Here is a 115,343-nt window from a genome sequence, read left to right as displayed (position 1 = left end):
CGCGGCGTCAGGGCCGGGCCACCTACCGCTCCCGGCTCACCGAGTACGAGAAGAAGCGGGCCCGCATCAGCGGCGAGGCCGAGGAGGCGCTGGCCGCCGAACGGTCGGTCCGCCGGGACGACTTTCCCGATCCCGCGTCGATGGGGCTGATCGCCACCGGCCCGCAGCGTCGGCTGTGGGAGCGACGCCGCACCGATCCTGACTTCCTGGAGCTGCGGGTCGGCAGCGCGGACCTGCCGTCGGACGTGGTGCTCCGCGACCTGAGCCAGGACGAGAACCGGCGTGAGGTCCGGTGGAGCGCCCTCGACGTACCGGCGACCGTGCCGGTACGCAAGCACGGTGTCGTGGGGGTGGCCGGCGACGCCGTCGCGCGTACGACGGCCCGGTGGATGATGGCCCAGGCCAGTGCCCTGCACAGCCCGGAGGACCTGCAGATCTACCTGCTCTGCGGCACCGCCGACGAGAGCGGCTGGGCCTGGGCGGGGTGGCTGCCGCACCTGCGGCCCCGCGACGGTCAGGACACCCTCGCCACGGTCGGCACCGACACCCAGACGTTGGCCCGCCGGGTCGGCGAGCTGGTGGCCATCATCTCGTCCCGCTCCGGCGAGCGGGGCAGCGGAGCGTTCCGGGACATCCTCGTGGTGCTCGACGGCGCCCGCAAACTCCGGTCCCTGCCCGGCGTCACCCAGATCCTGCGCGAAGGACCGGCGGTCGGGGTGTACGCCATCTGCCTCGACGCCGAGGAGCGGCTGCTGCCCGAGGAGTGCCAGGCGGTCGTCGCCCAGCAGGAGGACGGGTCGCTGCTGGTGACGCAGACCCTCGCCGCCCCGATCGGCGACGTCCACCCGGACGTCGTGTCGCCGGAGTGGCTGTACCGGACGGCGCGGGCGCTGGCGCCGCTGCGGGACATCGGTGGCGCGGACGAGGAGAGCGCCCTGCCCGGGTCGAGTCGGCTGCTCGACGTACTCGGAATGGAGCCGCCGGAGCCGGATGCGGTGACGGCCCGGTGGACCTCGGGTGGTCGGACCACCGAGGCGGTGCTCGGGGTGTCGCTCGACGGGCCGTTCGCGCTCGACCTGAAACGGGACGGACCGCACGGCCTGGTGGCCGGCACCACCGGCTCCGGCAAGTCGGAGCTGCTGCAGACCCTCGTCGCCTCGCTCGCCGTGGCCAACCGTCCGGACGCGATGACGTTCGTGCTCGTCGACTACAAGGGCGGCAGCGCGTTCAAGGACTGCGTCCTCCTGCCGCACACCGTCGGCATGGTGACCGACCTGGACACCCACCTGGTGGGCCGGGCGCTGACGTCGCTCTCGGCGGAGCTGCGCCGACGCGAACACATCCTCGCCGAGGCCGGGGCGAAGGACATCGACGACTACGTGGAGCTGCTGCGCCGCGAGCCGTCCCGCGTCCCGATGCCGCGCCTGCTCATCGTGATCGACGAGTTCGCGTCGATGGTGCGTGACCTGCCCGACTTCGTGACCGGTCTGGTCAACATCGCCCAGCGCGGCCGATCGCTCGGCATCCACCTGGTGCTGGCGACCCAGCGACCGGGCGGCGTGGTCTCCCCCGAGATCCGGGCCAACACCAACCTGCGCATCGCCCTGCGGGTCACCGACAGCAGCGAGAGCCAGGACGTGCTGAACGCCCCGGACGCGGCCGCCATCTCGAAGTCGACGCCCGGTCGCGCCTTCGTCCGTCTCGCCCAGTCGTCGCTGGTGCCGTTCCAGGCGGGCCGGGTCGGCGGGTTCCGCCCCGGCGCGCGCAGCACCGACCGCCCGGCCCCCTGGTTGGCGCCACTGTCCTTTCCCGACCTCGGTCGCCCCGCGCCACGTCGCCGCTCCGGCGAGGCGGCGCCGTCGGCCGAGCTGACCGACCTCGCGGTGCTCGTGACGGCGATCCGGGACGCGAGCGAACGGCTCGGCATCCCGGCCCAGCACAGCCCCTGGTTGGCGGCGCTGCCCACCTCGCTGACCGTCGACGCGTTGCCCCCGGCCCGCGCCACCGACTACCACCTCCCGGCGGTCGCCTACGGGCTGGTGGACCTTCCGGCCCAGCAGGACCAGGTGCCGCTGGCACTGGACCTCTCCACGCTCGGGCACCTGCACGTCATCGGCTCCTCGCGCAGCGGCCGATCGCAGACGCTCCGGACGATCGCCGGGGCGGTCGCCCGCGTCCAGTCCACGGCGGACGTCCACCTCTACGGCGTCGACTGCGGCAACGGGGCGTTGCTGGCCCTCAACGGCCTGCCGCACTGCGGGGCGGTGGTGCAGCGCACCGAGGCGGAGCGGCTCGGCCGGTTGTTCGCCCGTCTCGTCGCCGAACTGGGCCGGCGGCAGCAGCTGCTCGCCACCCGGGGCTCGGCGAGCATGGTGGAGTACCGGACGGGTGCCGCCCCGGGTGAGCGACCGCCACACATCCTGGTGCTCCTGGACCGGTTCGAGGTCTTCGACAAGACCTTCGCCGACTACGACAACGGCACGATCATGGCCGCTCTGCTGACCCTGCTGCGCGAGGGCGCCGGGGCGGGCATCCACGTGGTGCTCGCGGGTGACCGGGCGATGTTCTCCAGCCGGATCTCGTCCACCACCGACGACAAGCTGGTGTTGCGGTTGACCGAACGCGGCGACTACAGCATGGTCGGCATCAACCATCGGCAACTGCCGGACGAGATCGAGGCGGGTCGCGCGATCCGGGCGTCCGACGGCGCCGAGGCGCAGATCGCGCTGCTCGGCGAGGACACCTCGGGTCAGGGGCAGGCGCGCGTACTCACCGACATCGCCGAGACGGCCCGGCGGCGGGACGCGGACCTCGCGCCCGGGGACCGCCCGTTCCGGATCGACGTGTTGCCCGACGAGCTGACCCTCGCGGACACCGAGACGCTCCACCGACCCGACGGGCCGCTGTGGACGATGCTGGGTGTGGGCGGCGACGAGCTCACCGCGATCGGGCCGGACCTGACGGTCGTCCCGACCCTGGTCCTGGCGGGTCCACCTCGTTCGGGACGGAGCACCGCGCTGCTGACGATGGTCGCCACCCTGCTGCGCAGGGGGACCGAGGTGGTCGTGGCGGCGCCCCGCAGATCGCCGCTACGCGAGCTGGCCGACCTCCCCGGTGTGCTCGACCTCGTCGCGAACGAGAACCTCACCTCCGCCATCTTGACGGCCGCGCTGGAGCGCAGGAGCGGACCGGCCGTGGTCGTGCTCGACGACGCCGAGCTGCTGCTCAAGTGCGACGCGGGCAGCGACCTCGGGGAGATCGCCCGAACCGGCGCGGAACGGGGGCTCGGGTTGGTCATGGCGGGCACCATCGACGGCCTGTCCGGCGGCTTCGGCGGCTGGCACGTCGACGCCCGGCGCAACCGGCAGGGCGCGCTGCTCAGCCCACAGGGCCTCGGTGACGGCGAACTGATCGGCGCCAAGCTGAGCCGGGGCCAGCTCGGCGGGGGACGCCTGGGTCGGGCGCTGCTTCACCTGGGCGACGGCACCGTCCGCCTGGTGCAGGTCCCCCGAACCGATCCGGTGGCGCTGCGGTCCCTGGTGACGCCACCGGAGTAGAACCCGAACGAGAGGGGGACACCGCAGCGCGGTGTCCCCCTCTCGTCGATCACCGCTCAGGCGTCGGTCGTGCCCGTCGACTCCGGCCGCGCGGCCAGCACCGGCAGGTCGTCGTCCCAGGTGAACGCCAGGGACCCGGTGATCGCGCCGAAGAGCTCGAAGATGTCCTCCGCCTCCGCGAGGTTCGGGCTCGACCCGGTGACCACCACGACGTCCGCCGATCCCGGCATCGGTACGACGGTGTGCATCACCGCGCACCGCATCGTGACGCCGTCCTGGACGACGTTCTGGATGCCGTACACCCGACCGACGGTGCCGATGCGGGGAATCGTCGCGGTGGTCACCCGCCGCCAGGTCCCGTCGGCCCGGTTGGGGTGCGCCACCGCCGTCAACGCGCCGAGGATGTCGCCGTTGGCCGGTGGTGTGACCACCGCGACCACCACGGTGGCGGTGAGCGGGCCGTCCTCGTACATCTCGAAGACGCCGGCCGCGTGCACCGCGCCACCGCGCCGGGCCTGGCGTACCGACCGGCGTACCTGCTCGGCGAAGCGGCCCGCCTGGTCGGCGGTGAACCCGCCGGTCAGGGCGTGGCCCCGCGCCTCCTCGCCGAGCCGGTTCTCGCTCGCCTCGTCGGCCACCGCGAAGTCGACCCACGCCTGCGGGGTGCGCAGCTCGAAGCCGGTCGGGGTGGGCGTCGCGGCATGGGCCTGGGTCGGGGCGCTCACTGTGCCGCCTGCTGGTCCGGCGCGGTCAACGCGTTGACCGTCTGGGTGTCGGTCTCCCGGAACGCGTCGGCGACGGCCTTCGCGGCGTCGCGTACGCCCCCCAGGTCCTTGCCCACGACGTGCCGACCGTCGCCCCACCGCTTCTCGAAGTGCCGGGCGGCGTCCTCCAGGCCGCGCTGCCCGAGCGTGTCGACCACCGCGCCCATCGACCGGACCGACGCGCTGTCCATCAACTCCTTGGTACGCCGCAGCAGCTCGTGTACGCGTTCCAACTCCGCGCCCGGAACGAGGATCTCGCTCATCGCGCGCACTCCCCCGCCGGCCTGCTCATCGCATCGCTCATCTCCGCACCCTCCCGACCCGTCTCGGCAACTGGGGCGTACACGGATCGGCGGCCGGCCCGGTTCACCAGGTGAACCGATCCACCCCGCGCTACGTGTGCGACTCGGCTCCCGGCGGATGGCTCGGGCGCCGGCCTGACGATGCGATGGGGAGGTTCGTCATGACGCGTCCGGGCGACGCCGAGTGGTCCGTGTTGCAGCTCGACTCAGATCCCGTGCCGGGTGATCCGGAGTCCTTCGAGGAGATCACCAGGGCGTACCAGGAGCTGGCCAGAACCACCCAGGAGGCGCACGACCTGCTCGCGTCCGGCAGCCAGATCGACGTCGGTCAGGGCAAGGCCATGGACGCCTTCCGCGACCTGATCGGCAAACTGCCGGGACGCCTGGACGGGATGGCGAACTCCTACGCCAGCGCCGCCGACGCGTACCTGCGGTACCTGCCCTCGCTGGAAGAGGCGCAGACCATGTCCCTGCGCGCCCTCGACCAGGCCCGACAGGCGGCCGGGGACCAGAGCGCCGCCCAGGCGGCGGCCGTCAGCGCGGCGGCCGCGCTCCTCGTCATGAACGCCGACACCACGACCACTCCGGACGCCAAGGAAAAGGCCACCGACGACGCGACCGCCGCCAAGAACCGCGCCGCCGACGCCCAACAGGCACTCGATGGCGCGAAGTCGCTCCTCGGCCAGGCCACCGCCCTACGCGACCAGGCCGCCCGCACCGCCGCCGACACCCTGCGTCAACTCGCCAAGGACGCACCACAACGATCCCTCTGGGACAAGATCGTCGAAGCGTTCAACGCGTTCATCGACTTCCTGCAGAGCACCGTCATCGAGTGGATCACCACCATCCTGGACGTGCTCTCCGTGGTCGCCTCGTTCATCTTCCCACCCCTCGGTTCGGCGATCGGCTTCCTCTCCGGCGCCATCGACCTCGCCGCCGCAGCCCTCGGCGGCGACCCCGCCGAGATCGCCCTCGCCGCCGGCGGACTCGCCCTCGGCCTCGTACCCGGCGGACGCATCGTCAGCCGGGTCCTCAAGTTCGCCAACAAGTTCGCCGGCAAGATTCGCCCCGGCAGCGTCGCGGACGGCATCAGGAACAGCACCAAGGAGGTCACCGGCGGCAGCCGCAGCGTGCCGGGCGCCGGCGCGGCGCCGGGGCGCGGAATCGACGCGAACGTCACCGAGGTCGGCCTCGGCAAGGTCATCAAGGGCGTGTTCAACAAGATCGACATGAAGCTGTTCGACCTGCGGTTCAACCGGGACCTCAAGGCCGCCAAGAAGAAGCAGGCCAACGACCCGACCCTGATCATCGGCCAGAACAGCAAGGGCCACCTCAAGACGTTCCACGCCTCGGACGTCGAGTCGACCCCGCTGGTGGACAACAACGGCAAGCTGGTCGGCGTGCTCTTCCCGAGCAGGGCCACCGACAACGACAACTTCACCAGCTGGGCCCGGACCGACGCCAACCTCGCCTTCGGCCGGAACATCGGCGGGACGGCCGCCGACCCGGGGACGAAGGCGGTCCGCAAACTGCCCGGTACCGACACCGGCTTCGCGGGCAACGAGTTCCTTCCCCCGCCCTGGGCCGGCCTGAGAAACGATCCCACCCTGGTCATCGCGCACGGCAACCCGAACGGTGCCGCCGTACGGCTGGCGAACGGCAAGCTGCTGCACGTCCCGGGTGGAGAGTTCGCGAAGGTTCTGCACCACAACGAACTCTTCGATCCCAATTCGAAGAGGTCCATCGCCCTGATCTCCTGCAACTTCGCCAACGCTTCCGGCTCTGCGGGGCAGGACTTCGCCGACGCCATGGCTGCTCTCGGCAACCGGCGAAAGATCTTCGCGGCGAACGAGGTGGTCGTCACCACCGAGGGCGTGGACGTGGACGGTCTGGTGACCAGCCCGGGCCGGCCCATCGCGACGTTGGCGGTGCAGAACGGCGGCGAATTTGCAGAGCTCAAGCCGAAGGGCAAGGGGGCAAAGTGATGAACGAGAACGACAACGGTGACCGGCAGCGAAACTGGATGCTGCTGACGGACGCGCGCTGGAGCGCGCCCGACGAGGGTGCGGCGGACGCGACCGACGTGCCCCCGGTGGAGGCGATCGTCGGTGGCTGGCTGGTGGAGCCCGACGGCACCGTGGGCCGCTTCACCGCGAATCCGCTGTACCGGCCGGAGGACCCGGGGGCGCCCACCAGCCCGGTGGACGCCGCCGCGCAGTTGGTCGCTTCCGGCCGCGCGGGGGTCGACGTGGTGCTCCTGGCGCTGCGGGACAGCCTCGTGGACGTCGCGCTGGACAGCGAGGGTGAGGTCATCGTGGCACCGGCGCCCGACGACGTGCCGTGTGTGCTCGTCGCGACCGGGGTGGTGGACCAGGCCCGGGTCGACGCCGCCGAGTGGCGGCAGGTCGACCTGGGTGATCTGCTGACGCTGCTCCCGGACGGCGTCGACGTCCTGCTGAATCCGGGCGGGCCTCGCTCCATGCGCCTGTTCGCGGATGCGCTGCGGGACGTCGCCGTCGAGGGCGAGCCGTCACCGACCGCCCCGTGACGCACCACCCCGCTGGGGCTCGGACGTGACGTCTGCGCCCCAGCGGGGTGGTGCCGCCGGAAACGCATCGGCGACGGTTGACGTCTCGAATCGGTCTCGACGTGGGTCAGTAGACAAATCTTTTATTGATCAACTAACGGTACTAACAGGACGTGCATCCTGAGGCCCCGTAGACAACCGGCGGGCACGCCGGAGACGTGAGGGTCGGCAAAAGGGTGGTAGCAATGGCGGGATCAGGACCTGTTCGTCGGCGCGAAGTGGCAGGCGAGGCACTGGTCCGGTCCATATTCGAGGAGCACGGACGCGCGATGCTCGCTTACGCGACACAGTTGACCCGCGACCGCGCGGCCGCGGAGGACGTCGTCCAGGAAGCGCTGGTACGCGCGTGGCGTCACCCCGACAGTCTGGTCAACGGCAAGGGCTCGGTACGGGGTTGGCTGTTGACGGTCGTCCGCAACATCGTGACCGACACCGTCCGCGCCCGGAACGCGCGGCCACCCGAGGTGCCCGACGGCCCGACGGAATCCGCGGTCGAGCGTGACCACGCCGACCAGGTGGTCAACTCGATCGTCGTGACGGACGCCCTCAATCGCCTCTCGATCGAACACCGACAGGTGCTCGAGCAGGTCTACCTGCGCGGGAGTACAGTCGCGGAAGCCGCCCAGGTCCTCGGGATCCCGCCGGGCACCGTGAAGTCCCGCTCCTACTACGCACTCCGAGCCCTCCGCGATCTCGCCGAGCGTCGCGCCGGGGTGGAACGGCCTGCCTCATGACATCCGACAGCTCATCGCCCCACGCCGACCACTTCGACGTCGGCGGTTACCTGCTGGGCGCGCTCGACGAGTCCTCGGCCCGCCGAGCCGAGGAGCACCTGGCGGGTTGTGCGCAGTGCCGGGCCGAGGTCGAATCACTGCGGACGTGGACGGACGCGCTCGAGAACGTACCCGACGTGATGCTGCTCGACGGCCCGCCGGAGGACGGCGACCTGCTGTTGCAGCGCACCCTGCGGCAGATCCGCGGCGAGGCCGCCGACGAGCGCCGCCGCCGGCACGCCGTGACCGGGGTCGCCGCGGCGGTCGTCGCCTCGGCCGTCCTCGGCGGCGCCTTCCTCGTTCCCCGGGGCGACACGACGACGGACGCGACCGCGCCGCAGCCGAGCCCGAGCGTCCCGGCCGACCGGGCGGTCCGCTCCGCCAGCGCGGCCGATCCGCGCACCGGCGCTCGTCTCGCCGTCGCCGTCCAGCCGGCCCCCGGCTGGGTACGCCTCAACGCCACGGTGTCCGGCATCCCGCAGGGCCAGCGTTGTCGCCTACTGGTCGTCGGCAAGGACGGCAGCACGGTACTGGCGGGCAGTTGGCTGGTGTCGGAGCGCGGGGCCGCCGAGGGCGTCACCCTGGACGGCAGTGCCCTGATCGACGAGGCCCAGATCGGCAGTGTCCGGGTGGAGACGACCGACGGCACGGTGTACGTCAGCGCGACGCTGTAGGGCATACCACCAGCAGCGACAGACAGCAACGCGCCGGCCCGGCCAGTGGCCGGGCCGGCGCGAGCCGCACCGCCGGGATCAGCCCAGGCGCACCGAGACGACCGCGTTGTCGAAGTCGACGGTCGCCAGATCCGCGACGTCCCCGTTGATCACCTTCGAGCGGCCGGTGCAGTCCGGGCCCGCCCAGAGCTTGAGCGAGCCGGGCGCCGCCACCGAGGAGGAGACACCCGGGCGGCTCAGGTTCCGGCAGCCGGTGCCGGCGACCCCCTGCGAGCCAGCGCCGTCGCCGAAGTTGGTGTCGTCGAAGAAGACGGCGCTGGTGGCCGGCGGGGCCGGCGACTCCGCGCCGGGCTGCTCGCCACCGGACGCGCCGGCCTTGCCGCCGGTCGGGGTCACGCCGAACCAGGTCCCCCCGACACCCTGCCCCTTGGTCTCGCCGGGCTTGGTGTCCTTGGCGAAGCGGTAGGCCGGCCAGCCGCCGATGGTGACCTGCCGGCTGCCGTCCGAGCGCCGGACCGTACCGACGGCCTCCGCCTTGACCCCCGCGACGAAGATCTTGCCGCCCGGCGTCACCGTGACCGGCGGCCAGGTGGTGGCGCAGTCACCGTCGCAGTTCGACGTCGGCGGGTTGTTGCTGTCCTTGTCGAACCGGTACAGGGTCAGTCCCGCGCCGTTGACGACGACCGGGTCGAGTTTGCCCGCCCGGCCCACGGTCAGCTGGACCCAGCGCTGCGCCGACTCGCGGGCGGCCCCGGTCGCCACCCCGCCGTTGGGTACCGCCCAGTCACCGGTGCCCTGAGCCGCGTTGTTGGACTTCGCGGTGCCGGACGTGAGGGCGAGGTCGGCGACACCGGCCCCGCCCTGTGGTGATGCCGCCGGGCTGCCGCTCAGGTCGGCGGCCCGCGCTGGGCCGGGTGGCACCTGGCTCGGGCCGCACGCCGTGAGCGTCACCGCGCCGACGGCCAGCGCGGCGATGAGGGGTGTCACGTGGTTGCGCATCATCGGAAATCTCCAGCAGTCACCCGGCTCCCAGGAGGTCCGGAAACCGTTCGCCCCTCACACGGAACAGGTCCGGAATCGGTTCAGGGCGGGTGCTGCCGCAGTCGGCCCCGAGGAACTCAGGTGGTGCCGAGGGCCACCTTCAGCCAGCCGGGGCTGCGCAGGTCGAACTCCCGGTACGCCCCAACGGCGTCGGTCAGCGGTTCGTGCTCCGTCACGACATCCTCCGGACGGACCTGACCGGAGGCGACCATGGCCGCCAGCCTGGGGATGTACCGGGGATGGTTGCCGTTGCCGGCGCGGATGGTCAGGTTGCGTCCCATGGCCACACCGATGGGGAAGTACCGGTCGCCGGGCGGATAGACACCCACGATGCCCAGCGTGCCGACCTTGGCGAGGCTGTCGACCGCCCAGGTCTGCGCCTGGCTGGGCGCGTCACCCGGCTTCCAGTGCCCGTCCTGGCCCTGGCTGTCGAGGTTCGGGGAGATGGTGCGCTGTTCCTCGGCGTTGCGCTCGGCGTCCTTGCCCGCCGCAGGTCCCGACTTGGCGCTCTCACTGTCCACTCCGACGGCGTCGATGGCGCAGTCGGCGCCGATACCGTTCGTCAATTCCATGATGGCGTCGACCGGGTCCACCTCGTTGAAGTTGATCACCTCGGCGCCACGGCCACGGGCATGCTCCAGCCGGTCGGCGTGCCCGTCGATCGCGATCACCCGGGACGCGCCACGCTGGTACGCGGAGAGGATGGCGAACTGACCCACCGGACCGCAACCCCAGACCGTCACCACCTTGCCATCGTCGGCATCGGCGAGGACCGCTCCGAAGTAGCCGGTCGGGTAGATGTCGGACAGCGTAATGGCCTGCGACTCGGTGACGTTCTCGCCCAGGGAGATCAGGTTGGTGTGCGCGAAGGGCACGCGCGCGTACTCCGCCTGCAAGCCGTTGAACGGACCCTGCATATCGGGTGAGCCGGGCGAGGCCGTACCGGTCCGCGGTCCGAGCGGGTTCGCGTTGTCGCACTGCGCGAAGAGGCCCCGGCGGCAGTACCAGCAGGACCCGCAGCCCAGCACCGCCGAGATCACCACCCGGTCACCCGGTCGGAAGTTGTGGATCTGCGAGCCGACCTCCTCGACCACCCCGACGCCCTCGTGGCCGAGGATCTTGCCCGGCGACATCCCGGGCATGGTGCCGCGGACGAAGTGCAGGTCGGTGCCGCAGATCGCCGCTGTGGTGACCCGGACGATCGCGTCCGTGGGTTGTTCGATGCGGGGCTCGGGCACGTCGTCGACCCGAATGTCACCGATTCCGTGGAAAACGACGGCCTTCACGCGTACTCCCATCCGCGCTGGTCGCCGCAGTGGCGCCAGCCCTCGACAACGGGACCCGGCTTCCCCGGGCGGGCCACGACAAACCGCCCGCTCACGCCAGTTTCTGGGCCAGTCGGGTGACCGAGGCACGCATCCCCTCGGTGCCGCCGTCGGGAAACTCCCGCAGCAGCGTGCGCGCCTCTTCGAACGCCCGGCGGGAACCGGGCAGGTCACCGACGGCGATGAGCACGTCGGCCATCTGCCGCAGCGCGGCGAACTGCGACGGCCGGTTCCCCACGCGCCGCGCCGTGCTCGCCGCGAGTTCCAGCTCCGTCACCGCCTCCGCGACCCGGCCGGTCTCGACCAGGTTGTCCGCGACGGCGGCGCGAATCGCGCTCTCCTCGTGCGCACGCCCCGCCCGCTGGTTGAGGTCGAGCGCCTCCCGGAGCACCTGGATCGACTCAGCGACCTGCCCCTGGGCGGTCAACGACCGTCCCATCCGCAGCAGGCTGCAGATCTCGCCCTGCCGGTGGCCGAGCAGGCGGAACAACGCCAGCGCCTGCGTGCTGTGCGTGAGCGCGCGGTCGTGTCGGCCCAGCACGCTGAGCACCTGGTGGCAGTTGTTGTGCACCAACGCCTGTTCCAGACGCATGCCCCGGTCCTGGTAGGTCGGTGCGGCCTCGCCGAGCAGGCCGAGCGCCTCCTCGTGGGCTCCGAGAAAGTACCGGGCGCCCGCCAGGCTGCGCAGGACGTGCGCTTCCCCGACGACGTCGTGGCGTGCCCGCGCGGCACGTAGCGCGTTGCGCATGACGTCCTCCCAGTCCTGGAAGCGTCCGGCCCACTGCAGGTACTGCTGCATCGAGATGGCGAGCTGCCACGGCACGATGCCGTACCCGACGTCGGCGGCGAGGCGCACCACCTCCGTGAGCACCTCCCGCTGGCGGTCGAACCAGGCGATCGCTTCGTCGTGCGTGTCCGGCCGTTCGACGACGACACCGGGCAGCGGCGGCGCCGGCTCGATCGGCGAACGGTTCGGGTTCAACGCAAGCTGCGCCTGGTAGCTGCTGTGCAGATAATGCTGCAGCAGGCGGCTGAGCGCCGCCTGTCGTTCCGCCGCCGGCTCCTCGGCCTCCCACAGCTCCTCGGCGTACGCCTTGACCAGCACGTGCGACGTGAGTCTGCCGTCCTCGTGCTCGCTCACCAGCGCCGCGTCGATCAGCTCGGCGAGCAGGGCACGCGTGGTGTCCGAGCCGCGGTCGGCGAGGCTCACGCAGGCCTCGGCCGTGACACCGGGCAGCGGGGCGGCCGACAGCAGTCGGAACAGCCGGGCGGCCTCCGGACTGAGCTGCCGATAGGACCACGAGAAGGCCGTCCGGGGATCGACCAACCCGCGGCTGGCCGCGAACGCCTCGAGCCGGTGGGCGCTGTCGCGCAGCTCGGCGGCGATGGTGGCGAGCGACAGGCCCGGACGAGCGGCGATCCGGGCCGCCAGGATGGCCAGCGCCAGCGGAAGCCGACCACACAGCTCGATGATCTCGTCGGCCGTGCCGGCCCCCTCCCCCTCGTCGGTCGACCGGCCTGGCAGGCCGGCGAGACGACGTTCGAGCAGTCGACGGGCCGTCGGCAGGTCGGGCGGGTCGACCCGGAGCAGGTGCGCGCCGTCGAAGGCCGCGAGGCCGACGAGGGCCCGCCGGCTGGTGACGATCACGAGACTCCGTGCCGAGTTCGGCAGCAGCGGGCGCACCTGGGCGGCGTCGTGGGCGTTGTCCAGCAGGAAGAGCATCTGCTTACCGGCCGTCATGCTGCGGTACGTGCCGATCCGCGCGTCGAACGTGTCGGGCACGTCGGAGGCGGGCACGCCCACCATGTGCAGCAGCGAGCGTACGGCGTCGTCGGCCGACAGGCGCTCCCCCGCGCAGAGGTGCCCCCGCAGGTCGAGGTAGAGCTGCCCGTCGGCGAACTCGTCGGCCACCCGGTGGGCGAAGTGCGTGGCGAGCGTCGAGGTGCCCACTCCACCCATGCCGTCCATCGCGATCACCAGTGGACTGGTCCGCCCGGCGGTCCGCATCCCCGTGGTCAGGTCGCCCAGGATCAGCAGTTCGGATTCGCGGCCCACGAAGAAGGGCGGGTCCGGCGGGAGCTGCGCCGGGCGGACCAGCGGTGCCGGACGGGCCACCACGGGGTCCGCGTCCTCGGCGGGTGTCAGCGCCGTCTGGGTGAGGGCCCGCCGATGGGCGTCCTGTAGGTGGTAGCCGGGATCGATGCCCAACTCCTCGTCGAGGCGCGTCCGGATGACGCCGTACACGGCCAACGCCTCCGCCTGCTGCCCCGCCGCGGCGAGGGTCGTCACGAGGCTCGCGTGGACCGGTTCGTTGAGCTCACCCATCGTCGCCGCGAGCCGCAGCGGCGTCAGGACCCGGGCGGGCTGACGCAGCCGTACGGCCACCGCGGCGGCGGCGATCGCGGCGTCGAAGAACTCGCCGTCGATGCCCGCGCAGACCGCCGCGGCGGCGGCGCTGTCGAGAAGCCCGTCACCGGACGAACCGTGGCAGCGCCCCAGCGCGTCGAGATACTGCTCCAACGCCTGGTCCGGGCGGTCCTGCGCCAGGCTGGACTTGGCCGCCGAGACGTCGCGGCGGAACGCGACGAGGTCGAGCGTCTCCGGCTCGGCCACGAAGAGGTACCCGTTGCCGTGCCGCAACAGGTACGAGCCGACGGCCCGCGCGGGCAGGTCGGGTTCGAGCAGGCGGCGCAGCGCCGCGACGTACTTGTGGATCAGGTTCACGGCGCTGGCCGGCGAATCTGGACCCCAGACGAGATCCATCAGATCGCTGGTGGTGGTGGGACGCCCCTGCCGGGCCAGCAGGACCGCCAGGAGGCGGCGTTGCTGGCGCGGGCCCGCGTCGAGTTCGGCCGCACCGCGCCAGACCCGCAGCGGGCCCATGATCTGCAGGCGCGGTCCCCCCTGCGACGCCGGTTCCGCTGTCCGACCGGAGCCGACATCGTCCGTCACGTTGATCACGCTGCGTCCACCGAGTGGAGGTCTACTTGACGACGACTGGATCGGACAGTTCGCCGCAGGATCCGACAATCCCGGGCGCGGGGAAGCCGACACCGGGGTCGAAGGCGGCACGCACCGACCGGCTCGGCCCTGCGGAGGCGAGGTCCTGTCTCGTAACCCATGTTCAGCAGACGTCGCCGGCGAGACGAAAGTTCGATCCTCTTAATGGATTTTTCCCACCGGCGAGCTAGCGTTCCCGGATGCTTCTCCCGACCTCGACGCACGTGTCGGCCGACGACACGGTCGAGCAGGTCCGGAGCGCCCAGCAGGGCGATCCGGCCAGCTTCGCGCTGCTTCTCGACCGCCACTACGCCGGCATGCTCGCGGTGGCACACCGTCTGTTGGGCTCCCGGCCCGACGCCGAGGACGCCTGCCAGGATGCGGCGATCACGGCGTTCAGCCGCATCGGTGAGCTGCGCGACCCCGGCGCCGCGCGGTCCTGGCTACACGCCATCGTGCGCAACAACTGCCGGACGATGCTCCGCGCCCGCATCCCCGTTCCGGTCGGGGTGGCCGGCGAGAATCTGCTCGCCTCGGAGCTGGACGACCCGGTCGCCCGCATCGAGCGCAGCGCCATGCGGGACTGGGTCTGGCACGCGATCCAGCAGTTGTCGCCGGCCGCGCAGACGGTGGCGTTGCTGCGGTACTTCACCAACAACAACTCGTACGAGCAGATCGCCGACCTCTGCGGTACGCCGGTCGGCACTGTCCGTAGTCGCCTGAGCGAGGCACGCCGGCAGTTGGCCGAGGTCCTCCCCCGTGTGCACGACGAGCGGCACGGCGAGACCGTGGCGCTGCGCGCCGAACGACAGCAGGAGGCGGCAACCATCCTGTCGGCGGTGCCGGACGGCGCCAGGCTGAACAAGGTGGCCGCCCGCTGGGCCGAGGACATGACCTTCTGGTGGCCGAGCGGCATCCGGACGACCGGTCGGGAACCGGTCTTCGCCGTCATGCGGCAGGACTACGAGTCCGGCGTCGCTGCCAGGATCACCGGAGTGCTCGCCGGGTCCGGCGTCACGATCTGGGAGAACGCCTTCATCAACCCGCCGGAGGATCCGCACCACTGCCCGCCCGGGGGGACCTGGTTGCTGAGGGAGAAAGAGGGCCTGGTGCGCGAAGTGCGCCTTCTGCACACCCCACGGCCGCCCCGGTTCTAGAGAATCCGCGGCGGAATCGAACTTTCCCCCGCCGAGCCATGTCCTGAGGGTATGACCACGTACTCCATCCACGACCTGGAACCACAGCTGGCCGCGAACCGCACGTACTGGTGCGGTTGGGCCGGCGGCCAGCCCGACACCGACCTGCCGACCTATCGCACCGACATCCCGCACCCGCTTCTCAACGGTGTCCTGCGCGTACGCGGGCGGCAGCTCGACGACGCGATCACGGAGGCGAGGAAGCACCTGACCGGCTCGGTCTGGGGCTGGTGGGTGGGTGCGGACAGCGACGAGGGCACCGCCGAGGGACTGCTCGCGCGCGGCGCGACCCAGATCTCCGACATGCCCGTCATGGCGGTGGACGTGACCACGCTGGCCGAGGTCGAGGGCCCCAGCGACCTGCGGATCCAGGTCGCCGCCACGCCGGCCGAGATGCGCGAGTACGTCGAGGCGTACGCCGGGCCGCTCGGCGTCCCCGGCGACCTCGGGCTCGTCGTCGACCGGGAACTGTCCTTCGCCTACCCGGACGTGATCCGCCTCGCCGGCATCGTGGACGGCCGCACCGTGGGCACGTGCACCCTGTCGCTCGGCACCGACGTCGGCGCTCTGTACTGCATCGCCACCCACCCCGACCACCGTCGCAAGGGCATCGCGACCGCCCTCACCCGCGAGGCGCTGCGCATCACCCGCGCGGCCGGACTGCGGATCGCCACCCTCCAGGCGAGCAGTGAGGGCGAGCCGGTGTACCGGCAGATCGGCTTCGACACCGTCACCCGCTACCGCCTCTACCAGCTCCCGGAGTGAGTCCGCGGCGCTGTCGGGCGGGTCGTACGCCGGTCGGCGCGGCAGCGTGCTGACCGGTTCGGCACCAACTTGCTCGTACGGAAAGTGAGTGTTAACTTTCCGTACGAGCAAGTACTTTCCCTAGCTCAAGGAGTTGCGCGATGAGCACCACCCCGACCCCAGAAGAGGCACGGCGGGCTCTCGAGGACGTCGACCGGCGCCGGGACCAGACGGCGGCGGCCGCCAGCCGGTCACGCTGGACCTGGCTCGCGGCCGGAATCCTCGTCGCGGCGTACGGGATCGTGGCCGACCGTTATCCGGACTTCGTGCGCACCTACGGCACCACCATCGTCATCCTGCTTCTGCTCGCCTCGATGGCGGCCAACACCCGATGGGGAGCGGCGCTGCTGCGGCGTCCGGTGCGTCCCCGGGCCACCCCCGACACGTCGAGCCTGCTGTGGTCGGCCCTGGTGCTGGCCCTCCTGATCGGTGGCGCGGCCTTCGCCACCGCCCTGGACGTCCCGCACCTCTGGGCGTGGTTCGGCCTGGTGGGTGGTGTCCTGCTGGCCGCCGCCGGGCCGTGGTGGCAGCGCCGCGTCCTCACCCGCCCGGCCTGACCGTGGCGGCCGACCCGAAGCTGGACCCGGTCCTGCTCGATCCCACCCGGCTGGCCATCCTGGCGCTGCTGGCGGGGACCGAGTGGGCCGAGTTCGCGTTCGTCCGCGACGCCATGGACCTGAGCGATTCCGCCCTTTCCAAGCGGATCTCGAACCTGAGCGACCGCGGTTACGTCGAGGTGCGCAAGGGCTACGTGGGCAAGCGACCCCGCACGTGGATCAACCTCTCCGTGGCCGGGCGGTCGGCCCTGAGCGGCCACATCGCCGCCCTGCGGGACATCGCCGCCCGCGTGGACGGGCCTTAGCGTCACGCCGTGCGACCGACGCCAACAACATCCTGATGTGCGTGATGCCTGTGAGTCATCTAGATGCCTCACAGGCATCACGCACATCAGCATTACCGCCGCCGCTCAGCGACGCGGCCCCGACCGTGTGATCGGGGCCTCGTTCCAGGCCACCGTCACCATCGCCGCGCTACTCCAACGTTTGTGAACCTTTGAAGACACGGCCTCGCTAGCGGTTGTCGTTGTCCCGGCGCTGGGTCATGTGGACCTGTTCGAGGTCGAGTCCGTCCTGGACCCGGCGAAGCACCTCGTCGTCAATCTCGCCCGCGTCGCGCATGCGCACGACGGTCTCGTGGCGGTGGTCGATGACCGCGAGGTGCAGGTCGGCGTACTGCTTCTCGTAGTCGGCCGCAGCCTCGTCCGGGCCGGCGGCGGCGTCACCGTCGCGCAGGACCCGCAGCCGGCGGTCGTACTCCGTGCGCAGCTGCTCGTGCACGTCGTCGCTCGTGCCCAGCTCGGCGGCCATCGTGGGCAGGGACTCCAACGCCCGGTCCATGGACGTGATCTCGGCCTGCCGGCGTTCCCGCTCGGCCTCGGAGTCGGCGCCCAGCCCGGCCCAGCGCGTCACCCGGGGCATCAGCGGCGCCTGCACCAGCAGGGTCACGGCGATCACGACAGCCGTGACGAAGACGATGAGGTCACGGTCCGGGAACTCCGCTCCGGAGGGAAGCGTGTGCGGTACGGCCAGCGCCGCCGCCATCGACACGGCGCCCCGGAACCCGGCCGCCGACATGAGCGCCCGCGGACGCCCGCTCAGTCGTCGTTCCCGCTGCTGCGGTCGCCGGTCGATCGCCCGGATCACGTACGGGCTGGTGAAGAGCCAGCCGAAGCGCACCGCGACGATGACCGCGCAGACCACGAGCGCGACGAGCATGCCGTGTGCCAGACCGGTGTGGTCCAGCCCGCGCACCGCCGACTGCGCCTCCAGCCCCACCAGGACGAACAGCGCGGCGTTCGCCAGCATGGTCACGAACTCCATGACGGTGTGGACCTGCCGGCGCGCGTTACCAGGGAACAGGCGTGGCGAGGCCCGGCCCACCCACAGTCCGCTGACCACGGCCGCGAGGACACCGGACACCTCGGCCGCCTCCGCAATCAGGTAGGCGGTCAGGGGTGTCAGCAGCGCGAGCAGATTGTGCTGGAAGGGGTCGGTCAGCCGGCGACGGATCTGCAGGACGAGGAACGTCACGACCGCGCCGGACGCGATGCCACCGAGGTACGAGAAGGCGAACAACCCGGCGACCCGACCGACGCTCAGGTGCTCCTCGCCCAGGGTGATCCCGACCGCGAGCGTGTAGATCACCAGCGCCGTACCGTCGTTGACCAGGCTCTCCGCGCGCAACGTGGTCGCGATACGACGGGGCAGCATCCGGCCCAGGACGCCGACCGCCGTCGCGTCGGTCGGCGCGACGGCGGCGCCCAGCACCCATGCCGCTCCCCAGCCGAGCCCGAGCGCGTGCGCGGCGACCGCCACACCGGCCGCCGTCGCCACCACGAGCAGGGTGCTCAGCAGCACGATGACCCGCAGGTTCCGGCGCATCTCGCGCAGTGAGGAGGAGAACGCCTCCCAGTAGAGCAGCACCGGAAGGAACACCAACAGGACTGCCTCGGGCGGCAGGTGCACCCCGCGCAGCGCGGGGGCGAAGCCGAGGAGGACACCGGCGATCAGCAGCAGCACCGGCGGAGCGATCCGGAGCCGACGGGCCGCGCCCGTACCGACCAGGATCGCGACACCGACCGCTACGACCAGGGCGAGGCTGGACACGAGGTTTCCGCTGTCCTTCGTTCGGGGGTGACTCGGACCCGGCAAGGATGACCGGACCCAGTGGACGGCTACTTGACGCTCCCCCGGGTCACGACGACGGAGGGCTCGACGGCCTGGCCTTCTGCGGGTACGGGGTCTCGTGGCGGGCGAGCATGGCGACGAACTCGGCGATCTTCCGCTCGCGGGTCTCAACCCGCTTGACCGCGTTGACGCGGTGGATGAGAGAGAACCGGTTGGTCTTGGTGAGCACGTCGAACATGGCCTGGGCGGCGGGATCGGCGGCGATGGCGGCGAGCAGGTCGGCCGGCACCTCGGCTTCCGATGGCGGAGCGTACGCGGCCGCCCACCGCCCGTCGGACTTGGCGGCCTCCACCGCGGCCCGGCCGGCGGGCGTCATCCGCCCCTCGGCCTCCAGCCGCGCCACGTGCGCGACGTTGCGTTGTGACCAGATACTGCGCGGACGGCGGGGGGTGAACCGGATCCAGGAGGACTCCTCGTCCCGCTTGCGGGCCTGCCCGTCGATCCAGCCGTAACAGAGCGCCTCGTCGACCGCCTGCTGCCAGGTCAGCGTCGTGACCGTGCCGCCCTTCTTGGTCAGGGCCAGCCAGACGCCCGGCGACGTGGCGTGGTTGGCGGACAGCCACCCGCGCAGCGCCTCGGCGTCCACGACGATCAGCTCCTGGAGTTCGGCGCTCGCCATGACAGCAGGCTATCGTCGCGCCGGTCGGCCAGCCTCCACCAGGTGGGCCGTTCCGGCACCGACCAGCGGTGCGCGCGGGGACGGCCGGGGGTGCGGCACGTCGACCGTGCCACACCCCCGATCCCACCTCCGGTGGTCAGCAGCCGATCCGACTGGCTCCGACCGCGACGTCGTCGTACCAGAGGGTGTCGGACCCGTTGCCGTAGCTCTCCCAGCCCAGCTTCAGGTCGGTGAGCTGCGGTCGCCAGGTGCGGTTGTACCACTGCCCGTCGATGTCGTGCGTGGGTACGCCGTCCGCGGTCAGCCCCGCGACGGCGGCGCCGTCCAGCCAGGTGCGGAGCTGACCGGACGAGCCGTCCACCATGAACTCCAGGCAGGTCCACCGGTTGGTGGGCAGCGGCACGCTCTGTGCCACCCCGGCCGGGCTCTGCTCCGGCAGGGTCGCGTCGTCGGAGGCGCGGTTCCACTGCAGGGCGCCGTTCTGGCCGCCCATCCGCAGGTCCCGGTTACCGTCGGCGGCGTCGGTCATCGCCATCATCGTGGTGTGGTCGGTGGGCTGGGCGGTGGTGTGCCGGACCCAGATCCGGCCGTAGCGGACGCTGCCCACGCTGCCGAGGTTCTTCGTCGACCTGATGAAGACGTGGTTGCAGTACCCGGCCGCCCCGTTGATCCGCACGGCTCGGCTGCCGCTGTGCGTGGTGGTCGTGTCGATGGTGGCGGTTCCGGCGCCGGAACAGTCCGGGCTCACGACGGCCCAGTCGCCGGACGGTGTCGAACCGGTCTGGTTCTCGAAGCCGTCGCAGAGCACCGCTCCGGCACAGCCGACCGGCGGCGGCGTCGTCGGCGGGGGCGTCGTGGGCGGGGGCGTGGTCGGCGGCGGCGTCGTGGGAGGCGGCGTCGTCGGCGGGGGCGTCGTCGGCGGGGGCGTCGTCGGCGGGGGCGTCGTCGGCGGGGGCGTCGTGGGAGGCGGCGTCGTCGGCGGGGGCGTCGTCGGCGCGACGCCGTTGCACGGTACGCCGTTCAGGCTGAAGCCGGTCGGCGCTCCACCGCTGGTGCCGTACGTGCCCTGCACGCCGAACTCGGTGACGCCACCGGCCGGAATGCTTCCGTTGTACGACATGTTGCGGGCGGTCACCGTCGATCCGGACTGGCTGACCGTGGCGTTCCAGCCGCTCGTGACGCGCTCGTTCCCGGCGTACGTCCAGGTGACGGTCCAGGTGGAGACGGCGGTGTCGCCCGGGCTGACCTTGACGCTGGCGGTGAAACCGCCGGGCCACTGGTTGGGCGTGTAGTCGACCCGGCAGCCCTGGGCGGCCGCGGCCGGCGCGACGAGCAGGGCCGTGCCGGTCGCGGTCACGGCGGCGGCCAACGCGGCGACGACCGCGAGGGTCGGGGCGGGGCGGGCGCGGAGAATGGTCATGGGAAGTCCTTCTGCCATCAAGCGGGAGACCGGCGCGGCAGCGCGCGTCCGGGGCGGACACGGCGACACGCCGGGTACGGCGCGGCGATGCGCCACAGCGAGTGGTCGATGCGTACGACCGACGTGCCCGGCTCGAGGTGAAGCTGTCAGTCACCGCTTCGGGTTGTTACCCGGAACGCAGTGACGCCCGCTCCCAATGTATTGACAGACCACTATCTAATCAAGCGCGCGTAAATCGGTGGCCCGACGCCGGCGGCCGTGCCAGCCTGGCCGGAGAAGGACCGGGCCCGCACGGCCCGGCACCACCAGCAGACGGGAGCACGGCGATGCGAGGACTCGAAACCCCGCCCATCCGGACGCGAGCTTTCGAGGACCAGAGCGCCTGTGCAGACCATCAACCTTGGCATCGTCGCCCACGTCGACGCCGGTAAGACCAGCCTGACCGAACGCCTGCTCCACGCCACCGGGGTCATCGACCGGCTCGGCAGCGTCGACGCGGGCACCACCCAGACCGACACCGGAGCGATCGAGCGTCGGCGGGGCATCACCATCCGCAGCGCCGTCGCCTCGTTCACCGTGCGCGACCGCCAGGTCAACCTGCTCGACACCCCCGGGCACAGCGACTTCGTGGCCGAGGTCGAACGCGCGCTCGGGGTGCTCGACGCGGCCGTGCTGGTGCTGTCGGCCGTCGAGGGCGTCCAGCCGCACAGCCGCCGGATCATGCGCATCCTCCGATCGCTCCGGCTGCCCACCCTGATCTTCGTCAACAAGATCGACCGGGTCGGTGCCCGCGTCGACGAGCTGGTCGCGGACACGCGCCGGCTCCTCGCGCCGACCGTCGTCCCGCTGGGCACGGTCCGCGCGCCCGGCACCCCCGACGCCACCTACCGGCCGCGCCATCGGGGGTACGACCACAGCCTCGCCGAGGTTCTCGCCGAACACGACGACGAACTACTGGCCGCCCTCGTCGACGACCGGCCGCCCGACGCCGACCGCGTCGACGAGGCCCTGCGGGCACAGGTCGCGGCGGGGCAGGCGTACCCGCTGCTGTTCGGCTCGGCGCTGTCCGGGGCCGGCGTACCGGAGCTGCTGGACGCCATCGCGGCAGTGCTTCCGCCCGCGCCCCCGGGCGAACCCGACCCGCGAGCGCGGGTGTTCGCCATTGAGCGCGAGCCCTCCGGCGAACGCGTGGCCTACCTGCGCTCGTACGGCGGGCAGTTCCGGGCGCGGGAGCGGGTCACCGCGTACCGCCGGGAGTCGGACGGCCGGACCACCACGACGCACGGGCGGATCACGCGGCTCGACGTGGTCGGCGCGGCCACCGACCAGGCCGCGCTGACCGCCGGCCACATCGCCCGGGTCGGCGGCCTGACCGGGGTACGCCTCGGCGACCAGCTCGGCAGCCCGGCCGGCCTCGACGGGCGGTCGTACTTCCCCGCGCCGACCCTGGAGGCGGTGGTGCGACCCCGCGACTCGTCCCAGACGCTGGCGCTGCACGCCGCGCTGCTGGACATCGCGGACACCGACCCGTTCCTGCGGACCCGGGTGGCCCCCGAGGGCGGCACGAGCGTGCTGCTCTACGGCGAGGTGCAGCGCGAGGTGCTGAGCGCCACGCTGGCCGAGACGTACGGGGTCGAGGCGGAGTTCGGGCCGGGACGGCTCATGCACGTGGAGCGGCCGACCGGCACGGGCACCGCCGTGGAGATTATCGGACACGGCTTCTTCGGGACGGTCGGGTTCCGGGTCGAGCCCGGCGTCGGCGTGGACTACCGGCGGAAGGTCGAGCTGGGCTCGCTGCCGCTGTCGTTCCACGCGGCCATCGAGGAGGCCGCCCGCGCCGCCCTCGACCAGGGCTGTCACGGTTGGCCGGTCACCGATATCCGGATCATCCTCACCCACAGCGGCTACTGGTCGCCGATCACGACCGCCGGGCACTTCCGGGACCTCGCCCCGTACGTCCTCATGCAGGCGCTCGCCGAGGCCGGCACCCGGGTCTTCGAGCCGTGCCGCCGCTTCGAGGTGGAGGTGCCGGCCGACCGGCTCGGCCCGGTCACGTCGTACCTGGGCCGGCTCGGCGCCCGGGTCGACGGCACCGACGACGTCGCCGCCGGCTGGCGGATCAGTGGCGTGCTGCCGGCACGGCTCGAACTCCAGGCGCAGCGGCGTCTGCCCGACCTGTCCAGCGGGGAGGGGCTGTGGTCGTCGACGCCCGGCGGCGACCGACCGGTGTCCGGCGAGCCGCCGCGCCGGGCCCGCACCGACGGCAACCCGTTCGACCGGGCGGAGTACCTGCGCTTCCTCGCCCAGCCGAAGAACCGACCCGTAGCCGTCAGGGACGCGGGCCCAGGAGGCCCCGGTCGGCCATGAAGGCGCGCAACGTCTCGGCGTCCTCGGCGGACATCAGCCACCGGGGGATCACGGTCGCCGGCATCCGGCCGACGAACACGATCCAGAAGTCCGGGTTGTCCCCCACCCGCGCGACCCCGTCCCAGGCGATACCGCCGGACTCCGAGCCGCTGCGCATCATGATGTTGTCGTCGGTGATCTCGTACGCGCCCTCGACGGCGTAGTCACCCGAGCGGCGGCGGGCCCGCGAGCGTACCCAGGGCAGGTAGAGCATCGACAGCACGCCCGCGAGCACCAACGTCAGCCACAGCGGGGACGCGCGCTCACCCCAGCCCAGCCCGCGCGAGAACGCCAGGCCGACCGCCCCGACCGCCACCAGCACCGCGCCGATGTAGCTGAACCGACGCAGTCGGACACCGGCGAGGGTGGCCGCCACCCGAGCGGGGTAGGCGGGGTCGGCGGGTACGTCGAAGCGGATGCGCACCCCAGAACGATAGTGCCTGCATCGGCCCGGGTCGCGGCGGACGTGGGGTCGCGGACGTTTCGGCCGCAGTGGCTTTCGGGTAGCGGATGGCGCATGAACCGCGATCTCCTGAAGGCCGTCCAGGTGGCCTGGGGGCTGCCGGAGTTCCGCGACGGGCTGCGACACCTCATCGACCTCGACGAGGTGTCCGTGCTGCTCGGCACGCTGGCCGTGCCGGATCACGACGGTGCGGTCGACCGCAGCCTGGTGGACCTGCTGCGCTCCGGCCTGGAGACGGTCGAGATCCGGGAGGCGGTGTTGCTGCTGCTGGAACGGGACGAGGTGCGCCGGCCGCTCGTGGCGGCGGCGGTGGAACCGCTCGCCGACCGACCGGGCCTCGCCGCCGCCATCGCCTCGGCCGCCGAGGATCCCGGGGTACGGCGTGCGGTCCGGGCGGCGCTGGACAGCGCCAACGTGCGTGAGCTGATCTGGCAGGCGATGGAGAACCAGCTCAGCGACCACCGGTTCGGCATGATCCGCCGGGCGGCGGCGCTGTTCGTCCGGCACCCGAGCGTGCGGCGGCTGGCGTGGGCCGCGCGCCGGCACGGCGTGCTACGCGAACTACGGCGCGGACCGCTGATCGACCAGGGGCCCTCGGCCGGCAAGGGGCTTTGACACACGCCCTTAGCGTGGTGGGGTGGCCGCGCCTCGCCCGGCACCGCCCCCGCACCTGAGCCGCCCGCTGACGTTCCTGCTCGCGCTGGCGGCCGGCGCGGCCGTCGCCAACCTGTACTGGGCGCAGCCGCTGCTCGGCGCCATCGCCGACGACCTGGACGCGCCGACGTCCACGGCCGGCTGGCTCGTCACCGCGACGCAGATCGGGTACGCCGTCGGCGTCCTGCTGCTCGTACCGCTCGGCGACGTCCTGGACCGCCGCCGCTTCGTCCCGCTGATGTTCCTGGCCTCCGCCGCCGCGCTACTGCTGTGCGCGCTGGCGCCGTCGATCGGCGTGCTCCTGGTCGCGCTCGGCGTGCTGGGCGTCACGACGATCTCCGGGCAGATCCTCACGCCGCTCGCCGGGGACCTGGCCGGCGACGCCGACCGTGGTCGGATCGTCGGTGTCGTCGGCTCGGGGACCCTCACGGGCATCCTGGCCTCCCGCACGATCAGCGGACTCGTCGCCGGCGCTGCCGGTTGGCGTGCGACCTACACCCTCGCCGCGGTCGTCGCCGCCCTGCTCGCGGTCCTGCTCCACCGCGCGATGCCGCCGCTGCCACCGCGAGCACGCATCCCGTACCCACGGCTGCTGTTCTCGGTCGCGGCGATGGTCCGGCGGGAGCGGGCGGTCCGGTGGACGCTGGTCCTGGCCGCCGCCGGCTTCGCCGCCTTCTCGCTCTTCTGGACGGCGCTGACGTTCCTGCTCAGCGGTCCACCGTTCCACTATCCGCCGGCGGTGATCGGGATGTTCGGGCTGGTCGGACTCGCCGGTGTCCTCTCCGGCCTGCGCGGTGGTCGTCTGCACGACCGCGGCTGGTCACTTCCGGCCACCGGGGCGGCCTGGGCCCTGGCCCTGGGGGCGTTCGTCGTCGCGGCGTTCGGCGGCCGGTCCCTCGTGCTTCTCATCACCGTGGCCGTCGTGGTCGACGTCGCCTTCCAGACGCAGGCCCTGCTCAACCGTGCACGGTTGTTCGCCCTCGCGCACGAGGCGCGCAGCCGGCTCAACACGGCTCTGGCGACCGCCAACTTCATCGGCGCCGCCGCCGGTTCCGCCGCCGCGAGCACGCTCTGGTCGGCGGGCGGCTGGTCAGCGGTCGCGATCGCGGGAGCGGGCCTGGGCTGTCTGGCGCTCGCCGTGTGGGCGCTGGGACGCCGTGGCCCGCTCGTCGTCGATTGTGCCGAACCAGGTCCCGTCACCTGAGGACGAGCGGGTCAGCGCGCCTGCGTCTGGTCGACGATCGGGAACGCCCGCCGTACGGCCGCCAGGAACTCGTCCCGGCGGGAAGCGTAGGTGCCGACCGCCGCCCACAGCGCCTCCAGGGCGGCCTGCAACGGATCCGACTCGCCGGCGGCCACGAGGGCCGGCAGGGCCATCGCGACCGGGTCCACCGGGCCGTCGAGCGCCGCGCGCAGCAGGTCGGTCGGCGCGGCATCCCCGCGGCGCAGCGAGGCGACGGCGATCGTGACGGTCGCCCTGCCCTGGATGCGTGTCCTGAGCGCCGTCGTGTCGGTGAAATCGGCGGGCAGCGGTCCACCCCGTTCCAGCGCCGTCCACGCGGGCCTCATCCAGTCGAGATCCGCGATGCCCGCGAGGGCGCACGCCTGCCGCGCCGCCCAGACCGCGATCTCGCGTTGGGTGACGGCGTCGGCATCGGCCACCCCGTCGACCAGGTCCCGGTCCAGCAACAGCATGCCGTGGATATTGCCGCGTACCTGTCGGAGTCGCTCGCTCGGCAGACGCCCGCCCCAGCGCCGCAACTCCTCGCGCCGCCGGTACTCCTCGTTGCGGCGATCCTCCTCCGCCCGCCTGCGCACCTCGGCCTCAACCCGTTCCCACAGCGTGAGCGGAGCCGGCAACCCGTGCGCCCAACCGTGCCAGTACGCCGCGTTGCCGCTGCCCTGGCGCAGCACCGCGTCGGCACGGACAGCGCCGTCACCCGGGTCGCCGGCCGCGCTGGCCTCCGGCCAGAAGCAGAGCAGGTAGCGGTCCGGTCGTCGGTCCAGGTAGGTGTGGTCGTCCTCGTCGATCTCGTCGGGGTCGAGCCCGCCGAACGGATCGCTCCCCTCGTCCATGCCCGCCGCGCAGTACCGCACGCGGTAGGCCGGCAGCCGGCCACCGTCACTCTCCTGCGAGGTCAGCGGCAGGTGGGCCAGCGCCCCATCGCCCCACGGGACCAGGTCGACCACCGGGGCCCTCGGCTGGAGCGACACCTCCACCACGTCCTCCCACTCGGCGGCTGCGGTCGGCGGCTCGGCGTCGTGCAGCTCGATCCGGAACCGGACCCGTCCGGAGTGGGTGCCGGTCATCAGGAACAGCGCGCCCGGGTGTCCGGCCCCGCATAGTCCGTTGACCTGCCCGGCGAACGCCCGGTCCATGTCGGGCAGCTCGCGACTCGTCACGTAGATCTGCCCATAGTCGACCGGCGCCGGGCCGTCGAAGAGAACGCGCATCGAGCGATCCTGTCATCGACCGATCGCCCTCCGCTGCCCCGCGACGAGGCGGCCGACCACCTCGTCAGTGAGAAACGTCGATGCCTTGACACTCCACATGCGATCGCTAACACTTGGCTGCAACACGCGCTTAACACACGGAACACACGCTGTCCGCGTCAGGGTGAGGGGCCGGGTCCACCCGCGGGGCACGCCAATCACGCCGCGATTCGACCGATCATGTCCGCGGTTCGTGTTAGCGCTAACACATTCACCACCGCCTCGGAGGCATCATGGTCACACCACCCGCTGACCGCGCACCTGATTCGACGCACGATCCTCGCCTGTTACGGCGGACGCTTGTCGCCCTGGTGGCCGTGCTGACGGCGATGGTCGGCGGCATCGCGGTCCGGCCCGGGCCGGCCGCTGCCGCCACCAGTCAGTTCCGGGGCATGAACTGGGCCGTGCTGGGCGACAACTTCAGCACCGGCCCTCTCGTCGTACAGGGCCTGAGCATGTCCGACAGCAACGCCACCGTGCGCGCCAAGGCCAACGCCCTCTACGACGACATGGCGTCCACGCTGGGTGTCAACACCGTCCGGCTGCCCATCAACACCCACACCGTCGGAACGGCCTGGTGGGAGGCGTATCGCGGTGCCATCGACGCCGCCACCGCCCGTGGGTTCAAGGTGATCCTCGCCTACTGGGAGGACGGCGCCGCCTCCGGCGGCAGGATCACGAACCTCGCCGCGTGGAACGCGATGTGGTCCACGGTGACCAACACGTACGGCTCGAACACCAACGTCTACTTCGAGCCGATGAACGAGCCGCACGGCTACAGCTCGGCGGAGTGGCGCACCGTCGCGGCCAACTGGCTCACCTACCACTACTCGGCCCCGCCCGGCCGGGTGCTCATCGGCGGCACCGGCTTCAGCCAGGACCTGCGTGACATCTGTAACGACAGCCGCTTCAACGCCACGCTGCTCTCCTTCCACTACTACGCCTTCTTCTACGGCGCGATGACGTACGACGCCTTCCGCGGCCACATCCAGACGCGCCTCGGCAACTGCGCCTCCCGGGCGGTCGCCACCGAGTTCGGCGCGCCCATGAACGACGGCCGCAACTACGCCGACCCGAACAGCACCGACAACTTCGTGCGGTACATCCGCGCCATGGCCCAGGTCATGCGGGACAACCAGATGGGCGGCACCTACTGGCCCGCCCTGGGCGGCAAACCCGGCACCATCGGCTACGACTGGTACTCGATGTACGCGCTCAGCGGCGGCGGCACCGACCTCAACCTCACCGTTCGCAACACCTCCGGCGCCGACCGGATCCGCTACGGCTGGGGCGACACCATCGGCGGCGGCGACCCCACGACGCCTCCCCCGACAACGGGGACCTTCTACCGGGTCGACGTGCGGCACAGCGGCAAGGCCATGGACGTCCAGTCACCGAACATGAACAACGGCGCACGCGTCGGCCAGTACACGTACGGCGGCAACGCCTGGCAGCAGTGGCAGTTCCAGGACGCCGGCAGCGGCTACTGGCGGATCATCAGCCGCAACAGCGGGAAGTGCCTCGACGTGACGAGCGCCTCGACCGCCGACGGCGCCGAGCTGATCCAGTACACCTGCGGCAGCGGCACCAACCAGCAGTTCCAGATGGTCACCAACGGCAGCTACTTCCAACTTCGCGCCCGGCACAGCGGCAAGTGCGTGGACGTGCCCGCCGCGTCGACCGCGGACGGGGTGGTCCTCAAGCAGTACACCTGCAACAGCGGAGCCAACCAGCAGTGGTCGCGGACGGCCGTCTGACGACCGGCACGCCAGCGCCCCCGCTCATCGTCGTAACGGTGCGCGGGGGCGCGTCGTCCGTCCCGCGAAGATCAGGGCGTCCAGCGTACGTTCGGGTTCACCCGCCCGGACCAGTCGAAGACGGCCATGTTGTCCCACTGGTTTCCGGTGCCGTTGATGTTCGCCGGGTCCCAGCCGTTGCCGTTGACGGCGTACCAGGTCGGCTCCCAGTAGAAGACACCGATGGCCCCGGCGTTGCGGGCGGTGTTCTGCACCCAGTCGAACTCCTGAGCCTGACCCGACCAGGTCGCGCTGATGCCGTCGCACGTCGCGTCGCCGATGGCGTTCGGCTCGCTGTCCGCGTTGTTCCGCGTGAAGGGGTACGCGGTCTCCGCGATCACCACCGGCCTGCCGTAGCGACCGCGCAGGTCGACGATGTTGTTGTAGAGGTTCGCCAGGCTGCCGTGCCACATGCAGTAGTAGGACAGGGCCGTGATGTCCCACTGCACGCCCTGGGCGCGGATGCCGTCGTAGAACCAGCGGGCGTTGGCGTTGCTGTCGGCGTTGGCGGTGTGGATCATCACCGGGATGCCGCCCCCGCACGCCTTGGTCGCGTTGTAGCCCTGCTTCAGCAGGCCGGCCAGCGGGCGGAAGTCGTTGTTGACGACCTTGCCCTCGTCCCACAGCATTCCGACATTGATCTCGTTGCCGATCTGCACGCTGTCCGGCAGGGTGCCCTGCCCCCGCAGGCCGGCGCAGACGTCGTAGGTGAAGTTGTATACGTCGGCGCCCAGTTGGCTCAGGGTGTGGCCGGCCCACGCGACCGGCTTGTACTGCTTGCCGGGGTCGGCCCAGGTGTCCGAGTAGTGGAAGTCGATGAGCACCTTGAGGCCCTTCGCCTTCGCCGCCCTGGCCTGGGCCAACACCCTGCTCTTGTTGTTGTAGCCGCTGGTTGGGTTGTTCCAGACGCGCAGTCGGACGTAGTTCACGCCGACGGACCTCAGGATGTCCAGTGGGTCACGGGCGACGCCGCCGGCGTCGTAGTACCGCGCGCCCAGGTCGAGGCTGCGCTGCAACGAGGAGACGTCGGCGCCCCGCATGGTGAGCGTGTTCGCGGCGGAGGCGGGCGCGGTCAGGCCGCCGAGCGCGGTGGAGACGACGAGGACGCCGGCCAGGACAGCCCCGGCCAGGAACCTACGGCGACGGTGCGGTGTGCTCACGGGACTCCTCGGGAAGGGGGCGGGCTCAACCCACCGCGCACTGGGCGCCGTTCAGCGTGAAGCCGAGCGGCGGCGCGTCGCTGGCGCTCCACCGCCCCTGGATGCCGAAGGTCGTCGAGCCGTTCGGCGCCAGGACACGGTTCCAGTCGACGTTACGGGCGGTCACGGTGGAGCCGGTCTGGCTGACCGTGGCGTTCCACGCCGAAGTCACCTGCTGGTCTCCGCTGAAGGTGAAGGTGACGATCCAACCGTCGACCGGTGCGGCCTGGGTGTTCTGGACCGTCACCGTCGCCACGAAGCCGGTCGGCCACTCCGACTGGTTCCGGTAGGTCACGCGGCACGTCGAGGGCGGCGGGGGCGACGGCGTGGACGTCGTGGGCAGGGTGACCGTGTTGGACGCGATCGACACGTTGCCCACCGCGTCCCGGGCCCGTACGTAGTACAGGTTCTGCAGCGGCGTGGACGCGGGCAGCGACGTCGTGTACGTCGTTCCCGGCACGGTGGCGATCAGCGTCGAGCTGAACCAGCCGTCGAAGCGGTAGACGTTGTACCCGAGCACGCCGACGTTGTCGGTCGACGGCGACCAGGACAGGGTGCCGTTCGAGGCGGTCACCTCGGTGACCGTCAGGTTCTGCGGGGCGCTCGGCGGGGTGGTGTCCCCGCCGGTCTCCGTCACCGGCGTGACCACGGTCAGCGCGTCCGTGGACGTCGACCGGTGCCCGAGGGTGTCCCGGGCGGCCACCCGGAACGAGTACTGCTTGCCCGGCCCGATGTACGAGGTGATCGTGGTGCTGGTGACGGCCCCGACGCTGGCGCTGTAGATGACGTCGTCGAACGCCTGGTAGTACGTGATGTCGTACCCGACGATGGCGCAGCAGCCCGGCCTGGCTGCCGCCCACGTCAGCGTGACTGATCCGGTGCGTACCTCGCTGGCGGTCAGGTTGGTGGGCGGGCTCGGCGGGAAGGGTGAGGTGCCCGGCGTGCCGGGCGGCGTGGTGGGCGGCGGTGGCGCGGTCCCGGTCGGTTCGGCGGCGGGCACTGCGCCGCCGTGCGGCGCCGGGGCGACCCCGGGGTACGCGGCGGGGGCGGCGGTGCCGGCGTCGGCCGCCGGCGCGATGCCTGCCACGGTCACGACCACCGCCGTCGAGAGCATGGCGGCGACCAGCAGACCCGGACCGAGACGGCGGAACAGCGAGGACGACGAGACGCCTGTCATACGTCGACGATGCAGCCGTCATATCGATGATCGCCAACGTATCTCATTACTCGGTCGCCTCTCTTTCGGCGTGTCACCCGGTGCGTGCCCTGGTGGGGAGACGATTCACTGGGAGCGATACCAGCCGGGGCGGAATTCCGCCCGCCCGATCGCTACACTCGCCCCAACGCCGGCACCGTCCACAGTCCTCAGCCTGCGCTGATTCGAATCGAATGGAGACGCCTGTGACCCGCGACAAGGCGGCACCCCCGGGCATCGACCCCCGCATTCCCAGCGTGGCCCGGGTCTACGACTTCTTCTTGGGCGGCAAGGACAACTTCGAGGCGGACCGACAGGTCGCCGAGCACGCCCTGCGGATCACCCCGGACGGGCCGGCAGCCGGCCAGGCGAACCGGGCCTTCCTGCGTCGGGTGATCCGCTTCCTGGTCTCCGAGGCGGGCATCGACCAGTTCCTCGACATCGGATCGGGGCTGCCCACCCAGGGCAACGTGCACGAGGTCGCCACCGAGCAGAACCCGAAGGCTCAGGTGGTCTATGTCGACAACGACCCGATCGTCCTGACGCACGGCCGGGCACTGCTCGCCGCGGACGGCACCGCGACGGTGATCCAGGCGGACATCCGGACACCGCAGGAGATCCTGCGCCACCCGGACGTGCAGCGGTTCCTCGACTTCGATCGGCCGGTCGGGCTGCTCCTCTTCGCGATCCTGCACCACCTGGGCGACGACGAGGATCCGCGCGCGGTGGCGGCGGAGCTGATCGACGCGCTGCCCTCGGGCAGCTACGTGGCGATCTCACACTTCCGCGACCCCGGCGAGCGGGACCCCGAGGGCTCCCGCAAGGCGCGCGAGGTCGAGCGGGTCTTCAACGAGTCGCTGGGCACCGGCCGCTGGCGTACGGACGAGGAGATCCTCTCGTTCGTCGACGGGCTGGAGGTGCTGGAGCCGGGGCTGGTGCCGCTGGCCGAGTGGCGGCCGGCGCCGGGCGCGTCCGCGCCACAGCAGACCGACACCTATCACACCTTCGTCGGGCTGCTCGCCCGCAAACCATAGGCTTCACCCCCGATGCGGTCCGTCGGCGAGAGCACTCGTCGACGGATCCGTCGTGTCGTGCCCGGCCGAGCCCTACCGACCCCCGAGACGGCTCACCCCTAGTTATTGACGACGCAAATTTCCACCGGTAGCTTAAATTTGCATTGATAGTCGTCTATCGAAGGGGGCAGCCGTGCACTGGAAGTCCATCGCCGTTACCGCGTCCGTCGCGGGCGTCCTGGCCACCGCCCCCGGCGACGGGAACTTCTACGTCCCCATGTTCGTGACGAAGGTGACCTGGCAGACGCGCACCTGCTGAGACGCCACCTGTGCGGAGACTCCGACACCGACGCACTCGCCGGGCGGGACGGACACCTCCACGTGCGGTCGAAGCCTCGGCGTTTGCGCCGTCGCCGGGGCCAGCCTGGGGAAGAGTGTCGGGTGAGGCAGCCCTGTGCGCCGACGAATCCGCGTATCGCGTAGGAGACTCCGATGACCGACGGACCCCAGGGCGGTCCCGCCCGCAACGTCGTCCTGGTGCACGGCGCGTACGCCGACGGCTCCTCCTGGTCCGACGTCATCCCGCTCCTCCACCGGGCCGGCCTGACCGTGACCGCCGTGCAGAATCCGCTGACCTCTCTGTCCGACGACGTCGCCGCCACCCGCCGGGCCCTCGACCGCCAGGACGGGGCGACGGTGCTCGTCGGCCACTCCTGGGCCGGTACGGTCATCACCGAGGCCGGGGACCATCCGTCGGTCACCGCCCTGGTGTACGTGGCGGCCCGCGCGCCGGACGCCGGCGAGGACTTCACCGCGCTCGCCGCCCAATTTCCCACGCCGCCGGCGAACGCGGGCCTGGTCCACAACGACGGGTACGCGCAGCTCAGCGAGAGCGCCTTCCTCGAAGACTTCGCCGGCGGCGTCGGCGAGGCCCGTGCGCGTGCCCTCTACGCCGTTCAGGGTCCGATCGCCGACGACCTGTTCAAGGCCCGTACGACAACGGCGGCCTGGCGGGACAAACCCTGCTACTACTCCATCTCGCGGCAGGACCGTACGACCGCACCCGAGCTCGAGCAGTTCCTGGCCGAGCGGATGAACGCGACGACGATCGAGGTCGACTCGTCGCACCTCGCCATGGTCACCCACCCGGAGGCGATAGCCGACCTCATCATCATGGCCACCCACGGCACCCGGAGCCCGGCACCGAACAGCACCGCCCGGTGACGTTCCACAGGTTATCCGTAAACAACCCTTGATATTAAACGTCACGAACGTCAATATGTGGAGGTCGCGGGTCGCCGAAGCCTGGGGAGTGAGCCATGAGAAGCCGTCGCATCGTCGCAGCGCTGGCCGGGGCGGCGATGTCCGTCGCGGCCGCCGTCGCCTTCGTCCCCAGCAGCATGGCCGCCGTGTCCTCGGGCAACGCCGTCGCGATGGTCGCCTGCACCGCACCCGCCTGGGCCGAGGGCACCACCTACCAGGTGGGCGCACAGGTCACCTACGGCGGCCGGCTCTACCAGGCTCTGGTCACCCACACCGCGTACGTCGGCGCCGGTTGGAACCCCGCTTCGACCCCGTCGCTCTGGCGTGACCTGGGAGCCTGCTCGGGAAGCACTCCCCCACCCAGCACGCCACCGCCGACGACCGCGCCACCCACCACGCCGCCCCCGACCACCGCTCCCCCGACCACGGCTCCCCCCACCACGGCTCCCCCCACCACGCCGCCGCCGACCGGCGGAACCTGTGGGGTGAAGTCCCGGCCGACCGGCAAGGTGTTGCAGGGCTACTGGGAGAACTGGGACGGCGCGTCCAACGGCGTACACCCCGGGCTCGGCTGGATCCCGATCACCGACAGCCGGCTCCCACAGCACGGCTACAACGTGATCAACGCAGCGTTCCCGGTGATCCGCGCGGACGGCACGGTCCTCTGGGAGAACGGCATGGACGCCGGCGTCAAGGTGGCGACCCCCGCCGAGATGTGCCAGGCCAAGGCGGCCGGCGCCACGATCCTGATGTCGATCGGCGGTGCCGCCGCCGGCATCGACCTGAGCTCCACCGCGGTCGCCGACCGGTTCATCGCGACGATCGTGCCGATCCTGACGAACTACCACTTCGACGGCATCGACATCGACATCGAGACCGGCCTCACCGGTAGCGGCAACATCAACACCCTGTCGACGTCGCAGGCCAACCTGATCCGGATCATCGACGGCGTGCTGGCCCGAATGCCGTCGAACTTCGGCCTGACCATGGCGCCGGAGACCGCGTACGTCACCGGCGGCAGCGTGGTCTACGGCTCGATCTGGGGCTCGTACCTGCCGATCATCAAGAAGTACGTCGACAACGGCCGGCTCTGGTGGCTCAACATGCAGTACTACAACGGCAGCATGTACGGCTGCTCGGGCGACTCGTACCCGGCTGGCACCGTGCAGGGCTTCACCGTGCAGACGCAGTGCCTGAACAACGGCCTCACCATCGGGGGAATCACCATCCGGGTGCCGTACGACAAGCAGGTCCCGGGCCTGCCCGCGCAGATCGGGGCGGGCGGTGGCTACCTGTCGACGTCGTTGGTCACGCAGGCCTGGAACTCCGTGCCCGGCCTCAAGGGCCTGATGACCTGGTCGGCGAACTGGGACGGCTCGAAGGGATGGACCTTCGGCGACAACGTGAAGCGCCTGCAGGGTCGCTGAGGCCCGCGCCGGCCCGCCCCGAGCCTGCGACAGGACAGGTTCAGGGCGGGCCGTCCGCGGCCTGGGCCCGGGTCCGTCTGATGCTGGCGATCTCACCGTTGATCGGTAGCCAGTAGAAGGGAATGAACGCCGCGACCGCGATCAGGCCGGCGATCGGGTGGACGACGCACAGGGCGGTTCCGACAGCGATCCAGACGGGGGCCACCCGGAAACGCCTGCTGATCGCTCGGGCGGTGGCCTCGTCGGTGGTGGACGTCAACAGACGGTGACCGCTGCTGGCGTACTGCCAGATGACGTTGAAGAGGATGGAGGCGGCCCCGTAGACGATGCCGTAGAAGACGAGCGCGGCCCGCTTGCCGGGCCCCTCCTCGAAGGCACGGGCCAGCACCGACGAGACGAACGGCAGGAACGCGATCACCATCAGCAGCAGGGTGTTCAGCAGTAGCAGCAGGCGGTCGGCGGAGCGGATGTGATCGAACATGACGTGGTGGTTCACCCAGATCTGGCCGAGCAGCAGAAAGGTGACGCCGTAGGCCAGGTAGGACGGCCACAGGTCGAGCAATCCGCGCATGAGGTGTTCGGTGTCCTCGGGCGGCTTGATCTCCAGGACGAGAAGGGTGATGGCGATCGCCATGACGGCGTCGCTGAAGGTGACCACCCGGCTCGGGTCACGTTCCGCTCCGAACGGCCTCCGGGATCTGGTCACCCCGTTCGAGGTGGCACCGCGGGAGGTCCGGATCCTACGCATCAGCCTCCCCCACCCGTACCCGGCTGCCGCCGGAGCGCTGCCGGGAATCCCCGCCGCGCAAGGAGCTAAACCGGCACCCGCGCCGTCGTCTGGTCGGCGCGGACGCCTACCGGGCCCGCAACCTGGCGCGGACGGCTGCGGCGTCCGGGTGGTCCAGGGCCGTGAAGATGTCCAGTGCCCGCTGCCAGTCGGCTCGGGCGGAGGCGGGGTCGCCGAGTGCGAGGCGGGTGTCGCCCAGCCGGCTCAGAGTGTCCGCCTCGCCCCAGAGGTCGCCGAGATCCCGGGTCAGGTCGAGCGTGCGCTCGTAACACTCCACGGCCCGGCCGAACTGGCCGAGGTGGTGGTGTGCGTACCCGAGGCTGTCCCAGGTCGCCGCCTCGCCCGCCCGGTCGTCGAGTTGCTGGAGCAGGTCGAGCGCCTGCTCGCAGTAGGCAAGCGCCGCGAGGTGTTCGCCGATCTGCGCGTGGCACCAGCCGACGGCGTTGAGCGCGTCGGCCTGGGCCCTGCGGTGGCCGGCGGCGCGGGCCAGGACCAAAGTCCGCCTTGAGTGCTCGAGCGCCTTGCGGGGCTCGCCCTGACGGTCCCAGAGCGAGGCGAGGTTCTGGTGCGTACGCGCCTCGCCCCCGGTGTCACCACCGGCCACGTACAGGTCGAGGGCGCGTTCGAGGTGGCTGTGCGCGTCGGCGTACCGGTTGACCACGGTGTGCGCGCCGGCGAGGAAGCGGTGCGCGACCGCCTGGGCGACCGGGTCGCCGAGACGTTCGGCGGCGAGCAGGGCCGCCCGGCAGGTCTCGACCCGGTCGTGCCAGTGCCCCTGCCGGTCCAGGAACGTGTCGAGGGCCCGACCCAACCGCCAGGTGTGGGCGTCGTAGCCGGCGCTCGCGGCGAAGCGGAGCGCGGCGAGCAGCACAGGATGTTCGGCGGTCAACCAGTGCAGCGCCTCCGCGTGCGAGGCGGGCCGTTCCGGACGCACACCGGCCGCCGCCGGGGCCATGAGGTGGTCGACCGGATCGCTGTGCGGGCGCAGCAGGGCGTCGGCGGCGTGGGTGGTGTGGGTGTAGTGGTCGAGGAGCCGGATCGTGGCGGCCCTGCGGTCGGGCACGGAGTCGGTGCCGTCGCTGAGTTCGGCCGCGTACGCGCGCAGGAGGTCGTGCGCGGTGAACCGGCCGGGCCGGTACTCGGCCAGCAGGTTCGCCCGGGTCAGTTCGGTCAGCAGCAGTCGGGTGTCGTCCACCGCGCGACCGGCCAGGCTCGCCGCGGCGGCCACCGTGATGTCCGGGCCGGGGTGCAGGCCCACCAGCCGGAACAGCCCGGCGGCCGGTGCGCTGAGCGCGGTGTACGACCAGGAGAACACCGCCCTTACCTCGCCGACCGCGTCACCCGCGTTGAGTACGCCGAACCGTTGACCGGCCGTGCCCAGCTCGGCCGCGAGGGTGGCCAGCGGAAAGCCGGACTGCTGGGCCCGGGCAGCGGCGATGTTCAGCGCCAGCGGCAGCCGGGCACACGCGGCGATGATCGCCTCGGCGGCGTCCGGCTCGGCGGCCACCCGTTCCACGCCGAGCCGACGGGTGAGCAGCTGAGCGGACGCGTCGCGGCTGAGCAGGCCGAGCGGGAGCGGGTGCGCGCCGTCCAGGCTGACCAGCGAGGTGAGCTGGCTGCGGCTCGTCACCAGCACCATGGTGGTGGGCGTGCCGGGTAGCAGCGGGCGGACCTGTTGGGCGTCCCGGGCGTTGTCCAGCACGATGAGGATCCGCTTGCCGGCGAGCGCGCTGCGGTACAGGGCGGCCTGGGCGTCGAGGTCGGCGGGCACCCGGGTGGCCGGAACGCCGAGCGCGTCCAGGAAGCCGTGCAGCGCCTTCGCCGCGCTCACCGCCTGCCCGCGCGGGTCGAAGCCGCGCAGGTTGACGTAGAGCTGACCGTCGTCGAAGCGATCGGCGACGCGATGCGCCCAGTGCACGGCCAGGGCGGTCTTGCCCACGCCCGCGGTTCCCGAGATCGCGGCCACCACGACGGAGGTGGGCGCGGCGACGAGCTTGTCGAGGAGGGCCACCTCGTCGTCGCGGCCGGCGAGGCTGGCCACGTCGGCGGGCAGTTGCCGGGGTACCAGCCGGCCGGGCGTACGCGGCGTGCGGCGGCGGTTCTCCTCGACGCGGTCCCGGGCGGTGGCCAACGCGCCCTGCTCGGCTGGCGTCGCGCCGAGCAGCCGGACCAGCGCGTCGAGCCGGTCGGTGGGCGGCAGCGTCTTCCCGGTCAGGTACTCCGCGATGGCGGTGTGCGACCAGCCGGTGCGGGCGGCCAGCTCCCGATAGGTCAGCTCGCCGTCGCCGTGTTGGCGTGCGTACCTGCGTCGCAACGCCCGCAACAGGCCGGCGAGGTCGTCGGACGTCTGCGCCCCCGCGGCATCCAGTGCCCTGCCCCCCACCGTCGACAATCGACGTTCGTCAGTGTACGGCGGTGTACGGAATTCCGGCCAGAGCCCGATCGGATCCGCGATCCTGCTCGTGCGCGGAGCACAGCGCACCGATCCGATCGATGGAGGTCACGTGTCCGTACACCTCAAGCCTCTGGCCCTGGCCCTGACCGTGCTCGCGGCGACGCTCGCCGTTCCGGCGGCGGCCGCGTCGGCGGCGACGCCCGACACGGCCATCTGCACGACGAAGAAGGCCTGCGCCGACGGCGGTCTCGCCGCGGCGTCGACGCACCGGGCGGCCCGCGCCATCGGCGGCGTCGGGGCCAACGTGATTCCGGTTACCCCGCCGGCCGCCTTCCCGCCGGGCACCCCCTGCTATCGCGAGGAGGTCTCCGAGCAGGTCTACGAGACCGCCACCTACTCCACCATCTACGAGCTGTACTTCCAGGCGAGCGTCTGCCTGTTCGCCACGGAGATCGTGCTGTACAACCTGGACACCTCGCTCTCCTTCCCCAACGACGTGCAGGACCCGCGACTGACCTCGATGCAGTTCGTGACGCGGGACGAGGTGTACGCCCACAGCCCGACCGAGAAGGACGGGTACTCCGAGCTGTGGGTGACCTTCTGCACCAACCCGGCGCAGCCGAACACCTGCCAGCGCTACCTGCACCGACTGGGGCTGATCTTCACCCAGGCCTGGGTGTACCCGTTCTCCGTGTTCGAGCGTCTGAGCTGACCGTCCGTCCGTGACCGATCAGGGCGCCCTCCGGGATTCCCGGCCCCGGGCGCCCTGGCCGCGCGTCCGCGTCGGTTGCCGATGGATTTCCACGCCGTTACGGTGGGGTGCCATCGACGTTTGTCTACAAACGGGGGGCCGTATGTCCATGCCTGTCACTCGCCGTACCGTGCTGGCCGGTGCGGCCGGCGCCGCTCTCGGTCTCACCCTGCCGGGCGCCGCCGCCCAGGCCGACGACCGGCACCACGAGGTCGGCGTGGGCTTCACCCTCGACGCGCGGACGCTCGACGGTGGTGAGCAGGTCACCTCGGTCACCCTCGACACCCGTCGGCTCGGCCCGATCGACCCGGCGGGGCTCACCCCGGACACGTTCACCGTGCACGCCAAGGCCACCAGCCCGCTCCCGATCGCTCCCGGCGATCTGATCTTCAGCGAGTACGACCTGGACCGCACGGTGACCGCGGCCCGGCTCGACCGGCACGGAAACATCGTCCTGGAGCTGAGCCACGCCGAGGGTCAACCCGGCGGCGGCACCCTCGGCTACATCCTGAGCAAGGGCCGCAACGTCCGACTGGACCTCGTCTACACCATCGCGCAGAACACGCCGCTCGCGCGCCGCCACGGCTCCCCCCTCACCATCACGCGCTTCGTGCAGGGGCGACTGTCGAACCCCGAGGTGGACGCCTTCACCCACCACGTTTCGGGGTCGGGCCTCAAGTACCGGCTGTACTCCCCGGCACATTCGCCCCGCCACGGCCGACGGCCGCTGATCCTCTGGCTGCACGGCGCCGGCGAGGGCGCCTCCCTCCCCGACGACTACTACGACAACGAGACCACGCTGCGCGCCAACCGCGGTGCGCTGGGTTTCGCCACCCCGCAGGCCCAACGGATCTTCTCCGGCGCGTACGTCGTGGCTCCGCAGAGCACCTCCTACTGGATGGAGGACGGGCCCCGGTTCGCACCGCTGATCCGCGAGATCGTCCAGGATCTCGTGCGTCGCGAGCGCGTCGACCCCGACCGGATCTACGTGGTCGGTTGCAGCAACGGCGGCTACATGTCCCTGGAGATGACCGTCACGTATCCCGATCTGTTCGCCGCGTCGGTGCCGATCTGCGGCGTCGTCGAGCCGCTCGGCGGGCAGGGCCCGCCGCTGGTCACGGACGCGGAGCTGGCGGCGATCCGGACGCCGACCTGGCTGGTCACCTCGCTCGACGACGACACCGTGCCGCCGGAGACCAACACGATCCACGCGCACGACCTCATCCGAGGATCGCTGGTCACCCTGTACGACCACGTCGTCTGGGACGGCTACCAGTTCCCCGGTCACTGGTCCTGGATCTACGTGGCCCGCAACGACCCCAGCCACCACGGCACCCACATCTGGCAGTGGATGGCCGGCCGCAGTCGGTGATCCACCCCGCAGAGGTCAGCCCACCTGAACACCTGCCCGGTACACGGCGAGCGGGTGGCGCAGCACCCCGATGTCGCTCGTCGGGTCACCGTCGACGATCAACAGGTCGGCCTCGAATCCGGGCCGGACGCGGCCCTTACCGCCGCCCACGCCACACACCTGCGCACCGATCGCGGTGGCCGCGGCGAGGGCGGCGGTGGGGGGAATGCCGCAGGCCACGTACTCGACGAGTGTCTCCGGCAGGATCCCGTGCGGTTTCGCGGGGCCGAGGCCCGCGTCCGAACCGGCCACCAGATGGACCCCGGCCCGGTAGAGCGTGGCGGCACCGGCACGTAGCGCGGCGGCGCTGAGCCCGGCCCGCTCCGCCATCGCCACCACCTCCGGCGGCGTCACCACGGCCGGATCGGTGCCGAGCGTGGCGCAGACCGCCGGTCCGGACGCGGCCAGGCGGGCCGCGAGTTCGTCGGGGACGCGGGCCCCGGCCGCGGTCACGCAGGTGCAGTGCTCGATGCCGTCCACCCCGACGCGGAGCGCCTGCTCGACCGCGAGCAGGGCGTGCGCGTGCGCGGTCACCGGCAGGTCCAGGTCGTGCGCCTGCGCAACGGCGGCGGTCATCTCCTGATCGGTGAACTGCAATCCACTGGTGTCCGTGCCAGGGGTGAAGACCCCGCCGCTGGCCATGATCTTGATCAGGTCCGCGCCGGCTGCCGCTCGCAGCCGCACGGCCTCTCGCACACCGTCGACACCGCTCGCCTCACCCCCCAGCGCCCAGCAGTGTCCGCCAACGCTGGTGATGGGCGTACCCGACGCCACCACCGTCGGCAGGTCGTCGCGTACTCCCCGAGCCCGCCATCGGAGCACCGCGTCGCGTCGGTCGCCCAGGTCCCGTACCGTCGTGACGCCGGCCGCCAGGTGCGCGCGCAGTGACGCCTCGATGACCGCGTCGAGATCCGCCTCGGCGCGCTCGGCGAGTCGACCGAGCGCGTCCGGCCCGGCGTCGGCGCACAGGTGCACGTGTGCGTCGACCAAACCAGGCAACACTGTCCCGTCTCGCGCCTCGCGTACCGGCCAGCCCACCGGCGCGTCGATCCAGCCCCGGTGCACGTCGGCGATGCGCCCGCCCTCGATGAGGACCAGCACCCCACCATCGGTGAGCCGCTCGCCGTCGAACATCCGGGCAGCCCGGACAGCCTGCTTCGTCATCGTCACCCCATCCGCACGACCGCGGCCATCACCCCCGCCGCGGCGCCTCGTGTCCTCCGGCGAACCACCGGCCGTGACCCGACCATCGCACCGGTGACGGGTGTCCAGCCTCCCTCAGCGGGGTGATCCTTCCTCCCTCTTCCGAGGCGGTTAACGATCAACACGGCCGATTGTCCACACAGGACGCGAGGCGGGTCGTCCCGAATCTTCGTTGCGCTTCCCGGGGCGCTCAAATTCTGCGACCCGCTGCTCCCAGTAACGGCGAGATCACCTGTAAGGTCATCGAGTCCCGTCCCTGACCTATCGCCTAGAACCTGGGGAGGTTCAGTTATGGTCACGCCTTCGGTGACCCCCCTGACGGTGTCCGCCGAGCGGGGACTGGCACGCAAAACTCTGCGAACGAGTTCTCTGGTGACGTTCGGCGCGACCGCGTCGTCTCCCATGGCCGTTCTCGTCGGCGGTATCGTCGCGACCTATGCGGCGACCGGCAATACCGGTGTGGCCTCCAGTTTCCTGCTCCTGACGGTCGTGATGCTCCTGTGGGCACCGGGGTACATCGCCATCGCCCGTTACGTGCAGCCCAGTGGAATCTTCTACACCGCCCTCGCCGCCGGCCTGTCCCGGCTCGTCGGGGTCGCGGGCGCGCCGGTCGTGCTCCTGGCCTACAACACCATTCAGATCTCGTTGTACGGGCTGCTCGGGTCGGTGATCAGCGGGCTGGTCGGCGGACCGTGGTGGGTCGGCGCGCTCCTCGCGTGGGCCATCGTCGCGGCGTTCGGTCTGCAACGCACCGGCGTCAGCACCGCCATGTTCGGCACCATCCTGATCGTCGAGATCACGTTGCTGCTGGTGTTCGTGCTGGTCGGCCTGGCTCACCCGGTGGGCGGTCAACTGACCTTCGCGGCGTTGAACCCGGCGCAACTGTTCGACACCGGGGTGGTGGCCGGGCTCGCGGTCCTTCCCCTCGGCTTCGCCGCGTTCTTCGGCACCGAGACCATCGCCGCGTACGGTGCGGAGGCGCGCACCCCACGGGCGGTGTCGCGCAGCATCATCTACGTGATCCTGGGCCTGGGCCTGCTCTACGCGCTGTGCGCGTGGGCAATGGTGGCAACGGTGGGCGCCGACCGGGTCGTCGACCTGGCCCGCGACCCGGCGGCGCCGCTGCCGTTCGAGGTCTTCTCGGGCTCCCGCGCCGGTAGCGCCGGCGTCCTGCTGGTGGCGCTGGGTGGCCTGCTGCTGGTCAGCAGCGTCCTCGCGGCGATGATCAGCTTCCACAACAGCGTGGCGAGATACCTGTTCGCGCTCGGCAAGGACCGGCTGTTGCCCGCTCGCCTGGCGGCCATCCGCGAGGGTGGGTCGGGCGCGCCGCTGGGCGGCTCGATCACCCAGTCGATCACCGCTCTGATCGTCATCCTGCTGTTCGTGGTGAGCGGCGCCGAGGCGTTGACCATGTTCACCTGGCTGAGCAACATCGCCGCGGTCAGCCTGATGCTCTTGATGACGGTGAGTTCACTCGCCACCGTCCGTTACTTCGCCCGGGGCGGCGGACGCAGCGAGTCGCTGTGGGCGCGGGCGATCGCTCCCACCCTCGGTGGTATCGCGATCGCGGTGATCCTGCTGGTCACGCTGGTCAACATCAGCGCCGCGCTCGGCACGCCACCCGGTTCCCACACCGCCTGGCTGGTGCCCGGAACGGTCGGCGTCTTCGTCGTCATCGGCGTGCTGTGGGCGATCAGCGTTCGGGCCCGCCGCCCGGACCTGCTCACCGGCATCGGGGAACGGGAGACCAACCCGACGCGGCAGGTCGACGAGGACCTGGGTCACCTCACGCTCTGAGCCGCGTCCACACGATGAAGCAGGCGGCGCCGCCGAAGCGGCGCCGCCTGCTTCAGGTTCTAGGCTGTCGCGCCCCTGGTCGGGCTGATCCGCTGCGCGCCGAGGTGCACCAGCGTCGCCAACTGGGCGATCCCCGTCCAGATCGGAGCGTCGCCCGAGTAGCTCTGCAACGGACGCCACGACTCGTAGAGCGGCGTGGTGGACTGGATCAGCGGTCTCTCCCACGGATCGGTGGGCCGGTCGACGACGATCCGCGTCTCTTCGGGATCCATCATCTGGATGTAGAAGCGGCCGGGAATGCGGTCCTCACCCTCCACCCGGCGCATCGTCTGCTCCCAGGTGCCGAGCGGACCGTCGAGCGAGCTGACCGCGAGCCCGATGAACGTCGACTCGGCGGTGATCCGCTCGTCGACCCGGTTGCACATCTGCGGGGGCTGACGCGGATCCAAACCTCCGTTATCGAGGTAGTGTCGCGCCGTCTGCGCGAGGTCGTACAGCAGCCTGGGCAGGTGTGAGACGTCCTCGCCGGCCTTGTCGAGACGCGTCGCCGCGCCCACCTCGAAGACCGATCGATCCGCTGTGGACCCGATGACCGGCACCGCGTAGAGGAAGGCGAAGCCGTAGGGGCACAGCGGGTTGCGCCGGCGCTGCGCCCACGCGTGCCGGCCGTGCATCGTGTTCATCAACCCGACCCGGCTCAACGCGGACGATCGCAACGACGCCCAGATCCGCCGCGTCTCCGGATCGCTGACCGGGGGCGCGGTCGGCGACTCGCGCGTGGTCGGCGACGGCTCCACCGGTGGCGGCGCGTACGCGGACGGCGTGGGCTGCCAGGGGACCGGCGGCTGCTGCTCGACGGCGGGCGACGGTATCGCGGTCGTGGGCGCCACCCAACCGTGGCGTCCAACCGCCGGCGCCGGCTCCGGAGGGATGGACGGCTGGCTGCCCGAGTGCTGGTCCCAGGGGACCGCTGCCGTCCTTCCGGCACTCGCCGCCGCTCTCCAATCGTCGGCGCTCCTCTCAAAAGGATTCGAGCGCGTTCCCGGCCTGTCGTACGCCACGGTGTCAGTCCCTCCAAAGACGTCGCCACAGCCTCTCATCGCACACACACCGCGATCAACCATGCACCGCCAGTCGGCTTGATCGCGATTCGGAGACTGTTGCCTGTACGTCGGCGTCATGGTCCACTCTTCGCTGAGTCGCCTATCAACGGAGAGCCCGTGACCTCCCCCACAAGCGTTCCCGACGACCTTTCCCTCACCGCTGAGATCGAGCAGTTACGAGCCGCTCTGTCAGCGCGCAGGTCGATCGGCTTCCCGGCCGCGGTGGATATCGACTATGGACCCGTGACCTCCCTGTTCGGACTGTTGATCAATAATGTCGGTGACCCGGATACCGACCCCGACACCGTTCACACGAAGGCCTACGAGCGCAGGGTCATCGACTGGCACGCGAACCTCTTCGGCGCCCCCGCCGACGATCGGTGGGGATATCTGACCAGTGGTGGCACGGAGGCCAACCAGGCGGCCATCCTGCTCGCCCGGGACCGGTTCGCCGGCGCGAGTCCCGTCCTCTACTACAGCCAGGCGACCCACGACTGGATCCGCAAGACCGCCAGCATGCTCAACCTCCCCGAGGTCGTCATCCGCACCGACGTCACCGGTGAGATCGACTACGACGATCTGCGCGGCGAGTTGGCCCGGCGCAGGGACCGGCCCGCCATCGTCGTGGCCAACGCCGGCACGACCGTGACGGAGGCGGTGGACGACCCAGCCCGTGTTCGTCGCGCCCTGTCCGAGCTGGCGATCCGCAACGCTCACCTGCACGTCGACGGAGCACTCGCCGGTGTGCCGTTGGCCCTGCTGCCGGACCGGCCGGTGGCCATCGACCTTGGCGGCGTGGTCGACTCCGTGGCCATCTCCTGCCACAAGTTCTACGGGACCACCATCCCGGGCGGTCTGGTGGTCACCCGCCGCTCGCTGCAACGGGCAGCGCGACGGATCTCCTACACCGCCACGACCGACAGCACCATCAGTGGCTCGCGCTGCGGCCAACTCGCCGTCCAGATGTGGTACGCGCTGCGACTGCTCGGCGAGGACGGGCACCGTGAACGCGCCGAGCGCGCACGCGAAACGGCTCGTTTCGCCCACTCCCTGCTGGCCAGCGTCGGCTGGCCCGCCTGGCGCAACGTCCACGCCTTCACTGTCTACTTCACGACACCGCCACCGCCGATCTCCCGCCGCTACGGCCTGTCGAACGCCGACGGCGGCATCAGCCACCTGATCTGCATGCCGGGCGTCACCCGCCAACAGATCGAGGCGCTCGCGGCCGACATCGCGACCGTCCGGGGCACCGAACAGCCCAGCCCGAGCCGCGGCGTCCGGCGACTCGTGCCGGTCGCGCACCTGCCCCTGGCGGCCGCCGATCGGCCCTGATCGGCGGCCACCGCCCGAACGCCAGCCGTGCGGCGGGACGCCCGGGGGCGACGGCCCACCCTACGAAGGGCCGTCGCCCGCGGTGGCGGCGCGCATCTCCTTGAGGACGAACTTCGCCGCCTTCTCCACCACGCTGACGCCCGCCTCCTGGCTGACGTGATGGTCGGAGAGCACGGCGATCAGCCAGTCGTGACGGGCCTCGACGATCCGTCCGATGCTGTTGACGAGCCAGCGACCGCTGTCGACGTCCACGGTGTCCCAGCCGTTCTTGACGTACACGGAATTGCCCGGCTCACGCGCGGCGGTGACTCCCCACCGCTGCTCGGGGATCACCTTCTTCATGAGGCCCATGACGAAGGTACGGTCCTGCGGCGTCAGCGGGCCCTTCGACGACGTCAGCGCCGTCAGCAGACGGATCTGGTCGGCGGCCGTGGTCGTGGTCGTCCCCCAGTGCTTGTTGGCTTTGGTCTCCAGCAGACCGAGTGTGCGGTTCGCGGCCGTGAGGCCGCGCGAGCCGTCGATCTTCTGCCACAGGGCCACCGCGGCGTCGTTGTCACTGGACACGATCATGGCTTCGGCCAGCCGTCTGGTCTCCGAGCTCAGGGCCTTACCGGGCGGGTTCTGGCGCAGCAGCAGCGCCGCGAGGATATTGACCTTGACGATGCTGGCGGTCTCGAAGCGGGTGGCGCCGGCCGTCACCGCGGCCGTACTCTGTCGATCCACTGCCGCGACCGCGAGATGGCCGTCGTACCGGTCGACGTAGGCCTCGATACGTGCCCGCGCCGGTTTCAGCCGGTCGACGGCCGGCGTCGTCGGAACCGGACTGGCCGGCGAACGACCGGGTGACGCGTCGCCCCCGCCGCCGTCGCGGACGTGCGTCGTGCCGTAGGCGGCCGTCGCGACGCCGGCGAGGGACACGGTGACCGCGGAGACAACCCAGCGGCGTGGCAGCATCCGACCTCCCCGCTCAGCCAAGACGGGCCACCGCCTTCGCCGCGATCGTATCCACCGCAGCCTGGTCGCCCAAGTCGGGCAGGCTGATAGTCGAGACCGTCTCGTCCCGTTTCACCATGACGAAGTACCTAGCGGTAGTTGGGGTGTCGGCATGTGCGATGCGGCCCCTGACGAGCAGACCGGCACCGCCCAGATAGTGCGGGTCGATGATGTCGAACGAGACCCGTGATCCGTTAATCAGGTAGCTCGCGCACCGTCGGAGGACCGTACGGACGTCGTCGACACTGCGCTCGGCCCATCCGGGCTCGTACGTCTCCACGATGTGGTGGGCCGGCGACGAGCCGTCCGGCAGCCGGTAGTAGCGCTCCACGGCAGCCCGTCGGTGCGACTTCGCGGTGTAGTCGCTGCTCTGGTAGTCGGGGCAGTCGTCCTGCTCCCACGGCCAGGGTGGCAGACCGGGCCGCGCGTCGTCCGCACGCCAACCCGCACCCAGGTCGCCCGCTCCCAGCAGCATGCTCAGGCCACTCCGTTCGACGTTCACGGTCGGTGGCTTCTCGGGGCCGTCACCCGGCCCCGACCGCTGACACCCCGCGACCAGCACCACCAACGCCGACAGGACCAGCGGCACGACCAAAGCCGGCACCCGGACCCTGCCGCGAACCCGGCCCCGGCAGGTCCTGCTGCTCGACACGGACACCGAACCTCCCACACACAGATGACTGCCATCGCAGGTCGCGGCGTCGCCGAGGGTGCGCGGTGGCACCCCCGTCGCCGCCACCGGACAGACCCGGCCGATCAATGCCGCTCCTCGGCGAACAACTCGGAACGGGTCTCGCCGAGCAACTCGCGCAGCCGGCTGAGGGAGCGCATGCTCTGGCTCTTCACGACGGCCGTGGAGACGCCCACGACCTCGGCGGTCGTCTCCACGCTCAGGTCGTCCCAGTAGCGCAGGACGATGATCGCCCGATCGCGCAGTGGCAGGGTGGCGACCGCGTCGAGCAACGTCATGCGCAGCTCAGCCGGATGCTCCTCGCCCTGGTCGGGCGGCGTCGACATCGCCAACTCGGTGCTGGAGCGACGCCGCTGCTGATCGATCACGCAGCGCAGCAGTACCTTGCGGGCGTACGCGTAGAGGTCGTCGGCCCGTCGGACCCGCCCCCAGTTGGCGTACATCTTCGCCAGCGCGGTCTGGGTGAGGTCCTGGGCGAGATGCCAGTCGCGGCACATCAGGAACGCGGCGTCGCGCAGGCGGCCCACGGCCGCCTGCGCGAATTCCACGAAGTCTTCGTCAGCCATTCGACCTGGCCAGGGTGGGGAACCTCTTGGCGCCGCTCCGGACGTACTCGGCCGGAATTCTCGTCCCCCAGCTCGGATTGGCGGCGATCGCGATTGCCTCATCCACGGACAGAACGGCGGGCGCGGGCGAACTCCCCTTGCCATCCCAGGCCAGACAGGTGGAGAGCAGCACGTCGATCTGCAGGCCGTCCCGGTGATACACCGTGATCATCTTGTCCTGCACGCAGTTGCCGGGCACCTCGGTCAGCTCCACCGTCCCCGGAACCGGATCGCCGCCGAGGTCGTCCTGGTAGACGGAGAGCCGCACCATGCCGGGTCCGTCGCCCCGATCCAGGAAGGTCTGGACGTACGGCATGCCGGGGCCCGCCCCGCTGCTTCCCAAGCTCGCCTGACCGCTGGTCTCGCCCTTGGGTAGGAGCCGCATCAACAACTCCAGGGCGCCCTGCGGTGTGGTCGTCAGCAGTGGACCGTCCGGCCCCGCGCCGATCCGCACGTTGTCGATCACCGTGGTGGTGGGAGCCGCCGACGTGGCCACTCCCGGGGCCTCGGCTGCGCCCGCCACGGACCCGCCACCCGGGGCGCTGTCGGAAGTCTGCGCCCGGGACGGCGTCGGGCTGTCGACCGGCCCACCCGGCGAACCGACGCCCCACGTCTCGGACTGACCCACCTGGTCGGCGCCGCCGGTGAGCGGCCCGGCCGCCAGGCCGATCACGAGCAGCATCGCCAACGCGGATCCGCCCGCGCCGAACTGCGCCAGCCGACGCCGGCGGCGTAGTCGTCGACCCTGCACCACCGACTGCTCAACCAGGTCACCGAGCGGCGGGGCGACGTGTCGGGCCAGTTCGTCCCTGAAGCGCCCACGTAGGTCCCCCACGTCCCTTACCCCTCCTTGGCCGACCGCCGGCCGTGACCATCCGTCACCCTAAAGACGGGCCGACGGACCATTTTGGTCTCGCTTTTCCGGCACCAATTTCGGTCGCCAGTGGTGAGGTGGGTCGCACTTTCTCCACGTGGTCAGGCACTTCCGGAGAGTTACATCCCGCTCTCGAATCCCTGCAGAATGACCGGATGACCGAGGAGACCAACGGCAAAGTCGATTTCAAGAAGTCCCTTGACGCTTACCGAGCGCAACGAGGCCGCTTCCGGATCATCGACGTGCCCGACATGCGGTACCTGATGACCGACGGTCACGGCGACCCCAACACCTCACCCGCTCTGGCCGACGCGATCGCGGCGCTCTACCCGGTGGCGTACCGACTGAAGTTCGCCAGCAAGCGGGACCTCGGGCGCGACTACGTCGTCCCGCCGCTCGAAGGTCTGTGGTGGGCCGAGGACATGGAGTCGTTCACCACGGCACGGGACAAGTCACGGTGGAGCTGGACGCTGATGCTCATGGTCCCCGGCTGGATCGACCAGTCCCGCTTCGCCACCGCTGTCGAGCAGGCCGGCGCGAAGCGCCGACCGACGCGACTCGACGACGTCCGCCTTCAGACGCTACGAGAGGGGCGGTGCGTCCAGACACTGCACGTCGGTTCCTTCGACGACGAGGCGGCCGTGCTCAGGCAACTGCACCACGGATTCATCCCCCGTGAAGGGCTTCGCATGGCGGGTCGGCACCACGAGATCTACCTCAGCGACTTCCGCAGGACCGCCCCCGACAAGCAGCGGACCATCCTCCGGCAGCCGGTCACCGTCAACGCCCGGACGGCCGCCGGGCCAGGCGGCGCGATGCGCGACGGGGGTTGACATTGGTGCAGGTTATGTCTCATCTTGTTGAGACAAGGCTTGCGACGTATCGGGGTGGATGTCATGCGCGAAGCGGATCATGCGGAAGCCGGACGGTGGCTCAGCCGCCACGGCCTGACCGACGTCGGGCCGACGCCGCTGCTCGCGACGCGACTGGCGGTACGGCGGCACGCGAAGCTCGTCGACAGCGTCCTGTTGGCCGCGTTCCTGATCGGCGCCGCGCTGACGCACGTGCTGGGCCGACTCGACGACGACACGTTCTCCTGGCCACCGCTGCTGGTGCTCGCGGCGCTGGTGGTCGTACTGCTGACGGGGCAGTGGCTGCTCGGCTGGTGGGTACGGCGGGTCGACCGGACGGCCGGCGCGCGACTGTCCCGTCGGGTGGCCCATCCGGTCGAGCTCGGCTGGCCGGTGGTGCTCGGTCGGCCGCACGCCGCCTTCGCGGTCGCCACGTTCAGCGGCGCGGCGCTCCTCGCCGTGAGCGTGCTGCCCGTGCCGGACCCCGGCCTGCGGTACGGAGCGGCCGTCGTGCTGATCGGCCTCACCGGCGTCGGGGCTGGCATCGTCATGCAGCTACGCCAGATCCTGACGACCCCGGCCGTGGCCGAGGACGAGGGGTCGCTCACCGCCGACGTCATCATGCGGGTCGAGGACGCCCGCCACCTCGTCACCCCGAGCCTCGTGTGGTCGCTGCCGGCCATCTTCCTGTACGGGGATTCGCTCGGCTGGTGGAACGCCGTCTCACTGGCGCTCGTGCTGGCGGGCGTCTGCGCGCTCGGCCTGATCGAGGGCCGGACCACGGACGTCGGGACGACGGCGCGGCGTGCCATGGCGCTGCGATGATCGTCATCGACGCGGCCTCACCGACGCCGCCGTACGAGCAGCTCCGGGCCCAACTCGCAAGGCAGATCCAGGGCCGCACGCTCGCCGTCGGCACCAGACTGCCGACGATCCGCCGGCTCGCGGCCGACCTTGGTCTCGCCGTGAACACCGTCGGACGGGCCTACCGGGAGCTGGAGGACGCCGGGCTCATCGAAACCCACGGACGGGCCGGCTCGTACGTGTCGGCCGGCGGTGAGCGGTCCCTCGAACAGGCCCGCCGCGCCGCCCGCGACTACGCGGCCGTCATCGCCCGCGTCGGCATCGATGCCGCCGAGGCGATCCGAATCGTCGAAGCGGCACTGGGCCAGGCCGCGAGGCCATGACGTGCCGGGCGGATCGGGCGTGCCGGTGCGGACGGGAGCACGCGCCCGAGGCTCCTCCCGCGCACCGCCGCGGCGGGCTACTGCTCGGCAGCGGGTCGGCTGTGCACCACCAGCTCGCCGATCTCCAACCGGCCGACGCGCAGCTCCCGCACGACCGCGCGGCGGACAGCCAGCCGACCGATGACCAGCGCCCCGACTGCCACTGCTCCGACAGCCAGCGCCCCCAGCGCCAGGGCGCCGAGCGACGCCGCCCCCGCCGCCCGCGCGCCGGTGGCCACCGCGCCCGTCGCCACCGCGCCGTCGATGCGCGTTCCGGTCAACCGCTTCAGCCGAGTCTCTCGCTTCATCGCTCCATTGTCCGCGTACCTCCGGCCGAACGGTGCCCGCACACCGCGGGTGTCACCCAGAGCACCGCTCCTCGCCCGGCGAACGGGACCGTCGCCCGTCGCCACCAGGGTCGGCCGATGATTGCGTACGAGACCGCCACCGGTCACCCGGGCACCGCGCTCAGGGCGGAAGGGGCCGGCGAACGGTTCGCCGGCCCCTCCCGGTCGGGTCACCGTCCGTACAGCTCGAATTCGTGCAGCGAGAATCCGTACGAGGTGGCCCGCTTGACGCCGTACACCCGCACGTAGCGGGCCGTGACCGGAGCGAAGGTGGCGTTGTCGACGCCGCCGTTGCCGGCGGTGGTGGCGAACACCGGCGTCCAGGAGCTGCCGTCGCCGGAGACCTCGATCCGATACGAGGTGCCGTAGGCCGACTCCCAGCGCAGCACCGCCCGGCTGACGGTGCGGGCCGCGCCGAGGTCGACGCGGAGCCACTGGTTGTCGTTGTAGCTGCTGGCCCACCGGCTGCTCAGGCTGCCGTCGACCGCCTTGTCCGGGGTGTAGCTGGTGAGGAACTGGGTGCTCGACGCGGTCGCCGGGCGGCCCTGGGCCAGGTTGGTGACGTCGTCACCCCGGCGGGCGGGGAACGAGACGACCTGCTGGTAGGTGGGACGGTTCTGCCAGGCGATCACCGGGTGGGTGATGCCGCCGAGCCCGGAGTGTGCGATCGAGTCCGCGCACCACTGGTCACCGGCGCCGCAGGACTTGTCGCCGGGATAGACCGTGGTGGCCGGCAGCGCGGCGGCCTGGCCGAGCGCGTCCAACAGGGACTGTCGGCACGCGCCGAGGTTGCCGTTGCCGCAGTACGAGCGACCCGGCCCGCCGGCGACGGGGTCGCCGAGCACGGTACGCAGGTCCTTGTCGACGTAGCCCCACCAGCCGTGCTGGAACGACGAGCCCTTGTGCGCCTGACCTTGCGACGCCCAGCTCGCGGTGCCGTCACGCCCGCCGTTCTGGCCGCCCGACGGCGCCTCGTTGACCTCGATGGCGTCGACCAGCGCGGCGTAGAGGTCCGGACCGAGGCCGGGCCGGAACTCGGCCGAGGCCAGCAGCGGCCACCAGGCGTCGAAGATCCGGATCGCGTCGGCGTGCTGGTAGACCTTGGAGCCGGGGGCTGTCTCGACCCGGCGGGTGCCCGCCTGCTGCCAGGCGCGCAGCTTGCCCACCGCGTCGACCAGCGCCGGGTCGGTGACCGGCGTGCTGTCCAGCACCCGCAACAGCTCGCCGAGGACCTGCTGGCCGCGCAGGTCGGTCACCGCCGCGTCCGCCATGATCTTGACGACGTCGGCGCGGCCGAGCTTGCGCTGGGAGATCGCCGTCCGCACCGGGCCGTCGAGCAACTGACCCCGGTGTACGGAGCCGAAGCTGAAGTTGCCGTCGGCCGCCCCGAAGTCCCGCGCCTGCTTGTTGTTCCAACTCACGTAGTAGTCCTGGTTGACCGACTGCGGGTGGGCCGACGCCGGCGCGTACGTGGCGTCGTTGGTGTCGGGATTCCAGCCGGCCCACTCGTACGCCGGCTCGGCCTTCGACGGGAGGTTCGGGTCGGTGCCGGACGACCGGACCGGGTTCGAGCCGGAGTTGAAGTACGCCGCCTCGGTCGAGTTGACGTAGAACCAGTTGAACGCGTACCCGACGCTGGCGGCGGAGCCCTGGAAGGCCGCCGCGCTGCCCATCGCCGCCGGGTCGTTGAAGGCCTGGAAACCGATCGCCGAGTCGGCCTCGTGCCGGTAGGTGGAGCGCAGCTTGGTGAACGCGGTCGGTTGCCCGTCCACCAGTCCCCGGTAGGAGACCAACCCGTACTTGGTGCGCAGCGCGCGCAACGTGTACGAGCCCGCGGGGGTGGAGTCCGCCAGCGTGGGCGACCAGGAGTTGCGCTGCTCCAACGCCTCCATCGCGAGACACTGCCCGTGGTAGAGGTAGCGGTTGGACCGCAGCGTCGGCGCGGTGCCGTCGGTGGTGCACAGCGGCACCGCGTACGTGTCGGTGAGGTCCTGCGAGGCCGAGGTGGCGCTCCACGCGTAGTCCTGGCCGCGACCGAGCAGCACGTAGAGGTTCAACCCGGCGAACGCGGCCCCTCGCGCGCTGATGCCCGGCCCCTGCAACTCCTGAAGCATGAGCAGCTGCGGTGCGAAGTAGCCGGTCTGCGGACCGAACACGGCGACCGGATTACCGGTGGTGGTGTGCCGTCCGGAGACCACGACAGCGTTGGACATGCCGTGCGCGCGCAGGTTCGCCAGCCCGCCGATCAGCTCCTTGGTAGCGGCGCTCGCGCCGGTGCGGGAGGCGGCCCCGCCGCTGGCGTCGTGGGCGAGCGGCTCGGCGACCACGGTCCCGGCGTCGGGGAGCACCGCGCTGGTCGCGCCCGGAGGCGTCCCCCCGTACGGGAAACTCTGCCCGTCGTGCAGGGTGAGCACGGTCTCCGGGTCGTTCTGCGACCGGAACGCCGCCCAGATCCGGTCGCCCTCGGTCGCGCCGTACTTGGCGCGGGCGGCCACCCGGACCAGGGCGGACTGGATCTCACTGCCGCCACCCCCGCCGAACAGGCCACCGATCACGCCGGCGGTGGCGATCAGGTCGGTCATGGTGAAGTGCCTCGGCTTGCCCGCGCCGGCGAGCACGTACTCACCCGGGTAGTTGTCGTCGGCGATCGACTTGTCGATGTAGGCGTTGATGCCGGCGATATAGTCCACCACGTCGGTGTAGAGCTGCTGGCCCCGGGCGCCCTTGGTGCGCAGCGCGTCCACCTGGGCCTGGAGGTCCGCCTCGGTGTACGGGGAGTTGGCCCAGACGCTCTGCTCCAGCTCCCGGTTGCCGGGCGCGCCGCCGGCGAACGAGCTGACGTTCCCGCGGCCGACGTGCCGCAGCAGGTCCATCACCCAGAGCCGATCCTGCGCTCCGGCGTAGCCGGCGCCGAACATCGTGCCGCCGCGGGTGGTGCCGGTGACGTGCGGGACGCCGGTGGCCTTGTCCCGCACGATGGTCACGTCCCCGCGCGGCGAGACGGTGCTCTCGACCTGTGCGGCCGGCACGCCGAACGAGGCGTCGTTGTAGAACTGGGCGATCTGCTCGTCGGTCAGCCCGGCGTAGTTGTAGACGAGGTTCGCGTACTCGTCGAGCTGGTCGCTGGAGTGCGCGGGGCGGGTGCCGAGCGCCTGGTGCGCCAGGATGGCGACGAGCGTGGCGTTGCCGTTCTGTCCGGGGGGCAGGATGTCGGAGCACTGGCCGAGGCAGTAGTCGTTGGCGGCGAACGTGGTGGCGGCCAGCGCCGGTGACGGCGGGGTCACCGTCAGGACGCTCGCGGTGAGGGTGGCGGCGGTGAACGCCGCGAGCCGGGTGCGGAGTGCGGGACGGGGCATGGCGATCCTCCGGGGACGCGGAGTCGGGCCTTCGGTGCGCCCGGCTTCCGGTGCCGACGTCTCGCCCTCCGTGCCGGGCGCGCCACCCGGAGGTGAGAATGACTCACATCGATACCGGGCAATGATCGGCGCTGAACCGTCGTTAGGGATACCCGTCGTTCACCACGCGCGAATGCCGACGTTTCGCCAGCGGCCAATGGTCGTGCGGACCGCAGGTTCGCCGGCCCTGATGAGAGGAATCCCGGTCGCGGGCACGGCCGGCGGAGGGGCGGTTGGACCAGACCAACGCGCATCAAAGCGTTGGTCTGATTCGCAACTCAACGCTGAGCTGCGGCGGTCAGCGGATCGCTGAGCGTGTTGCCCCCTGCCGGTAGAGTCACGGCGCATCGGTCATCACGCGACCACGTAGCGCATGACCCCGAAGGGACTGCGGGATGCCCCTGGAGCCGAGGTTTCGCCGAGTGGCCGCGCTGCGCCGACGGTTCGTCAACCGGGAGTCCATCCTGGAGGCATATGCCGAGGAGTTGGCGAAGGTCGGCGCGAGCGTTCGGGTGCTCAATGTCGTCGGGGTGGGCGGCATCGGCAAGTCAAGGTTACTGCGCGAGTTGCGCGACCGGGCCGGTGAGGGTCGCCGCACGGCCACTCTCGATCTTCAGGTGCCCGCCATGCGTCAGCAGGAGGACGCCCTGGCCGTGCTGAGGGTAGAGCTGGGCCGGCAGGGGGTGCGGTTCGACCGTTTCGACATCGGCTACGCCGTGTACTGGCAGCGGCTGCACCCACATCTGCGGCTCACGGCCAAGGAGCTGCCGTTCGTCGAGGAGAGCGAGGCCCTCACCCAGATCCTCGACGACGTGTCAGGGATTCCGGTGTTCGGCACGGCTGTCGGCCTCGTGAAGTTGGCGGAGCGGGCAACGACAGGCGCTCGCCGTCGACGTCAGATCCGGATCGACGACACTTTGCGGTCGCTCGACGACCTCTCCAACGTCGACCTGGTCGACGCCGTCACCTTCCTGTTCGCCGAGGATCTGCGGGAATCAAGCGCCGACCGGCCGTACGTCATCTTCGTCGACGCGTACGAGGCACTGGTGTCGGCCTCGGTCCGGGCCGGCCGCGCCTCGATGCTCGACGTCTGGCTGCGTGACCTTGTGGCGCAGCTCGACCGGGGCCTTGTCGTGGTCGCCAGCCGCGAGCCGCTGCGCTGGCACGCGTACGATCCGAGCTGGGCCACGGTGACCCGTCAATGCCAGGTGGATGGGCTGCCGATGAATGCCCGGCTGGAGCTGCTGACCGAGAGCGGCATCGCCGATGCGGCGGATCGAGACGCCATCGCCCAGGCGAGTGCCGGCCTTCCATTCTATCTACATCTGGCGATCGACACCTGGACCGCTGCCGGCGATCCAGGACGCGCCGTCTCCCCCGAGGAGATCCTCCAGCGCTTCCTGCAACACGTGGGCGGCCAGGAGATTCGCACCCTGGAATTGCTGAGCATCCCCCGGATCTTCGACTTCGAGATCTTCCAGGCGCTCGCTGACGCGTTCGACCTGCCTCGGCACCGGCCGGCCTGGGAGTCACTTACGGCGTACTCGTTCGTCTACCCGGCCGGTCAGCATGGTCATCGGCTGCACCAACTCATGCGGTCCGCCCTGAGCACGCACATATCGCCGGCCACAGCCCGCGACGTACACCGGATCCTGCGCGACATCTGGGCGGACCGGTCCGGACAGGCGGCACGCACCGAGGACGGGGTGGCGACCAGGGCCAGGGCCATCCGGGAGACCGCCTACTCGGCGCTACACGCCGAGGACGTCGACGGCGCTGGACTGCTGGAGTACGCCGACCAGGCGCTGAATTGTGGCGGCAAACAGGCGGTGGACGGGGTGCGGCGCGACCTCCAGGAGTTCGTTGGTGAAGGCGGTGACGCGACCGAACTGGCCGCCACGCTGCGATGCATGGAGGCTGAGTCGGCCGTCATGCTGGGTGACGCGCCGGCCGCCACGACGCTCACGTCGACGCTCGATTGGCCGGTGAACGAGGTGGTGGGTGCCCGGCTGGTGCTCGCCGCCGCCCACGGACGCCGGATCGGCGGCGCCACCGGGGCGGCCCGTCGGTTGTTCGCCGAGGTCTGGGAGAACCACCCGGGACCGGTACGGCATCGAGCGGGTGTCTGTCTCGCCGACATCGAGATGTGGCAGGGCCGATTCCGGGCCGCGTTCGCCATGTCCGAGCAGATCCTCGCCGGTTGCTCCGAGGACGACGCGGTGCTGCGCGGGGACGTAGCCCGGCTGCTGCACCTCGGGCACCGGTTCGCCCTCGACTTCCCGGCCTCGGAGCAACAGTGGAATCAGGCCTACGAGTTGTACCGACGGGCGGACACGGTAGTGGGGCTGGCGAACCTCGAGACCAACCGCGCCGAGTTGCTGGCGTGGACCAACCCGGCGGACGCGGTACCGGCCGCGATGGTGGCGATCGAGGTGCAGCGCACCATGGGTGCCCAGCACGAGATCGGCAAGGCGTTCACGGCGCTGGCCATCGCGCAGCTTCGGCTCGGTCGGTACGACGAGTCGGGCGGCTCGTTCCGGGCCGCCGCCGACGCGTTGGACAAGGCGGGTTACCGCTCCGGGCGGGCTCGGGCGGAACTGTTCCGGGCCTTCCTCAACGTCAGGCGGGGCCGCCGCGCCGACGCTGTGGACGCCGCGCGGTGGGCCGTCGCCGAACTGGTCGAGGCGGAGGTCTACCCGAACCTGATCGTGTTGGCTGGGCAGTTCCTCGATGCCCTCAGCGAACGCGACCAGCAGGTTACCGACGCCGCTGCGGTGGCCCGCGACCAGATCGATGCGCTGGACTCCCTCGTCGCGTTAGAGGAACGTGGCAGGCAACTGGTAGCGGCGCTCCTGGAGGAACAGCCATGACGTGGACGGAGACCTACGACCGGGCCCGGTCACAGGTGGATGCTGCCGCCGGCTACTACAACCACAACATCCGCGTCGAGGTCAAGTCGGGGCCGGTCATCGTCCGGATCCCCATTCACGGCGCAGACGTGATGGACCTGCGGCTGTGGCGCGAGGAGGATCTGCTGCCGGCCATCGCGCCGTACGTTATTCAGGCACCCCGGCTGCTGTTCCTCAACAAGGATCCCGCGTTCCAGATCCACCAGTTCATCCCCGGGGACGTGCTCAACGACATCGCACCGCGCGGCACCGCCTGCCCGCCGCACGTCCCGGATGACGTGGCGAGGCTGCTTCGGCAGCTGGCCGACGTCCCCAGGGACAAGCTGCCGCCGATCCCCGCCGACTGGCCGGCCGACGGCGACAGTGCCGGCTTCGGCCGCCGCCTCGCCGGAATCACCCAGTGGATCTACGACACCTTCGTCGACGAGTACCGGCCACTGTTCGACAGGTTCGGCATTCCGGATGATCCACTGACAGCGCTCGACCACATGTGGCCCACGCTCACCTCTCGGCCGTTCGTCTGCGTCCACGCCGACGTGCACCGCAAGAACATCATTGTCGACGACGGCACCAGCGTGTTCCTGGACTGGGAGCTGGCCCTGTGGGGTGATCCGGTCTACGACCTCGCCGTTCACCTCCACAAGATGACGTACCTGCCGGCCGAGGAGACGGTGTTGCTCGACCATTGGCAGGCTGCCATGCCACCCGAGTACCTGGCCCGATGGGAGCCGGACCTCGACGGGTACCTCGGCCACGAGCGGATCAAGTCTTCCATCGTCGACACCATCCGGTACGCGCAACTGTTCGTCACGGGCGGTCCGTACCCGTATCCGGAGGAGGACATGATCCGGTCGATGGCCGGCAAGCTCAACGCGGCCCGGCCGCGGTGGGGCATGACAGCGCCGATCGGTCTGGACGACGTACGCGCGGGGTTCGCCGACTGGGTCGCCTCTCACCGCTCGCATTCATGACGGCCAGACGCGCCGCAACATGCCTACGTCACCGACCTCGCCTGGGCGCGGTGGTCGCCGAGGGGCTGACGGCGTAACCGAAGCGACGTAATGGCGGCGGCTCGCCGGCGGCTCTCGTCTACGCCGCCGATGCGGCGGTTCTGCCGGTCCCGACAGGGTCCGGCCGCGCGTCCGCAACGCCGCCGGGTGTCGTCCGAGTTCTGGTGAAACAGGCACTAGTCGCGGACACTGCGGCCGACGAGCGCTTCGATGCCGTCCAGGAGCAGGCCGAGCCCGAAGGTGAAGTCGGCGTCGTCGATCCACTCCTCGGTGCCGCCCAGTGCACTCGCGCCAATGGCCGAGGTGAGCTCCGGGTAGCCGTCCGCGTCGAGTACCTGCCCGAGGATCTCGCCGTACTCGGCCAGCCCGGCGATCGAGTCGTCGGTGGCGGCCGGACCGGCGCTCAGCGCGTGGGTCAGGGCCGCCTGCTGGGTAGCGTAACCACTGAGAACGGTGGCGATGTTGATCCGTGCACCGTAGGCGAGCCCGGTGCCGGCGAGCGCGGCGAGCGCGCGGTCCAGCCAGCGCAGCAACCGGGGCCCGGTGGGCGGGGTGCGCTGGTCGAGCGCCAGCAGCCACGGTCGGGCGAGCAGGAAGTCGCGGTTGGCGCGCGTCCAGTCGAACAGGTAGTCGCGCCAGGCGCGTCCGTCGAGCGCGGGCGGCTCGGGCGCTGCGGCGTCAGCCATCATGACCAGCAGCTCGTCCTTGCTGCCGACGTAGCGGTACAGGGACATGGCCGCCACCCCGAGTTGGGTCGCGACGCTGCCCATCGTCACCCCGGCCAGACCCTCACGGTCGGCGATCCGGATCGCGGCGTCGACGATGCCGCCCAGTTCGAGGCTGGGCCGGGGGCCGTGCCGGGAGCTGGTCTCACGACCCCACATCCGGGCCACCACTGCCGGAAGCCTCCGTTGCGCCACGTCCGATTCTCCTCGCTCTTCACCCGGGGGTCTTGCCTGCACTCTAGATCTCGTGGACTCTGTATCTCATACGCTGTAGCTCATACAGAGATGGAGATCGTGATGACCACGCGGGTACCGGGCGGACGTCTGCACGACGTCGACGCGATCCGAGGGTTCGCCCTCCTCGGCATATTCGCTGTCAACGTCACCTTCATGGCCTCCGGCTATCCGGGGAACCTGGTGACGGATCCCGACTTCGCCTCGGGCCTCGACGACGCCGTCCGCACGTTCTCGTCGGTCTTCGTCGACATGAAGTTCTACGTGCTGTTCTCGTTCCTCTTCGGATACAGCTTCACCCTCCAGCTGACCGCGGCGAGCAGGGCCGGCGCGGCGTTCCCAGCACGCATGCTCCGCCGGATCGGTGGCCTCTTCGTCCTCGGCGCTCTGCACACCGTGTTCCTGTACGGCGGCGACATCCTCACCACGTACGCGGTGGCGTGCCTCGCGCTGCTCCTGCTGCGCAAGGTGGCCGACCGTACGGCGCTTCGGATCGCGGCGGCGCTCTACACACTCGTGCTGATCAGCCTCGTCGCCAGCGCGCTCCTCGTGGACCGCTCGGCGTTCCTGCCCGGCGAGGCCGAGGCGCTGGCCAACGGCGAGGAGGCAACCCAGGCACTGCTCGGCGGTTGGACGGCGAACATCGGCGAGCACCTCGCCGGCCTGCCCCTGCTGGTGCTCCAGGCGGTCACCCTGCAGGGCCCGACCGCCCTGGCATTGTTCCTGCTCGGCATGGTCGCCGGACGCCGGCAATGGCTGAACCGGACCTGGGGCAACGAGCCGGTGCTGCGCCGGATCCAGTGGATCGGTTTTCCGATCGGACTGCTCGGGGCGGCCGTCTACGCGGCCAGCGGCGGCAACGGCAACACTCTCGGCGTCGCGGCCAGCGTTTCGACCGCGCCGCTGCTGGCCGCCGCCTATGTGGCGACGCTGCTACGGATCATGCACAACCCGCGTACGTCGGTGGTCCGGGCGGCGCTCGCCCCGGCCGGCCGGATGGCCCTCACCAACTACCTCGTCCAGTCGGCGGTCGGCCTGATCGCCTTCACCGGCATCGGCTTCGGCCTCGCCGGGACGTTCTCACCCCTGGCCCTCTTCGCCTTCGTCCTCGCGGTGTTCGCGGCCCAGTTGGCGGCAAGCGCACTCTGGCTGCGGCGGTTCCGCTACGGGCCGGTCGAGTGGGCGCTGCGCTGGCTCACCAACGCCCACCGTCCCGCCTTCGTCGCCCGAACCGATCGGGTGCACGCGGTCGAGGACGGCGCACGGCGGCCCGATCACGCGTCCTCGGCGTAGCGGACGGCGTACCTGTGCAGCGTGACGCCCTCGGCGAAGGAATCCTGCTCGATCAGGTCCAGCTGCACCGATCGCTCCAACTCGTCGAAGAGTGGCCGACCCCCACCGAGGACGACGGGGTGTGTGAAGATCAGAAGCTCGTCCAGCAACCCCGCGCGGAGCAGCTGGGTGGCGACAGTCGCGCCGCCGACACCGATGTCGCCGTCCTGCTCCTCCCGGTACCTGGCGAGCAGCTCGACGGCGTCGCCGCCCGAGCCGAGGGTCCGGGTGTTGTACCCGGCCTCGGTGCGGGTGCGGGACACCAGCACCTTGGGCTTCGTCGTCCAGATCTCGCCGTACTCACGCATGAAGTCGGGCAGCTTCTCGTCGGTGCGCGCGGCCGGCCAGAACCCCTCCATCGTCTCGTAGATCGTGCGCCCCTGGACCATCGACGTCAGCGCGCGGGCCCGGGTGTTGAACTCCCGGTGCAGCGGCTCGCCGATGCGCAGCCAGTTCCCGGCGCCCTCCTCGCCGGGGGCATGCTCGATCCTGAGATCGAGAGAGACGTTCATCCAGTACACGAAACGGCCCGACACGTTGCCTCCGGTGATCGCGGTCTGCACCCACCTAACCCGACGTTGGCGAATCCTCGACAGATCCCGCCAGGCGTTTCCTGAACGCGTGGTACACGGGGGTGCCCGGCAGGCCGTCGTGGATGGCGAACACCACGCGGTCGAACCGATCGACCACGTGCAGAGCGTCGGCGAACGCGCCGGCCACCGCAGCGGGTTCGTTGCGGAACACCCCGCACCCCCAGGCGCCCAACACGATCGAGCGATGTCCGTGCGCGACGGCGACCTCCAACACCCGCCGCGCACGCCGGGCCAGCACGGCCGGCACGTCCGCCGCGTGCGCCGGCTGGTTGCGCACGATCGCGCCGAGGTTCGGCGCCGCGGCGGTCAGGAACGACGTCGGGTACGGCTGCTCGAGCAGGTTTCCCCTGTCGTCCCGGAACACCGGCACCAGCGGGGAGTAGATGACCCGGTCGCTGTAGCGCAGATCCTGCTCAGCACGGTGGAACGCGTAGAACTCCGGCACGGCACGCAGACACGGGTAGAGCGCCGACGAGCGGGCGATGCTCTCCTCCTGCGCCTGCGCCCCGCCCAGGAACCCGCCACCCGGGTTCTTCGCCGACGCGAACACCAGGCATGCCGCGCCGGGCCCGAGCCGGTACGCCGCCTGCAACGTCGACTCGTGCGTCACCTCCATCGTCGCGGCGCCGGGTGCCGCGTCCCGCGCCTCGAACACCTCGTCGGGGAGGTGATGACGAGTCCCGGCGACCGCGGCGCGTACCGCCTCACCGACGACGACCTCGACGCCGTGGTCATTGCGGTAGCGTCCCGACTCGACGATCGCGACGGTCTGCCGGGCGATCTCCCGAAGCCGGCCGCTCACCGGTCCACCCGCGGGATCAGAAGACGAAGGGGGGCCACAGCCAGCAGGCTAGGCAGGGACAGCAGCCGCCCACAAGCGGATTTCGGGATCACGCTCGATAACCGCTGGCGAGGCTCACAGGGGTGACGGGTCGTCGCGCAACCGGCTGTAGAGCCAGCCGTCCCGCCAGGCGCCGGCCCGGAACTCACAGGCCCGTACGACCCCCTCCAACTGGAAGCCGGCCTTCTCCAGCGACCGCTGCTCGGCGACGTTCTCGGCGTGGGTGCTGGCCTGGATGCGCTGCGCCGGCGTGTGGCTGAACAGGTAGTCGCAGAGCAGCGCCTGGGCCCGCCAGCCGATGCCCTGACCGCGCCACTCGGGCAGCAGCACGATGCCGATCTCCCAGTAGGGCGCCCGACCTCCGTACTGGCGCTGGAGGTAGCTGAGGTAACCCGCCCGCGAGTCGGTCGCCGGCTCGACCTGCACGACCAGGCCACCGGTCCGCTCGCCGAGGTAGCCGTCCTCGGCGAAGCGACGGGCCGGCGCGGCGGCGTCCCGAAAACCAGCCCAGTCGAGGCCGATCAGCCCGGGTTCGACCGCGAACCGGCGCAACATCTCCAAGTCGTCCTCGGTCACCGGACGCAGCCGGACCGTCGATTCGGAAGCCTGGTGCACGACGCCGACCACCTGCGGCTCAGAACTGGTCACCCTGGTGACCGTAGCGACGAAACGGCCGATCCGCTGTCCCGATAGGGCGTGTGTCAAAGTCCTGGGTCGAGCCGAGGCGGAGTCCAGGCGGCGGTCCGGCAAGGCGGAGATGGGCTCGGATACCGGTGTTGTATCCGGGCCCATCTCCAACGCCGCCGGCCGTCGGCTGGGCCCGCCGCAGGCCGGCCAAGGGCTTTGACACACGCCCTAGGGCAGACCGACCGCCGTCAGCTCGCGAGGTGGCCGGTTGCCCCCAGCAGCGCCCGGGTGAACCGGTTGAGGCCGACACTTCGTAGCCGCGCCGGGGTGAACCAGTCCAGTTCGCAGATCTCCTCCTGGTCCGGGGCGGGCGTCCCGTCGACGATCACCGCCTCGTAGACGGCGGTGACGTACGCGACCTGGTCACCGTTTGAGTAGGTGACCTCGTAGTCCGTACCGCCCAGCACGTCCAGCAGCCGCAGCCGGCCGATCTGGACGCCGATCTCCTCACGGACCTCACGCACGGCCGCCTGGGCCGGTGATTCGCCGATCTCGACCGCGCCACCGGGCACACCCCACCTGTCCGGGCTTCCGGTGTGTCGTACCAGCAGGAGCCGCCCGTGCTCGTCGACGACGAGGACCGACACCGACGGCAGCTGGATCAGCTCGGGGCCGATCACGGCCCGCAGCCGGGCCAGGTGCGCGGAAATGGCCATCAGCGCGGGAACGGATCTGCCGGCAGGTCCGGTAGCGGCGGAGCGTCGCCCGTCTCGTCGACGACGGTGATCTGCCAGTTGACGAGTGTGGGCGCCGCCAGCCGGCTCACCCGCCAGGCGAGGACGCCGACGGCAATCACGAGCGCCACCGCCCCAGCAACGAGCAGCCACCGCCACGGTGACACCCGATGGTCAGCGCGCGGGGGCGGCTGCAGGTTCTTGCGCCGGAATACCCAGATCGGAGGCCCGATCAAAGCCACGACAGCACCTCCTGGGCAACGGTGGCGGCTGACTCGACCACCGCCGGATCGGCGACGCCGGTGGCCTCGTAGTCGACGAGCACCCCGTGGGTGCCGAGACACACCGAGAAGTGGATACGCCGACCGGTCTCGCTGTCACCCGAGAGGTAGTAGAGGGCACGGTCTCCGAGCGCGAACGGTTGATTCCTTCTGTTCGAGGCCGGCTGCAGTCCACCACGGTCCAGGCAACGCGGACCGCGGCCTTCGTATCGGCCGTACCGTCCGAGTGACACCCACAACGAGGTACGTGGGGCCTGGGTCCCGGACATGCTCTTGACCCAGCAGTAGTTCGAGCGCATGGCCGACTCGTTCTGCTCGGCCGCCTCAGGGGTACCGTGCCCGGGAACGAGACGATCGAGCACCTCCGACCGGATGAGCGGGCAGACCGCGGGAGGCGCAGGCGGATCGACCGTCGTACTCCGCCAGCCCAGCCAACCGCCGACGGCCACCGAGAGCAGGACGCAGAGGGCCACCACCAGGGCGCTCTCCCAATGTCCCCGCCGCATACCGGCAGTGTGACCGGACGCCGCAAATGGCCATCGATACGCCGAGAGCGCCGCAACTGCGCCGCCCGCCGCTAGGCTCAGCCGCCTCGATAACCTGACGAAGGATGATTGTCGTGCCAGCCGCTCCCCTGTCGCCCGATGTGCCGATGCACGAGGGCCAGCTCACGGTCTCACTCGACGTGGTGCAGCAGTTGGTGGACACGCAGTTCCCCGAGTGGCGGGGCCTGGCTCTCCAGCGCGTCGCCTCGCAGGGGACGGTCAATGCCATCGTCCGTGTCGGGGAGCGGTTGACGGCCCGATTCCCCCTCCAGCCTCAGGAGGTCGACGTGGCACAGGCCTGGCTGGAACGCGAGGCGGAAGCGGCCCGAGAGCTGTTGGGGCGTACGCGATTTCCCACTCCGGAGCCGGTCGACATCGGTGAACCGGGTGCCGGCTACCCGCTTCCCTGGTCGGTCCAGACGTGGATACCCGGAGTTGTTGCCACCGATGACGACCCCGGCGACTCGGTCGCGTTCGCGCACGATCTCGCCGAGTTCGTCGACGGCGTGCGAGCCATCGACACAGGCGGCCGCACGTTCACCGGCCAGGGTCGCGGTGGCGAGCTACCCGCACACGACGACTACCTGAAGGACTGCTTCCGGCACAGCGAAACGTTGCTGGACGTTCCGCCGCTCCGCCGGTTCTGGGAGGTGATGAGGGAACTGCCGCGGGGCGAGGCCCCGGACACGATGAACCACGGCGATCTCATACCCGGAAACGTCCTTGTCTCCGACGGGCGGCTGGCCGGGGTTCTCGACGTGGGTGGGCTGGGCCCGGCCGATCCTGCCCTCGACCTCGTCGGCGCCTGGCACCTGCTGGATCGGGAGCCACGCCAGGCGTTCCGGAAGCGACTCGACTGCGACGATCTCGAGTGGGAGCGCGGTAGGGCGTGGGCCTTCCAGCAGGCGATGGGACTGGTCTGGTACTACCACCGGACCAACCCGACGATGAGCCTGATCGGCCGACGCACCCTCGCGCGCATCAGCGCCGACCCACCGGCATCCTGAGCATCGTCCGCCTCCCGTCCCGGGCGCGGTGATCGGCCGGTCTGCGCGGCCGAATCGTCACGACCTGGCGCCGCCGTTGAGCAGTCTCCAGTGGCCTTCGGAGATGACGTCGACGGCCCCGTCGACCACCCTGATGGCGGTGTTGTCGTCGATGGCGTAGGTCGGGACCGGAATGCCGGCTGCCCACTTCTCGATGCTGGACAGTGTGGTGTCCGGCATGTCCGGATGATCGAGGTGGGGGTACAGCGTGAAGTCCACCAGGCCCAGCGCCCGGTCGGCGCCCTGCGCCATGTCGCTGCCGTCCGGAACGAACTGACTGTCGAACTCGGCGTCGCAGTTGTACGGGGTGACCGCGATGCTCCCGGCGCTGACCCCCACATAGACCGTGTCACTCAACGACGGCAGGAGGTCGGCCAGGCCCGACTGGCGCAGCCAGTAGGTCAGGTACAGCACGTCGCCGCCCCAGACGAGGAGGGCGTCGGCCTCTCGGACCGCCGGGATCCAGTTCTCCTGCCGAATGGTCGGCAGCGCCGTGAGTTCCAACATCCCCAGGGACTTCCAACCCAGTTGGGTCAGCGGGATCGACGCGTGGCCGTGGACCGCCTTCCACGCTTTCTCGGCGCCACCGGGGAAGGGGTGAACGCCGGTCGGGATGAACAGGGCCGTGGACTCGGCGATCGGCTTGCCCAGCAGGTCGACGAGCGCGTCGGAGATGCTCGGGTTACTGATGCCCCCGGACGTGAGAAGAAACCTCATGAGCTCCGCTCCCCTGGTCGTCACCTGATGAGGATCATATTGCCCACGCGGACCGGCGACCGGGGCCGCCAGTGGCGGCCCCGGTCGGCGAATCAGCTCCCGCAGATGGCGTACCCGTTGAGGCTCCACGAGCCGGCGAAGCCGTCGGCGTCCTCGTCCGCCCGTGCCCGAACGGTGTTCCCCCCGGTGATGTTGATCGCGGTCAGCAACACCTGGCCGTTGCCGGCGTTGATGTCGGCGCCCGCGCTGTAGAGGCCCTTGCCGGCCGGGCACGACTTGACGGCGTTGTCCGACGAATTGCTCGCGCTCGTCCCGGTCAACGCGACCCGCTCCAGCCCGGCGGGCGCGTTGGCGCAGACGGCGATCGAGGTGGCGCTCCAGCCGGCCGGCGAGGTGCCCTGCACCGCGACCGCCCGGACGGTCACCGAGGTCAGGTCGAACGACGGCACGACCTGGTCGAGCACCACGTCACCCAGGCCGCTGTTGACCCGCCCACCCATGCCGATGACCTTCTTCGTCCCGCAGCTCGCGGTGACGTACTCCGTTCCGACCGCTCCGGTCGTGGCCACCACCTGGTATCCGGCCGGCGTCGTGGCGCACTGGGCGACGGCCTGCAACGCCCAGTCGCCGGCGAAGTTGGCCGGGCCTGCCTCCCGCATGGTCACGAAGAACCCGGTGCCGTTCGCCAGCGGCTCCAACCGGTCCAGCCCGACCCGCCCGGCGGCCGACGAGCCGGCGATCAGGAAGCCGCCACCCCCGGTGACCACCTTGCCGGCCGGGCAGGACGCCAGCGCCGACTTGTCCGCGCTGCTCTCGGCCGCCGAATGGGTGACCGTCTCCAACCCGGCCGGCACCGCCCAGGCCGGTGCCGCCCAGGCCATGCCCGCCACCACGGCAGCCGTCGACACAACTGCCGTCAGCACGCCCCGTCCCCTGGTTACCCGCATGTCGCTCCCCTTGTCCACAATGGCCGGACGAGCCGGCCCGCCTCCCCCCGGACCTGCGGATCCGGCGGCTGAGGAGAGCCTGGGCGAGGCCGCTTGGCGTCCGCTATCCGACCGCTTGGCGCCGGCCGCACGGGTCCCGCCGTCCATAGACTGTGGTCGTCCCATCACGACTGACGAGGAAAGCCATGCGGTGGTCAGTCCTCGGCCCCGTCCAGGTGACCGCCGGCGGGCGCGTCCTCCCCATCGACCGCCCCCAGCAACGCGCGGTGCTCGCGCTGCTGCTCCTCAACGCGGACCGGTTGGTACCTCTCGGGCAGGTCGTGTCGGCGCTCTGGGCCGATGACCCGCCGGCCAGCGCACGGACGCAGGTGCAGGTCTGCGTCTCCCGGATCCGGGCGGCCCTGCGCGAGGCGGGCGCGGGCGACCTGCTGGCGACGCAGGGCGGCGGCTACCGGCTCACCGTAGGCGGGACCGAGCTGGACCTCACCGAGTTCAGCGTGGCGGTCGAGCGGGCCCGCGTCGAGGAGACAGCCGGTCGGCGGGCCGAGGCGGCGCGGCTGCTGCGGGACGGCCTGGCGCTGTGGCAGGGGCCGGCGCTGGCCGGCGCGGCCGGCGCCTTCGTCGACGCCGCCGCCGCCGGACTGGACGAGCAGCGGCTGCTCGCGTACGAGCGGCTCGCCGCCGTGGAACTCGGCCTCGGCCGGTACGCCGCCACCGCGCACACCCTGCGCCCGCTGGTGGTCGAGCATCCGCTCCGGGAGCCGCTGGTGGCCGGTTACCTGCTCGCCCTTGCCGGCTGTGGCCAACAGGCCGCCGCGCTGCGGCTCTACGCCGAGACCCGCCGCCGTCTCGTCGACGAGTTGGGCGTCGATCCCGGCCCCGAGCTGCGCGAGGCCCACCTGCGGGTGCTGCGGGGGCAGACGACGGCCGAGCCCGCACCCGCGGGGCCCGCCGGTCCGACTCCGGCGCAGCTCCCCGGCGACCCCGCCTGGTTCACCGGCCGCGCCACGGCGCTGCGCCAACTGGACGCACTGCTGCCCGCCGACGCGGCGCGGGCCGCCCGGGACGGCGGCCAGGACGATCTCGGCCGGGCGGTGGTCATCTCCGCGATCGCCGGCACGGCCGGGGTCGGCAAGACCACCCTCGCGGTGCGCTGGGCCCACCAGGTCGCGCACCGCTACCCGGATGGGCAGCTCTACGTCAACCTGCGCGGGTTCGACCTCGACGGTCGGGCCGTGTCACCGGGCGAGGCGCTGCGCGGCTTCCTGGAGGCGCTGCACGTGCCGCCTCAGCGCGTACCCACCGACCTGGCCGGGCAGGCCGCCCTGTTCCGGACGCTGCTCGCCCACCGCCGGGTCCTGGTGCTGCTCGACAATGCCCGCGACGACGAGCAGGTACGGCCCCTGTTGCCGGGATCCCCGGGCAGCCTGGTCGTGGTGACCAGCCGTAACCGGCTCACCGGCCTGGTGGTCAACGCCGGAGCCCACCCGGTGATGCTGGACCTGCTCGCACCGGCCGAGGCGCGGGAGCTGCTGATCGCTCGGCTCGGTCGCGGCCGGGCCCGGCGGGAAGAGACGGCGTTGGACGAGATCGTCCGGTGCTGCGCCGGCCTGCCGTTGGCCCTGGCCGTCGTCGCGGCCCGCGCGGTCGGGCAACCGGACGTGCCGCTGGCGGTGCTCGCGACCGAACTGCGGGACAGCGGCCCGGACCGGCTCAGCCCACTGGCCACCGGCGATCCGATGACCGACGTGCGGGCGGTCTTCTCCTGGTCGTACCGGGCCCTGGACGCCGACTCGGCCCGGTTGTTCCGACTGCTCGGGCTGCACCCCGGCCCCGACGCCGGACGGACGGCGGTGGCCAGCCTCGCCGGTCTGCCGCCGGCTCGGGTCGGTCCGCTGCTGGCCGACCTCACCCGCGCGAATCTGCTCACCGAGCGCACCGCCGGCCGGTACGCGATGCACGACCTGCTGCGCGCGTACGCCGCTGAGCTGTGCCACGACACCGACCCCTCGGTCGAGCGGGAGGCCGCCCGACGCCGCCTGTTCGACCACTACCTGCACGCCTCGCACGCGGCGGACCACCTGCTCGACCCGTACCGGTTGGCGCGACCGGCCGCGCTGCCGCCGCCGGCGACGGGGGTGACCGTGGGCGACCGCCCGGAGCACGGGTGGGCGTCGGCGTGGTTCGCCGCCGAGCACCACGTCCTGTTGGCGTGTGTGGAACAGGCGGCAGCCGCCGGCCTGGACCGGCACGCGTGGACGCTGGCGGCGGCCCTCACCACGTACCTCGATCGCAGCGGGCACTGGCCGGAGCTCGCCGCCGCCCAGCGGACCGCGCTGGCGGCGGCGCGGCGTCGGGGTGATCTGGCCGGTCAGGCCCTGGCGCACCGCGGCCTCGCCATCGCCTGCACCTGGTCGGGCGATCACGAGGCGGCGCACCGGCACTACCGACGCGACCTGGAGCTGTACCGCGAGCTGGGCGACGACACCGGACGGGCGCACACGCACCTCGGGGTGAGCTGGGTGCTGGCCCGGCAGGGCCGGCTGCGGTCGGCCCTGGACGAGACCCGGCTGGCCCTCGACCTCTACCGGGCCGCCGACTACCGGGTCGGACAGGCCAAGGCGCTCAACAATCTGGGCTGGATGCACGCCCGGCTCGGCGAGCCGGGGCCGGCGTTGCAGTGCTGCCAGGCGGCCCTGCGGCTGCACGAGGAGACCGGCGACCGGCACGGCGCGGCGCTGACCTGGGACAGCCTCGGGTACGTCCGGCACGGCCTCGGCGACCACGACGAGGCCGCGGACTGCTACCGGCGGGCGCTGGCACTGCACCGCGAACTCGGCGACCGGTACGACGAGGCGGAGGTGCTGGACAACCTGGGTGACAGTCTGCGGGCCGCCGGTGACCTCGACGCCGCGCGCCGGGCGTGGCGGGAGGCGCTGACCATCTTCGACGAGCTGCGGCATCCGGACGCCGACCGGCCCCGGGCCAAGCTGGCCGTTGCGGCCGTCCCGGTGGCGCCCACCGGCGGTGGCGAGCTCTGACCGAGCCGGGCCGCCGGCAACAGCTGAAACGCGACGAGCATCCACCCCTCCTGACCAGGCATTCTTGGCTCATGGACCATTCCACGAACCTGGCTCTGGAGGTACGGACATGTTCACCACGAGATTCTGGAAGGCCACCGCCGAGCGGGCGGTGAAGAGCGCCGCGCAGGGTCTGCTCCTCTACTGGGGGGCCGACGTGGTGTTCAACGCGTGGCAGGCGGACTGGGCGGCAGCGGGTGGCATCGCGTCCGGCGCCGCGGTGCTGTCGGTGCTCACCTCGCTCGTGAGCGCGAGGGTGTCGGGCGAGGGTGACTCGCCCAGCCTGGTGGGCGGCGAGCAGTAGCACCGACCCAGCCGGGAGCCCTTCGGCGTCGAAGGCGCTCCCGGCCGTCGAATTGACTCGGAGGCACGAAGGCGCGACGCTGTGGCAGCGCTCCCATCGACGGGCTCCTATTCGAAAGGAATGCTCGTGCGTCCCCACACAGCTCTACTTCCGGTCGTGCTCGCCACGGCCCTCGGCGGTCTGGCCCTGCCCGCGCCCGCCCTGGCCGCGGCTGGCCCGGCACTGGCCGTGGACACCACCGCCGCCCGGCACCAGATCAGCCCGTACATCTACGGGATGAACTTCGCGGACGAGGCCCTCGCCCGCGACCTGCGGCTGCCGGTGCACCGCTACGGCGGCAACGCCACCACCCGTTACAACTTCCGCGCCGACACCACCAACCGCGCGGCGGACTGGTACTTCGAGAACATCCCCAACGACAACCCGAGTCCCGGGGACCTCCCGAAGGGCTCGGAGAGCGACCGGTTCGTGCGGCAGAACAAGGCCACCGGGGCCGCCACGGTCATGACGATGCCGATGCTCGGCTGGATCGCCAAGGACCGGACGCGGGCCTGTGGCTTCAGCGTCGCCAAGTACGGCCCGCAGGAGTCCACCGATCCCTGGGCACCGGACTGCGGCAACGGCAAGAAGCCGGACGGGTCACTGATCACCGGCAACGATCCGGAGGACACCAGCACCGCCGTCGGCCCGGAGTACGCCACCGACTTCGTCAACCACCTCAAGGAGCAGTTCGGGGCCGCCGCCGACGGAGGGGTCCAGTTCTACAACCTGGACAACGAGCCGGATCTGTGGCACTCCACCCACCGCGACGTCCGCCCGACCGGGCTGGGCTACGACGAGCTACGCGACCGCACCTACGAGTACGCCGCCGCGATCAAGGCCGCCGACCCCGGCGCGAAGACGCTCGGTCCCGTCGGCTGGGGCCTGAACTCGATCATCTACTCGGGCCTCGACCAGGACACCTGCTCGCGCACCGGCTGCTGGTCGAACCCGCCGGACAAGGCCGCGCACGGCGGGCAGGACCTCGGCCCGTGGTACCTCGACCGGATGCGCGAGTACGAGCAGCAGCACGGCACCCGCATCCTCGACTACTTCGACGTCCACCTCTACCCGCAGCAGTCCGGCGTGCTCGGCGACGCGGCCGGCGACGCCAACACCCAGGCGCTGCGACTGCGCTCGACCCGCCAACTCTGGGACCCGACCTACGTGGACGAGAGCTGGATCAACCAGCCGGTCCGGTACATCCCGCGCCTGCGCGAGCTGGTCGACCAGCACTACCCGGGCACGAAGATCGCGATGACCGAATACAACTGGGGCGGCTACGGGTCGCTCAACGGCGCTCTCGCCCAGGCCGACGTCCTCGGCATCTTCGGCCGCGAAGGACTCGACCTGGCGACCCTCTGGACCGCACCGACGACCGACCAGCCGGTGGCCAACGCCTTCCGCATCTACCGCAACTACGACGGCTCCGGCGGTGCGTTCGGTGACACCTCCGTCCAGGCGACCAGCGCCGACCAGGGCAAACTGGCCGTGTACGCCGCCGAGCGCAGCGCCGACAAGGCGCTCACCGTGGTCGTCGTCAACAAGACCGGCGACGACCTGACCAGCCCGGTCGCCCTCACCGGCGTCTCCGCGAGCACCGCCCAGGTCTACCGGTACAGCGGGACGAACCTGGCCGGCGTCGTCCGGGAGGCCGACCAGCCGGTGACCGCCGGTGGCCTCACGACCACCTTCCCGGCCAACTCGATCACCCACCTGGTGCTGCCGCGCGCCACCGCGCCCGGCGACACCCAGGCGCCGACCGCCCCGGGCAAGCCGACCGCCGGCACGGTCACCAGCGACAGCATCGCGCTGGCCTGGACGCCGTCCACCGACGACACCGCCGTCACCGGCTACGACGTGCACCGGGTCGACACCACCGGCACGGTGAAGATCGGCAGCGCCACCGGCACCACGTACACCGTGACCGGGCTGACGCCGGACACCCCGTACACCTTCGTGGTGACCGCCCGCGACGCGGCGGGGAACGTCTCGGCGGCCTCGCCCGGCCTGACCGTGCGGACCGCGCCCACCGCGCCCACCGCCCGTTGCGCGGTCGGCTACACCGCGAACAGTTGGCCGGGCGGCTTCACCGCGACCGTGACGATCAAGAACACCGGGACCACCGCGATCGACGGGTGGAAACTCGGCTTCGACTTCCCCACCGCCGGCCAGAAGGTCAGCCAGGGCTGGTCGGCCACCTGGAAACAGAACGGCACGAGCGTCACCGCGGACAGCATGAGCTGGAACGGCAAACTCGCCGTCGGCGCGTCCACGAGCATCGGCTTCAACGGGACGTGGAGCGGCACCAACCCGGCGCCGACCGCCTTCACCCTCAACGGTCAACGCTGCGGATGACCTGAGAGTCCCACTCCGTTAGCAGGCCGCAGGGGTCCGGGGCGCAGCGTCGCCCCGGACCCCTCGCCCGCGAGCGGCGGAGCACTGAGCTTCTACGGTCGGGACCTGACCGCCGCCGTCCTGGCAGCTGTCGAGCCTCAGGACCGGGCGGAGCAGGTTCTGTCAACGCGCGGCGGCTGTGACATCGGCGGCGGCGGCGAGGGGATCCGTGAGCGGTCGATCCAGCAGGCGCCCGAGGTCAGGACCGGTGTGGTGGAGAAACCCGTGGCGGACACTGCTGGCGATCGAGGCGAGCATCGGCGGCTGGTACGGCAGCAGGATGGCGTTGCCGAGCAGGCGGGCGCGGTACTCGCCAAGATCGATCGTGCGGTGCGCGACGCCGAGACGATCGGCGATGTCGCCGGCGGTGATCGGGGTTCCGACCAGGTCGTACACCTTTCCGGCGTGGGCGCTGGGCTCGCTGGCGACGACGGCTGCGGCAGCGGCCAGGTCGGCCCGCGCCACCGCGGCGAGCGCGCCGGTCCCGAACGCCGACTCCAGGCCGTCGGGCGTCCACGTGAGCAGGGCCCCGAAGAGTTCGGCGTACAGCCCGTTCCGCAGGATCGTCCAGGCGAGCCCGCTGGTCGTGATCAGGTGCTCGGTAGCCCGGTGGGCCAGCGCGAACCCGAGATGGTCCCCGGCGCTGGTCAGGCTGGTGTACGTCACGTGCGCCACTCCGTCGCGCCGGGCGGCGTCGAGGAGGGCTCGGTGACGCGCGATGACTGTGTCGTCCTCGGCATACCCGGCTGAGATCAGGACCAGGGTCGAAACCCCGGTGAGGTCGAGGGTCGCGGGATCGTCGAAGTCGAGGTGGCGCTGTGCGCCAGTGGGAGTGCGACTTGCCGCCAGGGCGGGTGTCCCTCGCTGGGCCAGCTCTGCGAGGGTGCGCGAGGCGAGCTGCCCGTTGGCGCCGGTAAGCATGATCATTGCGGCTCGGTCTCCTGCCGTGGTTCTCTTCAGTAACTACCGGGCAGCCTGGACCCACGCCCGGCGGGCCACAAGGAGGCAGTCTCGTGTCACCAGCGCACACCGAGGTAACCGCGGAAGCCGCCGAGCTCGAACCGTGCGGACAGCCGGAACACCCGGACTGCGGCATCCGAGACGTTCTTGACCGGGTGGGCGACAAGTGGTCCGTACTCGTGATCGTCGAACTCGCCGCCGGGCCGCGACGCTTCCGCCAACTCCAGCGCGCCATCCATGGGATCTCCCAGCGCATGCTGACCCTCACGGTGCGCCGCCTGGAACGAGACGGCCTCGTCCTTCGGACCGTTTACCCGAGCGTGCCCGCCCAGGTCGACTACCGCCTCACCGAAACCGGCACCAGCCTCACCCATCTCGTCAAGGCCCTCGCCGACTGGTCGCTGGCACACCGCGACGTCATCGCCGAAGCCCGTCAGGCGTACGACAGCGACCACCCCGGCAACGAGATCCGGTGACCCGCAGCGCATCTTCGACAAGCTGACCGCGCCAGCTCGTCGGCCCGCCCATCACGGTGAGGTTCTGCTTCCGCGTTGTGGATGGTCCTCATCGCCCGGCGTCGTAGGCATCCCGCGCGCGTTCCACCTCTGGGAGGCTGGCGTCGGCCCACGTGGCCAGGTGGGCGAAGATCGGGCCGAGGCTGGCGCCCAACTCGGTGATCTGGTACTCGACTCGCGGCGGCACCTCGGCGTGGTAGGTGCGCGTCACGAGTCCGTCGCGTTCGAGTTGGCGGAGCCGCTGCGTGAGCACTTTGGGCGTGATGCTCGTCAGTCGGCGCTCCAACTCCACGAAGCGCTGCCGACCGTATTCGTGCAAAGCCCACAGGATTGGCGTGGTCCACCGGCTGAACACGATGTCCACGACCGGCGCGACCGGACATGCCAGCTCGGGATCCGTCGAGCGCTGCATGTGCCCTCCGTCACATATCCATTACTATCCTCTAGGTACCTACTATATCGGCGCTACTAGCGTTTCCGGCAACCGCGCGAACGACGCGGTCGAACTGGAGACACAGACATGTTTGTCGTGGTTGGAGCCACCGGAAACGTCGGCAGTACGCTCACGTCAATCCTCGCGGCCTCGGGCGGTGGGGTGACGGCGGTATCCCGGGGACGACGCCCGATCGCCCTGCCAGACGGGGTCCGTCACCATCACGCGGACCTAGAGCGGCCGGAAAGTCTGAGCCCGGTGCTCGCCGGCGCCGACGCGCTGTACCTCCTCGTCGAGGGCGCCGGAGCCCATCTCGACATGCGCGAGATCCTGCGGGTCGCCGCGGCCGGTGGCGTGAAGCGCATCGTGCTGCAGTCCTCGCAGGCGGTCGTTACACGGCCCGACTCGCCGTCACACGCACCCCTGCACGCCATTGAGGACCTGATCCGCCGATCCGACCTCGGCTGGACGATACTGCGCCCTGGCGGCTTCGCCTCCAACGCATTCGCCTGGGCGGAACCGGTGCGGAGTACGCGGATGGTGGCCGCGCCGTTCGGCGACGTCGGTCTACCCTTGGTCGACCCGGCCGACATCGCCGAAGTGGCGGCCGCAGCCCTGCTCGACAGCTCGCACGTCGGCCGCACCTACGAACTGACCGGCCCGGCTCTGAGCACGCCTCGCGAACGGGTCGCCGACCTCGCCGCCGCGCTCGGCGAGCCGATCGGCTTCGTGGACCAGACGCCGAACGAAGCCCGTGAGCAGATGCTGCGCTTCATGCCGCCACCGGTGGTCGAGGGCACGCTGGCGATCCTCGGCACGCCCACCGAAGCCGAACAGCGGATCAGCCCGGACATCGCCGAGATCCTGGGCCGATCCCCACGCCCCTTCGCCGCCTGGGCGAAGCGCAACATCGACGCTTTCCGCTGACGCCTCGCGCCCGTGGCGGTACGGCGGAGCAGCGATCTCTCCTGGCGCCGGTGCTCAGCTCAGCGCGACCGTGCCCACGATTCGCGTGGGGGCGACGGAACCGCCCACCGGTTCGTTGGAGACGCCGAACGTTCCCGCCTCGGCAACCGGGCCGATGACCGTGGTCGACTCCCTGACTCCCTCTGCCAGCCGTCCCACCTTGCGGGGCTCGCTGCCACGGATGAGCCACAGCTCGTAGATCCGCCCGGGGCCGGGCTCGGGCAGGTCGCGCAGCAGCACCACCCCGCGGTCCCGGCTGCGGGAGACCACCACGGTCGCGGCGCCACCGGGCTGGAGAGACCGCTCGAACACCCGGGCGTCCGGGGCGTCCAGGACGGCGGCGATCTGCCGCGCCTGCTCGCTGCTGGCCCGCTCGTCGCTGACCCGATCGTTGGTCACGGCCCAGGTGGCCGCGCTCGCGCCGCCGGCCACGAGGACGGCCACCGCGGCGGCCACCGTAAGGCGTCGCCACCTGCCTGCCTGCCGTGTGGCGCTGTCCCCGGCGGCTGCGGAGCGCACCTGCGGGGTGCGCGCCGCCTGGACGAGGGTGCGCTCCCGCAACCCCTGGGGCAGGGCCTCGACGACGGTATCGTCGGCGAGCCGGGCGACCGTCTCCCGTAGCTCGGTCACCTCCTGTCGGCACGACTCGCAGTCGGCCAGGTGCCGCTCGAACGCCGCCCTCTCAAGGTCGTCGACCGCGTTCAGGGCGTACGCGCCGGCGAGGGTGTGGATGTCGGCACTCATGCCCGTCCCTCCATGTCGATGCCCAGGCAGTCACGCATCCGGATCAGTCCGTCGCGCATCCGCGTCTTCACCGTCGGCAGCGGTGTCTTCAGCTTTTCGGCGACCTCACGGTAGGTGTGGCCGCCGTAGTAGGCCAGGACCACCGCCTCCCGCTGGACCGGTGTCAGCCGGCCCAGACAGCGACGGACCTGTTCGCGCTCCAACCGGGCGGTGACGTCCTCGACGACCTCGTCGTAGGGGACGTGCGTCTCGGTCGCGGCGACCCGCTGGGTGCGGTCGGTGTGGGCCTGCTCGGAGCGCACCCGGTCCACCGCCCGCCGGTGCGCCATCGTCAGGATCCAGGCGGAGGCCGAGCCACGACCGGCCTCGAATCGGCCGGCGGTGCGCCACACCTCGACCAGCACCTCCTGCGTCACCTCCTCCGCCTGCGCCGGGTCGCGCACGACGCGGCGGGCCAGCCCGAGGACGCGGCCGGCCATGGTGTCGTACAGCGCCGCGAACGCCGCCTCGTCACCGCGTGCCACCCGCGCCAGCAGCTCGTCGGGGCTCGGTGGCGTCGCGGTATCCGGCGGCACCGAACGTAACCGCCGCGCGTGTTCCGGGTCGCCGCTCATCCTCGGCATGTCCTCTCCTGTGCAGGCGGCCGTGCAGTCTGCCGCCGCGTACTCGTTCCTGGCCGGAATCACGGCAAGCACCAGGTCAGGTGATCGTGACGGTGGTGCTGTGCCAGCCGGTCGCGCCGTCGGGGAAGGGCGCAGCCCGTTGGTCGGTCTGGGTCGCACCTGTCGCATCGGTGGCCCGTACGCGCAGGGTGTGGCTACCCGGGGTGGCGTCCCAGCGGTAGGTCCACTGCCGCCACAGGTCCGGCGATGGTCCATCGGCGAGGCGGGCCTGCCGCCACGGCCCGTCGTCGACCTGAATCTCGACGGCCACGATTCCGCGCCGTTGCGCCCACGCGACACCGGCGATGATGACAGGCCCGGCGCGACGTTGCGCGAAAGGTCTCGGAGTGTCGATGCGCGATGCGGTCTTGACGGGCGCGTCGGCGGCCCACCCGCGCTGCACCCAGTAGGGGTCGAACGCGTCGAAGGTGGTCACCTTCATCGAGGTGAGCCACTTGCAGGCCCCCACGTAGCCGTAGAGGCCGGGAACGAGCATGCGGACAGGGAAACCGTGTTCCAGGGGCAGGGGTTCACCGTTCATGGCCACGGCCAGGAGCGCGTCGCGCCCGTCGAGGATCGCCGCGAGCGGAGTGCCGATGGTCATGCCCTCCACCGAGCGGCTGACAAGCTGGTTCTGCCCGGCGTGGAGGCCCGCCTCGCGAAGCAGCGGTGCAAGGGGAACCCCCGTCCAGCGGGCGGTGCCGATGTAGGGACCGCCGACCTCGTTCGAGACACAGTTCAGGGTGATGTCACGCTCGACGAGGCCACGGGCGAGAAGATCCTCGAATTTCCAGGTACGAGGACGGTCGACTGCCCCGTCCAGGGTCAACCGCCAGGTCTTCACATCGACCTGCGGGACGGTGAGTGCCGTGTCGACACGGTAGAAGTCCCGGTTGCGGGTGAGGAACGCCGAAACCCCGTCGACACCGACGGAGACACCGCCGGGTAGCGGCGGTGCCGGTCGTACCGGCGGCGGAATGCGAACGGCGGCGCGGGAACGGGCGCCAACCGCACTGCCGCGACCGACGGCCTGGCCAACGGCGGCCGTGGCACCGGCGGTCAGCGCGGTCCCCGCTGTCGTGGCCAGGAACTGACGGCGGTTGAGCAGCCTCGGCCGGCTCGGCGCGATGGCCGTTACCGTTCGACCGGCGCGCGCCAACAGCAACATCGCGGCCGATCCGACGCCGACGCCCGTCAGGACCGGCAGGACGTCCAGGGGTGTCGCCCCCGGGCGGGACAGGACGGCCGCGACACCGACAGCGGCGAACACGGCGAGACCAGCCAGACCGTAGCGTCGTCGTCGAAGCGCCGCCGCGCCGAGCAGAACCGCGGCCAGGGCCAGCAGCGCGTAGACGCCGACGAGGAGCGCGATCTTGTCGTTCGCGCCGAAGGTGCGGATGGCGAACGCCTTGACGCCCTGCGGTGCCAGGTCGATGGCGACGCCGCCGACTGCCAGCACCGGATCGGCGGCCGGGGCAACCAGTGCCGCGAGGAGATGCGCCACGGCCAGGGTCACTCCGGCGGTCAGCAGGCCGACGACCGCGCCGCGGACGGCGGTCATGCGGAGGGTCGGCCCCGGCCGACGAGTCGCCGGCCGGGGCTCGATGTCGGTCGCCGCCATCAGCTCTTGGGCATCAGAACGGTGTCAACGATGTAGACGGTGGCGTTGGCCGTCGAGACGTTCCCGCAGACCACCATCGAGGTGCCGTTGACGGTAAACGACGAGCCGCTGCCGGTCACCTCGAGGTCGCCGCCCTGCAACGTCTTGTGGGTGCCCGCCAGGGTGTCCGGCGACAGCTGGGTCGTCACCACGTGGTAGGTCAGGATCTTCTTCAGCAGGGCGTCATCGGCCAAGACCTTGTCCAGGTCCGCCTTCGGGATCTTGGCGAACGCATCGTCGGTCGGCGCGAACACCGTGACGCCCTGCGCGCCGTTGAGCGAGTCCACCAGGTTGGCCTTCTTCACGGCCGTCACCAGCGTCGACAGCAGCGGGTTGCCGGACGCGGCCGTGGCCACCGGCACCTTCGCCATCGCCTCGAAACTACCGGGGTTGGACGCATCGGTCGGCACGGCAGCGCACCCCGAGCCGAACTGACCGGACATCATCGTCGAGGGCGAAGCCGATGCCATCGGCGCGCTGGCCGACATGCTCGGCGCGCCGCTGGCGCTGTCCCCGCTGTCGGTACCGCCACAGGCGGACAGGGCCAGCACAGCGATCACGCCAACGGAGGCGAACAGGCGACGCTTCATACGAACTCCTCAAATGCTTGTACTTCACTGCTGTTGTCATGAGGCATTCGAGGCCGATCGCGAGACGGATGGGCGCAACAGGGAGCAAATTCGGAACGGCACCGGGAGCAGACCTGCGGGCTTGTGTCCAACCGGCCTCTGACCTGCACAATCCGAGCTGGCCTGGCCAGCCTCACGGCCAGGGCAGCATCTTGCGGAACTGCGCCGAAGCCGTCCCGCCCGAAAGCATGAGTGCCCAGGCACCGGGTACCCGACCTGGCATGGGCAGCCAACAGCGCAACAAGCACGACAGCGGCGGCGAGTCGGCGCGGGGCCGCCGGCACCCGGGCAACGGCGCACGGGGCCGGCAGGGGGCGACGGTCGAGCACTCGCCTGATCAGCGGCACGAGCGCACCGCTACCGGATCAGCGGGCACCGAGCGCGACCAGGGCCGGTCGAAGGCGGCCCACGAGGGCCGAGTCAACCGCCAGGGTACGGCCTGACCGGTCGGAGCCGAATAACCGCCGGAAAATCAGCTACTCCGACAGCCGGGGCGCCGTCGCAGACGCCGGCTGGTGCCAGCGATCCGGGGATTCAGGACCGGTACGCGGGCCATAAGATCCACCGATATGGCCCGCACCACGCCTCCGCGTCCGCTGGATATCACCGCGGTATTTCCCGAGCTACGGGAACATTCCACCACGGCCACCCGCCTGCATCCCCGACCCGGCGCTCCGACCGTCAGGGACAGCTCGGTCGGTGGACCGCTGCTGTGGCCGGCCCACGAGGTGTGGCCGGTCTGCGACGACGCCGGGGCGCACGAGCCGTGAACCTTACGACCCCGGCTGCCCTGCGCCGCAGGCGGGAGATCCTCGCGACCGCAGAAGCCCGGGATCCGGTGCCGGGTGGGGACTTCTTGACCGTCAAGGAGCGGGCGGAACTCGACGCCGCCGACGCCCTGGAACTGGACGGCCTGATCGAGGATCCCATCCCGTTGGTCCCCGTCGCGCAGCTCTACCGACGAGACATCCCGGATTACGCCGGTCCGGACGACACCGACCTGCTCCAGGTGCTGTGGTGCCCGGTCGACCACTCGGACCGGCACTACAGCCCTCGCGTCTTCCTCTACTGGCGCGACAGTTCCACCGTCGGCCCTCTGCTCGAAGCACCTCCCGAGCCGCCGGTGATCAGCGACATGTACCTGCCGATCCCGTGCCTGGTGCACCCCGAGCAGGTCCACGAGTACCAGTACGCCGATCTGCTGCCTGTTGACCTACGCGACCGGCTCGACGAGTGGGATGACGACGAGGACGAGAGCCGTCCCCGTTATCAGAGCGACCTGTCGCTGGCGCCGGGATGGAAGGTCGGCGGGTTCGCGAACTGGTCCCTGACCGATCCGTACCCGATGGACTGTGTCGCCTGCGGCACCGCGATGACCTTGATCTGCACCGTGGATTCGGGCGACTGGAACGGGATGCATTGCAGCTGGCGCCCGTCCGAGGAGGACCCGACCGCGTCCCCCGACATCGTCGGCGTGCAGATCGGGCGCGGCTACTCGCTGTACACCTTCCACTGCTCCGTGTCATTCGATCATCCTCCGCTCACCGCCATGCAGTGAAGCGGCCGCCCACCATGACCTGCCATCGGCCTCTCGTCCCGCGTGCCGCCCGCCACCCAACGATTGAGCAGCTCACAGGCGGGGTAGTCCCGGTCCTCGCGGAAGATCAATAGGCGGCCGGGTCGGGGCCGCCCGGCGAGAGGGGCAGCACCGGTGCGGACGTGGGGGCGCGACGCCGTAGCGCGGTTGCGGGACGACGGGATGACCGTGGTCGAGCTGACCGCCGCCGCGGTGGTCGCCTGGATCGTGGCGGCGGTGGTGATCCGTCACCCGGACCCGTTCTATGCGCCGACCGCCGCGCTCGTCGTGCTCGGTGAGTCCCGCGGGCGACGGCTACGGCAGACCGTCGAGATCCTGCTCGCGGTGGCCGCCGCCGTGCTCGTCGCGGAGCTGCTCGTGTACGCGCTGGGCCCCGGTACCGGCACGGTCCTGCTGGTGCTGCTGCTGACCACCACGACGCTGGTGCTGATCGGAGCCCGCCGTGCCCTGGTCGTGCAGGCCACCGTGTCGGCCATGTACCTGGTCGTGGTCGCCGCGCCGCACGGCACGCTGATGCCGTTCCGCTTCGTCGACGCGCTCGTCGGCGGCGCGGTCGCGTTGGCCGCCAGCCAGCTGATGGCCGCCCGCGACCCGTTGGCCCCGCTCGTGGCGCAGGCGCGGCGCAGCTACACCGACCTGGCCAACCTGCTCGATGAGGTGAACACCGCGCTGCGGGGTTGCGACGAGGATGCCGCGCGCGCCGCGCTGGACCAGGCTCGGCAGGTGGACGACTGCGTCGCCCAGCTACAGACCGCCGTGCTCGCCACCGGTGAGACGCTGCGGCTGGGACTGCGCCGCCGGCACCTGGGCAAGCTCGTCGACGTGGAGGCGACGCTGCGGCAGCTCGACTATGCCGCGCGCAACATCCGGGTGCTGGCGCGGGCCGGCGTGACCCTGACCCGCCGGCACACCGCCACACCGCCGGAGCTGGCCGCCGCGATCGGCGCGCTGACCGCCGCCGTACGGTCGGCCGGGGAGGCTCTGGCCAGCGACCTCAGCGGCGCCGACGCCGACCGGCACGCGCACCGGGCCGACGCGGCGGCCCTGGAAGCGGTCCGGATCGCCGCGGGCCTGCTGCGGTCCGATCCGCCGCTGCCCGTCACCATGATCGTCGGACAGATCCGGGCGACCGCCATCGACCTGCTGCGCGGCGTCGGCCACGACGACGTGGGGGTGCTGGACCGGGTGGACGAGGCGCTCGGTCTGAGCCGGGTGTGACGCCCGGTCAGTCGGGGCGAGAGGCAGTTCGTGCCCATCTCGCCCGTTGCGGGCTGGACCGCGCCGCCGCGCGCGGCCGGTGGCCGGGCGTGACCCTCAGCCACCTGCGTGGAGGCGGATGCGGCGGTAAGCGGTATACCGCACAGTCATATTCATACCTCTGAGGAATACCGCTCAACAGCACCATCGCCACGGCGGGCAGCCAAAGCGAGGGAGCGCTCTTCGCCCAATTCCTTGCGCAGTTCGTTCACGAGCCCGCGTTCGGGTTCCCAAAAGATCAGCAGCTTCGGGCCCATCTGCGGGTCGCGCTCTGGCTGGCCCGCTACTCGCGTCCAACCCAGGTCGCGACGCATGCCTCATTACCCTCGGGGTCGGCCAGCACCCACCACTTCGGCGCGTGTGCGTCGGAGACGACGCGCCCGCCGGCGGCCAGGGCGGCGGCGACGCGGTCCTTCGCTTGATCGTGCGGGACGGCGATGTCGACATGCATCCGGTTGCGTTGCGGTCGCGCCGTCTCCATGGGTTGCAGCCCGAATCCGGGCCCCCGTCGCGCCGGATCGGCCAGGTAGTCGTCACCGATCTGCCGGTATCCCAGCAGCGCCTGCCAGAACGGCAGCACGTCCGACTTCACCAGGGCATCGAGGGTGATGTTGAGGAGCTGCACCGCCGTGGGATCGGCGGGGATGCCCAGCGCCCGCGCAGCGGCCGATATCCGTCGCGCCAATGAGATGTCACGCCGCGACAGCGACACGGTGACGCCCGCGTGGCGCAGATCCAGGTTGAGATGCTCCTGCTCGTCGCGGCCGGCGAGCCGGCCGATCTCGTCGACGAACGCGATCCCCGCCGACAGCGAGCCAGTCCGGAAGTAGGCCGAAACCAGGTGGTAGAGACAACGCCAGTCTTCTACACCGTCAGCCTCGTGGAAACGCCCAGCGGTGATCTGCACCGTCACGTTCGCGAACCTAACAGCAGGATGCTCACCTGAGCCAGCCGAGGAAGCGTCGGGGCAGCGCACCCGCCGGGTCCGCGCAGTCGCGGCAGGAGTGAATCCTCAACACGAACAGCGTTCAGACAATGGAGCCCCGGGGCGTTCCGGCAACCGACGTTCAGCGACTACCGTCAGCGCGTGCTCGATCCCACGATCATCTTCGACGCCTCCGATCCGCTGGAAAGTCCGCTCACCGACGAGGTTCTACGGCAGGTGGAGGCACAGCTCGGCCGCAAGCTACCCGCCGCGTACGTCGACCTGGCCCGGCGACACAACGGCGGATTGTTGGCTCGTGACGCCTACCCCTCGCCCAGCCGAACCTCCTGGTCGGCGAACTACGTCGCGGTGGACACCCTGGCGGCGATCGGCCGGACCGCGCCCTTCAGCCTGTGCGGCGAGCTCGGGAGCGCGTTCTGGATAGCCGAGTGGGGCTACCCCGACATTGGTATCTACATCGCCGACTGCCCCTCAGCGGGCCACGACATGATCGCCCTCGACTACCGGTCCACGGGCGAGCCGACAGTCGTGCACGTCGACCAGGAGTGGGATTACCAGATCACTGTCCTCGCCCCCGATTTCGAGACGTTCCTGGGCGGCCTCGTCGACGACACGGATTTCGATGAGGACGATTGATCGTCCGCTCGGCAACCACGGCAGTGATTCAGGACGATCGGCCTGCCTGTTTCGTCGCGACGAACAGAAATTCCTGGTCCAGGGCCCCGGTGCAGTTCGCCTGCATCGCCTCGGCGCCGGGGTTCACATCGGCCGGGCCCCCGAGTGCCCCGACGCAGAGACCACTGTGGATCGGGCGTAGCCGATAGCCGCCGGGCACCGGCACGTTTGTGGCCTCCAACAGGTACCGCTGGTGGGCGGCACCGGTGCAGTTGTCCGGCGCCAGCAACGCGCCGTCCCCCGTCAGCGCCTCGTCGACGGTCAGACAGCCCGCGCCCTCCTTCGGATGGTGCCATTCGATCTCGTAGACCCCGACACCGACCGCCTTGAGGAAGGTGTCCGGGGAGATCCGGTCGCACGCCCGTTGCACCGCCAGCGGCCGGTCGGTACGGCCGTTACGCTCCCGCCCCTCGCCCAGGCACAGGTCACGATCCCGCACGTGCGCGGGTTGGATCAGGTACCAGCCATCGGGCAGGGCGGCAGTCGCGGGCGTGGAAGCCCCGGAGGATTCCACGGCACGGCCACCCGAGCCGTTCGAGCCGTCTGAGCCGAGGGCGCCCTTCCAGGCCAACGCCGTGCCCGAGCCGATCACGGCGGCGAGGGCGGCGATCACCACGATTGCCCTCCTCGACCGTCGCGGCCGAGCAGCCGGCGCGGGCGGCGCGACCGGTTCCGCCGTGGCCACCTCGGCCTCCTCGACGGGATCCGGAGAACCGCTCGAGATCGGCCCGACGGCAAGCCGGTTACGGACCGCGACCCAGCGGGCCGCGGCGGCGTCGCCGAGTCCGCAGGCTCTCGCAAAGGACTGCACCACCTGTTGCCGGGGCAGGGTCGTACGGCTCAGAGCCGACGCGATCGTGCTCGACGGCAGGGCGTCCCCTGAGGCGTCGGCCTTGGCCGCGAGTTCCCGGTACGTGAGGCCGGACCATTCCCGCAGGGCCCGCAGCGCCGTCACGAACTCGGCCGGGTTCGTCGCCTCGTCGGGGTTCGGCGGCTGCGTTCCGGCTTCGGACATTCGACTCCCCCATGCGTCGATCGGACTCGATCGAGGTTAACGATCCTAGTCATCTGACGCTCGCCGTGCGGGCCCGTTCGGGACTGTCCCGAACGCGCCGGATCCGTTGCCCACGGCGACGTCCGACGCCCAGTGTCCTAGTCGGATGGCCGATCCGGCGCGTGCGGGGCAACCGGCTTGTTCGCAGTCACCACTTCACGCGGGGGGAACAGGATGCCCATACCAGGTACCCGTCGGATCGGCTGGATACGCGCCGGTCGTGGCTCGCTGGCCGGCGCTCTCGTCCTGGCGCTGGTCATCAGTTTGGCCGGGGCGGCGCCCGCACAGGCCGGGCCCGCCGCCGGCCGCCCCCGCTCCCCCGCTGCCAAGAACCCGGTCGCGCCGGTCAAGGGGACGTCGGCACCGGCCCGCCCGCGTGCTGTCGACCTGGAGGAGCAGGCCGCGCTGCGTAAGGCGGCCCGCGCTGAGTGGCCGTCCGCCGCCGCCGTGGACGTACCCGTCGCCGCCGCCGTCCGGCCGATGTCGAGCGAGCCGGAGATCTCCCTCGCCCGGGCCGGTGCGCTACCTCTGTGGGTCGGATCGCCCACCGGGGCCGGCACGGTGCGCGTCGAGCTTCTCGGCCAGGACGCCGTCCGAGCGGCCGGGTTGACCGGCCTGCTCATCCGACTCTCCCGCCGGGACGACACGGCCCGGACGCAGGTGAGCATCGACTACTCCGGCTTTCGTACCGCCTACGGCGGTGACTACGGCTCCCGGCTGCGGCTGGTCCGGATGCCCGAGTGCGCGGCCACCACGCCGGCCGCCCCCGGTTGCCGCACCGGCACGGCGGTTTCCAGTCGCAATCAGCCGGCCACCGGTCGGGTCGAGGCCCGGGTGCCCGACGGCTTGTACGCGCTCACCGCCGGGCCGTCCGGCGGCGCCGGCAGCTACCAGGCCACCTCGCTCTCACCGACAGCCACCTGGGAGGTCGGCCTCCAGTCCGGAGACTTCACCTGGTCGTACCCGATCGACACGCCGGAGGTCCCCGGCGTCGAGCCCGACCTAGCCTTGAACTACTCGTCCGGTTCTATCGACGGGCGGGTGGCCGCCAACAACAACCAGCCGTCCTGGGTGGGCGAGGGCTTCGAACTTCAGTCCGGCTTCATCGAGCGCTCCTACAAGCCCTGCTCGACCGAGCCCGCCTCGCCGGTGGGAGACCTCTGCTGGGGCAGTGACAACGCGATCGTGTCGCTGCCCGGCGCGGCCGGCGAGCTGGTCCTGGACGACACCAGCCGCACCTGGCGGATGGCCGACGACGACGGCTGGCGGGTGGAGCGGTTGACCGGCGCCGTCAACGGCGACGACGGCGACGACAGGACCGACAGCCGCGACGGCGACAAGGGCGAACACTGGCGACTCACCGCACCCGACGGCACCCAGTACTACTTCGGCCTCAACCGGCTACCGGGTTGGGCCGCCGGCCGGGCCGAGACGAACTCGACCTGGACGGTGCCGGTCTTCGGCAAGGAGCCCGGGGCCTGGTGCTACCGGGGCACCCCCGCTGACGCCTGGTGTCAGCAGGCGTACCGCTGGAACCTCGACTACGTCGTCGACCCGCACGGCGACGCCATGTCCTACTACTACCGCCCCGAGACCAACCACTACGGCCGCAACGCCACCGCCACCGCGCCGACCCCCTACGTCCGGGGCGGCCAGCTCGACCGCATCGAGTACGGCCAGCGCGCGGACACCCTGTTCACCGTGCCGGCCGCCGCCCGCGTGGTGTTCGCCCCGGCCGACCGTTGCATCCCGGGGAGCAGCTGCGTCACCTCCCAGCCGCAGAACTGGCCGGACACCCCACTCGACCAGGCCTGCACGTCGACCGGGACGTGCCAGGTCTTCGCCCCCACGTTCTGGTCCACCAAACGCCTCGACCGGGTCACCACGCAGGTGTACACCGCCGGCGCCTACCGCGACGTCAGCTCCTGGCAGCTCACCCAGTCGTACCCCCGGCCACAGGACCAGACCAGCCCGCCGCTGTGGCTGGACGCGATCCGGCAGTCCGGTCACGTCGGTGGCACCACCACGCTGCCGCCGGTCACCTTCGACGGGCAGACCTGGCCGAACCGGGTGGACACCGCTGACACCGTGCAGGCGCTGTACAAACGCCGGATCAGCGCCGTGCACACCGAGACAGGTGGCCAGATCTCGGTGGCGTACGCGCCGGTGCAGTGCCGGCCCGGGGGCCTGCCGGCCGAGGACGACAACAACCGGCGCTGTTTCCCGGTGTACTGGGGCATCGGGTCCGCCACCCGGCTGGAGTGGTTCCACAAGTATGCCGTCAGCCAGGTGACCGAGGAGGACCTGGTGGGTGGCAACCCGCCGGAGATCACCTCTTACGAGTACGACATCGGCGGGCACGCCTGGCACCACGACGACGCCGAACTGGTCCCGACCGGCCGCAAGACCTGGGGGCAGTGGCGCGGTTACCGCACCGTGCGGGTACGCACCGGGGCCACCGGTGGTCAACGTTCCCTGACCGAATACGTCTTCATGCGCGGCATGAACGGCGACGTCAACAAGTCCGGTCCGCCGGACCAGGGCGTCCAGGTGGACGGTGTGCCCGACGATCCGCAGTGGAGTGGCTTGAACCGGGTGGTCACCACGTACGACGGCGACGGTGGTCCCTGGTTGCAGCGCAGGGTCTCCGCGCTGACCGGCGTACGGGCCACGGCCACCCGGGAGCGTACGGGGATGCAACCGCTCACCGCGTACCTGGTGACCGGCACCACCGAGCGGATCCTCACCGCGCTCAGTGACGGCTCGACCCGTACCACCGAGACCAACTACGGCTACGACCCCGACTACGCCGGGATGACCCGGGTCGAGGACAAGGGCGACCTGGCCGATCCGGGCGACGACACCTGCACCCGTACCTGGTACACCCGCAACCTGAAGGCGTGGATCACCGACACGGTGTCCCGGACCGAGACGGTGGCCGTGGGCTGCTCCACCACCCCGGCGTACCCGGACGATCTCATCTCCGACGAACGCGGCTACTACGACGGCCAGTTGGGCTGGGGTGCGCCGCCGACCGCTGGCGACGAGACCCGCAGCGAGGAGGCCGGCTCCTGGTCCGGCGGCCCGGTCTACGTCACCGCCGGCTCGACCGAGGTCGACGGGCACGGCCGGCCCACCGCCGTGGTCGACGCGTTGGGCCGCCGCAGCAAGACCGCGTACACGCCGGCACTGGGCGGGCCGACCACCCAGGTCAGCACCACCAACGCCCTGGGCCACACCACCACGAGCACCCTGGACCCGCTGCTGGGTAGCCCGGTCAGCACCGTGGATGCCAACGGGCGACGGACCGACCTGACGTACGACGCCCTGGGCCGGTTGCGCCAGGTGTGGCTGCCCGGCCGGGCCAAGGACACCCAGAGCCCCAACAGTCGCTTCGAGTACGTCGTCCGCGCCGACGGGACCAGCGCCACCCGCGCCGAGACCCTGACCGGGGACGCCGGCGGCGGTTACCGATCCGCGTACACCCTCTACGACGGCTTCCTGCGTCCCCGGCAGACCCAGACGGCCTCCCCCGCCGGCGGCCGGATCATCACCGACACGTTCCACGACGGCCACGGCCGTGTCGACCGCACCTACGACGACTACTGGGAGGCCAGTCGCGACCCGGTCCCGGAACTGTTCCGGCCGACCGGCAGCGTGCCCGGTGAGACCCGGTACGGCTACGACGGAGCGGACCGGGAGACGGTGGAGATCTTCCTGTCCCACGGCGTCGAGCAGTGGCGCACCGGCACCGCGTACGGCGGCAACTGGACGTCGGTGGACCCGCCCGACGGCGGCACCGCCACGACGACGGTCGTCGACGCCGACGACCGGGTCACCGCCCTGCGGCAGTACACCGGCGGGTCACCCACCGGCGCCTACGACGAGACCCGGTACACGTACACCAGGGGCGGTGAGCTGGCCACCGTCACCGACCCGGCCGGCAACGTCTGGCGTTACTCCTACGACCTGCGCGGCCGCCGGATCCACACCGAGGACCCGGATACCGGTACCTCGACCTCCCGCTTCGACGACGAGGACCAGCTGACCAGCGCCACCGACGCCCGCGGGCACACCGTCGCCAGCACCTACGACCCGCTCGGCCGCCCCACCGGCCGGTACGACGGTTCCCCGGACGGCACGAAGCTGGCCGACTGGACCTACGACACGCTGCCCGGCGGTATCGGGTTGCCCACCGCGGCCACCCGGTACGCGGGCGGCGACACGTACCGGTCGGAGACCCTGGGCTACGACCCGGCGGGTCGGCCGACCGGAACCGCCGTCACGGTCCCGGCCGCCACGGCCGGGCAGACCGAGCGGTACGCCAGCACGTTCAGTTACAACGCGGCGGGGGCGGTCACCTCCGCCAGCCTGCCGGCCGTCGGCAGCCTCGGTGGCGAGACGGTCACCTACACCTACAACTCCCTCGGTCTGCCGGCCACGATGACCTCGCGGACCGCGTCCGGCGGCAGCGTCACCTACGTCAACGACACCGCGTACGACCCGCTGGGTGACGTCGAGTCGTACCAGCTCGGCGGCCCGGAGGCGGTGCTGCTGCGGACCTTCGGCTACGAGACCGGCAGCCGCCGGCTGAGCACCGCGCAGGCAATCGGCGTGGGCACCGAGGACGCCACCATGGTCAGCGACGTCAGCTACCGCTACGACGACGCCGGCAACGTCACCTCCATCGCCGATGCCGCGGTCGGCGACACCCAGTGCTTCCGCACCGACTACCTGCGCCGGCTCACCGAGGCGTGGACCGCCACCGACGAGTGCGCCGCCAATCCCAGCCTGTCCGTCCTCGGCGGGCCGGCCGCCTACTGGCAGTCGTACCGGTTCGACAAGGTCGGCAACCGCACCGAGGAGGTCCGGCACGACGCCGCCGGCGACACCCGTCGGACGTACGACTATCCGGCCGCCGGCACCGCCCAGCCGCACACCCTGCGGTCGGTCATCACCACCGGGCCGGCCGGCAACCGGACCGACACCTTCGGCTACGACCCGGACGGCAACACCACCACCCGGGCGGTGGCCGGCAAGGACCAGACCCTGACCTGGGACACCGAGGGCAACCTGACGGCGATCACCGAGGGCGGCCGGACAACCTCCTTCGGGTACGACGCCGACGGCAACCGGGTGCTGCGCCGCGACGCCACCGGCACCACGTACTTCCTGGGCAACGCCGAGCTGTTCCGCCCGGCGGCCGGTGGCGGCGCCCTCGGCACCCGCTACTACGGCCAGGACGGCGACGTGATCGCCGTACGGACCGCGGACAACCGGCTCAGCTGGTTGGTGGACGACCACAACGGCACCGCCGGGGTGGCGGTGGACGCGGTCACCCTGACCCCGACCCGGCGCTACAGCCTGCCGTACGGCGGGAGCCGTGGCGCCGCGGCGAGCACCTGGCCCGGTCAGCGGGGCTTCGTCGGCGGCACCGTGGACGCCGGGGTCGGCCTGGTGCGGATCGGCGCCCGCGAGTACGACCAGGAGACCGGCCGGTTCCTCTCCGTCGATCCGGTGATCGACGAGTCCGACCCGCAGCAGATGCAGGGCTACGCGTACGCGAACAACAGCCCGGTCACCTACTCCGACCCGGATGGGCTGCGTCCCGACTGCGGCACCGGTAAGGGCTGCACCCAGTTCAACAAGACGCACCGCTACAACGGCAAGAAGTACGTCAAGAAGCCCAAGCCCAAGCCGAAGCCCAAGGCCAAGGCCGTGCGCCGGCCGGCGGCCGGGCCGAAGTCGGCGCGGGACCGACTGCTGGCCAAGGACAAGCAACTCGACGATCGCGACAAGCGCGGCAAGGTCAAGCCGAAGACGGCTAAGAAGAAGGAGAAATCCGACGACGGTCGCCCTTGTGCGTGTCTCACCGGGGGCCAACGTGGAAAACGCGACGGTAAACACTCCTTCCTCCAAGGCAAGAATGCTGCGGAGCTGGATGAGATGTACAAGCAGGCGCGGAAAGACCGGAACTTCGACCTAGCGAAAAAGATCAAGGAACATCAGAAAAACACGGGCTCCCGCAATTACGGAAACTCCAATAATTCGCGAACGGCCAAACCCAAGGCATCGCCGACACCTGCGCCGACGGCAACACCCCAGACCAAGTTCGAGCCGCCACGTGTTCGACCGGACGAGGGCGTGATAAAGACGGTCGTCATCTCATTGCTGGGAATCGGACTGGGAATTCTCGCTGGGATCGGCTGCGCCGGAACCGGTGGGGCCGCCTGCAGCTGATCGGCATCGCGTTCCTATTCGAATGACGACCAGATGTCCCGGGAGGTCCTGGTGCGCGTACGAAATTGTTGGTTGTTGGTTGTGGCGGTGGTTGTCGCGACGGTGGTGGCCTCGGCGCCGCCAGGGCTGGCTGCTCCGGCCGCTGGGTCGGCGGAGGGCAAGGGTTGGTCGGGGAAGCCGGCGCAGCGGGTGCTGGCCCAGCCGCGCGGGGCGGACCCGGAGGCGAAGGTCGCCCTGCGTAAGGCACCCGAGGTGGTCTGGCCTGCAGCCGGCATCGCCGAGGTGCCGGTGCCGCGTGAGGTCGGCGGGCTGGCGCGCGACGACGCGTCGGCGTTGGTGCGGGCCGGCGCGCTGCCGGTGAAGGTGGGCGCGTCGACGGTGGTCGCCGGGGCGGCCACCGACCCGGGCACGGCGCGGGTGGAGGTCTTCGACCGCGCCACCACCGCCCGGGTCGGCGCGCGGGGGATGGTGCTGCGGATCGGCCACACCGACAAGGTGGCCCGGCAGACCACGGTCGAGGTCGACTACTCGGGCTTTCGGCAGGCGTACGGCGGTGACTACGCCAGCCGCCTCGGGCTGGTCCGGCTGCCCGACTGCGCCTTGACGACCCCGGCCGCGAAGGGGTGCCGGACCGGCACGGCGGTGCCGAGCCGCAACGAGGTCGACAGCGGCCTGCTGCGCGCCGAGGTCGGCGACGGACTCTACGCCGTGACCGCCGCCCCCGAAGGCAGCGCCGGCAGTTTCCGCCCCACCTCGCTGGCCCCGTCCGCCACCTGGCAGGTAGGCCTGCAGAGCGGCGACTTCAGCTGGTCCTATCCAGTGAGCACGCCGAACGTGCCCGGCCCGACGCCGGAAATCGCGTTGCGTTACTCGTCGGGTTCGGTCGACGGGCGGGTCGCGTCCACCAACAACCAGCCGTCCTGGCTCGGTGAGGGGTTCGACTACCAGCCCGGCTTCATCGAGCGGTCGTACGTCCGGTGCGGCGACGACGGCGGGCCCACGACCAGCGGCGACCTGTGCTGGGCGACGGACAACGCCACGGTGGTGCTGCCGGGCCTCACCAGTGAGCTGGTCTACGACGCGGGCAAAGATCTGTGGCGGGCTGAGCAGGACGACGGCTGGCGGGTCGACCGACTCGGCGGAGCGCCGAACGGCGCCCGCGACGGCGAGTACTGGCGGCTGGCCTCACCCGAGGGCACCCTGTACTACTTCGGTCGGGAGCGGCTTCCAGAGGGCAGCGCGAGCAGCCCGACCACCGGGTCCACCTGGACCGTCCCCGTCTTTGGCAACGGCACCGGCGAGCCCTGTCACGGCGCCACCTTCGAGGCGTCCTGGTGCCAGCAGGCGTACCGGTGGAACCTGGACTTCGTCGTGGACCGCCACAACGACGTGATGTCGTACTGGTACGCCCCGGAGACCAACCACTACGGCCGCGCGGGGCGGACGGACCTGCCCACCCCGTACGTGCGGGGCGGGCAACCGACCCGGATCGACTACGGGCAGCGGATTGGTTCCGTCTACACCGCGCAGCCCGCGGCCCGGGTGGTGTTCACTCCGGCCGACCGGTGCGTTCCGGGCACCAGTTGCGTCCGTTCCCAGCCGCAGAATTGGCCGGACACGCCGTGGGACCAGTGGTGCGACACGACCGGGTGCCTGGTGCTGTCACCGACGTTCTGGTCCACCAGGCGACTCTCGAAGATCACGACTCAGGTGGTCACCGGTGGCGCGGCCCGGGACGTGGACTCCTGGACCTTCGGCCAGTCGTACCCGGTGCCCGCGGACCGGCAGCCGGCGGCGCTGTGGCTCGACTCGATCACCCGGGCGGGCCTGGTCGGCGGGACCGCCACCCTGCCGGCGGTGACCTTCGACGGGCAGCCGGCGGAGAACCGGGTGGACCGGGCCGACACCCGACCGGCCATGTACAAGCGGCGGATCAGTTCCATCTACACCGAGACCGGCGGGCTGATCCAGGTCGCGTACCAGCCGACCGAGTGTCGGGCCGGGACCGTGCCCGCCGTCGACAGCAATGAGAAGCGGTGCTTCCCGGCGATCTGGGGGACCACGCCGACCGAGGACTGGTTCCACAAGTACGTCGTGAGTCAGGTGACCGAGTCCGACCTGGTCGGCGGCAACCCACCGAAGACCACCTCCTACGAGTACGTGTTCGGCGGGTCCGGCTGGCATCACGACGACGCCGAACTGGTGCCGGCCGGACGCAAGAGCTGGGGACAGTGGCGCGGCTACCAGCGGGTGAAGGTCCGCACCGGCGCGGCGGGCGGTCGGCGCACGCTGACCGAGCACCTGTTCATGCGGGGCATGGACGGGGACGTCAACCGCACCGGCCAGCCCGATCAGGTGGGTGTCGATGGTGAGCCGGACCTACCGATGTGGCGGGGCTTCAACCGGTCCGTCACCGTCTTCGATGGCGACGGTGGTGCGCTCGTCAGCCGTACCGTCGCCGAGCCCCGCGACCTCGGGATCACCGCCCAGCGTCCCCGCGTCGGCGGGACCGGCGGAACGCTGGAGGCCCACCTGACCGACCTGGAATGGGAACGCGTCGAGACGGCACTGGCCGGCGGCGGTGTCCGAACCACCGAGCGGGCCTACACGTACGACGCCCGGGGCCGCCTAATCGAGACGCACGACCGGGGTGACGTGGCGGAGCCGGGTGACGACACCTGCTCCCGGGTCGAGTACGCCGAGAACACCACCGACTGGGTCGTCAGCGCGGTCAAGCGGGAGCTGACCCTCGGCGTGGCCTGCGACGCGGCCGGGGCGTACCCGACCGACCTGGTCGCCGAGAAGCGCTACTACCACGACGGCAACACGACGTGGGGCGCCCCACCGACCGCGGGTGACGTCACCCGGGTCGAGGAGGCGCAGACCGGGACCGGGGGTCCCACGTACGTCACCACCAGCCGGCGCACGCTCGACCAGCATGGCCGGCCCAAGCTGGTGTACGACGCGCTCGACGAACCCACCCGCACGACGTACACCCCGTCCGAAGGCGGACCGTTGACCCGTACGGTGGTCACCGACGCCCTCGGCTTCACGACCACGACGGAGTACGAGCCGCTGCGCGGTGTGCAGGCCAGCACGACCGACACCAACGGGGGCACCACCACCCGGGCGTACGACCCCCTGGGCCGGATCACACGGGTGTGGCGGCCGGGACGGTCGCTGAGCGCGCCGGCGAACGTCGAGTTCAGCTACACGGTGCGCAGCGACGGGCCGAGCGCCGTGCTGACCCGTACCCTGCTCGGCGGGTCGAGCTACCAGAACAGCTACGAGATCTTCGACGGGCTCCTGCGGCAACGCCAGACGCAGCGGGACTCGCCCCGGGGCGGGCGGATCGTCACCGACACCCAGTACGACCCGCACGGTCGGGTCGCCGTGGTCGTCGGACCCCGGCACGACCCCGGCCCCGTCAACGGAGCGCTGGCACCCGATCCGCAACTGGTGACGGCGCAGACGGTGTACGGCTACGACGGCGCGGACCGGCCGACCTCCACAGCGCTCCAGGTCCTCGGCGAGGACCCGGACCGGTGGCGCACCACGACGGCGTACGGCGGAGACCGGATCTCCACCACACCGCCGGCCGGTGGTACCGCCACCACCGAGGTCCTCGACGCCCACGGCCGGCGGTCGGCACTGCGGCAGTACGCCGGACCGACCCCGACCGGCGGTTTCGACGAGACCCTCTACCAGTACGCCAAGGGCGGCCAACTGGCGACGGTCACCGACCCGGCCGGCAACGTGTGGCGCTACGGCTACGACCTGAGCGGCCGGCGGGTGCGCGAGGAAGCCCCGGACACCGGTACGACGCTCACCGGTTACGACGCGCGGGGTCAGGTGACCAGCGTCCGCGACGGTCGGGGCCAGACGGTGGCGTACCGCTACGACCCGTTGGGTCGCCGCACCGGCGCGTACACCGGTTCGACCGACGGCCCCCAACTGGCCGAGTGGACGTACGACACCGCGACGCTCGGCAAGGGACTGCCGGCCTCGGCGGTCCGCTACGTGGCCGGTCAGCGGTACGAAACCCGGGTTGTCGAGTACGACCTGCGGGGCCGACGGACCGCGACCGCGGTGGTGATCCCCGCCACGGAGACCGGGCTGGCCGGCACCTACCCCACCACCTACACCTACAACGAGGGCGACCAGGTCACCTCCACCGGGTTGCCGGCCGCCGGGGACCTGCCGGCTGAGACCCTGCGCCAGGGCTACGACAACCTGGGCTTCCCGACGAGTCTGACCTCGCCGCTGGACAGCTACGTGGCCGGCACCAGCTACACCAACCTCGGCGAGCCCGAGGAGTCGACGCTCGGCCCGGCGGGTCAGCAGGTGGTGCGCGGCTTCGGCTACCAGGACGGCACCCGGGCCCTCACCCAGTCCACTGTGGTGCTGGGCGAGGACCTGCTGGCCGCCACGGTGCACGAGTACGACCCGGCGGGCGACCTGACCCGGGCAGCGGATCTGGCCACCGGCGATGACCAGTGCTTCCGCTACGACCGGTTGCGCCGGTTGACCGAGGCGTGGGCGGGTTCCGGCGACTGCACCGCCGACCCGGCGACCGGTGACCTGGCCGGCCCGGCGCCCTACTGGCAGTCCTACGCCTACGACCCGACCGGCAACCGGACCAGGGACGTGCGGCACGCCGCGGCGGGCGACGTCACCCGCACCTACACCTACCCCGCGCCGGCTGGGGCGCAGCCGCACACCCTACGGACCGTCGATACGACCGGCCCGACGGGCAACCGCTCCGACGGGTACGGCTACGACGCCGCCGGCAACGCCACCGGCCGGCCCGGTCAGTCGCTGACCTGGGACGTGGAGGGTCGCGTCGCGTCGGTGACCACGAACGGGCAGACCACCTCGTACATCTACGACGCGGACGGCAACCGGCTGATCCGCCGGGATGCGGGCGGTAGCACCCTCTATCTCGGCGACACCGAGTTGCGCCGCTCCGGCGCGGCGACGACCGGGAACCGGTACTACCGGCACGACGGGGAGACCATCGCGCTGCGGGTCAAGGGCGGCGTCACGCGGCTGATACCGGATCAGCGCGGCACCGCCGTACTCGCGGTCGACGCGGCGACGCAGCAGGTGACCCGCCGTCACACGCTGCCGTTCGGCGACCCGCGCGGTGGCCCGGTGAACTGGCCGGGCGGCCGGGGCTTCCTCGACGGCGGCGTCGACCCGCTCACCGGCCTGACCCACCTCGGCGCACGCGACTACGACCCCGGGACCGGTCGGTTCGACGCCGCCGACCCGGTGGTCGACCACCAGGACTCACAGCAGGTCAACGGGTACGCGTACGCGAACAACAATCCGACCACCTTCACCGACCCGGACGGTCGCCGGGTCCGGATCCCGGAACCGTACGACAGCCTGTTCAAGCGACTGGGCGTCGCTGACCCGGTCCGGGTGGCATCGCAGTCGAGCACCGGCAAGCCCGTACCGAGGCCACAGTGCCATGGCGGCACCTGCTCCGTCACCGGGGTGATCAACGGGCCCGCACCGGTGCGGGAGTCCGACTCGTGGGTGATCGACCTGCCGATCTTCGAGGTCTATCCCCGCAACTACGGCCGGGACATCCGGGAGAGCCGGTGGAGCGCCTGCGACAGCGGTGATCCGGCGCCGGCGATCGCCTGCGCTCAACGGCCGGACCCGGCGCCCCGGGTGGTCTACCAGTGGCAGGAGCGCGACTGCGTGGGCTGGAACGACTGCCTCAGCCCACGGCCCTACGAGAACGTACGGACCGAGATCTACGACGACGAACCGGACGGTGGCCCGCCGCGCAACAGCATCGACATACAGCGTTTCCTGCACGGTGGCACGGGCGGCGGCACGGTCGGAGGCACGGGGCGCTCCGCCGGTGGCTGGCCGTCGAGCGGCGGCGTCTACTACCTCGGCTGACCACCCCGCACGCTCCGACCGGGAACCGCAGAACGGGAGAACACGATGGGACGACTGGCGTACGCCGCGGCTGCGGCCCTGATGGGGGCGGCGCTGCTGGTGGGACCGTCGGGTTCGACCACGACGCGGTCCCGGCCACCGGAGCCGCCCGGTGTCGGGCAGGACCTCTCGGCCATGGCCCGGGCCCGGCAGACCGGGCGGCCGGTCGAGGACACGGCGTCGGGATCGGCGAACCGGGAGGTCTTCGCCCACCCCGACGGCACCTACTCGGCCCGCATCCACGCCCGCCCGGTGCGCGCCCGCACCGGAGCGGGGTGGGTGCCGATCGACACCACCCTGGGCCGGCGGCCCGACGGACGGGTGGCGCCCCGGGCCACCACCGTCGACCTGACCCTGTCCGGCGGGGGTACCGGGGACCTCGCCGTGCTGCGCACCGCCACCGGGGCGGAGTTGGCGCTGAGCTGGCCCCAGCCGCTGCCCCCTCCGGTGCTCACCGCCGACACCGCCCGCTACCCGGACGTCATCCCCGGCGTGGACCTGCTGATGCACGCCACCGCCGCCGGCTTCTCCGAGGTACTCGTGGTCCGTACGGCGGAGGCGGCCCGGCGACCGGAGTTGGCGCGGATCCGGTTCGGGCTGCGGACCGCCGGCCTCACCGTCCGCACCGATCCGGCCGGCACGGCCGTGGCGGTGACCGCCGACGGTACGCCCGCGGTCACCTTCGGAACCGCCTGGATGTGGGACTCCTCCGGTGCCCGGCGGCGAGCCGCCACGACCGGGGTGTCCGGGCGGGCCGGGCGGGCCGAACCGGTGGTGTCCCGCGAGCGGGAGCCGGCACTCGGTGACCGGCGGGCCCGGATGGGTCTGCGCGTCGAGCGGGACTCCCTCACCATCGTGCCCGACCGACGCCTGCTGACCGACCCACGGACCACCTTCCCGGTGTATCTCGACCCGCCGCAGTCGGCCGACCGGCAGCACTGGCTCATGGTGGAGCAGGACCTCTCGTACTACGGCTGGTGGGACTCCGCCTACGACGCCCGGGTCGGCCGTGATCCGGAGGACTCGACGACGGACCGGTTCCGGTCGTACTTCCAACTGGACACCGGCTACCTGGCCGACAAGCAGATCAAGAAGGCGATCTTCACGCTCAAGGAGAAGTGGCGCTACTCGTGCAGCCCGGAGCCGGTGTTCCTCTGGACCAGCGCACCAATCGCGGCGACCGGGAGCTGGGACGCCAAGCCGGCGTTGCTGCGCAACCTCGGTTCCGTCAAGACACCCTCCGGGGACTGCGAGACGCTGGAGACGGTCGAGTTCGATCTCCATCCGTTGGTCACCGAGGCGGCTGCCGCACACCTGCCACAGGTCACCCTCGCCATCGCGTCGGACGAGTCGAGCGGTGGGAACGGCGGCAAGGTGTTCGACAACGACCCGTTCGTCGACGTCTGGTACAACAGTCTGCCGGCGGCGCCCACCCAGGTCAGCACCGCCCGCGTCGCCGGCTGCTCGGCCACCACCCCGGTCTACGTGGACACCCCCCGACCGGAGTTCCGGGTCCGGCTCTTCGACGCCGACGCCGGTCAGTCGATCTTCACCCGGTTCGAATGGCGCGAGGCCGGCTCGTCCTCGATCTCCTCTGCCGACTCGGACGCCCACGCCTCCGGACAGGAGGTGGCCGTACCCGTGTCGACCGCGCTCGAACAGGATCGTGTCTACGAGTGGCGGGCGTCGGCCTACAACAACGAGTTCGAAGGGGTGGTGGACGTCGGTCCGGCCAGCCCGTGGTGCCGGTTCGTCGTGGACACCACCGCACCGACCGGCAAGCCGACCGTGACCCGGGTCTGCGTCGGTGCCTGCCCCACGACGTTCAAGGTCGACCAGCCCGCACAGTTCCGCCTCGACGCCCGGGCCATGCCGGACGTCGTCGCCCTCGCCTACGCCCTCAAGGACAGGTCGGCCACCACCGTGCCCGCCGTCGACGGCCAGGCGACGATCACCGTCACCCCGGTCAAGACCCTGGACACCCTGCGGGTCTACGGGGTGGACCGGGCCGGCAACCGGAGTCAGTACACCGACTTCTCGGTGCTCGCGACCGGCCTGCCCGTCGAGGCGGCGGGCTGGCCGGTCGACCGCACCGACACCGGCGTCCTGGCCGACACCCGTACCGCCAACCCCATCACCCTGCGCGGCGGCTACTCCTGGCGGGAGGGCCAGTCCGGCGGCGACGCCATCGCGCTGGACGGTGCCGACGGCACCGGCGGACAGACGCCGGGGCCCGTCGTGCACACCAACACGAGCTTCACCGTCACCGCCTGGGTCCGGCTCGACGCTTCCGCCGACTGGCGGGTCGCGGTCAGCCAGTCCGGGATGAATTTCGCCGGCATGGAGCTGCGCTACGACGTGACCAACCGGTGGGCCTTCGTCATGCGTACCAGCGACACCGAGGCCGGCACCGAGGACGTCGCGCTGTCCAACGCGCTGGCACAGGTCGCCGTCTGGACCCACCTCGCCGGCGTCTACGACCACGAGGCCGGCGAACTGCGCATCTACGTCGATGGACGGCTCGCCGGGCAGGCGCCCCACCGCAGCACCTGGGACGCCGCCGGTCCGTTCGTCGTCGGCTACCGCAACTGGTACGGATTCACGCCGTCGCGCTGGCAGGGCCTCCTCGACGACCTGCACGTCTATCCGTACGCCGCGTCCAGCCGTCGGGTCGCCGAGATCACTGGCGCCTTCGGCCGGTGGGGTCCGACCGCCTGGTGGCCGCTGGACGGCACCGACAGCGACGCCACCAGCGGCCAGCACACCCTCGCCCGGATCGGCGCCACCGGCTGGACCACCCGGAGGCAGGGCACCGACGCGCTGACCCTCGACGGCGTCGCCGCGCAGGCGTACACGGCGAACCCGGTCGTGCACACCGACGCCAGCTTCAGCGTCGCCGCCTGGGTGCGCCTGGACCGGGACGCCACCGCCGTAGCGGTCAGCCAGGACGGTCAGGTCGACAGCGGATTCGTCCTCGGCTACCGGGCCGGCGTGGGTTGGATCTTCGGCAGGAAACGCGCCGACAGCGCGGCCGACACGGTCCCGTCCGACGTCGCCGCGTACCGGGTGCCCCCGCAACTCGGCGTGTGGCTTCACCTCGCCGGGGTGTACGACCACGACCGGCGCCAACTGTCCCTCTACGTCAACGGCCGACTGGCGGCCACGGCCGGGCACGAAGCCACCTGGGACGCCCGTGGATCCTTCGCCCTGGGTCGGGGTCGGCTCGGCGGCCGGGACGTGTACTGGCCGGGCGCCCTCGACGAGGTGCACGCCGTCGGCGTCGCCACCGGCGCCGACCAGGTTCGGGAGTGGATGGCCAGTGACGTCCCGTACGGTGCGCGGGCAACGTGGGATCTGGACGATATCGCGGCGGGTGCCACCCGCAGGGACGCCACCGGCAACGGGCACACCCTCTTCGTCGCGTCCGGCGTGAGCACCAAGGCCGGCAAACGGGGCAGCGCCCTGGCGTTCCCCGGTACCGCCGGCGCGGCCGCCTGGACCGCCGGACCGGTCGCCCGAACCAACACCGGCTTCACCGTCGCGGCCTGGGTCAAGCTCGACCGCCTGGATCGTCCGGCCACCGCCGTCAGCCAGGACGGGGAGGCAGCAAGCGGGTTCAGCCTGGGCTATGACGCCACCTCGCAACGCTGGGAATTCGCCATGAGCAAGGAGGACGGTCCGACCCGGCCCGGCGGCAGCACCGTCGTCCGGTCGACCCAGTCACCGGTGGCGCAGACCTGGACCCACCTGGCTGCCACCTACGACGGCCTCAAACACGAGATCAAGCTGTACGTCAACGGCGAACTCGTCGGCACCGTCACACACACCAGCACCTGGACCGCCACCGGACCGGCCGTCATCGGCCGCGCCATGGCTGGCGGTGGGCCGGTCAACTGGTTGCCGGGCGCGGTCGACGAGGCCCGCATCATCGACCGGACCTCGGCGCCCGAGGAGATTCGGGACCTGTTGGACGCCACCATCCTGGGGCCCGGCGCCTGGTGGTCGCTGAACGCCGGCACCGGCGTCAACGCCTCCGACGACTCCGGCAACGGTTTCCCACTCGCTCTCGTCGGCGGTGCGAGCTGGACGACCGGGCGGTGCGCCAACGCGCTCCAGTTGGACGGACACACCGGTGGGGCCACCGCGCCCGGTCCGGTCCTGCGCACCGACCAGAGCTTCACCGTGGCGGCCTGGGTCCGCCTCGACGGCGCGGGTGGTGACTTCGCCGCCATGAGTCAGGACGGCCTGCTCGCCAGCAGCTTCTACCTCGGTTACAACGTGAGGCTCAACAAGTGGTGGTTCATCCTGCCCACCGCCGACTCGGCGAACCCCGAGGACGTCGTCGCGTTCTCGACCGGTCCGGCCCGCTCGGGAGTCTGGACCCATCTGGCCGGCGTCTACGACGCGACCGCACACGTGATGCGGCTCTACGTCAACGGCGTGCCGTCGACGGCGACGGCGGTCAGCGCCAGCTGGGACGCCGTCGGCATGACCAGGATCGGCGCGGCCCAGTGGAACGGGAACCTGGTGGACCACTGGCCGGGGCTGATCGACGACGCACGGGCGCTCGCACGGGCGTCCAGCCAGGCAGACGTCCAGGCCATAATGGCCGGCTGCCCGGGTGGCTGATCCCCGCGGGCGGCCGATCCGCAGCGACCTCGGCCACCGGATTGTGCCGTGCCCCATGGTCGCGGGTGCGATACTCGCGGCCGTGAGTTCGCCGCTGAAAGCCTTCGCCGGGCTGCTCGACCGCTCCATCCGCGAGATGACCGCCCTGGCCACGGACGCCCGGGGCTTCGACGCGGCTCGGATCGGCCGCATCGCCGATATCTGGGACAACAACGCCGTACCTCTGGTGGGCGCGGCATGCGCGCCGAGGCCACTTCGATCCAGACGAGCGCGCGCCGGCCTACGGTGGATGGCTGACCTCGGTGCCGACCGACGCAGGCTGATGGTCGACCTGGACCCGAGCCTGGACAGGGTGCTCCCCATCGCGCAGCCGGACCGTTCCGTCCGTCGGGACTACCTGGGGCGCGTCTTCCCGGGCGTCTTCCGGCTGACCGAGGAAATCGTCGACGCGCTCGCCCGCGACTACGACCTCGCCGCCGGCAGCGTGCGCTCACTCACGGCCCGACCTTCGGATGCGGGACTGCGGGTACAGCTCACCCTGGCCACTCCACGACGGTTCACCCCCGCTACCGGACGCGTCTCGCGGGACGGGTCCCAGAAGCCCTGGCCGGCCGCGCCGCTGAGGTTCACCTTCGACGGGGTCACCGATCTGCGGTTCGACGCCGAGGACCGGGTCGGGATTGCCGTGAGCCACACCGACGCCGGGCCGGGGGTGACGATCGGGCGCACCGGTCGCCTGCGGGCGACCGAGGCTTCCGTCTGGCCCGACGACCGACGATGGTACGAGTCAACGGCCGGCCGGGCGGCCGACCTCGTCACCCCGCACACACGGCCGCACCGACGAAAGCCGGTACCGACGACGACCCTCACAGCACCGCAACAGGCCGCCGCCCAAGCGCTCGTCATGTTGCTGAACCACGCTCGGCTCGTCCACCACTATCCGAATCGGGCCGCCGGCGTGCCGATCCTCGACATCTGCCGCATCGCGGCCGACGCGGGCAGCGCCATTCTCGCCGCGAGCACGCGTCGGGGCGCCGACCGGCAGGCCGCCTTCGCGGAGCTTGCTCGACGGTGGCGTCACGTACCCCCCGGGGTGCCGCCTGAGACGATCCGCTCCGGCCCGGTCGTGCTGCGTCACGCACGGTACGACGAGCCCCACGCCGACCACGACGTCCCTCAGCACGGCGGCGTCGTCCTCCTCGCCGCGGTGCCGGGCGCAGACCCCGAAGGACCGTGGGCTCTCGCCAGTGCGGAGATCGCCGAGCCGTCACGATTCCGGATAGCCAGCACCGCGTTCGACGACGGTCAGCACATCGACCGCGCCGAAGAGGATTTACGCATGGGCGAAGCGCTCGTCGTCCGGTGAAGCGTCAACGACCACGGGGGCGCGCGGCATCACGTGATCGGCGGCGTACTGACCTGGCTTAGCTGGCGGCAGTCGCGGACGGTGAGTAGCTGTACACGACATAGCCCCGGTAGACCGCGATCTTGTCGTACAGAGCTCGGGCCTCGGCATCGACCTCGGTGTTCCAGTACAGGCGTGGGGATCCGTGCTGGTCGGCATCCTGCGCCACCCATTCGATCATTGCGGTGGCAATGCCTCGCCGTCGTACTTCGGGCGTAACGAACAGTTCGGCCAGATAGCACCTCCCGGCGCCCCAGACGCTTGCGTGGAACAGGTAATGCGCGATGCCGACCATCGTGCCGTCGAGCCGTGCGCAGATGCCCCGGATCTGCCCACCGTCCACCAGGCGTTGCCAGGTCCGTTCGTAGCCATCGTCGTCGACCTCGGTCGCGGGCCGACCCGGCCGGCCAGCCCAGTGCGCGTGGAAACTCCGGGTCAACGCTTCCCACTCGCCGCGGTCGAGGTGTGTCAACGGGCCGATACTCAGCACCTCGCCATCCTCACATCAATCCCAGGCCCCGGCGCACTCAGGACGAGGCCGTGTGTGGGCGCCCTCGATCGAGCCGAGAGGGAGTACAGGTCGCGGTCCGGCAAAGGGCTACCGTGGCGAGAATGTCGATCAAGCCCCGTACGGTGCGGTGGCTCATGCCCCTGGCCGCGCTGCTGTTCCTGGGCCTCGCACTGCTGATTCGCGCTGTCGACGACGGGGCGCTGCGGCAGTACTCCGGCACCGCGCTGTACGCGTCGATGGGCTGGGCCGCAGTGCTGTTCCTGTGGCCACGGATGGCGCCGATGCCCGCCGGGACCGTCGCCACGGCCTTCTGCTGGGTGGTGGAGCTCGCACAGCTGACCGGGGTGCCAGCCGAACTGTCGGCGCGGAGCCTCGCCGCGAGGCTCGCGCTGGGTGTGCAGTTCGACCCGGTCGACCTGGCCTGGTATCCGGTGGGCGTGGCTCCCCTGGTGGCGCTCCACCACCTGGTGCGCGCCCGCCACCGCACAACCGACGCGTGACATCGTGTCCCAGCGCCTCCGAAGTGCCCCATGGAGGTGGCTTAATGGTCGCGTGCTCACCTACGTCCGTTGGTACTCGGCGGATGACGACCGTTGGAACTACGAGGAGCTGGACGCTGATGGGTGGGCGCTGCGCCACGTTGAGGTGCGCGTATCGGACGGGGTCGTCGTTGCGGCAGCGTCGCTCGCAGAGGTGCTCATCGCTCGCGACTCAGGGATAGTGGGCGCGGTGGGCGCGTACGAACAGCGGTACGGGGTTGTGCCGGAGGCCCCGTTCCCGCTGCCCGCCGCCACGTTGGATCCCGCCTTGGAAAATGTGTCCCCCGGAAAATTCGAGCACCTGTGGCGAAATGCTCGTCGGCAACTGGAACGGCAGACCGGCATCTGACCCGCTCGTCCCGAGGTCATGTACGGCTGGAGGCCACCGCCGCTGTGGTCTACCGGCCGGCTCGCAGCTCACCCAGGACCTGTACGACCTCGGCGCGGACCTGCGTTGGGCAACCCCAGTAGTCGTAGATGCCACCGCGGTCGCCGTTGTGACCACAGATGACGAACACCCCGGTACCCAGCCGGCGCTTCAACTCGGTGGCCAGCCACCCGACGAACCCGCTGTTGTCCAGTTCCGGCGGGAAGTGAAACGAGAACACCGTGAAGCGTTCACCGTCGGTCGCCCCGCCTGACGCCAGCCAGGACCACCGATCCTCGTCGCGCACCACGGTCAGCAGGTCAACCGTCAAGGCCGGTGGCTGAGTGAGCGGCGCCTCGAAAAACGACCACTCGCCGTCGAATATGACCAGTTCGGCGGCCGCTATGACGCGTCGCAGCCGCTGCGCGGTTTCGTCACGGGATTCCTGGCTGATGCTGACCACGCAACGATCCTGCCCCAGGACGGCAGCCAACGCAGTCGCCCTCGACACACCGCTGCTGGCGGGGCGTGAATCAGGGTCGGGGCTCGCCGTCGATGGTGCTGCTCGTCTGCGGCCGGAGTGCGGTCAACAGGCTGTCGAGTTGACCCCACGCTCGCGCGCTGGCGACGTGGTCGATGTAATCCCGGGACTCGATAATGAGTCCATCGCGGATACGCATCACGAAGACGCACGGCACCGTGAAGGCCTCACCCGTCTCGGCGACCCGCCCCTGATAGGCAAACTCGGCGACAATCACCTCCGGGTCCGCGGTTTCATGAATCCTCACGTCGACCGGCTTACGGTTCAACGTCCGGCCCACCGGAGGCGCCGCGGTGAAATGCTCGTGCAGCTCGCTCCGGCCGCGCAGCGGTGGCGGATTGAGCGGGTGAAACGGATGCGTGACATGGGTTTGTTCGCCATATAGGTCGGCCAGGTCTTCGTACGGACCGTCGCAGACACCGTTCACCAGTCGGAGGAACGTTTCGCGTGGACCAGTCATGCCGAGCTTCCTTCGAATCAGATAGATGTCACGCGTGTCATGCCGAGGACGAGATGCGGAGACGGCCGAGACCGCCGTCCAACTACGAGACAGCCCTAGTCACCAGAGGAACCCCAGAAGTAGATCTCGCTGGGATTGCCGTCAGCGTCATGCAAAACCGCACACCGGCCGAACCAGCTTCGGTTAGCGAGAGGTTCGATCGCCTCCACGTGCGACCGAGTCAGCTTGCGGGTACCCAGGTACTCGATCGCCTCCGCCTCGATCACCGGCTGAATCGTCCCGTAGCCAGGCTCTTCACCGTCGGCCAAGATTCGCGACATATCCAGTATCGAGTGGGTACCGGACTCCTGGACGGATTCGTCCGCCCACAGCTCGGCCTCCGTCATCGGCCGATTCGGAAAATCCGCCGCCGACTTGCCGTACTCATACGGCACGGCCCACCAGTAGTCGCCGGTCTCGAAAACCTGCCGCCGCAGTCCGTCCAGCGCGACTTGGAGATCCGGCTGATATGCGACGTAGTAGCTCCACCCGGACGCACCCACGTTGACCCCCCTTGATCTTGAAGCAAGATAGCCGGAAGGCAGGCTTGCGTCCATCCTCCGCAATGGCACCGAAAATTGATCAAATCGCTGCGTGGTGCGCGGTGCCCGGATTGCTTCGGCAACGAGAGGCCCGGAGCGAATAGGCGGAAGCGGGTCAGCGGCGATCTTGATCATGCGGCCCATGTTCCGGATCTTGCGCGCCTCTCGTGGCTGAGCGAGGAAGCCCCGCCAGGGCGGCAGCAAGATAGATGTTGCGGCGTGCGATGAGGCGTTGCAGGTAGGGCCGTAGGATGAGGCTGGCAACGAGGGCGCCAACGGGTCCCATCGGCGCGGTGAACTCGATGACGTCGCGCATGAGGGTTGTCGAGGAGTCATCCGGGATCGGCGTGAAGCTGTGCTCGTGGCGCCATCGGCCGAATGGGCCGCTGATCTGCTCGTCCGCGAAGCCGTGCGGCCGCCGGTAGTCAACGATCCGAACCGTCATCCGCCAAGGAAGGCCGAGATGCCGGGCCTCCCACGTGACGGCATCGCCGGCCGTCAACCGGCCGGTCGTCATGCCGCCGACCGCCCGCTCGGCACTACTTCCCATGGATTCGGTGTGCATATCAACATCGAGGCAGGCGTCGAAGACAGCTTCCGGGACGGCCTGAACGTGCGTAGTCAGCTCGATGCGCGGCATACCGCCACCGTAAGGTTCCCGTGGGCTCGGCGACCATGGCGTGGCTGGCGGCGCCTTGTCAGCGGCTTGAGCGTGCAGCCGATCGAGTTGTCAGGCGGCATTGTCCCCACGGTGCCGGTCGGGTTCGGGTCATTCGTACGTGACGAGTCCGGCGCGCTGGGCGAGCAGGGCCGCCTCGGTCCGGTTGGTGCAGCCGAGCCGGGTCAGGACCCGCGAGACGTAGCCCTTGATGGTGGCCTCGGTGAGGTGCAGGTGGGCCGCCAGTTGAGCGTTGGTCAGGCCGCGGCCCAGGCCGGTCAGGATTTCGCGGTCCCGTGCGGACAGTCCGTTCGGCAGCGTCACCGCCGGGTCGGCGGGCAGCAGGACCTGGGCCGCACCGGGCGGCAGGATCGTGTGGCCGGCGGCGGCGGTGCGGATGAGGTCGGCGAACTCACGCGGCGGCGTGGTCTTGAGTACGTACCCGCTGGCTCCGGCGCGCAGCGCGGCGGCCACATACCGATCGGCGGTGAACGTGGTCAGCGCCACCACGACCGGGGCCGGGTTCAGGGCGGCGATCTGCTCGGTGGCGACCAGTCCGTCGACGCCGGGCATGCGAAGGTCCATCAGGACCAGGTCCGGACGGTGCCGGATGGCGGCCTCGACCGCTGCGGCCCCGTCTGTCGCGGTGTCCACGACCTCGATGTCGCCGGCGCTCGCCAGGATTGTCCGCAGGTGAGCGCCGACAAACGGATCGTCGTCGGCCACCACGACCCGGATCATGACGGCCTGTCGGGTTGCGCACCGGGCAGCAGAGCCCGCAGCGTAAAGCCGCCCCCGGGCTCGGGTCCGGCCGCGAACGTGCCGCCGAGCAGTTCGACCCGACGCCGCAACCCGTGCAGCCCGGTCCCCGCTCCGGAAGCGGCCAGCCGCGCGTCCGCCGCCGACCGAACTACTCCGTTGCGGACAAGGACTCGCACGCCGCCGCCCTCGTACTGCACCCCGACCTCGACACGGGCACCAGGCGCGTGTTTGCGCACATTGGTCAGCGCTTCCTGGATGACCCGGACCACCGCCTGACCGACCGCCGGGGACACCGGCACCGGGGTACCGATCACCGCCAGGGCCGCCGCACCCACCAGTGGTCGCAGATCTGGCAGCGGCTCCGGCGCCGGCTCGCGGGCAGGCGGCTGCTCAGGCAGGACTCGGACCAGGTCGCGAAGGTCGTCGAGCGCGGCGCAGCCGGCCTCTCGGATCCGTTCGGCGGCAACCCGAGTCGCCTCATCGGCTGCGGTGAGCCCGAGCGCACCGGCCTCCAGCACGATGAGGCTGACCTGATGTGTCACCACATCGTGCATCTCGGCGGTAAGCCGGGCACGTTCACCTGCGGCGGCCCGCTCGGCCTCCGCGTACCGGTCGGCCTCGGCCCGCCGGGCCCGCTCGCGCAGCATGTTGATCATGCGGCGCCGCGCCGCCAGGTACAGGCCGGCAAGGACCGGCACACCGAGCAACACCAGGCTGGAACGGAGCCGCACCCACGAGAGCGGCCACGGTGCCGTGGCCGCAACCAAGAGAGCGACCACGGCCGCCCAACCCGACACGCGACGCCTCGCGTACACCGCGACCGCATAGGCCGCGAACGGGGCAGCCGAAGTGAGGAACACAACCGTGTCCTCACCCGGCCGGATCGAGCCGCCCGAGCCGATGGTCTCGACGGCGGCCAGGACGGCACTGCCAGCGAAAACAACCCAGGCCACGGTGACCGGTGCGCTCCGGCGCCACCACAGCGCGCCGGCCGCCGCCGCGAAGACCACCGCGGTGAGGCCACCACCGCCCCGAAGATCGGCGGTCGTCCCGGCCAACAACACCAGACCGGAGAGCAACGCAACCGCTACCACCACAGCGTCGACCAACCGCTGCCTCGGCGGGTCATCCCGCTCGGCGACCGCATCCGACCCACTCAAGCTGGCTACCACCACGCGACAACCGTAGGTCGGAACCGGGAACCCGTCCCTCCCGTACCGACGAAAGTAGGTTCGGAACCCCGCCATCGGCCCCGTACCGACCGACGGCTGCCGCTACCAAGATCAAGCTCTGGCACGCCCAATAGAGCGATGAAGAAAGACATCACCACCCGGCGGCTCCTCGCATGCGGCGCCGCCGCCGGTCCTCTGTTCGGCATCGTGATCATCGTTGGTGGCGCGCTGCAGTCCGGATACCGCCCGATCCGCCAGTCCGTCAGCGAACTGGCCACCGGATCGACCGGCTGGATCCAGACCACCAACTTCCTCGTGTGCGGTTCGCTGTTCGTGGTATTCGCCCTCGGTGTCCGCCGGGCCCTGCGCCCCCGCTCAGCCGCCCGGACCGCGGCGGCCCTGACCGGCCTGTTCGGCGTAGCCCTCATCGCCTCCGGGCTGTTCACCACCGATGTCGCCGGGCAGCCTCAGCACACCTGGACCGGCACCGCGCACAACGCCGCCGGCAGCATCGCGTTTCTGTCCCTACCGCTTTTGACCTTCACCTGGGCCATCTGCTCGGCCCGACGTCGCTCCTGGGTCTGGACGGTAACCAGCGCGGCGGCCGGCGTGACCATGCTCCTGCTCATCCAAGGCCTGGCCGTACCCGAACACCGCGGCCTGTATCAGCGCCTCACCATCGGAGTCGGCTGGACCTGGATCACCGCCTTCGCCCTGCACCTACGCCGCAATACGTGCACGTACGAAGGCGAAGCAGCTGATCAAAAGCACCCGATCACTCGCCCGTTTCGCCAAGGCTGAGCGCGTCTCGCCAAGATCAGATGCGCGCTCAGTGGCATGGGCGGACTCCCGCCCTACCGACTCCCCGGGGCGCCGACGCTGACGCCTTCGCGGTCGGCGAGGAGAATCCGCCGGTCGCGGCGCTTTCTATGCCGGCTCGCGCACGCCGTCGGCGTTGCCACCATCGTCTGGCGACGGTTCGTGCGGTGCTTCGGGCAACTCGTCCGGTCCGCCAGGCAGAAGGACGCCCGCGTCGTCGGGCACCGGTTCACGTGGGTCGATGGGCGGGTACTGTTCGGGGTCGAGATCCGGTCCAGTCATCAGGCGAGTATCCGTCGTCTTCGGCACTGCCGCTCGTCGGGCCCGCGAGCCGGACGGTCTCCCCCTCCGGCCGGCCCGCCCGGCCCGGAGGCCGCCGCCGGCCGTCAGGCCAGACCGGCGCAGACCGCCCGGACCGCGGTGACCAGGCCGGGGTCGCCGCAGTCGGTGGATGCCGAGGTACGTCCGACGACCCGCCAGCCCTTGGTGTCCTTGCGCAGGAACACCTGGTCGCCACCGGGGATGGAGGCCGACTGCGGGGCGATCGCCATCAGCCGGGCGAAGCCGCTGCGGCAGCCGAGCACCTGCACGTCGGTGACGCTCTGCCCGTTGAGCGCGGCGCCGGTGGCCTCGAGCAGGACCGGCGGCCGGCAGGACGGGTCGGTGTCGGTGCTCGGCAGGGCGGCGAGCCGGGCGGGCCCGGTGGCGGCGGAGGCGGGGTCGACCGTTCGGCCGGATTCCGTACCGGGGCGGGCCGGGTCCGGGGCGGAAGCCGGTGGCGCGGGGACGCCGAGGGTGGTGGGCGTCGCCTGCGGTCCGACGGCGGTGCCCGCCGGGTCCGGCGCGGCGGTCGGCCCGGACAAGGCCGGTGCCGGGCCACCGGCCGCGGCACCGGCGCGGTCGGCGTGCGCGCATCCGGCCGCCGGGAGGGCCAGGGCCACCGCCACCACCAGGTACGCGCTGCTGCGTCGGATCGTCATGAAACGTCTCTCCATCTCGTCGAAGCTGCTGCCCGGGTGGGCGCCCGGTGCTGCTCCGACGCTAGGGAGCCGGCCTGCCGGCGATCTGGACGAAACCTGGAAGCGCAGGCCAGGGTGGGTTCAGGCCGGGTGGGCAACCGACACGGCCACGCCCACCGGCGCGGTCGCCTCGCAACCGCATGCCCACCGCTCGTGCCAGCCGGACGCCTCGTCGGCCTCGCGGGTGCCGAGCCGGCGGAACGTCGCCGCGGCGGTCTCCCATGCCTGGTGGGCGGACGCGACGTCGCCCAGCGCCGCATGAGCCGCACCCAGGTCGCGCAGCGTCCGTGCGGCACCGAGATCGTGGTGCAGCTCGACCCATCCGTCGTACGCGAGCCGAAGGTTCTCCAGGGCGACGTCCGGCCGGCCGGCCGCCAGGTGCAGTTCGCCGACGGTCCGCTGGACCAGCGCCACCCCGAACCGGTCGTGCAGCCGCCGGCACGTCCCGAGGGCGCGCTCCAACGGCTCCTGCGCCCGGCTCAACCTGCCCTGCCGGATCCACACCTTCGCCAGCGCCTGCTCCGTGTAGCAGGCGAGCAACTCGTCGCCGCTCGCCAGGATCAGGTCGTGGCTGCGGAGGCACCAGCGCTCCGCCTCGGCCAGCTCACCCCGGGCCCGATGTACCAGGCCGATCCCCCGGGCGGCGATGGCCTCGCCGCGAGCGTGGCCCAGCGAACGGTAGGTGTCCACGGTACGACCCATCCAGCTCAGTGCCGCCTCGTCGTCGCCGAGCTCCCGCAGGCAGTAGCCGATGCCGTAGGTCGCGTGCGCGGCGGCGGTCTCGCCCCCCAAGCGGCCCAGCACCTCGGCGGCTGTGGTCAGCAGCGGGACCGCCTCGCGATGCCGGCCCACCTCACGCAGTACGGTGCCGAGACCGTTGCGCGCCGCAGCCGACCCGTGCTCGTGGCCGGCGGCTTCGAACAGGTCGATGGCGGTCCGGAAGTTCCGTTCGGCCTCGGCGAACCGGTCCTCCTTGTAGCGCAGCAGCGCGATGCCGCACTCGATCACCGCCTCGCCGACCACGTTGCCGGCCGCCCGGGCGGCGGCCGACGCCGCCGCGTGGGTGCGTCCCCAGCCGACGAAGTCGTTGCGGACCGCGAAGGAGGCGTAGACCAACGCGTCCGCCAGCGCGCACGCCGCCACGTCCATGCCGAGTTCCGCGGCCCGTTCCACCGCGACGATCAGCGTCGGCGCCTCGACCTCCAGCCAACCGGGTAGCTGGTGATCCGCCGGAAGCGGGACGGCCGGTACGTCCACCGGCAGCGGCGCCTGCCGGTACAGCGGCGGGATGGCGTACGGCAGCCGCTGGTTGAGCCGCTCACCCAGCTCGGTGGCCGTGACCAGCACTCTGGCCACCGCGGCGCGCAGCGCGTCGTCGCTGTCCTCCTCGACGGCGCGTTCCCTGGCGAACAGCCGGACCAGGTCGTGCATGTGGTACCGGAGCAGTCGGTGCGTCGGGTCCGCAACGGCGGTCACCAGGCGGGCGTCGGCGAGCTGTTCCAGCAGTTCCTCGGCGTCGTCCATCGAGCCGCCGACGAGTGCCGCCACCAGCCACTCCGCGAAGCTCGACACCCCGAGAAAGCCGAGCAACCGGAACGCAAGACGGGCCGGTGGGTCGAGCGCCTGGTAGCCGACCGCGACGCTGACCCGGACGGCCAGCCCGTCCGCCGTCATCTCGTCGAGCCTCGCGCGTTCGTCGCGCATCCGCTCGGCCAGGCGGGCGATCCGGCGGTGCGGTCGGGCCGCGATCCGGGCGCCGACGATCCGCAGGGCGAGCGGCAGGCCGGCGCACATCTCGACAAGCGCGGCGGTCGCCTCCGGCTCGGCGGCCACCCGGCCTGGCCCGACGATGCGCTCCAACAGGACGACCGAGTCGGCCCGGTCGAGCAACGGCACCTCGATCTGCTCGGCGCCCGGGATGGTGGTCAGCAGGGCCCGGCTGGACACGATCAGGGCGCTGCCCGGCCCACCGGGCGCGAGCGGGCGAACCTCCTCGGCGCTGACCGCCGAGTCGAGCACGATGAGGAATCGGCGTCCGCTCAGCATGGCGCGGTACTGTCCGAGCTTGTCCTCCAAAGTGGGCAACTGCTGGATGTTCGTGGCGCCCAGGGCCCGCAGCACCCGGTCCAGGGCCTCCCCGGAGTCGCCGCCTCGGCCGGCGAGGGTGACGAAGATCTGCCCGTCGGGGTACGAGTGGCGCAGGAGGTATGCGAGCCGGATGCTGAGCGCCGTCTTACCCACGCCGCCCGGGCCGGAAAGGATCACCACGGGCGCGGCGTTGTCCTTGAGGCGCCCATCGTCGGGTTGCAGCACACTCAACGCGCAGGAGATCTCCGGTTCACAGCCGACGTGGTCGGGCAGGTCGGCCGGAAGCTGACAGCCGGGTCCCGGCGGAGCATGGTGTGCCGGCTCCGGTTTCGCCTCGACACGCGCGGGCACGGCGGCAGCGGGCTGCGCCACTCCGGGCACCTCGACAGGGGCCGCGGCCACCCTCGGCGCACGCAGCGTGCCCCGCAGGATCTCCCGCTGCAGGTCCTGCAGGTCGGTGCCCGGGTCGATGCCCAACTCGTCGGCGAGCTTGACGCGGGTCCGGGCGTACAGGTCGAGTGCCTCGGCTCGGCGACCGTCGAAGTACAGGGCGCGCATCAGGGTCACGGCCAGCGGCTCGACGAGCGGGCTGCGCTCCAGGGCCACCGTGAGTCGGTCGACGACCTGCCCCGGCCGGCCCTGGCCGATCTCGCTGTCGGCCCAGTCGAGCAGGACCCGGACAAGCTGCTGGGACAGGCCCTCCCGAACCCGGGCCGCCCAGGCGCCGGGCAGCCCGTCGAGCGGGTCGCCCCGCCACAGCTCGACCGCCTCCCGCAGCAGCGTCGCCCGGTCGGGGTCGGCCGCCGCGAGGCCCTGGGCCTGCTCGGCGAAGCGGCGCAGGCGGTGCAGGTCGACGCGGTCCGGGTCGATGTCGAGCAGATAGCCGGTCTGACTGCGGCCGACCGTGATCGGGACCGTCTCGGCGGATTGGGCCGCGACCAGGATCCGCCGGATTCGGGTGAGGTACGTGTACAGGACGCCCCGGGCGTCAGCCGGCGGGGCGTCGTCCCAGACCCGGTCGACCAGCGCCTCGATCGGCACGCTGCGGCCCACGTCCACGGCGAGCGCGGCGAACACCAGCCGCTGCTTCGGTGGTCCCAACTCGAGCGGCCGGCCGGCCGCGACCACGCGAAGATCACCCAGTATGCATAGTTCCACGGCTTCGCCCCCGCGTCCGTAGCGCCGCTGGACCGCCCGCGAGCGGGGCGTCCGAAGTTGTCAAGGATCCATCCAGGTTCGCTACCTGATGTGGCTGCGAGGGTTCTGCCAGCCACCGCACCGGCAGCTCGCGGACCACTCACCGGAGTGGACGGCCCTCATCCCACCTCCGACGAAAGGGTCGCGAACACACAACCGCACAGCAGGACCAAGCGGGACCAGCCATCGAGGGCAGGCCCCACGGTGGCTTGTGCGCTGCGACTTTACCTGTCGCATTGGGTCCAGCCAATGGCTGTCGTGCACCTCGATCCACGTTCGCGACCACTCCGTTCATCCCCACCACGAAGGGAAGACCCATGCGTCGCTTCCGAGCCCGCAGACCGGCCGCGATCCTCGGCACCATCACGATGGCCGCCGCTGGCCTGGTCAGCGTGTCGTCCGCGCCGGCCCAGGCCTCCACCATCGAGGGCCCGATCAGCCGCAGCGAGGTCCTGTCCCGTGCACAGAACTGGGTGGACCGGGACCTCACCTACACCCAGACCGGCTCCTGGGCGAGCGACATGGACGGCGACAAGACCTACCGGCGCGACTGCTCCGGTCTCGTGTCGATGGCCTGGCACCTGAACACCAGCTACATCACCGACGACTTCCAGGGGAACAACTCGCGCTGGGACACCCTCGGCAGCATCGACAGCTTCCAGGCCGGCGACGCGATGGTCCGCAGCGGCCACATCGAACTCTTCTCGCACTGGGCCGACCGGAACGACCACAGCAAGGGCGCCTACGTCTACTCCTTCAACGACGACGGCCAGACGGTCCAGAACCCGTACAAGGACAACAACGTCGGCAGTCGTGGGTTCAACAGCGCCAGCGACCTGAGGACGTACAAGCCGATCCGGCGCACCGGCCTGATCGCGGGGGCGACGGCACGCAAGGGACCGGCGTTGGGGCACGACGACGGCGACGGCACCCTGACCATCCACCGCTGGAATTCGACCGGTACGGCGTTCGACCACACGACCGATTACAAGGGTGAGAGTTCCTTCGACCTCGCGAACGTCGGCGATCGGATGGCCTCGGGTGACGTCGATGGTGACGGCACCGACGACATCGTCATGGCGTACCAGATCAGCGATGGCACCTTCGGCTTCTACGTCTTCGACGCCGGCCTGACCAGCCGCGGCCGCTTCTACACCTCCAGCCAATACAACCTCGACCCCGTCGCCGGACGCCTCGTCGTCGCCGACTTCACCGGCGACGGCAAAGCCGAACCCGCCCTCATCCACGACGACGGCGACGGCACCACCACCATCCACCGCTGGACCAGCACCGGCACCACCTTCAACCGCACCACCGACTACGTCGGCACCGGCAGCTTCGACCTCGCCAACGTCGGCGACCGCGTCGCCGCCGGCGACGTCACCGGCGACGGCAAAGCCGACATCGTCATGGCCTACCAAATCAGCGACGGCACTTTCGGCTACTACGTCTACAGCC

The 115,343-nt window shown here is 71.1% G+C and carries 95 protein-coding genes (2 of these 95 cut by a window edge); 46 read left to right on the top strand and 49 right to left on the bottom strand.

Features of this window, described 5'->3' with window-relative positions:
* Positions 1-3,557, top strand: partial view of an FtsK/SpoIIIE domain-containing protein gene (locus AB0B55_RS09890; protein ID WP_357171475.1) — the 3' portion only. The gene continues 814 nt to the left of window position 1, outside the view; the window shows 3,557 of its 4,371 coding nt (coding positions 815-4,371); its start codon lies beyond the left edge, outside the window; the stop codon is at positions 3,555-3,557.
* Positions 3,558-3,613: 56 nt separating this feature from the next.
* Here AB0B55_RS09890 and AB0B55_RS09885 read toward each other — a convergent pair whose 3' ends face one another.
* On the bottom strand, positions 3,614-4,282 hold the full coding sequence (locus AB0B55_RS09885; protein WP_357171474.1) for a hypothetical protein: 669 nt from the start codon (positions 4,280-4,282) through the stop codon (positions 3,614-3,616).
* Positions 4,279-4,584: a hypothetical protein gene (locus AB0B55_RS09880; protein ID WP_357120592.1), complete on the bottom strand. Its 306-nt coding sequence runs from the start codon at positions 4,582-4,584 to the stop codon at positions 4,279-4,281. The genes AB0B55_RS09885 and AB0B55_RS09880 overlap by 4 nt, the downstream gene beginning before the upstream one ends.
* Positions 4,585-4,784: 200 nt before the next feature.
* On the opposite strand from AB0B55_RS09880, the gene AB0B55_RS09875 reads away from it, so the two are divergent.
* The 4 genes from AB0B55_RS09875 (at position 4,785) to AB0B55_RS09860 (ending at position 8,657) form a co-directional block, all read left to right on the top strand.
* Positions 4,785-6,608 (top strand): putative T7SS-secreted protein, encoded by a 1,824-nt coding sequence (locus tag AB0B55_RS09875; protein WP_357171473.1) that lies wholly within the window; start codon positions 4,785-4,787, stop codon positions 6,606-6,608.
* Positions 6,608-7,171 (top strand): type VII secretion system-associated protein, encoded by a 564-nt coding sequence (locus AB0B55_RS09870; protein ID WP_357120598.1) that lies wholly within the window; start codon positions 6,608-6,610, stop codon positions 7,169-7,171. Before AB0B55_RS09875 ends, AB0B55_RS09870 begins: the two co-directional genes overlap by 1 nt.
* Before the next feature lie 272 nt (positions 7,172-7,443).
* Positions 7,444-7,944, top strand: a complete 501-nt coding sequence (locus AB0B55_RS09865) for a sigma-70 family RNA polymerase sigma factor (protein WP_357120815.1) — start codon at positions 7,444-7,446, stop codon at positions 7,942-7,944.
* The gene (locus AB0B55_RS09860) at positions 7,941-8,657 is read left to right on the top strand and encodes a zf-HC2 domain-containing protein (protein WP_357120601.1); all 717 of its coding nucleotides are present in this window, start codon (positions 7,941-7,943) and stop codon (positions 8,655-8,657) included. The genes AB0B55_RS09865 and AB0B55_RS09860 overlap by 4 nt, the downstream gene beginning before the upstream one ends.
* Before the next feature lie 78 nt (positions 8,658-8,735).
* On the opposite strand, the gene AB0B55_RS09855 is transcribed toward AB0B55_RS09860, so the two are convergent.
* The 3 genes from AB0B55_RS09855 to AB0B55_RS09845 all read right to left on the bottom strand — a co-directional run bounded on the left by AB0B55_RS09855 (position 8,736) and on the right by AB0B55_RS09845 (position 13,976).
* Entirely contained in the window at positions 8,736-9,659 is a 924-nt protein-coding gene (locus tag AB0B55_RS09855; RefSeq protein ID WP_357171472.1) for a hypothetical protein, read from the bottom strand.
* Positions 9,660-9,775: 116 nt separating this feature from the next.
* On the bottom strand, positions 9,776-10,984 hold the full coding sequence (locus AB0B55_RS09850) for an alcohol dehydrogenase catalytic domain-containing protein (protein ID WP_357120607.1): 1,209 nt from the start codon (positions 10,982-10,984) through the stop codon (positions 9,776-9,778).
* Positions 10,985-11,075: 91 nt separating this feature from the next.
* Positions 11,076-13,976, bottom strand: coding sequence for a BTAD domain-containing putative transcriptional regulator (locus tag AB0B55_RS09845; RefSeq protein WP_357171471.1), 2,901 nt, complete (start codon positions 13,974-13,976; stop codon positions 11,076-11,078).
* Positions 13,977-14,224: 248 nt separating this feature from the next.
* Between AB0B55_RS09845 and AB0B55_RS09840 the strand changes: the two genes are divergently transcribed.
* From AB0B55_RS09840 to AB0B55_RS09825, 4 genes are all read left to right on the top strand, one after another.
* Positions 14,225-15,181, top strand: coding sequence for a sigma-70 family RNA polymerase sigma factor (locus tag AB0B55_RS09840; protein WP_357120612.1), 957 nt, complete (start codon positions 14,225-14,227; stop codon positions 15,179-15,181).
* Between the two features lie 51 nt (positions 15,182-15,232).
* Entirely contained in the window at positions 15,233-15,985 is a 753-nt protein-coding gene (locus tag AB0B55_RS09835; protein WP_357171470.1) for a GNAT family N-acetyltransferase, read from the top strand.
* 140 nt (positions 15,986-16,125) lie between these two features.
* Positions 16,126-16,581: a hypothetical protein gene (locus AB0B55_RS09830; protein ID WP_357120618.1), complete on the top strand. Its 456-nt coding sequence runs from the start codon at positions 16,126-16,128 to the stop codon at positions 16,579-16,581.
* Positions 16,548-16,886, top strand: coding sequence for a transcriptional regulator (locus AB0B55_RS09825; protein ID WP_357171469.1), 339 nt, complete (start codon positions 16,548-16,550; stop codon positions 16,884-16,886). Before AB0B55_RS09830 ends, AB0B55_RS09825 begins: the two co-directional genes overlap by 34 nt.
* A 208-nt stretch (positions 16,887-17,094) precedes the next feature.
* Here the strand turns inward: AB0B55_RS09825 and AB0B55_RS09820 are convergent, their stop codons facing one another.
* From AB0B55_RS09820 to AB0B55_RS09810, 3 genes are all read right to left on the bottom strand, one after another.
* The gene (locus tag AB0B55_RS09820) at positions 17,095-18,690 is read right to left on the bottom strand and encodes a Na+/H+ antiporter (protein ID WP_357171468.1); all 1,596 of its coding nucleotides are present in this window, start codon (positions 18,688-18,690) and stop codon (positions 17,095-17,097) included.
* 88 nt (positions 18,691-18,778) lie between these two features.
* Positions 18,779-19,390 (bottom strand): YdeI/OmpD-associated family protein, encoded by a 612-nt coding sequence (locus AB0B55_RS09815; protein ID WP_357120627.1) that lies wholly within the window; start codon positions 19,388-19,390, stop codon positions 18,779-18,781.
* 136 nt (positions 19,391-19,526) lie between these two features.
* Entirely contained in the window at positions 19,527-20,810 is a 1,284-nt protein-coding gene (locus AB0B55_RS09810) for a cellulose-binding domain-containing protein (protein ID WP_357171467.1), read from the bottom strand.
* Between the two features lie 384 nt (positions 20,811-21,194).
* Here AB0B55_RS09810 and AB0B55_RS09805 point away from each other — a divergent pair, with 384 nt between their 5' ends.
* Entirely contained in the window at positions 21,195-23,177 is a 1,983-nt protein-coding gene (locus tag AB0B55_RS09805) for a GTP-binding protein (RefSeq protein ID WP_357171466.1), read from the top strand.
* Here the strand turns inward: AB0B55_RS09805 and AB0B55_RS09800 are convergent.
* Positions 23,140-23,640, bottom strand: a complete 501-nt coding sequence (locus AB0B55_RS09800) for a YcxB family protein (RefSeq protein ID WP_357171465.1) — start codon at positions 23,638-23,640, stop codon at positions 23,140-23,142. The genes AB0B55_RS09805 and AB0B55_RS09800 overlap by 38 nt on opposite strands.
* Positions 23,641-23,733: 93 nt before the next feature.
* On the opposite strand from AB0B55_RS09800, the gene AB0B55_RS09795 reads away from it, so the two are divergent.
* Positions 23,734-24,294 (top strand): hypothetical protein, encoded by a 561-nt coding sequence (locus AB0B55_RS09795; RefSeq protein ID WP_357120639.1) that lies wholly within the window; start codon positions 23,734-23,736, stop codon positions 24,292-24,294.
* Between the two features lie 22 nt (positions 24,295-24,316).
* Entirely contained in the window at positions 24,317-25,537 is a 1,221-nt protein-coding gene (locus tag AB0B55_RS09790) for an MFS transporter (RefSeq protein ID WP_357171464.1), read from the top strand.
* Positions 25,538-25,548: 11 nt separating this feature from the next.
* Here the strand turns inward: AB0B55_RS09790 and AB0B55_RS09785 are convergent, their stop codons facing one another.
* Positions 25,549-26,787 carry a hypothetical protein gene (locus AB0B55_RS09785; RefSeq protein WP_357171463.1) on the bottom strand — a complete coding sequence of 413 codons (1,239 nt, stop codon included), beginning with the start codon at positions 26,785-26,787 and terminating at the stop codon, positions 25,549-25,551.
* A gap of 272 nt (positions 26,788-27,059) precedes the next feature.
* Here AB0B55_RS09785 and AB0B55_RS09780 point away from each other — a divergent pair, with 272 nt between their 5' ends.
* Positions 27,060-28,583, top strand: coding sequence for an RICIN domain-containing protein (locus AB0B55_RS09780; protein WP_357171462.1), 1,524 nt, complete (start codon positions 27,060-27,062; stop codon positions 28,581-28,583).
* Between the two features lie 71 nt (positions 28,584-28,654).
* Here the strand turns inward: AB0B55_RS09780 and AB0B55_RS09775 are convergent, their stop codons facing one another.
* Positions 28,655-29,782, bottom strand: coding sequence for a glycosyl hydrolase 53 family protein (locus AB0B55_RS09775; RefSeq protein ID WP_357171461.1), 1,128 nt, complete (start codon positions 29,780-29,782; stop codon positions 28,655-28,657).
* Positions 29,783-29,807: 25 nt separating this feature from the next.
* Positions 29,808-30,998 (bottom strand): cellulose binding domain-containing protein, encoded by a 1,191-nt coding sequence (locus tag AB0B55_RS09770; protein WP_357120652.1) that lies wholly within the window; start codon positions 30,996-30,998, stop codon positions 29,808-29,810.
* Positions 30,999-31,222: 224 nt separating this feature from the next.
* Between AB0B55_RS09770 and AB0B55_RS09765 the strand changes: the two genes are divergently transcribed.
* From AB0B55_RS09765 to AB0B55_RS09750, 4 genes are all read left to right on the top strand, one after another.
* On the top strand, positions 31,223-32,050 hold the full coding sequence (locus AB0B55_RS09765) for an SAM-dependent methyltransferase (protein ID WP_357120655.1): 828 nt from the start codon (positions 31,223-31,225) through the stop codon (positions 32,048-32,050).
* Between the two features lie 172 nt (positions 32,051-32,222).
* Positions 32,223-32,348: a hypothetical protein gene (locus AB0B55_RS09760; protein ID WP_355052917.1), complete on the top strand. Its 126-nt coding sequence runs from the start codon at positions 32,223-32,225 to the stop codon at positions 32,346-32,348.
* Between the two features lie 173 nt (positions 32,349-32,521).
* Positions 32,522-33,253 (top strand): alpha/beta hydrolase, encoded by a 732-nt coding sequence (locus AB0B55_RS09755; RefSeq protein WP_357171460.1) that lies wholly within the window; start codon positions 32,522-32,524, stop codon positions 33,251-33,253.
* A 95-nt stretch (positions 33,254-33,348) separates the two neighbouring features.
* Positions 33,349-34,719: a glycosyl hydrolase family 18 protein gene (locus AB0B55_RS09750; protein WP_357171459.1), complete on the top strand. Its 1,371-nt coding sequence runs from the start codon at positions 33,349-33,351 to the stop codon at positions 34,717-34,719.
* 40 nt (positions 34,720-34,759) lie between these two features.
* On the opposite strand, the gene AB0B55_RS09745 is transcribed toward AB0B55_RS09750, so the two are convergent.
* Together AB0B55_RS09745 and AB0B55_RS09740 are read right to left on the bottom strand one after the other, a co-directional pair.
* A complete protein-coding gene (locus AB0B55_RS09745; protein ID WP_357171458.1) occupies positions 34,760-35,425 on the bottom strand; it encodes a TMEM175 family protein in 666 nt (221 codons plus the stop codon).
* 148 nt (positions 35,426-35,573) lie between these two features.
* Positions 35,574-37,889 (bottom strand): tetratricopeptide repeat protein, encoded by a 2,316-nt coding sequence (locus AB0B55_RS09740; protein ID WP_357171457.1) that lies wholly within the window; start codon positions 37,887-37,889, stop codon positions 35,574-35,576.
* Positions 37,890-38,010: 121 nt separating this feature from the next.
* On the opposite strand from AB0B55_RS09740, the gene AB0B55_RS09735 reads away from it, so the two are divergent.
* Positions 38,011-38,613: a hypothetical protein gene (locus AB0B55_RS09735; RefSeq protein ID WP_357120673.1), complete on the top strand. Its 603-nt coding sequence runs from the start codon at positions 38,011-38,013 to the stop codon at positions 38,611-38,613.
* A 142-nt stretch (positions 38,614-38,755) separates the two neighbouring features.
* Complete coding sequence (locus AB0B55_RS09730; protein WP_357171456.1) at positions 38,756-40,024, top strand: PHB depolymerase family esterase; 1,269 nt, start codon at positions 38,756-38,758, stop codon at positions 40,022-40,024.
* Between the two features lie 15 nt (positions 40,025-40,039).
* On the opposite strand, the gene AB0B55_RS09725 is transcribed toward AB0B55_RS09730, so the two are convergent.
* On the bottom strand, positions 40,040-41,227 hold the full coding sequence (locus AB0B55_RS09725; RefSeq protein WP_357171455.1) for an amidohydrolase family protein: 1,188 nt from the start codon (positions 41,225-41,227) through the stop codon (positions 40,040-40,042).
* Positions 41,228-41,638: 411 nt separating this feature from the next.
* Here AB0B55_RS09725 and AB0B55_RS09720 point away from each other — a divergent pair, with 411 nt between their 5' ends.
* Positions 41,639-43,063 carry an APC family permease gene (locus AB0B55_RS09720; RefSeq protein WP_357120683.1) on the top strand — a complete coding sequence of 475 codons (1,425 nt, stop codon included), beginning with the start codon at positions 41,639-41,641 and terminating at the stop codon, positions 43,061-43,063.
* 59 nt (positions 43,064-43,122) lie between these two features.
* Here AB0B55_RS09720 and AB0B55_RS09715 read toward each other — a convergent pair whose 3' ends face one another.
* Complete coding sequence (locus AB0B55_RS09715; RefSeq protein WP_357120686.1) at positions 43,123-43,953, bottom strand: hypothetical protein; 831 nt, start codon at positions 43,951-43,953, stop codon at positions 43,123-43,125.
* A 6-nt stretch (positions 43,954-43,959) separates the two neighbouring features.
* On the opposite strand from AB0B55_RS09715, the gene AB0B55_RS09710 reads away from it, so the two are divergent.
* Positions 43,960-45,498 (top strand): histidine decarboxylase, encoded by a 1,539-nt coding sequence (locus AB0B55_RS09710; protein ID WP_357171454.1) that lies wholly within the window; start codon positions 43,960-43,962, stop codon positions 45,496-45,498.
* 60 nt (positions 45,499-45,558) lie between these two features.
* Here the strand turns inward: AB0B55_RS09710 and AB0B55_RS09705 are convergent, their stop codons facing one another.
* The 4 genes from AB0B55_RS09705 to AB0B55_RS09690 form a co-directional block, all read right to left on the bottom strand.
* A complete protein-coding gene (locus AB0B55_RS09705) occupies positions 45,559-46,452 on the bottom strand; it encodes a serine hydrolase (protein WP_357120692.1) in 894 nt (297 codons plus the stop codon).
* 13 nt (positions 46,453-46,465) lie between these two features.
* Positions 46,466-47,095: a hypothetical protein gene (locus AB0B55_RS09700; RefSeq protein ID WP_357171453.1), complete on the bottom strand. Its 630-nt coding sequence runs from the start codon at positions 47,093-47,095 to the stop codon at positions 46,466-46,468.
* A gap of 152 nt (positions 47,096-47,247) precedes the next feature.
* Positions 47,248-47,748 carry a SigE family RNA polymerase sigma factor gene (locus AB0B55_RS09695; protein WP_357120698.1) on the bottom strand — a complete coding sequence of 167 codons (501 nt, stop codon included), beginning with the start codon at positions 47,746-47,748 and terminating at the stop codon, positions 47,248-47,250.
* Positions 47,741-48,622, bottom strand: coding sequence for a hypothetical protein (locus tag AB0B55_RS09690; protein WP_357171452.1), 882 nt, complete (start codon positions 48,620-48,622; stop codon positions 47,741-47,743). The genes AB0B55_RS09695 and AB0B55_RS09690 overlap by 8 nt, the downstream gene beginning before the upstream one ends.
* Before the next feature lie 194 nt (positions 48,623-48,816).
* On the opposite strand from AB0B55_RS09690, the gene AB0B55_RS09685 reads away from it, so the two are divergent.
* The 3 genes from AB0B55_RS09685 (at position 48,817) to AB0B55_RS09675 (ending at position 50,699) form a co-directional block, all read left to right on the top strand.
* The gene (locus tag AB0B55_RS09685; protein WP_357120704.1) at positions 48,817-49,494 is read left to right on the top strand and encodes a GyrI-like domain-containing protein; all 678 of its coding nucleotides are present in this window, start codon (positions 48,817-48,819) and stop codon (positions 49,492-49,494) included.
* A gap of 63 nt (positions 49,495-49,557) precedes the next feature.
* Complete coding sequence (locus tag AB0B55_RS09680) at positions 49,558-50,337, top strand: hypothetical protein (protein WP_357171451.1); 780 nt, start codon at positions 49,558-49,560, stop codon at positions 50,335-50,337.
* Entirely contained in the window at positions 50,334-50,699 is a 366-nt protein-coding gene (locus AB0B55_RS09675) for a GntR family transcriptional regulator (protein WP_357120710.1), read from the top strand. Before AB0B55_RS09680 ends, AB0B55_RS09675 begins: the two co-directional genes overlap by 4 nt.
* A gap of 77 nt (positions 50,700-50,776) precedes the next feature.
* Here AB0B55_RS09675 and AB0B55_RS09670 read toward each other — a convergent pair whose 3' ends face one another.
* Both AB0B55_RS09670 and AB0B55_RS09665 read right to left on the bottom strand, forming a co-directional pair.
* Positions 50,777-51,046 (bottom strand): hypothetical protein, encoded by a 270-nt coding sequence (locus AB0B55_RS09670; protein ID WP_357120713.1) that lies wholly within the window; start codon positions 51,044-51,046, stop codon positions 50,777-50,779.
* Positions 51,047-51,255: 209 nt separating this feature from the next.
* On the bottom strand, positions 51,256-54,441 hold the full coding sequence (locus tag AB0B55_RS09665; protein ID WP_357171450.1) for a penicillin acylase family protein: 3,186 nt from the start codon (positions 54,439-54,441) through the stop codon (positions 51,256-51,258).
* A 434-nt stretch (positions 54,442-54,875) separates the two neighbouring features.
* Between AB0B55_RS09665 and AB0B55_RS09660 the strand changes: the two genes are divergently transcribed.
* Both AB0B55_RS09660 and AB0B55_RS09655 read left to right on the top strand, forming a co-directional pair.
* The gene (locus AB0B55_RS09660) at positions 54,876-57,350 is read left to right on the top strand and encodes a hypothetical protein (protein WP_357171449.1); all 2,475 of its coding nucleotides are present in this window, start codon (positions 54,876-54,878) and stop codon (positions 57,348-57,350) included.
* A complete protein-coding gene (locus tag AB0B55_RS09655) occupies positions 57,347-58,360 on the top strand; it encodes an aminoglycoside phosphotransferase family protein (RefSeq protein ID WP_357171448.1) in 1,014 nt (337 codons plus the stop codon). The genes AB0B55_RS09660 and AB0B55_RS09655 overlap by 4 nt, the downstream gene beginning before the upstream one ends.
* Positions 58,361-58,575: 215 nt before the next feature.
* Here the strand turns inward: AB0B55_RS09655 and AB0B55_RS09650 are convergent, their stop codons facing one another.
* Entirely contained in the window at positions 58,576-59,319 is a 744-nt protein-coding gene (locus AB0B55_RS09650) for a TetR/AcrR family transcriptional regulator (protein ID WP_357171447.1), read from the bottom strand.
* Positions 59,320-59,421: 102 nt separating this feature from the next.
* On the opposite strand from AB0B55_RS09650, the gene AB0B55_RS09645 reads away from it, so the two are divergent.
* Complete coding sequence (locus tag AB0B55_RS09645; protein ID WP_357171446.1) at positions 59,422-60,651, top strand: DUF418 domain-containing protein; 1,230 nt, start codon at positions 59,422-59,424, stop codon at positions 60,649-60,651.
* On the opposite strand, the gene AB0B55_RS09640 is transcribed toward AB0B55_RS09645, so the two are convergent.
* The 6 genes from AB0B55_RS09640 to AB0B55_RS09615 all read right to left on the bottom strand — a co-directional run bounded on the left by AB0B55_RS09640 (position 60,633) and on the right by AB0B55_RS09615 (position 64,272).
* Positions 60,633-61,253 (bottom strand): dihydrofolate reductase family protein, encoded by a 621-nt coding sequence (locus AB0B55_RS09640; RefSeq protein WP_357171445.1) that lies wholly within the window; start codon positions 61,251-61,253, stop codon positions 60,633-60,635. The genes AB0B55_RS09645 and AB0B55_RS09640 overlap by 19 nt on opposite strands.
* Before the next feature lie 4 nt (positions 61,254-61,257).
* Positions 61,258-62,085: a TIGR02452 family protein gene (locus AB0B55_RS09635; RefSeq protein WP_357171444.1), complete on the bottom strand. Its 828-nt coding sequence runs from the start codon at positions 62,083-62,085 to the stop codon at positions 61,258-61,260.
* A gap of 114 nt (positions 62,086-62,199) precedes the next feature.
* A complete protein-coding gene (locus tag AB0B55_RS09630; RefSeq protein ID WP_357171443.1) occupies positions 62,200-62,772 on the bottom strand; it encodes a GNAT family protein in 573 nt (190 codons plus the stop codon).
* Positions 62,773-62,999: 227 nt separating this feature from the next.
* Positions 63,000-63,467 (bottom strand): NUDIX domain-containing protein, encoded by a 468-nt coding sequence (locus AB0B55_RS09625; RefSeq protein ID WP_357171442.1) that lies wholly within the window; start codon positions 63,465-63,467, stop codon positions 63,000-63,002.
* Positions 63,467-63,616, bottom strand: coding sequence for a hypothetical protein (locus AB0B55_RS09620; protein WP_357171441.1), 150 nt, complete (start codon positions 63,614-63,616; stop codon positions 63,467-63,469). The genes AB0B55_RS09625 and AB0B55_RS09620 overlap by 1 nt, the downstream gene beginning before the upstream one ends.
* 101 nt (positions 63,617-63,717) lie before the next feature.
* Positions 63,718-64,272, bottom strand: coding sequence for a hypothetical protein (locus AB0B55_RS09615; protein WP_357171440.1), 555 nt, complete (start codon positions 64,270-64,272; stop codon positions 63,718-63,720).
* 113 nt (positions 64,273-64,385) lie between these two features.
* Between AB0B55_RS09615 and AB0B55_RS09610 the strand changes: the two genes are divergently transcribed.
* Positions 64,386-65,318 carry an aminoglycoside phosphotransferase family protein gene (locus AB0B55_RS09610; protein WP_357171439.1) on the top strand — a complete coding sequence of 311 codons (933 nt, stop codon included), beginning with the start codon at positions 64,386-64,388 and terminating at the stop codon, positions 65,316-65,318.
* 57 nt (positions 65,319-65,375) lie between these two features.
* Here AB0B55_RS09610 and AB0B55_RS09605 read toward each other — a convergent pair whose 3' ends face one another.
* Entirely contained in the window at positions 65,376-66,074 is a 699-nt protein-coding gene (locus tag AB0B55_RS09605; RefSeq protein ID WP_357171438.1) for a Type 1 glutamine amidotransferase-like domain-containing protein, read from the bottom strand.
* Positions 66,075-66,166: 92 nt separating this feature from the next.
* Positions 66,167-66,997, bottom strand: coding sequence for a hypothetical protein (locus AB0B55_RS09600; protein ID WP_357123311.1), 831 nt, complete (start codon positions 66,995-66,997; stop codon positions 66,167-66,169).
* A 209-nt stretch (positions 66,998-67,206) separates the two neighbouring features.
* On the opposite strand from AB0B55_RS09600, the gene AB0B55_RS09595 reads away from it, so the two are divergent.
* The 3 genes from AB0B55_RS09595 to AB0B55_RS09585 all read left to right on the top strand — a co-directional run bounded on the left by AB0B55_RS09595 (position 67,207) and on the right by AB0B55_RS09585 (position 72,802).
* Complete coding sequence (locus tag AB0B55_RS09595) at positions 67,207-70,062, top strand: BTAD domain-containing putative transcriptional regulator (protein ID WP_357171437.1); 2,856 nt, start codon at positions 67,207-67,209, stop codon at positions 70,060-70,062.
* 109 nt (positions 70,063-70,171) lie between these two features.
* A complete protein-coding gene (locus AB0B55_RS09590) occupies positions 70,172-70,405 on the top strand; it encodes a holin (protein WP_357171436.1) in 234 nt (77 codons plus the stop codon).
* 156 nt (positions 70,406-70,561) lie between these two features.
* Complete coding sequence (locus AB0B55_RS09585; protein WP_357171435.1) at positions 70,562-72,802, top strand: glycoside hydrolase family 44 protein; 2,241 nt, start codon at positions 70,562-70,564, stop codon at positions 72,800-72,802.
* A 162-nt stretch (positions 72,803-72,964) separates the two neighbouring features.
* Here AB0B55_RS09585 and AB0B55_RS09580 read toward each other — a convergent pair whose 3' ends face one another.
* Positions 72,965-73,768, bottom strand: a complete 804-nt coding sequence (locus tag AB0B55_RS09580; RefSeq protein ID WP_357123302.1) for an NAD(P)H-binding protein — start codon at positions 73,766-73,768, stop codon at positions 72,965-72,967.
* 89 nt (positions 73,769-73,857) lie between these two features.
* Entirely contained in the window at positions 73,858-74,040 is a 183-nt protein-coding gene (locus AB0B55_RS09575; RefSeq protein WP_357123425.1) for a hypothetical protein, read from the bottom strand.
* Here AB0B55_RS09575 and AB0B55_RS09570 point away from each other — a divergent pair.
* Positions 73,957-74,277, top strand: coding sequence for a helix-turn-helix domain-containing protein (locus AB0B55_RS09570; protein WP_357123422.1), 321 nt, complete (start codon positions 73,957-73,959; stop codon positions 74,275-74,277). The two genes, AB0B55_RS09575 and AB0B55_RS09570, sit on opposite strands and share 84 nt — an antisense overlap.
* Before the next feature lie 88 nt (positions 74,278-74,365).
* Here AB0B55_RS09570 and AB0B55_RS09565 read toward each other — a convergent pair whose 3' ends face one another.
* The gene (locus AB0B55_RS09565) at positions 74,366-74,728 is read right to left on the bottom strand and encodes a helix-turn-helix domain-containing protein (RefSeq protein ID WP_355052955.1); all 363 of its coding nucleotides are present in this window, start codon (positions 74,726-74,728) and stop codon (positions 74,366-74,368) included.
* Positions 74,729-74,836: 108 nt separating this feature from the next.
* Here AB0B55_RS09565 and AB0B55_RS09560 point away from each other — a divergent pair, with 108 nt between their 5' ends.
* Positions 74,837-75,676 (top strand): NAD(P)H-binding protein, encoded by an 840-nt coding sequence (locus AB0B55_RS09560; protein WP_357123299.1) that lies wholly within the window; start codon positions 74,837-74,839, stop codon positions 75,674-75,676.
* A gap of 54 nt (positions 75,677-75,730) precedes the next feature.
* Here AB0B55_RS09560 and AB0B55_RS09555 read toward each other — a convergent pair whose 3' ends face one another.
* The 4 genes from AB0B55_RS09555 to AB0B55_RS09540 form a co-directional block, all read right to left on the bottom strand.
* The gene (locus AB0B55_RS09555) at positions 75,731-76,459 is read right to left on the bottom strand and encodes an anti-sigma factor (RefSeq protein WP_357123296.1); all 729 of its coding nucleotides are present in this window, start codon (positions 76,457-76,459) and stop codon (positions 75,731-75,733) included.
* Positions 76,456-77,082 carry a sigma-70 family RNA polymerase sigma factor gene (locus AB0B55_RS09550; protein WP_357123293.1) on the bottom strand — a complete coding sequence of 209 codons (627 nt, stop codon included), beginning with the start codon at positions 77,080-77,082 and terminating at the stop codon, positions 76,456-76,458. Before AB0B55_RS09550 ends, AB0B55_RS09555 begins: the two co-directional genes overlap by 4 nt.
* A gap of 76 nt (positions 77,083-77,158) precedes the next feature.
* The gene (locus AB0B55_RS09545; RefSeq protein WP_357123289.1) at positions 77,159-78,682 is read right to left on the bottom strand and encodes a molybdopterin-dependent oxidoreductase; all 1,524 of its coding nucleotides are present in this window, start codon (positions 78,680-78,682) and stop codon (positions 77,159-77,161) included.
* Positions 78,683-78,741: 59 nt separating this feature from the next.
* On the bottom strand, positions 78,742-79,332 hold the full coding sequence (locus tag AB0B55_RS09540) for a fasciclin domain-containing protein (RefSeq protein WP_357171434.1): 591 nt from the start codon (positions 79,330-79,332) through the stop codon (positions 78,742-78,744).
* 299 nt (positions 79,333-79,631) lie between these two features.
* Between AB0B55_RS09540 and AB0B55_RS09535 the strand changes: the two genes are divergently transcribed.
* The 4 genes from AB0B55_RS09535 to AB0B55_RS09520 all read left to right on the top strand — a co-directional run bounded on the left by AB0B55_RS09535 (position 79,632) and on the right by AB0B55_RS09520 (position 82,225).
* Positions 79,632-79,853, top strand: a complete 222-nt coding sequence (locus AB0B55_RS09535) for a hypothetical protein (RefSeq protein ID WP_357171433.1) — start codon at positions 79,632-79,634, stop codon at positions 79,851-79,853.
* Positions 79,854-79,979: 126 nt separating this feature from the next.
* Positions 79,980-80,180, top strand: coding sequence for a hypothetical protein (locus AB0B55_RS09530; RefSeq protein ID WP_357171432.1), 201 nt, complete (start codon positions 79,980-79,982; stop codon positions 80,178-80,180).
* Positions 80,177-80,968: a hypothetical protein gene (locus AB0B55_RS09525; RefSeq protein ID WP_357171431.1), complete on the top strand. Its 792-nt coding sequence runs from the start codon at positions 80,177-80,179 to the stop codon at positions 80,966-80,968. Before AB0B55_RS09530 ends, AB0B55_RS09525 begins: the two co-directional genes overlap by 4 nt.
* Positions 80,969-81,121: 153 nt before the next feature.
* On the top strand, positions 81,122-82,225 hold the full coding sequence (locus AB0B55_RS09520; protein ID WP_357171430.1) for an FUSC family protein: 1,104 nt from the start codon (positions 81,122-81,124) through the stop codon (positions 82,223-82,225).
* A gap of 322 nt (positions 82,226-82,547) precedes the next feature.
* On the opposite strand, the gene AB0B55_RS09515 is transcribed toward AB0B55_RS09520, so the two are convergent.
* On the bottom strand, positions 82,548-83,177 hold the full coding sequence (locus AB0B55_RS09515) for a VOC family protein (protein ID WP_357171429.1): 630 nt from the start codon (positions 83,175-83,177) through the stop codon (positions 82,548-82,550).
* 174 nt (positions 83,178-83,351) lie between these two features.
* On the opposite strand from AB0B55_RS09515, the gene AB0B55_RS09510 reads away from it, so the two are divergent.
* A complete protein-coding gene (locus tag AB0B55_RS09510) occupies positions 83,352-83,846 on the top strand; it encodes an SMI1/KNR4 family protein (RefSeq protein WP_357123271.1) in 495 nt (164 codons plus the stop codon).
* Positions 83,847-83,874: 28 nt separating this feature from the next.
* On the opposite strand, the gene AB0B55_RS09505 is transcribed toward AB0B55_RS09510, so the two are convergent.
* The gene (locus AB0B55_RS09505) at positions 83,875-84,900 is read right to left on the bottom strand and encodes an XRE family transcriptional regulator (protein ID WP_357171428.1); all 1,026 of its coding nucleotides are present in this window, start codon (positions 84,898-84,900) and stop codon (positions 83,875-83,877) included.
* 213 nt (positions 84,901-85,113) lie between these two features.
* On the opposite strand from AB0B55_RS09505, the gene AB0B55_RS09500 reads away from it, so the two are divergent.
* The 4 genes from AB0B55_RS09500 (at position 85,114) to AB0B55_RS09485 (ending at position 103,132) form a co-directional block, all read left to right on the top strand.
* On the top strand, positions 85,114-91,179 hold the full coding sequence (locus AB0B55_RS09500; protein WP_357171425.1) for an RHS repeat-associated core domain-containing protein: 6,066 nt from the start codon (positions 85,114-85,116) through the stop codon (positions 91,177-91,179).
* Between the two features lie 33 nt (positions 91,180-91,212).
* Positions 91,213-97,098, top strand: a complete 5,886-nt coding sequence (locus AB0B55_RS09495) for an RHS repeat-associated core domain-containing protein (RefSeq protein ID WP_357171423.1) — start codon at positions 91,213-91,215, stop codon at positions 97,096-97,098.
* 45 nt (positions 97,099-97,143) lie between these two features.
* Complete coding sequence (locus AB0B55_RS09490; protein WP_357171421.1) at positions 97,144-101,766, top strand: LamG domain-containing protein; 4,623 nt, start codon at positions 97,144-97,146, stop codon at positions 101,764-101,766.
* 82 nt (positions 101,767-101,848) lie between these two features.
* Positions 101,849-103,132 carry a hypothetical protein gene (locus AB0B55_RS09485; protein WP_357171419.1) on the top strand — a complete coding sequence of 428 codons (1,284 nt, stop codon included), beginning with the start codon at positions 101,849-101,851 and terminating at the stop codon, positions 103,130-103,132.
* 58 nt (positions 103,133-103,190) lie between these two features.
* Here AB0B55_RS09485 and AB0B55_RS09480 read toward each other — a convergent pair whose 3' ends face one another.
* Positions 103,191-103,661: a GNAT family N-acetyltransferase gene (locus AB0B55_RS09480; RefSeq protein ID WP_357123250.1), complete on the bottom strand. Its 471-nt coding sequence runs from the start codon at positions 103,659-103,661 to the stop codon at positions 103,191-103,193.
* Positions 103,662-103,783: 122 nt separating this feature from the next.
* Here AB0B55_RS09480 and AB0B55_RS09475 point away from each other — a divergent pair, with 122 nt between their 5' ends.
* Both AB0B55_RS09475 and AB0B55_RS09470 read left to right on the top strand, forming a co-directional pair.
* On the top strand, positions 103,784-104,182 hold the full coding sequence (locus AB0B55_RS09475) for a DUF2809 domain-containing protein (protein ID WP_357171417.1): 399 nt from the start codon (positions 103,784-103,786) through the stop codon (positions 104,180-104,182).
* A 52-nt stretch (positions 104,183-104,234) separates the two neighbouring features.
* Positions 104,235-104,570, top strand: coding sequence for a hypothetical protein (locus tag AB0B55_RS09470; protein WP_357123243.1), 336 nt, complete (start codon positions 104,235-104,237; stop codon positions 104,568-104,570).
* Between the two features lie 49 nt (positions 104,571-104,619).
* Here AB0B55_RS09470 and AB0B55_RS09465 read toward each other — a convergent pair whose 3' ends face one another.
* From AB0B55_RS09465 to AB0B55_RS09440, 6 genes are all read right to left on the bottom strand, one after another.
* Positions 104,620-105,051, bottom strand: a complete 432-nt coding sequence (locus AB0B55_RS09465) for a DUF6196 family protein (RefSeq protein ID WP_357171415.1) — start codon at positions 105,049-105,051, stop codon at positions 104,620-104,622.
* Between the two features lie 70 nt (positions 105,052-105,121).
* Complete coding sequence (locus AB0B55_RS09460) at positions 105,122-105,589, bottom strand: nuclear transport factor 2 family protein (RefSeq protein ID WP_357171413.1); 468 nt, start codon at positions 105,587-105,589, stop codon at positions 105,122-105,124.
* Between the two features lie 95 nt (positions 105,590-105,684).
* Positions 105,685-106,305, bottom strand: a complete 621-nt coding sequence (locus AB0B55_RS09455; protein ID WP_357171411.1) for a hypothetical protein — start codon at positions 106,303-106,305, stop codon at positions 105,685-105,687.
* On the bottom strand, positions 106,286-106,810 hold the full coding sequence (locus AB0B55_RS09450; protein WP_357123230.1) for an SRPBCC family protein: 525 nt from the start codon (positions 106,808-106,810) through the stop codon (positions 106,286-106,288). Before AB0B55_RS09450 ends, AB0B55_RS09455 begins: the two co-directional genes overlap by 20 nt.
* Before the next feature lie 129 nt (positions 106,811-106,939).
* Entirely contained in the window at positions 106,940-107,557 is a 618-nt protein-coding gene (locus AB0B55_RS09445; protein WP_357123227.1) for a response regulator transcription factor, read from the bottom strand.
* Between the two features lie 8 nt (positions 107,558-107,565).
* Positions 107,566-108,765, bottom strand: coding sequence for a histidine kinase (locus AB0B55_RS09440; protein ID WP_357123224.1), 1,200 nt, complete (start codon positions 108,763-108,765; stop codon positions 107,566-107,568).
* A gap of 135 nt (positions 108,766-108,900) precedes the next feature.
* On the opposite strand from AB0B55_RS09440, the gene AB0B55_RS09435 reads away from it, so the two are divergent.
* Positions 108,901-109,563 (top strand): DUF998 domain-containing protein, encoded by a 663-nt coding sequence (locus tag AB0B55_RS09435; protein ID WP_357171409.1) that lies wholly within the window; start codon positions 108,901-108,903, stop codon positions 109,561-109,563.
* Between the two features lie 404 nt (positions 109,564-109,967).
* Here AB0B55_RS09435 and AB0B55_RS09430 read toward each other — a convergent pair whose 3' ends face one another.
* Positions 109,968-110,561 (bottom strand): hypothetical protein, encoded by a 594-nt coding sequence (locus tag AB0B55_RS09430; RefSeq protein WP_357171407.1) that lies wholly within the window; start codon positions 110,559-110,561, stop codon positions 109,968-109,970.
* Between the two features lie 120 nt (positions 110,562-110,681).
* Positions 110,682-113,846, bottom strand: a complete 3,165-nt coding sequence (locus AB0B55_RS09425) for a BTAD domain-containing putative transcriptional regulator (RefSeq protein ID WP_357171405.1) — start codon at positions 113,844-113,846, stop codon at positions 110,682-110,684.
* 356 nt (positions 113,847-114,202) lie between these two features.
* Between AB0B55_RS09425 and AB0B55_RS09420 the strand changes: the two genes are divergently transcribed.
* Positions 114,203-115,343, top strand: the 5' portion of a protein-coding gene (locus AB0B55_RS09420) for a VCBS repeat-containing protein (RefSeq protein ID WP_357123212.1). The gene runs 422 nt beyond the window's last position; only the first 1,141 of its 1,563 coding nucleotides appear in the window; it begins with the start codon at positions 114,203-114,205; its stop codon lies off the right edge, out of view.

The sequence above is a fragment of the Micromonospora sp. NPDC049107 genome, assembly GCF_040648595.1.
GTDB lineage: Bacteria > Actinomycetota > Actinomycetes > Mycobacteriales > Micromonosporaceae > Micromonospora.
Note: the sequence above shows the minus strand (reverse complement) of the source record. Positions and strands in the feature narration are given on the sequence as shown.

Bases quoted from the DNA above. Each gene is read 5' to 3' on its own strand.
- AB0B55_RS09880 (WP_357120592.1), bottom strand. From the start codon at position 4,584: ATGAGCGAGATCCTCGTTCCGGGCGCGGAGTTGGAACGCGTACACGAG.
- AB0B55_RS09875 (WP_357171473.1), top strand. From the start codon at position 4,785: ATGACGCGTCCGGGCGACGCCGAGTGGTCCGTGTTGCAGCTCGACTCA.
- AB0B55_RS09870 (WP_357120598.1), top strand. From the start codon at position 6,608: ATGAACGAGAACGACAACGGTGACCGGCAGCGAAACTGGATGCTGCTG.
- AB0B55_RS09860 (WP_357120601.1), top strand. From the start codon at position 7,941: ATGACATCCGACAGCTCATCGCCCCACGCCGACCACTTCGACGTCGGC.
- AB0B55_RS09855 (WP_357171472.1), bottom strand. From the start codon at position 9,659: ATGATGCGCAACCACGTGACACCCCTCATCGCCGCGCTGGCCGTCGGC.
- AB0B55_RS09840 (WP_357120612.1), top strand. From the start codon at position 14,225: ATGCTTCTCCCGACCTCGACGCACGTGTCGGCCGACGACACGGTCGAG.
- AB0B55_RS09835 (WP_357171470.1), top strand. From the start codon at position 15,233: ATGACCACGTACTCCATCCACGACCTGGAACCACAGCTGGCCGCGAAC.
- AB0B55_RS09830 (WP_357120618.1), top strand. From the start codon at position 16,126: ATGAGCACCACCCCGACCCCAGAAGAGGCACGGCGGGCTCTCGAGGAC.
- AB0B55_RS09815 (WP_357120627.1), bottom strand. From the start codon at position 19,390: ATGGCGAGCGCCGAACTCCAGGAGCTGATCGTCGTGGACGCCGAGGCG.
- AB0B55_RS09810 (WP_357171467.1), bottom strand. From the start codon at position 20,810: ATGACCATTCTCCGCGCCCGCCCCGCCCCGACCCTCGCGGTCGTCGCC.
- AB0B55_RS09795 (WP_357120639.1), top strand. From the start codon at position 23,734: ATGAACCGCGATCTCCTGAAGGCCGTCCAGGTGGCCTGGGGGCTGCCG.
- AB0B55_RS09785 (WP_357171463.1), bottom strand. From the start codon at position 26,787: ATGCGCGTTCTCTTCGACGGCCCGGCGCCGGTCGACTATGGGCAGATC.
- AB0B55_RS09780 (WP_357171462.1), top strand. From the start codon at position 27,060: ATGGTCACACCACCCGCTGACCGCGCACCTGATTCGACGCACGATCCT.
- AB0B55_RS09770 (WP_357120652.1), bottom strand. From the start codon at position 30,998: ATGACAGGCGTCTCGTCGTCCTCGCTGTTCCGCCGTCTCGGTCCGGGT.
- AB0B55_RS09755 (WP_357171460.1), top strand. From the start codon at position 32,522: ATGACCGACGGACCCCAGGGCGGTCCCGCCCGCAACGTCGTCCTGGTG.
- AB0B55_RS09750 (WP_357171459.1), top strand. From the start codon at position 33,349: ATGAGAAGCCGTCGCATCGTCGCAGCGCTGGCCGGGGCGGCGATGTCC.
- AB0B55_RS09730 (WP_357171456.1), top strand. From the start codon at position 38,756: ATGTCCATGCCTGTCACTCGCCGTACCGTGCTGGCCGGTGCGGCCGGC.
- AB0B55_RS09725 (WP_357171455.1), bottom strand. From the start codon at position 41,227: ATGACGAAGCAGGCTGTCCGGGCTGCCCGGATGTTCGACGGCGAGCGG.
- AB0B55_RS09705 (WP_357120692.1), bottom strand. From the start codon at position 46,452: ATGCTGCCACGCCGCTGGGTTGTCTCCGCGGTCACCGTGTCCCTCGCC.
- AB0B55_RS09695 (WP_357120698.1), bottom strand. From the start codon at position 47,748: ATGGCTGACGAAGACTTCGTGGAATTCGCGCAGGCGGCCGTGGGCCGC.
- AB0B55_RS09685 (WP_357120704.1), top strand. From the start codon at position 48,817: ATGACCGAGGAGACCAACGGCAAAGTCGATTTCAAGAAGTCCCTTGAC.
- AB0B55_RS09680 (WP_357171451.1), top strand. From the start codon at position 49,558: ATGCGCGAAGCGGATCATGCGGAAGCCGGACGGTGGCTCAGCCGCCAC.
- AB0B55_RS09675 (WP_357120710.1), top strand. From the start codon at position 50,334: ATGATCGTCATCGACGCGGCCTCACCGACGCCGCCGTACGAGCAGCTC.
- AB0B55_RS09670 (WP_357120713.1), bottom strand. From the start codon at position 51,046: ATGAAGCGAGAGACTCGGCTGAAGCGGTTGACCGGAACGCGCATCGAC.
- AB0B55_RS09665 (WP_357171450.1), bottom strand. From the start codon at position 54,441: ATGCCCCGTCCCGCACTCCGCACCCGGCTCGCGGCGTTCACCGCCGCC.
- AB0B55_RS09660 (WP_357171449.1), top strand. From the start codon at position 54,876: ATGCCCCTGGAGCCGAGGTTTCGCCGAGTGGCCGCGCTGCGCCGACGG.
- AB0B55_RS09655 (WP_357171448.1), top strand. From the start codon at position 57,347: ATGACGTGGACGGAGACCTACGACCGGGCCCGGTCACAGGTGGATGCT.
- AB0B55_RS09645 (WP_357171446.1), top strand. From the start codon at position 59,422: ATGACCACGCGGGTACCGGGCGGACGTCTGCACGACGTCGACGCGATC.
- AB0B55_RS09625 (WP_357171442.1), bottom strand. From the start codon at position 63,467: ATGGCCATTTCCGCGCACCTGGCCCGGCTGCGGGCCGTGATCGGCCCC.
- AB0B55_RS09615 (WP_357171440.1), bottom strand. From the start codon at position 64,272: ATGCGGCGGGGACATTGGGAGAGCGCCCTGGTGGTGGCCCTCTGCGTC.
- AB0B55_RS09605 (WP_357171438.1), bottom strand. From the start codon at position 66,074: ATGAGGTTTCTTCTCACGTCCGGGGGCATCAGTAACCCGAGCATCTCC.
- AB0B55_RS09595 (WP_357171437.1), top strand. From the start codon at position 67,207: ATGCGGTGGTCAGTCCTCGGCCCCGTCCAGGTGACCGCCGGCGGGCGC.
- AB0B55_RS09590 (WP_357171436.1), top strand. From the start codon at position 70,172: ATGTTCACCACGAGATTCTGGAAGGCCACCGCCGAGCGGGCGGTGAAG.
- AB0B55_RS09580 (WP_357123302.1), bottom strand. From the start codon at position 73,768: ATGATCATGCTTACCGGCGCCAACGGGCAGCTCGCCTCGCGCACCCTC.
- AB0B55_RS09575 (WP_357123425.1), bottom strand. From the start codon at position 74,040: ATGGATGGCGCGCTGGAGTTGGCGGAAGCGTCGCGGCCCGGCGGCGAG.
- AB0B55_RS09565 (WP_355052955.1), bottom strand. From the start codon at position 74,728: ATGCAGCGCTCGACGGATCCCGAGCTGGCATGTCCGGTCGCGCCGGTC.
- AB0B55_RS09560 (WP_357123299.1), top strand. From the start codon at position 74,837: ATGTTTGTCGTGGTTGGAGCCACCGGAAACGTCGGCAGTACGCTCACG.
- AB0B55_RS09555 (WP_357123296.1), bottom strand. From the start codon at position 76,459: ATGAGTGCCGACATCCACACCCTCGCCGGCGCGTACGCCCTGAACGCG.
- AB0B55_RS09550 (WP_357123293.1), bottom strand. From the start codon at position 77,082: ATGCCGAGGATGAGCGGCGACCCGGAACACGCGCGGCGGTTACGTTCG.
- AB0B55_RS09545 (WP_357123289.1), bottom strand. From the start codon at position 78,682: ATGACCGCCGTCCGCGGCGCGGTCGTCGGCCTGCTGACCGCCGGAGTG.
- AB0B55_RS09535 (WP_357171433.1), top strand. From the start codon at position 79,632: ATGGGCAGCCAACAGCGCAACAAGCACGACAGCGGCGGCGAGTCGGCG.
- AB0B55_RS09530 (WP_357171432.1), top strand. From the start codon at position 79,980: ATGGCCCGCACCACGCCTCCGCGTCCGCTGGATATCACCGCGGTATTT.
- AB0B55_RS09505 (WP_357171428.1), bottom strand. From the start codon at position 84,900: ATGTCCGAAGCCGGAACGCAGCCGCCGAACCCCGACGAGGCGACGAAC.
- AB0B55_RS09500 (WP_357171425.1), top strand. From the start codon at position 85,114: ATGCCCATACCAGGTACCCGTCGGATCGGCTGGATACGCGCCGGTCGT.
- AB0B55_RS09495 (WP_357171423.1), top strand. From the start codon at position 91,213: ATGTCCCGGGAGGTCCTGGTGCGCGTACGAAATTGTTGGTTGTTGGTT.
- AB0B55_RS09490 (WP_357171421.1), top strand. From the start codon at position 97,144: ATGGGACGACTGGCGTACGCCGCGGCTGCGGCCCTGATGGGGGCGGCG.
- AB0B55_RS09475 (WP_357171417.1), top strand. From the start codon at position 103,784: ATGTCGATCAAGCCCCGTACGGTGCGGTGGCTCATGCCCCTGGCCGCG.
- AB0B55_RS09460 (WP_357171413.1), bottom strand. From the start codon at position 105,589: ATGACTGGTCCACGCGAAACGTTCCTCCGACTGGTGAACGGTGTCTGC.
- AB0B55_RS09455 (WP_357171411.1), bottom strand. From the start codon at position 106,305: ATGATCAAGATCGCCGCTGACCCGCTTCCGCCTATTCGCTCCGGGCCT.
- AB0B55_RS09450 (WP_357123230.1), bottom strand. From the start codon at position 106,810: ATGCCGCGCATCGAGCTGACTACGCACGTTCAGGCCGTCCCGGAAGCT.
- AB0B55_RS09435 (WP_357171409.1), top strand. From the start codon at position 108,901: ATGAAGAAAGACATCACCACCCGGCGGCTCCTCGCATGCGGCGCCGCC.
- AB0B55_RS09430 (WP_357171407.1), bottom strand. From the start codon at position 110,561: ATGACGATCCGACGCAGCAGCGCGTACCTGGTGGTGGCGGTGGCCCTG.